Origin of the sequence: Streptococcus suis (assembly GCF_019856455.1) — a bacterium.
Classification (GTDB): domain Bacteria; phylum Bacillota; class Bacilli; order Lactobacillales; family Streptococcaceae; genus Streptococcus; species Streptococcus suis_AE.
Window position 1 is genome coordinate 2,074,740 of the sequence record NZ_CP082205.1, and the last position, 115,343, is coordinate 2,190,082.

Genomic DNA, 115,343 nt, shown 5'->3' on the forward strand with positions numbered 1-115,343 from the left:
GAAGGCCTTTTTATTATGTCCAGATGAGGTGGTTTATGCACCAAAACAGCCATTTTTCTCTAAAAACAGTAAAAAAGACAAACACCAAAACGATGTTTGTCTGCAATCTGAAGACTTGATTTACGAATCAAGTCTTTTCATCTGTCTTTTCAGCTCTTCCTGAATCTTTTCCTCCGGCGCAAACCGTTCTTCCCAATCATCAGGTTTTAAAATTTTATGGGTAATCGGATCAAAATGGGCCTTCCCATCTGGAAATGTTTTCCCCATATTTGCAGTATGGACTATCTGAAAAATTGGTTCTGGATCAACCCCCATCAAAACAAACGAACCATATGTAAAATAAAGAATATCCAGCAAAGCATCTACCTGATCATGCATCGAAACCCCGAAACCTCTCTTGCCAGATACCTTAGCAACAGCAGTATCTAAATCCTGATGAAGTTGTTGAATAAAATCATGAAACTCAACTTCAGATTCTGAAGCTGCATGTAGAAATTCTACCAACTCCTCCACTTTAAAACCAGCGCGATGCAAAGCCGTCTGTCCATCATACACACTGGGAAGTTCTTGGGTTTCACCATCCATTAAAAAATGAAAATCCTTTACCCTATTAAAATTATCGTCCTTGCTCTGAAACATCTTATCCCTCAATCACACCAAAATGAATTAATGCCTTATAAATCCCATCACGATTATTTGTATCTGTAACAAAGGAAGCTGCTTGTTTCACCTTTTTCGTCCCATTTCCCATCGCTACCGAGTGCTGAATTTCATTCAACATTTCAAAATCATTATTAGAATCCCCGAATACCATAACTTCATCTAACTCAAAACCATACCGATCTGCAACCTTTACAATACCCGATAATTTTGAATTTCCCTTACTGATAATATCAGTCGCATAGGGACTCGAACGCGTAAAAGACAAGTTCGGAAAGAGCACCTCCAATGATTGTGTCTCCCTTTCCGTCGTCAGCAACATCAGCTGATAGATTGGTTGAAAGAGAAAACCTTTCAAATTCGTTTCCTGTTGAGGACTAATCCAACGTACCAAGCGATTGAAAATAAAGTTTATGATTCCAGCCCAGGACTCCGGAATCATACGCGTCACACGATAGGCAAAATTTCCTGTTCCAGCACTCATAATATTACTACCAAATATGCCTTTAGCAGTTCCAAAAGATAAATCCTTATGGTGAGTTTGCGCATACTCCATAATTTGTTCAATTTGCTTTGGCTCTAAACTCTGACTATAAATAACTTCTTCTCTTGAAAAAATATATTGACCATTATAAGCAATGACCAAATCTAGCCCTAAACTAGCCATATACTGCAAAACAAAACGAGGGTCACGTCCTGTAGCTAGACCAACTAAAATCCCCTTCTCTTTCAAAGCATTAATGGCGAGAATAGTTAAACTACTAACCATACGATTGTCGGTCAATAAGGTACCATCAATATCGAAAAATACAGCCTTTATCGTCAACCAACTCACCTACTTTCTAAGAATTATGTTACAATTAGTATATCACACTTTGAAAGAAACTGAAAATTTATGAAAAAAATTCTAGTACTGCATACAGGTGGAACCATTTCTATGCAAGCTAATCATCAGGGTGAAGTTGCATCGAGTAAAATCAATCCAATGACCCAAATTGATAGCCCACTAGAAGAAATTCAAGTGACATCCTTGGATTTTCTCAATGTTCCAAGTCCACACATTCGCTTAGAACACATGATGACTCTATACCAAAAAATCAAAGAAGAACAAATGAACTTCGATGGTTTTGTCATTACACATGGCACAGATACTTTAGAAGAAACTGCCTATTTCCTTGATACAATGGCTATTCCAGAAAAACCAATTGTATTGACCGGAGCTATGCGTTCCTCAAATGAACTAGGTAGCGACGGGATTTATAACTACCGAACAGCCCTACGTGTGGCTGCTGATGCTAAATCCGCAGATAAAGGTGTTCTAGTGGTCATGAACGATGAAATTCATGCTGCTAAATATGTTACAAAAACCCATACCACCAATGTCTCAACCTTTCAAACACCAACCCATGGACCACTGGGATTAGTCACCAAACGAGAGATTCTCTATTTTAAAACTGCTGAACCACGTGTTCGATTTGACTTATCAACAGTCACAGGAACGGTTCCAATCATAAAAGCTTATGCAGATATGGACTCCATTCTCCTTGATTCTCTCACTGCAAGCTCAATTTCCGGTTTAGTCATTGAAGCACTCGGCGCCGGAAATCTTCCGCCTACCATCCTTCCAGCCATTAAGAAACTCCTTGTTCAAAAGATACCCATTATTCTGGTATCTCGCTGTTTTAACGGAATTGCTGAGCCTGTCTATGCCTACCAAGGAGGTGGCATCCAACTGGAGAAAGACGGCATTCTATTTGTTAAAGAATTGAATGCTCAAAAAGCCCGACTCAAACTCCTTATCGCTCTCAATGCAGGCTTAGAAGAGCAAAGCTTGGCAGATTACATCCAAGGTTAATCGCTGACGAACTATTCAATATGTCAAAAGACCAACACATGTGTGTTGGCCTTTTTTATATGACTAGTCCAATTCCTCTCGATCTTTCAAATTAGCAAGCAAAATCGACCAATTAGTGTCCTCCTGCCAATTTTCCACGCTAACAATCTGACTAGCAACTCGCCTTGCTTCCTCTAAAATTGGATAGTCCTCGATAATATTTGCAACCTGAAATTCTGGCAAACCTGATTGACGAGTCCCAAATATTTCTCCAGACCCACGCATTTTTAAGTCAGCTTCAGCCAAAATAAAACCATCTGTCGTCTCTGTCATAATTTTCATGCGTTCCTTACCAGACTCTGTTTTAGGATTAGCAACTAACACTGCATAAGACTGCTTATGACCACGTCCTACACGCCCTCTCAACTGATGTAATTGGCTTAAACCAAAACGATCAGCATCCATAATAACCATCACCGTTGCATTGGGCACATTGACTCCGACTTCAATAACAGTGGTAGAAACCAAAATATTCGTTTTTCGCTCCTTAAAAGCCTGCATGATGGCATCTTTCTCGTCATTCTTCATCTTACCGTGTAACAAATCCACTGTAACTTGCTCTCCAAAATGCGCCTGTAAATCAGATTGCAGATCTACAGCATTCTTTAAATCTAGAGCCTCAGATTCTTCAATCAGCGGAGAGATAAAATAAACCTGAGCACCACTCTTAAGCTCCTTCTCCAACCAATCTAAGACCGTGGGCAGCTGTTGATGTTTGACCCAGCGAGTGATAATTGGCTTCCGACCAGCAGGTAACTGATTAATAATCGATACATCCATATCTCCAAAAGCTGTAATGGCTAACGTCCGAGGAATAGGTGTAGCAGTCATCATAAGCACATCCGGATTATCACCCTTCTCACGAAACAGACGGCGCTGTTTAACACCAAAACGATGTTGCTCATCCGTCACAACCAAACCAAGCTTATGGTACGTCACACTTTCCTGGATAAGAGCGTGAGTTCCTACAATGATGTCTACCTGACCACTAGAAATCGCCTCTAAAGCAGTACGACGCTCCGTAGCCTTCATTCCCCCTGTCAAAAGAGCAATAGAAAGTTCTGGAAAAAGCTGGCGCAAACTCTCAAAGTGTTGCTCAGCCAAAATTTCTGTCGGCACCATGATTGCAGCCTGCATCCCCGCAGTCACAGCAGCAAACATAGCCAATCCAGCAACTACTGTCTTCCCTGAACCAACATCCCCTTGTAACAAACGATTCATGTGCCCATAGGACTTCATATCTGATAGTATTTCAGCCAAAGCCCCAGACTGAGCATCTGTTAAGACAAACGGCAATTGTCTTATTTGCATAGCCAATCTATCAGCATCATAAGCAATCTTCAAACCATTCGAAATATCACGATTGTTGGCTTTCAGCATTTGCAACTGTAATTGAAAATAAAATAATTCCTCAAACTTCATACGTCGCAAAGCTTGTCTATACTCTTCTAAATTTGTCGGAAAATGCATCGCAAAAACCGCCTCTCGGCGATTCATTAACCGATAGCGCTCTCGTAAAACTGATGGCAAGTTCTCCTCTAATAAATGCAAATATCCCTGATCAATAGCTGTTTTAATAGCCTTAACCAAATTTACTTGCGAAATCCCTTGCGCCACATGATAGACAGGTTGGAGCTCATCTGATACTTGAGCCAAAATTTTCATTCCTGTCAAACTTGCCTTAGCCTTATCCCACTTTCCCCAAACTGCAATATCCTGCCCCAAAACAATCTTATCTGCTAAATAAGGCTGATTAAAAAACGAAACTGCTAAGACAACCTCTCCCTGTTTCATTGAAAAACGGAGTCTATTTCTTTTGTAACCATAATACTGTACATTAGCTGGAGATACCACCTCCCCAACTACCACTGCCTTCTCCCCATCCTGCAAATCATAAATAGACTTACTCTCAAAATCTTCATATCTAAATGGATAGTAAGTCAGCAAATCATTAATATTCTGAATGTTAATTTTTAAGAATTTTTCAGCCGATTTTGGACCAATCCCTGGCAAAACCGATAATTCATCACATAATCTTTTCATGTCTCTATTATATCAACAAACAATGAATAGACAAAGTAACAAGAAAGTAAGCGCCCAATAACAAGGTATATTGAAAAGGCTCCAAAGTCCTGTCGACTCTGGAACCTTTTTCTATTTACAAGCTCTCTTAATATTTTTATCCCATGGCAAATAGGCTTCTAAAACCTCCTTTTTTGCGAGCGACTCCTCATTAGGTAAGTGTTCTAGAAGATAGGTCATATATTTTTCTGCATCAAGTCCGTGTCGCTTAGCTGTTTCTAAAAGACTCAAAATGACAGCTGTCGACTTGGCTCCCTCAAAGCTCTGAGAAAAAAGCCAATTTTTTCTGCCCATCACCAAGGTCTTCATAGCCCTCTCAGCCATATTGTTGGACAGGACTAGGTCACCGTCCGAGAGAACGGCTCGGAAGGTGGTTTCGTATTTGAGGCTATACTCTATTGCAGTACCCAATTTGGAAGCTGGCAAGACAGCCTGTTCACGGCACCAATCAAAGAACTCGTCCATCAAGGGAGTTAACTCTGTCTGCCGTTTATGTAGCCGTTCCTCAGTAGACAGGTCAGCCCAGTCACTCTCCAAGGCAAACAGGCGGTCGCAATAGGCTAAACCCTTGGCTCCTAAAGAAGTCTTGTCTGTCTTCTTAGGAGTCGCCTCAAAAAATTTTCGTCTAACATGAGCCCAACAGCCAACGAGCTGAGCCTTGTCTAATTGACGATAAGCACTCCACATGTCACAATGAACGTAGCCCGCATAGTCCCCAAGAAACTCCTCCACAACTAAGCCGCTCCGTCGTTTGTCATGATGATAGAGGGTAATTCCATTTTTCTCATGTTTCCCAGACAAGAAAGTCCAGTAGTAGGTCAACTGGCTATCATTTTCTAAGACCTTGTAGGAAGTCTCATCCGCATGAAGAATAGGCTGCTCCAACAATTTCTCGTGCAACAGGTTATAAATCGGCTCGAAATAATACTGACTAGACTTGATGTGCCAGTTGGCTATTTCCTTCCGACTGATGGGCAGGCCAAGTTTATGCCAGTCCTCTTCCTGACGGTAATTGGGTACCTTCAGATTGAATTTCTGATGAATGGTGTGAGCGATGATAGAGGCTGAACCCAAGCTGTGTGCCAAAGGTGCCTTAGGAACAGGAGCCTTGATAATCTTATCGCTTAGATTCTTCTGACTACATGCCTGACACTTGTATGCGTGTTGAACATGGTCAATCCGCTTTAATTGTGCAGGAATGAAGACCAACTCTTGTCGTTGAACAGTTGAGCCAATCTCTTTCAGCTGACCATGACAGTCTGGACAAGTGCAGTCTTCGCCCTGCAATTCGTGATGCACAATCTCTGGAGTGAACTGGCTGAAAATAGCCTGACGAACTCCCTTAGCTTTCTTGCGTTTATAGGTGATGGTCTCCGTTTCAACTGGGTAAGTCAGCTTCTTCTTCAGGGAGACTTTCCTCCCCAAACAAGCTCAGCTGACCTGGTTGATATACGACCTTCTCTGATGATTTTCCGTAGAGTTTCTGTCTCAGATAGTCAACCTGTTCTCGAAGGAGAGTGAGTTCATTAGCCATCATCTCTATCGTTTTTGACTGTGTTTCAATAATTTTTTCTAGTGATGACATAACCAATCTCCTTCTTTTTATCTCATTATACACAAAGAAAAGCCATGATTTCAATAGAAATCACGACTTTTTGAAACATTTATTTTTGGAATGATAGAAAATCCTTTCATGAGCCAGTCGACTTGCTCGGAAGTTAGAGCCTTGACCTCTTCTTCATTGTTTGGCCAGGTCAATTTCCCATTTTCAAAACGTTTATACAATAACCAAAATCCCTGTCCATCCCAATAAAGAGCTTTGAACCGGTCTTTTCGACCTCCGCAGAAGAGATAGACCTGACCGGAGAAGGGATCCAGGTTGAACTGACTTTTGATAAGATAGGCCAGGGAATCAATTCCCTGACGCATATCTGTTTTTCCACAGACCAAGTAAACTTGACCTAAATCACTGAGTTGGATGGTCATAGAACAGTACCTTATCTAAGATTGTTTCTAGTGTTTCTTGATTGATAGTGTGAAAGACTGTGAGCTCCACTTTTCCGAGACGAATTTTCATCATAATATCGTTTCTGCCTCGCTTCTCAAAGCGGCGAGATTGGGGAACAGTCAATGGAATGATGGGGTGTGACATAATAATACTGTTCAAAAAACAAAAACTAACGTATAATAGATTTATGAAACTTACTATCGAACAAACAAACGAATTAAAAACTTATTTGAAAGATAAAACCTATTCCCCATTTCATAGACGACTTCAAGTAATCCTGTTCAGAGCCGAAGGTCTCAGTTATAAGGAAATCACTAACCTTATCGGCTATTCAAAGTATACAATCTGGTCCTTACAAGGCAAGTATGAGCTTGGTGGGATTTCAGCTCTAGTAAGAGAAACGCGAGGTGGACGGAACCGTCAATATTTAACCCTTCAAGAAGAGGAAGCATTTCTAAAAGAACAGTTAACAGCTTCACTAAATGGCGAATTTGTGACCATAAACTCTCTCTACGAAACTTATCAGAAACGGGTTGGACACCCTACGACCAAGGAAGGATTCTATGCCCTTCTGAAACGCCATGGTTGGCGCAAAGTGACGCCAAGACCAGAACACCCTAAAAAAGCAGACGCCGAAACGATTCTAGCGTCTAAAAATAAAATCTTCATTCACGAAAATAGGAAAGCGCTTCAAGAATAGTCGTCGCTATCATAAAGTCAGACTAATGTATCAAGATGAGGCGGGTTTCGGTCGGATTAGTAAAATTGGAAAGGCCTGGGCACCAAAAGGGGTGAGACCGCATGTACATAGCCACTATATTCGTGAGTATCGCTATTGCTATGGTGCTATTGATGCCCATACAGGAGAGTCCTTCTTCATTATCGCTGGGGGTTGCAATACAGATTGGATGAATGTTTTTCTCAAACAACTATCTGAAGCTTATCCTGACGATTATATTTTATTAGTGATGGACAATGCCGTTTGGCATAAATCAAGTACCTTAGAGAAACCACATAATATTGGTTTTGAGTTTATTCCTCCCTATACTCCTGAAATGAATCCAATTGAACAAGTTTGGGCTGAGATTCGAAAGAGAGGGTTTAAGAATAAAGCTTTTAAAACACTAGATGATGTGATAAACAAGCTTCAAGAAGTGATACGAGAGTTAGATTGGTCTATTTTAAAACCAATTGTTAGTAGACGATGGTTAAAAAACACTTGATTGGTTTGTTTTTTGATTTTTGTTGAGTATTAATCCTCCAGTTTTGTTTTTCTAACAGTATACTGGAGGAGGGAGTGGGTGGATAGATACCTTGTTATTGGGCGGTTACACAAGAAAAGAAAAAAGAGCCAAATTAAAGCCCATACACCTCAAAAAACCAAAAAAAGTGGCCTAAGCAGCCTCCAAATATAGTCCGTACGGGATTCGAACCCGTGTTACCGCCGTGAAAAGGCGGTGTCTTAACCCCTTGACCAACGGACCATATACTAAAGATTTCTCTTTACTCCGCCAACAGGGCTCGAACCTGTGACATCATGATTAACAGTCATGCGCTCTACCAACTGAGCTATGGCGGAATATGCTAAGCGACTACCGTATCTAACAGGGGGCACCCCCCAACTACTTCAGGCGTTCTAGGGCTTAACTGCTGTGTTCGGCATGGGTACAGGTGTATCTCCTAGGCTATCGTCACTTAACTAATGAGTCTTGTCAACTCAAAATTGAATATCTATATTCTAACAAGAAACCGTGCGCTTGTCAATATTGACTCTAGTTTTAATAAGTAATTGTATTCGAACTAAAAAGCTAGCGATTTAGAAAAATCGCCTTGAAGTCTAACCGACTTCCGCGTTGATTTCCTAAAATCATACGCTTTTCTTAACGTTCTCATTACTTATCTTGGATAAGTCCTCGAGCGATTAGTATTGGTCCGCTACATGTGTCGCCACACTTCCACTTCCAACCTATCTACCTGATCATCTCTCAGGGCTCTTACTAACATAAAGTTATGGGAAATCTCATCTTGAGGTGGGTTTCACACTTAGATGCTTTCAGCGTTTATCCCGTCCCTACATAGCTACCCAGCGATGCCTTTGGCAAGACAACTGGTACACCAGCGGTAAGTCCACTCTGGTCCTCTCGTACTAGGAGCAGATCCTCTCAAATTTCCTACGCCCGCGACGGATAGGGACCGAACTGTCTCACGACGTTCTGAACCCAGCTCGCGTGCCGCTTTAATGGGCGAACAGCCCAACCCTTGGGACCGACTACAGCCCCAGGATGCGACGAGCCGACATCGAGGTGCCAAACCTCCCCGTCGATGTGAACTCTTGGGGGAGATAAGCCTGTTATCCCCAGGGTAGCTTTTATCCGTTGAGCGATGGCCCTTCCATACGGAACCACCGGATCACTAAGCCCGACTTTCGTCCCTGCTCGAGTTGTAGCTCTCGCAGTCAAGCTCCCTTATACCTTTACACTCTGCGAATGATTTCCAACCATTCTGAGGGAACCTTTGGGCGCCTCCGTTACCTTTTAGGAGGCGACCGCCCCAGTCAAACTGCCCGTCAGACACTGTCTCCGATAGGGATAACCTATCCGGGTTAGAGTAGCCATAACACAAGGGTAGTATCCCAACAGCGCCTCTGTCGAAACTGGCGTCCCGACTTCATAGGCTCCTACCTATCCTGTACATGTGGTACAGATACTCAATATCAAACTGCAGTAAAGCTCCATGGGGTCTTTCCGTCCTGTCGCGGGTAACCTGCATCTTCACAGGTACTAAAATTTCACCGAGTCTCTCGTTGAGACAGTGCCCAAATCATTACGCCTTTCGTGCGGGTCGGAACTTACCCGACAAGGAATTTCGCTACCTTAGGACCGTTATAGTTACGGCCGCCGTTTACTGGGGCTTCAATTCAGATCTTCGCTTGCGCTAAACCCTCCTCTTAACCTTCCAGCACCGGGCAGGCGTCACCCCCTATACATCATCTTACGATTTAGCAGAGAGCTGTGTTTTTGATAAACAGTTGCTTGGGCCTATTCACTGCGGCTGACTTTAAGTCAGCACCCCTTCTCCCGAAGTTACGGGGTCATTTTGCCGAGTTCCTTAACGAGAGTTCTCTCGCTCACCTGAGGCTACTCGCCTCGACTACCTGTGTCGGTTTGCGGTACGGGTAGAGTATGATACATCGCTAGAAGCTTTTCTCGGCAGTGTGACGTCACTAACTTCGCTACTAAACTTCGCTCCCCATCACAGCTCAATGTTACAGATACAAGCATTTGACTCATATCACACCTCACTGCTTAGACGGGCTCTTCCAATCGCCCGCTTTAGTTAGCCTACTGCGTCCCTCCATCACTTCATACTCTAGTACAGGAATATCAACCTGTTGTCCATCGGATACACCCTTCGGTCTCTCCTTAGGTCCCGACTAACCCAGGGCGGACGAGCCTTCCCCTGGAAACCTTAGTCTTACGGTGGATGGGATTCTCACCCATCTTTCGCTACTCATACCGGCATTCTCACTTCTATGCGTTCCAGCACTCCTCACGGTATACCTTCTTCACACATAGAACGCTCTCCTACCATAACACTAATGTGTTATCCACAGCTTCGGTAAATTGTTTTAGCCCCGGTACATTTTCGGCGCAGGGTCACTCGACTAGTGAGCTATTACGCACTCTTTGAATGAATAGCTGCTTCTAAGCTAACATCCTAGTTGTCTGTGCAACCCCACATCCTTTTCCACTTAACAATTATTTTGGGACCTTAGCTGGTGGTCTGGGCTGTTTCCCTTTCGACTACGGATCTTAGCACTCGCAGTCTGACTGCCGACCATAAATCATTGGCATTCGGAGTTTATCTGAAATCAGTAAACCGAGATGGCCCCCTCATCCAAACAGTGCTCTACCTCCAAGATTCTCAAATGTCGACGCTAGCCCTAAAGCTATTTCGGAGAGAACCAGCTATCTCCAAGTTCGTTTGGAATTTCTCCGCTACCCACAAGTCATCCAAGCACTTTTCAACGTGCCCTGGTTCGGTCCTCCAGTGCGTCTTACCGCACCTTCAACCTGCTCATGGGTAGGTCACATGGTTTCGGGTCTACGACATAATACTAATCCGCCCTATTAAGACTCGGTTTCCCTACGGCTCCGCCTCTTCAACTTAACCTCGCATCATATCGTAACTCGCCGGTTCATTCTACAAAAGGCACGCTCTCACCCATTAACGGGCTCGAACTTGTTGTAGGCACACGGTTTCAGGTTCTATTTCACTCCCCTTCCGGGGTACTTTTCACCTTTCCCTCACGGTACTGGTTCACTATCGGTCACTAGAGAGTATTTAGGGTTGGGAGATGGTCCTCCCGGATTCCGACGAGATTTCGCGTGTCTCGCCGTACTCAGGATACTGCTAGGTATAAAGAATATTTCAAATACGAGGCTGTTACTCTCTTTGGCCTACCTTCCCAGGTAGTTCTTCTATACTCTTTAAGTCCACATTGCAGTCCTACAACCCCGAGGAGTAAACTCCTCGGTTTGCCCTCCTGCCGTTTCGCTCGCCGCTACTAAGGCAATCGCTTTTGCTTTCTCTTCCTGCAGCTACTTAGATGTTTCAGTTCACTGCGTCTTCCTCTGCACTACCTTAACAGTAGTGAGTGACAGGCATTACCTGCCGGGTTCCCCCATTCGGACATCCCTGGATCATTGCTTACTTACAGCTCCCCAAGGCATTTCGTCGTTAGTCACGTCCTTCATCGGCTTCTAGTGCCAAGGCATCCACCGTGCGCCCTTATTAACTTAACCTTAATTACTAGTTTTTTTCTAAACTAGAAAACTCATTAAATATTCACAGCGTTTTCGGTTTATTTTCTTGTTACTATTTCTTAATGTATCCTTTCAGATACATCAGGAATGTTTGATAGATATTCAATTTTCAATGGACAAGTTTAGGATATGAACGACAGTCGCCTTAGCGAAACTTCTGTAGAAAATTAGGAATCTGACGCTGTGTGTCTTGCACACAAGGAAGATTGTCTATTTTCCTAAGAAGTTAGTCGTGAATTCAACTATCCTTCTTAACAAGATTTCTCCTGTTAATGGAGCCTAGCGGGATCGAACCGCTGACCTCCTGCGTGCAAAGCAGGCGCTCTCCCAGCTGAGCTAAGGCCCCGTACATTTTTATGTACCTGTTAACGTATTTAATTGTTTCGATATAATATCATTTTTGAGACGCTGGCCCCTGTCGTGCACTAGCTCCGCTAGTTTCGACAAAGCTTCAACCTAAAGGTTTCGCTTAGCTGAGCTAAGGCCCCACAAGACCTCTCAAAATTAAAGAAGACTGACGTACAGGTTTCCATTTCCTTAGAAAGGAGGTGATCCAGCCGCACCTTCCGATACGGCTACCTTGTTACGACTTCACCCCAATCATCTATCCCACCTTAGGCGGCTGGCTCCTAAAAGGTTACCTCACCGACTTCGGGTGTTACAAACTCTCGTGGTGTGACGGGCGGTGTGTACAAGGCCCGGGAACGTATTCACCGCGGCGTGCTGATCCGCGATTACTAGCGATTCCGACTTCATGTAGGCGAGTTGCAGCCTACAATCCGAACTGAGACTGGCTTTAAGAGATTAGCTTGCCGTCACCGACTTGCGACTCGTTGTACCAGCCATTGTAGCACGTGTGTAGCCCAGGTCATAAGGGGCATGATGATTTGACGTCATCCCCACCTTCCTCCGGTTTATTACCGGCAGTCTCGCTAGAGTGCCCAACTGAATGATGGCAACTAACAATAGGGGTTGCGCTCGTTGCGGGACTTAACCCAACATCTCACGACACGAGCTGACGACAACCATGCACCACCTGTCACCGATGCTCCGAAGAGAAACCCTATCTCTAGGGCGGTCATCGGGATGTCAAGACCTGGTAAGGTTCTTCGCGTTGCTTCGAATTAAACCACATGCTCCACCGCTTGTGCGGGCCCCCGTCAATTCCTTTGAGTTTCAACCTTGCGGTCGTACTCCCCAGGCGGAGTGCTTAATGCGTTAGCTGCGGCACTGAGTCCCGGAAAGGACCCAACACCTAGCACTCATCGTTTACGGCGTGGACTACCAGGGTATCTAATCCTGTTCGCTCCCCACGCTTTCGAGCCTCAGCGTCAGTTACAGACCAGAGAGCCGCTTTCGCCACCGGTGTTCCTCCATATATCTACGCATTTCACCGCTACACATGGAATTCCACTCTCCCCTTCTGCACTCAAGTTTGACAGTTTCCAAAGCGTACTATGGTTAAGCCACAGCCTTTTACTTCAGACTTATCAAACCGCCTGCGCTCGCTTTACGCCCAATAAATCCGGACAACGCTCGGGACCTACGTATTACCGCGGCTGCTGGCACGTAGTTAGCCGTCCCTTTCTGGTAAGATACCGTCAAATGAGAAACTTTCCACTCTTCTCACAGTTCTTCTCTTACAACAGAGCTTTACGATCCGAAAACCTTCTTCACTCACGCGGCGTTGCTCGGTCAGGGTTGCCCCCATTGCCGAAGATTCCCTACTGCTGCCTCCCGTAGGAGTCTGGGCCGTGTCTCAGTCCCAGTGTGGCCGATCACCCTCTCAGGTCGGCTATGTATCGAAGCCTTGGTGAGCCGTTACCTCACCAACTAGCTAATACAACGCAGGTCCATCTCATAGTGAAGCAATTGCTCCTTTCAAGTATCTACCATGCGGTAAATACTGTTATGCGGTATTAGCTATCGTTTCCAATAGTTATCCCCCGCTATGAGGCAGGTTACCTACGCGTTACTCACCCGTTCGCAACTCATCCGTCTAGTGCAAGCACCAGACTTCAGCGTTCTACTTGCATGTATTAGGCACGCCGCCAGCGTTCGTCCTGAGCCAGGATCAAACTCTCATTAAAAGTTTTGATTCAAACTCAAGCTATTGCTAGCTTTCCGTTTTATTGTTTTTTTGTCATTGACGATTTATCCTTAGATAAATCACCCTGCACGTTTGGTTCGTCTTCTTTAATTTTCAAAGGTCTTGTCGTTATCGCGCTCTCGCGACAACCATCTTAGTTTATCATTTCTTGTGAACTTTGTCAACACTTTTTTGAAACTTTTTTTCGTTCCTCTGTTAACCAGTCCCTCAAGAGACAACTCAATTATTCTATCATCTTCTGATGGTCTTGTCAACACTTTTTTGAAACTTTTTTCGTTCCTCTGTTAACTAGTCCCGCAAGAGACAACTCAATCATTCTATCATGACTTATATGCATTGTCAATCGGTTTTTTGGGATTTTTTTATGAAATTTGGCGAAAAACTGAGAAAAACTGAGCAACACTCTCTATTCTTCCAGTTCGTGATTCCCTTCTTATAGAATCAGTACAGATATGCTCCTCCTAATGTCAATCCAAGTTTATATGTTCGTGCTTGAGAAAATCTCCCACATCAATACACAGTTTATTTTTGACAACATTCCTTCTTTGTTAACTTTTCAGCAACAATGTGAAGAGCTATATAGCTGATATTCTTTCCTGTTTATTATGTAGTGGCCGAATTTGCTCCTCACCGACTTTATATCTAGGCTATTTTTTCCAAAAGTCATAACCACCCGTGAAAACGGGTGGCTTGTACACCGGCTATAAGCCGTTTCTCTCCAGCGACGTCTAAAGACGTTCGCTGAACTTCGTTCAGGTTAGTGCTATAATTACTTGACTAATGCCCGTAACAACGGGCTTTTATCTCGTTCTAAAACTACCATCTGAAAATGGATCTTCATACTCTTTGACACTCAATTTATCAAGTGCAATGTCATTTTTCTCCTGCTCGCGAATATATTTCGCAACTGTCTTTTCATTCAGTCCAACGGTACTAACATAGTAGCCTCTGGCCCAAAACTTTCGATTTCCATACTTATATTTTAAATTAGCGTGTTTATCAAATATCATTAGAGCACTTTTGCTTTTCAAATATCCCATAAAATCGGAAATCGAAAGTTTCGGAGGTATCAAAACAAGCATATGAACATGGTCTGGCATCATGTGTCCCTCAATGATTTCCACGCCTTTGTATTGACATAGATGACGGAAAATATCAATTAAGTCCTGTCTAATTTTGTAGTAAATGGATTTTCTTCGGTACTTAGGTGTGAAAACTATGTGATATTTGCACATCCATTTGGTATGTGATAAACTGTAACTGGTTTTAGCCATTTCTTTTTCCTCCTTTATCTAACCTGAACAATTTGATTATAACAGGAAAAAGAAATGGAAGCTCAAAGCCTTGGCAGCCACCAGCATAGCTGGTGGTTTTCTTGTTTTTCTCTACGAGAAAAACTGGCTCGAAGCCATAACAAAAGTCGCTAGATTTTTCTAACGACTTTGTCATTATACGCGTTCAACTTTGCCTGATTTTAGTGCACGTGCTGAAGCCCAAACTTTTTTAGGTTTACCATCAATCAAAACAGTTACTTTTTGAAGGTTTGGTTTAACTGCGCGTTTAGTTTGGTTCATAGCGTGTGAACGGTTGTTACCTGATATAGTCTTACGACCAGTGAAATAACATACTTTAGCCATTGTATCTTCCTCCTCATTTGATCAAATATATCGGATGTGCTAGCACCACATACCATATTATTCTAACAGAAAAGATTGGACTTGGCAAGAATTATTTTCATTTTTATTTTTTTAAAGTATCTATACTCATAGGTAAATATTTTAATACTACAGTTTGCGCCCCATCCATAATTCTTCGTTCTCTAAGTTATTAGAGTCATAAAAACTTTGGAGCAGTTTATATTTTAACTGTTCTCTGCTCACTTCTATCGTAGATTTCTTCATGGCAAAGAACTAGATCAAACTTAATCAACTACATAATAAAAAAAGGATTCTCGAAAGAAAATCCTTTTTGGTTTAATCTAAGAAACTTGTGCTTTGTTTACTTGAAATCTGAGATTTCTTCGCAGTTACATTAAGCTTTGTTCGCTGAACCGAATACGTCGATACGCTCTTCAACAGATGCTTGGATAGCTTTCACACCGTCTGCCAAGAATTTACGTGGGTCAAAGAGTTTTTTCTTATCGTACTCTGCTTCGTTTGCTTCATAAGCCGCTGCAAACTTACGAGTTGCGTTTGCAAATGCGATTTGGCACTCAGTGTTTACGTTAACTTTAGCAACACCCAATTTGATTGCTTCTTGGATTTGTGCATCTGGAATACCTGAACCACCGTGCAATACGATTGGGAAACCTGGTACAGCTTCAGTCAATTTACGCAAGTGGTCAAGGTCAAGACCTTCCCAGTTTGCTGGGTATGGACCGTGGATGTTACCGATACCTGCTGCCAAGAAGTCAATACCAGTTGCAACCATTGCTACTGCGTCTTCAATTGGAGCCAATTCACCAGTACCTACGATACCATCTTCTTCACCACCGATAGTACCAATTTCAGCTTCAACTGAGATACCTTTAGCGTGCGCCAATTCTACAACTTCTTTTGCTTTTGCAAGGTTTTCTTCTACTGGAAGGTGTGAACCGTCAAACATGATAGAAGTGTAACCAACTTCGATACACTCAAGTGCATCTTCGTAGTGACCGTGGTCAAGGTGAATAGCAACTGGAACTGTAATATTCATTGTTTCAATCAAGTTTGCAATCAAGTTACGAGCTACTTTGTAACCACCCATGTACTTCGCTGCACCCATAGAAGTTTGGATAAGAACTGGAGCTTGTTTTGCTTCTGCTGCACGCAAGATAGCTTGAGTCCACTCAAGGTTGTTTGTGTTAAATCCACCAACTGCATAACCGTTGTCACGCGCTGCTTGGACAAATTTTTCTGCTGAAACTAATGGCATTTCGATAGCCTCCTAATATTTTTTGAGGTTGCACCTCATACTCTTCTATTCTACCATTTTTATTTTGAAAATGCTAGTTGAAACCGTCTAGTTTTGAGAAAACTTTCACATATCTTTTCATGAAAGCCATAATAATGCCTGTTTCGTATCATTCTTGTAATTTATGAACTAGCATATATCGTGCTCTGCACTTATCTAGACAAAGCAAAAGGACTAGCCTTAGCTAGTCCACTATGCGGAGAGTGGGACTTGAACCCACACGACCTAAAGCGGTCACAGGATCCTTAGTCCTGCGCGTCTGCCAATTCCGCCATCCCCGCTTAACACAAGAACTAGTATATCATTAGGGACTAGCCTTGTCAACACTTTTTTGAATTTTATTTTTTATTTTTACCTTTTTTGCCAAAACGTATTGATTTAGCTGATTCTTTTGCAATATTCTACTATATATAATGCTTAAAACCATCTAGACAATAATGCCATATGGGGCTGGTATTTCGTATTTTCTTCTATAAATATTGTCATCTTTTTCGTTTCTTTATATAAAATATAAAAGAAGATTGAATAATACCAATCTTCTTCTATAATGGTTATACTTATTTTTCATTCTCCATAGCTGCTGAAACAAAGGCTGTATACAAACCTTCAGGGCGATTAGGACGAGATTGTAGTTCTGGATGATATTGGCAGGCAACGAAGAATTTATTTTCTGGAATTTCAACAATTTCTACCAAACGGTTGTCTGGTGACACGCCCGAGAAAACAAAACCTGCTTTTTCAAATTGTTCACGGAATTCATTGTTAAACTCATAACGATGACGATGGCGACGTTGTACAACTTCTTGATTATCATAAGCAGCTGCAGCCTTGGAGCCACGTTTGAGCTTGCTTGGATAAAGACCTAAGCGGAGAGTTCCTCCTAAATCTTCCACTCCAATTTGATCACGCATGATGTCAATAATTGGATATTTAGTTTCTGGGTCTAATTCAAAGCTGTTAGCACCTTCTAAACCGAGAACGTGACGTGCAAATTCTACACAGGTCAGCTGCATTCCCAAGCAGACCCCTAGCATTGGCACGTCATTCTCACGAGCATAACGAATGGCTTGTATTTTCCCTTCTGTACCACGTTGTCCAAAGCCACCAGGAACGATAATTCCTTGTGCTTGTCCTAGACGTTCAGCTACGTTTTCTGCTGTCAAATCATTTGCATTGACCCAGTCCAATTCGATAGCAGCATCATTTGCATATCCTGAGTGTTTTAGAGCTTCAACTACAGAAATATAGGCATCTTGTAATTCTACATACTTACCAACTAAAGCGATTTTTACTTTTTTCTGGAGATTAAGAACCTTGTTTACCATCGCTGTCCACTCTGTCATATCTGCTGGAGGTACGTCGAGCTTCAAGTGATCGCAAACAATTTGATCCATGTTCTGCGCTTGCATATTTAATGGGATTTGGTAAAGATGTTCGACATCCAAGGACTCAATAACTGCTTCTGGAGCGACATCACAGAATTGTGCCAGTTTATTTTTAATTCCTTGTCCAGCAGGCTGCTCTGTCCGAATTACCAACATGTTGGGCTGAATACCTAGACCACGCAACTCTTTTACAGAATGTTGTGTTGGCTTAGTTTTCATTTCGCCTGCTGCTTTGAGATAAGGCAAGAGTGTTGTATGGATATACATAACATTGTCTGAACCGACATCTGCCTTCATCTGACGAAGCGCTTCAAGGAATGGCAAGCTTTCAATATCACCTACTGTACCACCTACTTCCGTGATGATGACATCTGCATCTGTAGTACGAGCTGCACGCTTGATTTTGTCTTTCAAAGCATCTGTAATATGTGGAATAACTTGAACTGTTGCCCCTAAGTATTCCCCTTTACGCTCTTTACGGAGGACTTCGCTATAAATTTTACCTGTTGTTACATTTGAATATTTGTTCAGGTTAATGTCGATGAAACGCTCATAATGCCCAAGGTCCAAGTCGGTTTCTGCGCCGTCGTCTGTCACAAAAACTTCACCGTGTTGATACGGACTCATTGTTCCCGGGTCAATATTGATGTATGGATCAAATTTTTGGATTGTTACCTTGAGACCTCGGTTCTTCAATAAACGACCTAGGCTGGCTGCTACAATCCCTTTGCCGATAGAGGAAACAACGCCACCTGTTACAAAAATATACTTTGTCATGCAAACTCCTTTTCTACGATTCAGGCTAATAGGAAGCAATTTGTGGGGGATACTCCCTGTTAACTTGAAGAAAAAACAAAAATAGCTCCCTATTGCTAGGGAGCTCCGACCTCAAAAGAGGTGCCCAATAATATCTTATCGTAATTCAGTAGTCTTGTCAAATTATTTTTAAGAATCTAGGGGGATATAATTCTTATTCATCGACGACCTCTTCATCTGAATACTCGTCATCATCTTCACCTAAATCAACATCCTCTTCGTCCAATTCGTCATCTGGAATAATTTCGTTGATTTCTGAATCATAGGACTCAACTTCATCTTTTTCGTCATCTGGATTTTCATCATCGTATTCTGATGATGCACTACCCGGATAGTTGTCCTCATCTTCTGGATCGTCATGTCCATAGTCAATCGCATCATCATCACCGTCCATGAAGGCATTGACACGTTTCTTCTTGCGTTTTGGTGCGTCTTCATCATCTTCTTCAAGAGTGATTACTTCTTCATCGATCTCATCGATTGCGTACCAAGAACGTAATCCCCATTTGTTTTCGCCAAGTGGAATGAAGCTTCCATCCACATTCAAATCAGAATAGAAGGTTGGGAGGGCTGCGCGAATCTCGCTGTTTGATTTTTCAAGGTAGTTTTGAATTTCATTGACCAAGTCATTGAAATACATTTCGTTGTCACGTCCACGTTCTTCCAAAATAGCACGGGCTACTTCAATCATGGAAAGTTCGCTTTTTTCTTGTCCTGCAAATATGTTAAGTTCCAAGGCTGTTCTCCTTTTTTGTCTTTCCTTTCTATTTTACGCTAAAAAAGGCAAATAGTCAAAGATAATCTTTATCGTTTTTCTGTAAAAAAATACCTGCAGAGCTCAGCGCTACAGGTATTTTGTTTACTATACTTGTTCTTCTAAACTTGGAAGGGAAATGATCCGTTTGACCCCATCCTTATCTACAAGTCGAACAACTTTGCTTGTTGCATCATATTCGAAAGCTTCAAAAGAAACTTTGTAACGGTCTGAGAGTGTGACCAGACTTTGTTCAAAGGTTTTGAAGTCCATGCCAAACTCTTCTGCTCTTCGTTTTAATTCTTCTGTAAACTCGTCAATTTCCTCGGTTTCTTCAGAAATAATTTCTTCATCACTTTCTTCCGTCTCTGTTTCTTCTGTTGATTCAGATGGTGTATTTGGTGTAAATACTCCCCAGCCATCGTCTGAAACTGGGCGTTCTTGTGGATTAGTCATGTAGTATTTAACCGTTGCTAGGAAATCTTCTAAACTGTACCCTTCAGGACTTCTTGCACTACCTTGGTCAAACCATTTAAAGGATACATAGTGATAGTGATCTTGATGCGGAATTACCAGAGTCCCGTTGCGTACTTCGGTCGCATAGCCAGCATTATAGGTCAGTGCTTCGAAAGGAACGACTTTCTTCGCTTCCACTCGGTTATAAATTTCCTCTGCTGTTTCTTTGGGAACTTGTGGCTGTTCTGGCGTTGTTGTCTCGCCTGCACTTGCTCCTGTTTCAGTTAGTGCAGGTGTTGACGGTGAACTAGAATTAGATTTCTCACGTTGAGCCACCATAGCCTCAGCTGGGATCAGCTCGCTTAAGTAATTCAAATCACTCTTGTTAATCCGACGGTAACCATCTGTAATCACACGTGGGATGCGATAGTTATCCGTTCCTATTTTCACTTTGGGATCTAATAGGTCTGCTGGGTCAAAAATATAGCCATCTTTTGTTGTATATTTTCCTGCTGCCTTAGCTTCTGCCAATTCTTCTGCTGAGTGAACAATTTGCCAATTTTTCAAACCTGCACGTTTCTCAATTGGTGTGACATTTTTCGCCAATTCTTCAGCATCTCGTTTATCAAGAAGAGTTTGTACAGCTTCCAATTCTTCTTTAGATAAATCTTTCTTGGAAATTGAACGCAGAGAACCACCTGTCGCTCTTGGTAGACTGAACGCTTGACTAAAGACAAAACTTGCTGGATCTAGTACATCTTCTGCAGAGAAGATATAGCCATCATTTGTCGCAAATTTCCCTTTTGCACGTGCATCCATGACTTCTTCTGCTGTGTGAATGATTTGCCAATTTTTCAAGCCTAAGCGGTTTGCTTTAGGTGTTGCATTTAGAATTGGAGGAACAAGATCCGTTGCTTCTCCATCACCATGTCCACTTGTAGTCCAAGCAGATGGACGAATTTCAGGATGTTGCATGATATAGCGGATCGTTGCAATTTGTTCCTTACTCAACCATGTGTAAGGTAGGACGTGGATGTGATCAATGTGTGGAATAATAAAGGATTGTCCAGTATCATAGGTTGCATTCGCTCCCTTCATCGGAATTTGATCCATACCGACCAACATGGCTGGCGTAAGATCTCCTTCTGCAAGCGGTGCAATATCAAAGATATACTGCTTATCTTTTTCTGCCAAGGTCAACTCAGCAAAAGAGATCTTCATCAAATCTAGTTCGTCACGACCATATGTATAAGTTTTTCCACCTACTTCCATTTCATAAACAACTTTTCCAGCCAATTTACGTTTAGCCGTTACTTGTTTGTATTCAAATGCAGGGCGATTTTCTTCTTGAATTGGTTTTACAGGTTTTGAATCATTCCCTTGACTTGGTGTTGTGGGTTTAGCATCGTTTCCTACTTGTTCAGATGTTTTCGGTGGCACTTGTTTGCCCGCCTTCTCATTAACCCATTCCTCTACTTGCTTGATTTCAAAATCTTCGAGTTCGCCAAAACCAACATAATGGAAATGATCTCCATGACTAGCTATCAGCCCTTGATCATCAACTGAGGTAATAGAGGATTTGCTAAAGATGTATCCATCACTTGTAAAATATGCCCTACCATCTAAACCTTTTCCGTAAGCAGGAATTTGACGTCCCATATAGGAAACCACTTTCCCTGTTGACTGCTTCGGTTGTGTTGGTAATACTGGTTGTGTAGGCGATACCGGTTGTGTTGTAACCGTGCCGATTGGTGTTACTGGACGATTTAGTTGTGTTGGTGTATGTTGGGAGTGACTTGCTTGTGCGCCAGAAGAAACACCTGCTCCATTTACACCAATCATTCGAGAAATCTTCTCTTCTAGAGGAGACATCTGGCTGTATGGAATAAAGTGGTAATGATCGCCGTGTGGAACGATGACACCTGCTGCGGTTTTCTTCGTAATCGTTCTTGGGTCAAATACCAATCCATCCGCTTCTACATGGCGTTGAGATAGGGGTGTTGCATCCAATTGAGCCAATAAACTAGCCAAATCCTGACCTTGCCCCGCACTAATTGTTGTCTGTTGAGCTCTATTATTTCTATCGCCATATTGACTACCACTAGCCGAGCTCACACTTCCTTTTTGATTCCAGTAATCTTGAGCAGCCTTCAATTCGGCAGCTGATAAATCTTTTTTAGGAATAAAGTGGAAATGGTCGCCGTGTGGAACGATAAAACCATCTCCCGTGTCTTCAATAACATCTGTCGGATTAAAGACATAGCCATCGTCTGTTCTGTAGCGGCCATCTTTACTATTTCCTGCCACCTGATTCTTACTGTCAGCAGAAGAGATTCCTTTTTGCCGCTCCACTTCTTCTTTGCTACGAACATTTTTATGTTTGCTAGGGTCTTTTAGATAGAGATAGTATTTCCCATCAACTTTTATGACGTAGCCATCCTGGACTTCATTGATGATGTGACTGTCTTGTAAGACATAGTTTGGGTCCTTCATGACCAACTCTTCACTAAAAATCGCATCAAAGGGGACTTTACCATTATAGTAGTGGAAATGGTCACCATGTGATGTCACATAGCCTTGATCAGTAATTTTAACGACTATATGCTCAGCGTCAATATTTTCCTTGGCAGAAACTTGATCAGGTGTTAATTGTTCAGCAACGGTAGTTTGTACACTTTGACTATCTTCAATATAGGACACACGATTTTTTTGCTCTTCCATCGCTTGGAAACGTCCAAGCTGATAGCTACAGAGACTCATCCCTAAAACAAGGGCGGCTACGGAGCCAACAACTGCTTTTTTCTTCATTTTTTCTCCTTTCGGTCGATAGAATTCGGCCTTTTATTTTAACTCTTGAGCTAATGTTTCTAAGACTTGCTCTAGATTTTCTAGATAGGTTAAATTATTTTCTGGATCTGCTTCAAGAGGATCCAACACTTTTAAATCTACACCTGTCGAACTCGCCAATGCCTTGGCAAGCTTATCCGAGGCACCTTTTTCTGTAAAAATTGTTTGCACATTGTAGGTGTCAACAAATTCTTTAATTTCCGCCAACTGTCTAGGACTTGGCTCTTCCTCTGAAACTCCTGCGATCCCTAACTGCTTCAACCCGAAGCGTTGTGCAGTGTAAGAGAAGGCTGTGTGTTGAGTGACAAATGTTTTTGATGTGGCTTTTAAAAAGATTGGGCTATACTTGTCTGCCAACTTTTGCGCCTTTTCTTCTAAAGTTGCGGCATTTTGACGATAATAATCCGCATTCTTAGGATCACTTTCTGCTAAAAGTTCACCAATCGCAACAGCTTCCTGACCAACCAAAACTGGATCCAGCCATGTGTGGGGATCATACAAACTAGCTTCATCAATCCCTTGACCAGCTTCCATGTCTTCTAACCCTGGAACCTTTGTCAGCGGTAAATTAGTCGAAGCCTCCAAAACCTTGACAGATGAACCTTGCAAATTAGGTTCCAAACGTCCTGCCCAGGATTCCAAAATTCGCGAATGATAGATAAAAACATCTGCATCGTATATGGCCTTTATGTCCGCAGCCGATGGTTCATAAGAGTGTATGCCCTGTCTTGAGCCAATCATTCGAACATCATTCTTATCTCCCGACACTTCCTTAACCAGTGAATAAATCGGGTAAAATGAGGTGACTATTTTCATTCCTGGCTGCACTTGACTCGCTTCCTTCTGAGCCGAGCAAGCTGCTAAAACAAAACCGAATAAGGCAACAAAACAGCCTCTTATCACTTTCTTTAACATAACTACCTCCTTTGTTAACCAGTTAACTATATCACAAGAACATTAACCAGTCAAGCATTTTTTTAAAAAAAGATAAGACTTTCTTTTTATAAGCCAGTCTTACCTTTACTTAAACGAATTGTTTCACTCGTTTGATTTCTCCCCACTCACGCTTTCTCTTTTTATATCCAATAAAACTTGTCAGACGGACAATATTCAATACCCAATGCAAGAAAAAATATCTAAACAAGGTTGCCAGGAAGGCTTTACACAAATCCATAGGCCCAATAAATAAATCTTGCGAGTAGACGCGTTGCAAAAATGACGCAAAGGTGATTAGTGAGCAAAAAGCACTATAGAGGAAAAAGAGCGATATGAAAAATGAGATGTTTAGTTGATGATAGATCAACGACAGTAGAATCACGAAACAACCGAAAGTCTCTATAAACGGAGCCAAAAATTCAAATAGCATATAGTAAGCATAGGAAAAATATCCCACCGCCCCAAAACGAACTCGCGATAACATTTTTCGGTATTTTTTTAGACATTGATAGAGTCCCAAGAACCAGCGACGGCGTTGTTTGCATAAATCACCGATAGAGCTCGGTGCTTGACTCCAACAAATGGCGCTGGTCTCATAGCAGATTCGATAAGGAATATTGTTATTTCTACAGAAATAATGCAATTTCATGACTAGCTCCATATCTTCTCCCAGTGTCTGCCTATCATAACCCCCAACTGCTATGACATACTCCTTGTAAAATAACCCAAAGGCACCTGATATGATGAGATTGGATTGCAAATAGTCCAATAAAATTCTACTCCCTAAAAAAGAACAGTCATATTCGATCGCTTGTAAACACGGGAGCACCGACCACGGCAACTGGCAATGGCTGACCTCTCCGTCAGTTATTCGTACCCCTTGTGAAACTTGGACGACTCCACCAACAGATATGACATTCTCCCATTTCTGCATGGGACGGACAAGGTTTTTCAGAGAGTTTCTTTGTAACATCGAAAGATGATTAAACAAAAAAACCCGACTAGAGTCGAGTTTTCCAAATAATTATTTTACAGTTGCAGTGCTTGTAATTACTTCTACAGCTTTCTTCACAGCGATGTCGTGTTTAAGCATTTCTGGTGAAAGCAAGCTACGAACTTGTGCCACTTCCATCTTGTAAGTTGCTGCCAAGTCTTCGATTTCTTTGTTGATTTCTTCTTCAGTTGCTTCGAAACCTTCTGCTTTCGCTACTGCTTCAACAACCAAGTTTGTCTTAGTACGTTTTTCAGCATCAGCTTCGTATTGTTTATGAAGGTCTTCACGAGTTGTACCAGTGATTTGGAAGTACATATCTGGTGAGATACCTTGTTGTTGCATACCACCCAAGAATTCATTGATTGCACGGTGAACTTCTTCGTGAATCATTTCTTCTGGCAATTCAACGATTTCAGCGTTTTCTACAGCCAATTCAAGAGCAGCTGATTCAACTGCATCGTCAAAGGCAACTTCTTTTGCTGCTTCCAATTCTTTGCGGTATTTAGCTTTCAACTCATCAAGTGTTTCCACTTCTTCGTCGATGTCTTTTGCCAATTCGTCATCCAAAGCTGGAACTTCTTTTGCTTTTACTTCGTGGATTTTTGTTACAAAGAGGGCTGTTTTACCAGCAAGGTCTGCTGCTTGGTAGTCTTCTGGGAAAGTCACTTCAACGTTTACTTCTTCACCAGCTGCGTGACCTACCAATTGCGCTTCAAAGCCTGGGATGAATTGACCTGAACCTAGTCCAAGTGAGAAGTTCTCACCTTTACCGCCGTCAAATTCAACGCCGTCGATTGAACCTACAAAGTCGATAACAACTGTGTCGCCTTCAGCTGCTGGACCTTCTTTGATAACCAATTCAGCCAAGTTGTTGCGCTCACGCTCGATTTTTGCATCAACTTCTTCATCTGTTACTTCTTTAGTAGCTTCTACTGAAACTGCCAAGTTTTTGTAGTCACCCAATTTTACTTCAGGTTTTGTCACAACTTCCGCAGTGATTGTCCAGTCTTGACCTTTTTCCATAGACACAACGTCAATTTTTGGTTGTGCAACTACTTCAAGACCAGCTTCTGCAACCGCTGCTTCATAAGCTGCTGGTAACAATGCATTTACAACATCTTGATAAAGTGCTTCTTCACCAAATTTTTGGTTGAAAACGGCACGTGGCAAGTGACCTTTACGGAAACCTGGAAGATTGATATCTTTCTTAACTTTGTTGAAAACGCGGTCCAATTCTGGTTTGATAGCATCTTGACCGATTGTGAAAGTCAAAACGCCGCGGTTTGTTTCTTTTGCTTCAAATGATACAGACATTCTGTCATTCTCCTTAAAATTTTATTGCATACTCTTCATTATAACACAATTGACAAGGATTTCAACGATTTTATAACGGACTTTTGGGAAATGGCAGAGCTTCTACTCGAGTTTTTCATCTGGTTGCTGACCATCGTGGGCCAACCACTTACAGTCAGTCAAACTCATTTCTGTAAAGACAGCTTCAAAAGATGAGTCTTCTGGCGAGCAGGCGTAGATACCAAAACGAATTTTCCCGCCACCTTGGTGCAGGTGGCAAATCCGCATTTGCTCAAAATGGATACCGTCTTTGGAGTTTTCAATACAAAAATCACTGCCCCGTCGGCTCAAACGGTAGTAAATTGACTTGACAGAAGCTGGAATTTCCTGGGTTGCCCAATCTGAAAAGCCCTGATTGGTCACAACGCTGCCCAAATGCTGAAAATCTTCATTTTCATACTCAATCGAGCCCTTGATCCAGTTTTCCGAATCCTGATAAACCACGACACCACACTGATCAAAGCGGGTATGGCTATTGGAAAAATCCGTCTTAACCGTAAAGGAGAAATACTCTTCCTCCGTGTCCATCAAGAGTAGGGGAGCATTGTCATTGACAAAATGGTAATAGGTCTTCTGCCACAAGTCTGTATGAGCTTGGGTCGTGATTCTGATTTCTTTATCCGAAATCTGATAATTTTCTGGTTCTCGCACCCAGTAAAAGTTCTTAGTGTTCATGTTACTCCTTGGTTCTATCGTTTATAAAAGTCATCATCCGCTCAAATGCTTTGGCAGACACTGGATCCGTTCGTAAATTCGCCACAAAACCATGTGGCTTTTCAAGCCCTTCTTCTGCTAAAGGATCAACCAATTCATTTTCAACTCCCACTTGCTTCAAGGCCTTGTTGAGCGATACCATATCTGTTCGATACTCGCTTCCCAGAAGGAAACTAGCTGGATAGTCCTTGTTCACATGTGAAATCGGGTTATAGGCATTGATTTCTTCCTCACTTAGATAGATGGTTCCTGAAACATAATTTCCAACCAATATCTTCGTGCTTAAGCTAAACTTGGCGTAATCTAAAGGAGCATCGTCAATGACTAGAGCCTTGACATGTTCTTTTGCAATACTTGGTTCAATGTTCAATAGCTGAGCGTAATCCTTGTTGGCTAAGACACTACCATATTGTGCTACCATGATAGCACCTGCGGATGAGCCCATTAAGACGACATTGTCCATGTTCAAATGATATTCTTCAGCGTGTTCCTTTATGTAGGCAATGGCCTGATTCATCTGAATCACAGGTGTTGGAAAATGATAGTCTGGTACAAGAGCATAGTCAACATTGACCACATTATATCCTTTTGACACGATATCGTCAATGAGATAGGTGGCTTGGCTGGCAGCCAGAGGGTCCCCCATATTTTTGCTACCTCCAAAGAAACCACCACCGTGGAAATAGAAGAGAGTTGGACGGTCAGCTTCAAAATTTTGGTCTGGATAGGTAATATCTAAAAAACTGTTAGGATATTCCTTACTATAGGCAATCTCACTTTTCAAATACTGACCATTTTCTTTCGATCCGTCGATAGGTTCATAAAGGGGACTGTAAGAGTTGGGTGAACTCTCCTGGTACATAAACGATTGAATGACACCGACTACCAACTGCGGATGATTGGTAACGGACACATAGGCAATGATACCTAGACTAGCTACAATCCCAAGGGTCTATAAGCTGATTTTTTTGAATTTTTTCATGAAGAATTCCTCTCATTTTACACATTTTTGAATAAGCTACTAACATATAGTCGAATGAATTAGCTTTCAGACAAGGAACTGAAGTGCAGGTTGCTAGAACAGCCTAGAGGCTGTTCTAGGTTGGAAATAAGACTTGCGATGTAAGTCGCTTTCGTTAAGTACGGCAAGCCGAAAGTGACGATGTATCAAAGTTAATTCAAATGACTGGTATGTAAAGCCCTTTGTCAAGTAAAAACAATCGAACTGATTAAAAAATGAAAAGTATCTAGAAAGAGCCTAGTTCTTAGCTTCGGGCATTGGCCACTCTGATATTCGTGGATTGGTTACCTACAGGTCAATGGTTCTGCCGCGAGTCCTACTCTCTATAAGCGTGGATCACAATTGTGCCACTTAGTCGTTTCGTAGATGACTCAAACCTTGAAGTCCTAAACTCCTTCAAGATACTTTCCATTCAAACATGATTTCAATCCTTATTTCTGTCCAAATTCACCCAGTGATTTTGGATAGAAATAGGGATTCCTCATCGCTCTGCGATGATAAAACTTAATGGTCAAAAGTGTACATGAAAACAAGCGCTAACTTCAAGCTATTCTTCCTGTCATCATCCCCCAAATAAAACCAGACAATTCTCGTGCAATAGCTGTTTTAGCAACATTTTGTTTCTTATTTTTTCCTAGAACAAGTGTGCGATAACGTCTTCTTAAGCGTTCATTAGCCTTATCCGCATAAGCAATCACCTCCACTCGGTTTCCATTTTGTCTCCTTTTCAATTCTTTGGATTTATACCCAATCGTCCCCTTAGCCAATGATTGTGCAGCTTCTATCAGAAGTCGTCTCACATGGCTATTCCCAGCTTGTGTGATAGCACCTCTTCTCTCCTTGTCGCCACTAGAGTTTTCACTAGGAGTCAGCCCAAGATAAGAAGCAAAATGTTGAGCTGTCGCAAAGCGATTAAAATCACCGATTTCTGTCACAATGGAAAGAGCAGTTAGTGTTTTAATGCCAATAAAGCAAGAAAGCCGTGAGACCTTCCCTTGGTAACTGTCGCTTTGACCCAGTTGCTCAATTCGTGCATCATACCGTTCTATTTGACCTACTAATTTCTCATAGATCATTAAGTGTTCTGTCAAAATCTCTGCGTAAAGTCCCTCAGGATTTAGGGAATGAAGCCAGCGAACATGTTTCTGTGTCCAATTACTGCTTCCTCGGTATAGCGAAAATCATGTCGGAGACAGAAGGCAAGAATTTGTTGTTTGATCTTCTTCAGAGCCACTTTGTGGTCTGTTCTTATGCGGATATATTCTTTGACTTATTCATCCTCAACAGTAGGAATATGAACAGGCCGATAGCTACGAAAGGCCAGAGCTTTTGCGAGCTGAGCTGCATCTTTTTTATCAGTCTTAACACGCTTAGCTCCCGCCTTCATCACCGTTGTAGATGCCATCACGATACAGGGAATCCCATGAGCTTGTAGCTGGTAATATAGGGTAAATCCAAGACATCCAGCTTCGTAGCCACATAACACTTCTGCATTTTAACCATATAAACGACGAAGCTCATTCACATAGTTCACAATATAGCTAACATTTGGACCAACTTTAAGTGCTATGTTTGAATTGATTAGCCATCATATTGTAATAGCAGAGTGAAAAACTTTCTTTGTGAACATCCATTCCGATGAAAAGTGTGGTAAAATGAAACATATAAGACCTCCAATTGAGTGTGGTAATTCCTGTTAGAAGTTGATTGTTTTTTTATTCTAGTGTACAGGTAAATCCACGAATTCTCAACTGGGGGTCTTTACATATTGTCTATAGTAAAATGATCAGCCTTGTCCCCATGGCCGACAAAGCCATTATTTCTGATATACAGGGAAGAGAAGAAAACATCAATACACTCCTAGCTCACTTTGAAGATGGCAGCACCTTATTTTTCCCGCTCCAATATACAGAAAACAAAGATAAACGTGCTTACTACCAAGTAGCGGATTGGAGAGTTACTTATTCACCTTTCCAAACATTACAAGACTACTCTGACATTCTAGGCAAGGTAGTTCCAAGCCTACAAGCGGTTGAATTTCATTCTGAAAATATGTATACTGCTCTCTCCATTACAGAAAATCAAGAGCCTGATTATAGAACTAGTATTTTTACAGAATAAGAAAAAAGTTAGGGATTATTTCTAGTCCCTAACTTTTTATGTTACTTTTCTGATACCTGTTTTGCCAAAGCAAAGTTCCCAAGAGTTGCAGAACCATTTTCAGCAACAGCTGGCGTTACGATGTAGTCCTTGACATCTGGTGTTGGCAGATAGTCATTCATGAGGCCTGTAAATTTCTCACGGACACGGTTAAGCATGTGCTCCTGAGCCATAACTCCTCCACCAAATACAATGACTTGCGGACGATAAAGCAAGGTTGCCTGTACTGCTGCTTGAGCAATGTAGTAAGCCTGCACATCCCAAACGTCTGAATTTAACTCAATTAATTCTCCGCGAATACCTGTACGGCCTTCAAGAGAAGGACCTGCAGCTAAGCCTTCCAAACACCCATTGTGGAATGGACACATCCCTTTAAATTCATGTTTTACATCGTAAGGGTGTAGGGAAACGTAAGTATGACCCGCTTCGGTATGACCCAAGCCACCGATAAACTCACCATTCTGAATAGCACCTGCACCAATACCTGTACCGATTGTATAGTAAACTAAGCTCTTTACCCCTTTACGAACCAATGTTTCACCAAAAGCTGATGAATTCACATCTGTCGTGAAGTAGAATGGAATGTTAAATTCCTTAGCAATCAGACCAAGTAAATCAATATTTGACCAGTGTGGTTTTGGTGTCGAAGTGATATAACCATAAGTCTGTGAGTTTTGATCAATATCAATTGGACCGAAAGAACCTATCGCAATACCTGCCAAACGATCTTCATAGCGCTTGAAGAATTCAACCGTTCTCTCAATCGTTTCATAAGGAGTTGTCGTTGGAAATTGCGTTTTTTCAACAACTTGAAAGTTCTCATCACCTACTGCACAAACAAACTTTGTACCACCAGCTTCTAAGCTACCATATAATTTTGTCATCTGATTGTCTCCAAAATTTTTATCACTTTTATTATAACATATAAGCAAGTCATAACCACCCGTGAAAACGGGTGGCTTGTACACCGGCTATAAGCCGTTTCTCTCCAGCGACGTCTAAAGACGTTCGCTGAACTTCGTTCAGGTTAGTGCTATAATTACTTGACTAATGCCCGTAACAACGGGCTTTTATCTCGTTCTAAAACTACCATCTGAAAATGGATCTTCATACTCTTTGACACTCAATTTATCAAGTGCAATGTCATTTTTCTCCTGCTCGCGAATATATTTCGCAACTGTCTTTTCATTCAGTCCAACGGTACTAACATAGTAGCCTCTGGCCCAAAACTTTCGATTTCCATACTTATATTTTAAATTAGCGTGTTTATCAAATATCATTAGAGCACTTTTGCTTTTCAAATATCCCATAAAATCGGAAATCGAAAGTTTCGGAGGTATCAAAACAAGCATATGAACATGGTCTGGCATCATGTGTCCCTCAATGATTTCCACGCCTTTGTATTGACATAGATGACGGAAAATATCAATTAAGTCCTGTCTAATTTTGTAGTAAATGGATTTTCTTCGGTACTTAGGTGTGAAAACTATGTGATATTTGCACATCCATTTGGTATGTGATAAACTGTAACTGGTTTTAGCCATTTCTTTTTCCTCCTTTATCTAACCTGAACAATTTGATTATAACAGGAAAAAGAAATGGAAGCTCAAAGCCTTGGCAGCCACCAGCATAGCTGGTGGTTTTCTTGTTTTTCTCTACGAGAAAAACTGGCTCGAAGCCATAACAGAAGAAAAAGGCTTTCAGCCTTTTTCTTGTTAATTATGCAGTAGAGGCAGACTCTACAAATCGATTTTATATAAGATTACTTAGCTACTTTCAAGAATTCTACACCGTGAGTGATTGTTCCCTCTGCAAGTGGAGATACTTCTGCAAAGTCAGCAGTGTTGGTTACAATGATCATAGTTGTATCATCAAGACCTGCTTCAGTAATCTTAGCTGCATCAAATTTAGCAATCGGAGTACCAGCTTTTACTTTATCACCTGCTGCTACTAATTTTTCAAATCCATTACCGTTCATTGATACAGTATCAATACCGATGTGAATTAAAAGTTCAGCACCAGACGCTGTTTTCAATCCGTAAGCATGGCCTGTTTCAAAAGCAATTGTTACTTCTGCATCTGCTGGAGCGTAAACAACACCCTCAGATGGTTTAACAGCCAAACCTTTACCCATAGCTCCTGATGAGAAGACTGGGTCATTAACATTTTCAAGAGCAACAACGTCACCTGAAAGTGGAGATACAAGAGTTTCTTCAGCTACAAGTCCTGTTTCTGCTTCTTCAAGCGTTTCAGCTGTTTCTTGTGCTGAAGCACTAGGCTTTTTTACTTCTTTCTCCTCATCTTCATAACCGAAGAGGTAAGTAAGAGCAAAACTAAGAGCAAATGATACGGCAACCATAAGGATGTATGGAAGAATTTGACCATTACCTGCGTAAAGTGTCAAACCTGGGATGATAGTAACACCCATACCTGTACCGGCAAGACCAAGAAGAGATGCTACAGCACCACCGATGGCACCCGCAACCAATGAAAGAAGGAATGGTTTGCGGAAACGCAAGTTAACACCGAAGATAGCTGGCTCAGTAATACCGAGGAAGGCAGAAAGAGCTGCTGGGAAAGCAAGAGCTTTCAATTTAGGATTTTTAGTTTTCACACCAACCGCTACTGTAGCAGCACCTTGTGCTGTCATAGCTGCAGTGATGATAGCGTTGAATGGGTTAGCACCAGTGTTTGCGACCAATTGAGCTTCCAAGAAGTTGAAGATATGGTGAACACCTGATACAACGATAACTTGGTGAACACCACCGATAAGGAGACCACCAAGACCCATTGGCAAGTTCAAGATAGCTTGTGTACCAGCCAAGATGTAGTTTTCAACCACGTGGAAGACTGGACCAATGACAAACAAGCCAAGAATAGACATTACAAACAAGGTCACGAATGGTGTTACCAAGAGGTCAAGAACTTCTGGAACAACCTTGCGGACAGCTTTTTCAAATTTAGCACCGATCAAACCGATGATGAAGGCTGGCAATACTGAACCTTGCAAACCTACAACTGGGATGAAACCGAAGAAGATAGTTGGTTTCACATCGCCACCTGATGCTACAACCCAAGCGTTTGGCAACTGACCCGCAATAAGCATCATACCAAGAACGATACCGATTGTTTGGTTACCACCGAATACACGGAATGTTGACCATACTACCAAGGCTGGCAATACGATGAAGGCTGTATCTGTCAAGATTTGTGAGTAAACGTTCAAATCTTCTGGAAGAGTATAACCAAGAGCTCCAAGAAGACCACGAAGACCCATGAAAAGACCAGTTGCTACGATAGCAGGAATGATTGGAACGAATACGTCACCGAAAGTACGGATAGCACGTTGGAAAGCATTACCTTGTTTAGCAGCTTCAGCTTTTTGTTCACCAGTAGTCGCTGTTGGCAAACCAAGGGCAACCACTTCATCGTAGATTTTGTTTACTGTACCAGTACCAAAGATGATTTGGTATTGACCAGAGTTGAAGAAAGCACCTTGTACTTTTTCGATATCTTCTACTGTATCCTTGTCGATTTTTCCTTCATCAACAACCATAACACGAAGGCGAGTCGCACAGTGGGCAACACTGCGTACGTTCTCACGTCCGCCAAGGGCATCAATGACTTTTTTTGCAATTTCTGTATTATTCATCTTGCAAAAATCTCCTTATTAAATATTTTTTGCTTTTTTGAAAGTGTTTTCAAACTTTCGATGGTTTTATTATATCACTTTTATAAAATATGTCAAACGTTTATCACATTTTTTTTTGAATTTCTTAAAAACATTGTTAAAACTTGATTTTTTGCAAGAAAACGTTTACTATATTAATGAAAAACTAGAAAATTTGGAGAAAATTATGGCATTTACAACAGAGGAGCGTTACAGAGCTTATGCTGACTGGACACCCGAATATATTGAAAAAATAAAGAAGAATACAGAGAGTTCTCCTTGGAGGACAAATTTCCACATTGAAACACCACATGGACTATTAAATGATCCAAATGGATTTTCTTATTTTAATGGAAAATGGACTCTTTTTTACCAATACTTCCCATTCGGTGCTGCGCACGGATTAAAATCTTGGGTCCATACAGAATCAACGGATTTGGTCCATTTTGAAGAAACTGGTACGGTTATGTACCCAGATACACCACTTGATAGCCACGGTGCCTACTCTGGATCTGCCATGGAATTTGGCGACAAGCTCTTCCTCTTCTATACTGGAAATGTCCGCGATGAAAATTGGGTTCGCCATCCATACCAAATCGGTGCCTTGATGGATAAAGATGGTAAGATTGAAAAGATTGATAAAGTCTTGATTGAGCAACCAGAAGATACCACCGACCATTTCCGTGATCCACAAATTTTCAACTATAAAGGGCAATATTACGCTATCGTCGGTGGACAAAATTTGGATAAAAAGGGAATTGTCAAACTTTATAAAGCTGAAAATAACGACTACCTCAACTGGTCCTATATTGGTGACCTAGATTTTGCCAATGATATGACCGCTTATATGATGGAATGCCCAAATATTGCGTTCGTCGGTGAGCAACCCATCCTTCTCTACTGTCCACAAGGCTTGGACAAAGAGGTATTGGACTATGGCAATATCTATCCAAATATGTACAAGATTGGTCAGAGTTTCGATCCTGAAACAGCAAGCATTGTCGAACCGAGCGAATTGATCAATCTGGACCATGGTTTTGAGTGCTATGCAACCCAGGCCTTTAATGCACCAGACGGTCGAACTCTATCTGTTAGCTGGTTGGCACTTCCAGATGTGGAATACCCAACCGATGCTTATGACTACCAAGGCTGTCTGTCATTGGTTAAAGAATTAACCATCAAGGACGGTAAGCTCTACCAATATCCAGTCGATGCGATTACCAGTCTTCGTAGAGAAGCTCAGCCATTTTCAGCCCAAAAAGAAACCAATAATGTTTACGAATTGGAACTTGATTTTTCAGCGGGCGCGAAGCACGAAATCGTATTGTTCGCAAATGAAGCAGAAAAAGGCTTGGTCTTGTCTGTAGACACTGAACAAGGCCAGATTACATTGGACCGCGGCAACTGTGGTCAGCCATTCGCACTCGATTTCGGCACAAGTCGCTCTTGCGAGATTTCTCCAGGAGCTCTTACAGCCAATATCTTCATCGACAAATCTGTCTTTGAAATCTTTATCAATAAAGGAGAGAAAGTATTTTCTGGTCGTGTCTTCCCTGATGCGGATCAGTCTGGTATCGTCATTACGACTGGTAATCCGACCGGAACCTACTACCATTTAGATTATGGTCGCAAAACTAACTGATGTCGCACAGTTAGCTGGGGTTAGCCCAACAACTGTCTCGCGCGTTATCAATAAAAAAGGATACCTATCTGAAAAAACCATTCGCAATGTCGAAGAGGCTATGCGTGAACTGGGCTACAAACCTAATAATTTAGCTCGTAGTTTGCAAGGTAAATCTGCAAAATTAGTTGGTCTTATCTTCCCAACAATAAACAATATTTTTTATTCTGAATTGATTAGCCATTTAGAAAAAGAGCTTTTTGATCGAGGCTATAAAACCATTATTTGCAATAGCCAGCACGAGTCCGATAAGGAACGTGAGTATCTAGAAATGTTAGCAGCTAACCAAGTAGATGGGATTATCTCGGGCAGTCACAATCTCGGTATCCAAGACTACGACCGTGTCGTAGCTCCAATTATCGCTTTTGACCGCAACCTCTCTCCTTCCATTCCCATTGTCTCTTCCGATAATTTTGCTGGCGGGGTATTAGCTGCCCAAACCTTACAAAAAGCGGGATGTCACAATCCATTAATGATTACGGGGAACGATGATTCCAATTCACCTACCGGTCTTCGCCAAGTAGGTTTCACATCTATTTTGAACAAAGCTGACGTTTTTCATATCTCCAGTGATTTCTCACCTGTGCGCAAGGAGATGGAAATCCGAGCCATTCTTGAAAAGCAAAAACCAGATGGTATCTTTGTATCTGGCGATGCAACGGCTATGCTGGTATGGAACGTCATTCGTTCATTGAAACTGTCTATTCCAGAGGATATTAAATTGATTGGTTATGATGGAACCAGTTTCATCGAAAACTACTACCCTCAACTGACAACCATCAAGCAACCATTAACCGAAATAGCTCGACTGCTGGTTGAACTATTAGTTGATAAAATCGAAGGAAAGAAATTGACAAAAACAGACTATATCCTACCGATTAGCCTACTAGCAGGAGCTAGTATATAAAAAAAGCTGTACCTAATAAAAATTAGGTGCAGCTTTTTTGTGATACATTCTCTTATTTCTCAAGTAATACTATTCAAAAAACAAAAACTAACCTATAATAGATTTATGAAACTTACTATCGAACAAACGAAAGAATTAAAAACTTATTTGAAAGATAAAACCTATTCTCCATTTCATAGACGACTTCAAGTTATCTTGTTCAGAGCAGAAGGTCTTAGCTATAAGGAAATCACTAACCTCATCGGCTATTCAAAGTATACAATCTGGTCCTTACAGCGCAAGTACGAACTTGAGGGGATTTCAGCTCTAGTAAGAGAAACGCGAGGTGGACGGAACCGTCAATATTTAACCCTTCAAGAAGAGGAAGCGTTTCTAAAAGAACAGTTAACAGCCTCACTAAATGGCGAATTTGTGACGATAAACTCTCTCTATGAAGCTTATCAGAAACGGGTTGGACACCCTACGACCAAGGAAGGATTCTATGCCATTCTTAAACGCCATGGTTGGCGCAAAGTGACGCCAAGACCAGAACACCCTAAAAAAGCAGACGCCGAAACGATTCTAGCGTCTAAAAATAAAATCTTCATTCACGAAAACAGGAAAGCGCTTCAAGAATAGTCGTCGCTATCATAAAGTCAGGCTAATGTATCAAGATGAGGCGGGTTTCGGTCGGATCAGTAAAATTGGGAAGGCCTGGGCACCAAAAGGGGTGAGACCGCATGTACATAGTCACTATATTCGTGAGTATCGCTATTGCTATGGTGCTGTTGATGCCCATACAGGAGAGTCCTTCTTCATTATCGCTGGGGGCTGTAATACAGATTGGATGAATGTTTTTCTCAAACAACTATCTGAAGCTTATCCTGACGATTATATTTTATTAGTGATGGACAATGCCGTTTGGCATAAATCAAGTACCTTAGAGAAACCACATAATATTGGTTTTGAGTTTATTCCTCCCTATACTCCTGAAATGAATCCAATTGAACAAGTTTGGGCTGAGATTCGAAAGAGAGGGTTTAAGAATAAAGCTTTTAAAACACTAGACGATGTGATAAACAAGCTTCAAGAAGTAATACGAGAGTTAGATTGGTCTATTTTAAAACCAATTGTTAGTAGACAATGGTTTAAAAACACTTGACTGGTTTGCTTTTGATTTTTGTTGAGTATAAAAAAGAAGCTCATCAGGCTTCTTCTTTAATAAACTGGCTCAAAACTCCATTGATAAACTTAGCTGAAGATTCATCAGAAAATTCTTTAGCCAATTCAATAGCCTCGTTAACAGCAACGCGGTCTGGCGTTTCTTCAAAATGTAAGATTTCAAATAGGCCTAGTCGCATGATATTCTTGTCAATCAAGGTTAAACGGTCTAAGGTCCATCCTGCTTTTAATCGGCTAGATAACTCCTTATCCAAGTCATCACGATAGTCTGCTACACCATTGACAAGGTTAAGGAGAAAGAGCGGAATTTCAACTCCATCTTGCTCTTCCTCTCTATCATAAAGATAAGAAAACTGAGCTGCCTGAACAGGTTCTTGACCAAATTCAAGTGATACGATTGCCTGCAAAGCACACTTACGCAGGGCATGTCTATTATTCTTCATCAAGGAAATCCTCTCCGAATAAATCTTTCAATGCTGGTTTTGGTGTTTTATCAGGAACAATGCCGCTGACATGGATATTAACCGCAACCACTTGAACTTCTGCATAGTTGTAAACTGCTGTCTTGACTGCACGCTGGATGTCCATTGATACGGCAGGAACATTTACACCATATTCTAGATAGACGTAAATATCCGCAGTCACTCGACCTTCCTCGTCAGTTTCAAGATAAACACCTTTATTTAACGATGTTTTTGACCAACTGTCTGCTACACGCTTATTTTGAAGGGAATGCACTCCATCAACTTTCGCTGCAGCAATGCCTGTAATTACTTCAAGGACGCGAGGTGCGATAACAATCTCGCCTTGATATTCTGTTGTCATAGGCTCTCCTTTCTTAAGAGGAAACGATTAAGCACGTGATACGTAAGTTCCTTCAGCTGTGTTGATAACGAGTTTTTGACCTGCTTCGATAAAGTCTGGTACATTGACTACAAGACCTGTTTCCATCGTAGCTGGTTTACCTGAACCTGTAACAGTCGCACCTTTGATAGATGGTTGTGTTTCTGCAACGACTAATTCAACAGTTGTTGGTACAGTAACACCGATCACTTCTGTTCCGTAGAACTGGATCTTCACATCGGAATTCTCCAAGATATAGAGCAATTCTTCTTTGATAGTCGCTACTGGAATTTCATACTGATCGTAAGTCTCAGTATTCATGAAATAAGCTGTGTCATCCATTTGGTAAAGGTACTGTGCTGGAACTGTTTCGATAATAGCTTGTTCAAATTTTTCATCTGGACGGTAAGTTGTATCGAAGGTTGAACCTGTACGTACATCACGCAATTTCATACGCATGATGGTGTTACCTTTACCTGGTTTGTGGTGGCTTGCATCCAAAACTTTAATCAATTTACCTTCAGCTTCGAAGGTCATACCTGCTCTAAGTTTACTTGCTTCAATCATTGTATTGAATACCTCTTCAAATTTTATTTATTCGCTTTATTCTACCACAAACTGTCAAATTTCTCAAATGACAATCAATTCCTTGGGTGCTAATGTCAAGACTTCACAACCCTTTTCCGTAATCAATAGGTCATCTTCGATACGGACACCATATTTGTCATCCAAATAGATACCAGGCTCATCCGTCAAGACCATACCTGCCTTGATAGTCTCGTCAGATTTTCCAAAATACGGATATTCATGAATATCCAAACCGATACCGTGACCGATGCCGTGTGTAAAGTTGGCTCCGTAACCCGCCGCATTGATAATCTCACGAGGAATAGCGTCAAACTCGCGGTAGGTGACACCTTCCTTGGCCTGCTCAATTAAAGCCTTATTGGCCCGCAAGACCACATCGTAAATCTCACGTTCTTGATCTGTCACATGACCGATATGGATGGTACGCGTCATATCACTGACATAATGTTGGTAGTAGCAGCCAAAGTCCAAGGTCAGCGTTTCACCAGTCTGGATAAGCTTTTCTGAGGCTCTTCCATGGGGCATGGCAGAGCGGTAGCCAGATGCCACGATGAACTCAAATGATGCCCCTTCGGCACCTAGTTGGCGCATGCGATGGTCAAGGAAATGATTGACGTCCATCTCAGTCGTCTGACCTGGTTTGATAAAGTCAAGAACATCAATAAAAGCCTGATCCGAAATTTGACATGCACGGCGGATGGTCGCAATTTCTTTCTCATCCTTAATCATGCGCAAGTCTTCGATAAAGTTTGACATAGCAACCAGTTGATAGCCCTCAAAAATACTGGTCAGACTTTGATAGAAACCATAGGTCACCTCGCTATCAAAACCAATTTTTTCAAGCCCATCTTCCTTAATCACCTTTGCAATCTCTTCAAGGGCAAAACGGCTCTCGATAATATCAAAACCTTTTACTGATGCCTTGGCTATCAAAGTATAACGCGAATCAGTCACAAACAAACGACGCTTGCCACTGATGAAGACAGTCGCCTCTGTCCCCCAAAAACCAGTTAGGTAGTAAATATTGTTCTGTCCCGTTACCAAAATTCCATCAACAGTTGATTGAGCTAATTTTGCTTCAAATTTTTCCACACGCGCTTGCATAAGCTACCTCCAAAGATTTTGTAACTATTATAGCAGAAATACAGACAAATACCAATTATTATCAGCAGACAAAAAAGCCGCAGAGCGACTGTTTTAAGTATGTCACAGAGAAATGGAATCTTTCACTAATCCAATACTTTTATATACTCTCCAATTTTTCGTACGATTTCAGTTACGAGAGCATTTCCCATAAAGAACATACGCATTTTATCGGATACGTCTACACTAGAGCCTTCGGCTAATTTTTAGGGAAAATTTAATCATTGCCTAAACTATTTTAAAGTCTTTAAAATATTATTTTTTAAATCGTTGGTATTATACAAGTGAGGCAAAACCTCAAAAGTTTCTTGTAAATTTTTCTTAGCCTTATGCCAACCTTTTCCGTCAGTAAACCACATAAATTCCACATTAGGAATTGTCTTCGCTTCTTCTGCAATCATCTTATATGAACGTGCTGTTTCATTTAATTTCGATCCACCACTTGAGTAAAAATTAACCTCGATCAAATAAATAGTTGAATTATGCTTGATAACAAAGTCAAATCGTTTGGCTGTATTTCCCTCATTAGTGATGGCAGATAAATCAACTGAGAAGAGTTCCTCAATCTTATTTTGATAGACTTCCTTGAATAGAGTTTTACCTAAAACATAACCAGCCGCCTCTAGATAATTTTGCACAATATTTTCCATAGCATGTCCAGTACGGTTCTTCCTACCGTTAGTATCCATGCCGACTTCGACTCCTGTAACGTAGTCCACTAGATTTGATATAATATGCTTCTCGAGTAAATCAAAAATCCCTGACTTTTCCAAAAACATAGCATATTCTTCAATACTATAGTTTGGCTTACAAAAGTCAAAATAAAAATCTTTTATAGGGTCTTTAACAATAATTGTATCTTTCAAACGTTTCGCAATAAGGATTGGTATAACTTTCAAAACTTCTGGATAATTTTGGTACAAATCTAAAAAATCTTGTTGTATATTTTTGCTACCAATAAGACTATTCATAATATTAAGAGGAACTTTTATACTTTCCACATTATCATAGACTTTTGGAAAATCTGTATAATAAGTCCAATCCGCTATAGTGTCTGTCATGGTAGACAACCATTTTTCAAAGTCTCTATTTTTTTCCACTTTCTTTCTCCAATCTCGTTTTCGCTATTTTTAAATAATCTCGTTCGGCATCTATTCCAATGAATCTTCTACCTAATCGCTTCGCAACAACACCAGTTGTTCCGCTACCAACAAAAGGGTCTAGAATGTAGTCATTTTCTTTTGTGCTAGCTAATATTATTCGCTCTAAAAGATATTCTGGTTTCTGAGTGGGATGCTTGCCAGCCCATTTCTCTGATTTTGCTGTTAATCCACCAGTCCAGACATCTTTCATCTGTTTTCCATCGTTTAACTCTTTCATTAAATCATAGTTATAATAGTGACGAGCTTTCTTATCATTTTTTCTCGCCCAAAGAATTGTTTCAGTTGAATGTGTAAAGTAACGACAGGATAAATTGGGGGCAGGATTCGTTTTCTGCCATGTAATATTATTCAGAATTTTGAAACCTTCTTGTTCTAAAGCCATTCCAACTGAATAAATATTGTGGAAACTACCTGAGATCCAAATCGTCCCATTGGGTTTCAAAACTTTTTTAGCTAACTGAATCCAGCGTCGATTAAAGTTGTGCTTTTCTTCAAGTGAGGAAACTTTATCCCACTCACCTTTATCAACTGATACAACTTGACCACCTGAATTAGATATTCCACCATTACTCAAAAAGTACGGCGGATCCGCAAAAATCATATCCATACTTTCAGGTTTCATTTTTGACAAAAACTCAAAAGTGTCCGCATGAACAAGTATGGAATTCTCTTTATGATAGTATGGTTTCGTCATAATAACCCCTCCATACTTATATTCGTTATTTGTCATAATTAGTTACGATAAATTCTGATATTTTTCCTCGACTTGATGCTTTCGCCCCATTAGTCCTAATGGCTTCTACTTTATGAATATTAAAACCTTTATACAATTCTTCTACTAACGGACTAGATGAATTGGATAGCATTACATAGGCACCTTTCTTATCTAGTTTTCTAAAAACATCACGCAATCTAACTTGTTCTTCATAGGAAAAACCTTCATGAGTATAAGATGTAAAGGCACTTGTTTCTGAAAGAGGTATATACGGTGGGTCAAAATAAATAAAGTCTCCAGCACCTACATCTTCAACAGCTTTTTCGAAATCCCCCGTCAAAATCTCAATATTATTTTTATTTAGATATTGAGAAATAGATAAAATTAACTCACTATCAACAATCTTAGGATTTTTATAGCGACCATAAGGTACATTGAACTGATTTTTAGAATTAACACGATACAAGCCATTGAAATCAACTCGCAACATATACATGATACGAGCAGCACGTTCGGTGTCGGTCATGGCATGGATTCTGTCATCTCTATCAACAGAGCGTAGTTCTAAATAATAATCTTTAGAGTTGTTTTTTTGATGCTCGACTAGTAGTTCAATGAGTTTTTGGGGATTATCTTTTATTTGACGATAACAGTTGATAAGCTCACTATTGAAATCATTGATAATTGCTTTTTTCGGAATGAGTTCGAAAAATACCGCCCCACCACCAATGAATGGTTCAAAGTAACTATTATAATTGTCTGGCATAAGAGATTTTATAACCGGAAGCAGTTGTCGCTTCCCACCAGTCCATTTTGTAAAAGGTTGTAAAGTTGGTTGAGTTCGTTGTAATTGTATCATCGTTTATATTATACCATATCTCTAAATATATTTAATTAATCGAAGTGGAATAGCCTCCAACATGCAAAAAAGCCGCCTAAGCGACTTTTCAAAACAGCATTAAGAGTTTCTTCTCATTTCCCTTTAAATTCACGAATCCGTTGAGGAATACCCTCTAAAAATTGATTCATTTTTTGTTGCCATTCATTTTCAAGAGCTTTCCTTTCTTGAGAATCTAGGTCGTCAACAGCCTTACTATTTAGGCCGATTTCGCTTAAAACTGGACTGACATTAGAGATTGTCTTTTTGCCAAAATGAATTTTACTTTCTTCCATCCATAAATTAAGTGAGGAGCTCAACTCAACTTGTTCCCAAGGGATTCTGACAAGTGCTGGTTTGCCGAATAATTTCTTCTTAAAGGTGTAGACAGCTTCCTCTGTAAAGATAAGATTTAAACTTAGAGTTCCTTCAAACATGGCAAAAATATGTTCTTCATGCAACTCCTTGTAGCTTGGATAATGATACCAAAATACTCTAGCCGAATAAAGACTTGCATACTCCTTTGGTAAAAGAATTGTATCTTGTTCTTGCAAGTTTTTTTCTGCAATCATCCATTCAAGATTATTCTCAATAAGGGGAGTCCAAAAAACGTAATCTGCAAGTTCGCTCAGGTACTGATAGCGTTCATAATCGATAAAAGTTGGGTCTATAGAGGTTCCTTCTAGGGAAGCAAGCAAATCATTTGAAGGCGCAGTAAGTCCTGGAATCTCACCCTTATAATCCACACGATCCTGCCTTGCTTTTAACTCTTTAACAATTTCTTCAGGTAAGAAGTTTTCTAAAAAGGCTGTCAAGTTGGCTAACTCATGATTTGCCCAAAAAGTACCATAAGAAAAGACATTCGTCGGTGCAATACAAAAAGAATAAACATCTACCACATATTCCTCAACGCTTGTAATCGTTTCTGAGCTAGGAACATACTGAAGTAATTTTCCCATTACACAAGATGCTAGGTATTGTTCCCAAGTCTGATAACTATTTTTGATACGCTCTGTTTGCTTGGTAAACAGTTCCTCAAATTCTTCTTTAGTAATCAAGCGAGTAGCATACGATTTCGTCAAGACATCAATTATACGGCAGTCGTCAAAGCCTTTGATTAGTTGAGAACCTGTTAATGAATTTAAAGAAAGGTAAAAGTCTTTTACATCAGGAGTGCCTATTCCATCAATAAATGAAGAAACATCTTCTAAAGCATGATAACGGCCATCTTCCAGTTTATCAATTTCTTCTTTTAAACTTGAATAATCTGTAATACCATAGTTTGTTTCTAACATGGTTCGCAACAGGCCTCTGGTCATCATATTGACACCTGGCATGACGACACTCATTAGTTCTTTTTCGATAAATTGTCTATTGACTGAATTGGCAAAAACTGAACTGTATCTGTATGGACTGCACAATAAAACGTATTCCGATTGCATGGAGGTCTCCTTGTTAAGCAACTTATTTTTTATATTATATCTGATTTGTACTAGCTTATCAAGCGTAGAAAAAATCAGACAAAAAAGCCGCTAGAGCGACTTTTCTGACAAATGGAACAGAGTATTTACGTTTATTCTTTTGTAAACTCTGCATTTGCTAAAGTTGAATCAAGAGTGTCTAATGTTAGGACCCCATCAACAATTTCATAATCCACGGTCGAATTATCATTTTCTGCCGTTAGAGTTTTTCTCTCCTGATCAACAGTCAGTCCCTGTTCCTCAGATTGAGTTTGACCATCTTCCCCTTTTTCTTCAAAAGTAAGGGTTCCAGTATTATTTTCAATTTTGATAATTACTGTATAAGTAGTGCCGTCTTTTTCCCTTGAATAGGTATAGGTTCCATTATCATTTTTAGCTCCGCAAGCAACTAAGAAAAATACGATGACGCTCGTTAAAATAAGGATTAATAATTTTTTCATCCTACTCTCCTTTTAACCTACAGAGTAACTAATGTAATCAATGAGTTCTGGTATAACTTTTATTTCTTTGGCTTCATGTTCATTTTCGAGTTGATAAACCTTATCTCCCGTATAAACATAGTAAGAGTTAGATAGCCCATCGAATATCGCAAATTTGATATTTTTAATTTCCTTATTATCAGAAGTATAATAGCCAGTCAGACTACTACCATCAACAACTTTTATTTTTTCTAACGTTTTTTTCTCAGTCGTATGACGCAATCTGAGTGCCTGTAGAAACTCATTTACTGTATTGTACTGATAGGTCACTTCAGACGCCATCCCCAATTCTTTGTAATGTTCCGCTGAATATTGGCTAATCTGTTCTGTACTGTACTTCAATGATGTTGGTCTTGTTGTTTGTTTTTCAAGGTCAATGACAGTTGCTTTGTCGGTATAAGCAGACAAATAAAAGGTAGCCTGTACTTTACCGTCTTTTACAACAATTTCATCATTATCTGTTACACCAAGATAGTTTGTTGGTGTATCACTGCCATAAAAGCCATACATTGGCAGTAATTCTCCATCTTCTCCAAGAAAACCTTGAGTTAGGCTAGGACCTTCTGAAAGCAACAGTTGTCCATATTCTAGTTCGAACTTACCTTGATGAAGTTCCCCAACCTTTAGTGTAGCATTCATTTGATTGTCTTTTGTGACATACAAATGCCCTATTTGACTTCCAGGAACATCTCGCTCTAGATACAATTCATAGCTACCATCTTCGTTGATTGCAAAATCAATCTTATAAAATACGGTCAAATTATCATCGGGAGCATGACTTGTTTCAGCTGACGGAATTTCAACTATTCCTGAATAAAATCCTACATAGTCTTTTACAGCTTGCTTTGCTTCAGCATCGATTTCAGTATGTTCATCTACACGAGGAAAATCATCTGGGCTGCTGACTACTTTCTCACTCTTCGTTGTACTTGAGCTTTCCGTCACCTTTTGTGTACTACTAGAGGTTTCTTGGTTCACTTGACCAGTCTGTTCCGTCTGGCTACAAGCTACTAGACTTAACGTTGATATTGCCACCAACAATTTTAAAAAATTCTTTTTCATATGTTCTCCTATAGTATAATACCATCCATGCAATTTCGACAATTTTTTTCAGTTCCTTTACGGTTTCGGCTCAACCAATTCCAGCATAGCCACGGTCACACCATTTCTGAAGGTGGTCTCGATGGCCTTGTCGTTGAGTCCGATGCCGACTGCCACCTGGAGGTTGTCCAGTTTTTTCATCATGACAGTCTTGTGTCCTGCGGAGTTCATCCACTCGGTGAAGAGACCGTTTGCGATGTCGCTCTCGTCGATGGCACTGTATGCGCTAAGAGCTGCGCCCATCTGGAGTGCGTTTTCACCACGCCAGCCTTGTCGAGCAGTCTGCTCTGCCGTGTAGATGGTCGTCCACTTAGAACCGTCTGGGCGCTTGTGAGCGCCGTCGGCGGTACCTTGATAGCGAAGACTACCGTGGTCCGCCATTTCGTTGGCACGGGCATTCGCCGCGTTTTGAGCGTCTGAGCCCTGACCTGCGTATGTTACAGCCGATAGGCCTTCTGCCGCACGGGCTGCGTTAAGCAGGCTGACGAACTCAGCGTTGAGCTTGTCGAGGTTGATGAGCTGCTCCACCTTCTCAAGGGTGTCCTTGGTTGCGCCAGTTCGGATGGTCGTGCCAGGTACGGTTCCTTTCTTAGCGATGAAGGCGTCCTGCTGCTCCTCGGTGAGGCTCATGAACTCATCCAGCGTTAGCGTCTTCTTGTCGAGTAGGCTAGTGCTGGCAGGTTTAGTGCCGACCACAAGGACCTCATTGACTGGTGCAGTCTCGGAGATAACCTCGCGGGTTTCGCTTACTTGACCAGTACGGTTATTGGTGACCCGTGTGATACGGACCTTACGCTCTCCGTTTACTCCCTGAACTTTGATTTTTGTTTCACCTTCTGGGAAATTCGGATCTTCTTCCTTGATTGAAGTATAGGCAAGCACCTCCGTTTCTGTCAGAACTTGACTGGTCTCTTCTTTCTTGATACCAACTTCTACTATACGCTTAATTGGCTGAATAACCTCTGGTTGACCCACCATTTCAGAGGCAACCTTGACGCCGTCCACATAGGTATCCTTATAGGTCTGTGTTTGCTGACCGTCCACTCCTGCTACCAACTCACGACTTTCACCTTCAAATAAGCTATCCACCTGACGAGTTTCTGTAGTAAATGGAATGACACTTGTTTCTTGGCGAGTTTGATAACGAACAACAGCCTTTGTACCGACTTCAATAATCTCATTTACCGGTTCGACACGCTCTTCTTTTACTAATTCACGCGCCGTTTCATTGCCGTCTGTCTTAGTAATGCGATAGGTTTGGGTTAGTGTTCCCTTTCTTCCTTTTGTAAGTGTACGAGTTTGACCTTTTTCTAAGTCTGGATTCTGACGAGTTTCAACAGTGTAGTCAAGCTCTGTGACCTTGGTTTCCTCTGTTGTTTCAACAACAGACTTTGGCTTAGTACCGTATTCAATGACTTGCGTGACTGGTTGAGCAATAACTTCCGTGCTGACCACTTCTTCACTAATGACTGCACCTGTAGAATCATAGACTTTCTTTGTAAGGGTCTTGGTTTGTCCATTAACTCCTGCGACCAGTACACATTCGGAGCCTACTTCCAGATCCGCATTGGCACGACGCTCTGTAGCAAATGAAATAGTCGTCAAGCTTTCTATAAGCTCTTCTCGATTTTTAGAAACCTCATCATTATAGGCGATTACTTCTGTAACAGGTTCAATTGTTTCAGTCGCAACGATCTCACGAGCGGTCTCTACATTATTGGTATAGGTTACTTTAGTGGTGACTATTTCCTTTCCATCCACACCTTATGTAAGAACCTTGCTTTCTCCAGCTTGCAAACTTGTATCTTTCACATAGCTAGTTCCATACTTGATGACAGTTACCTGGTTCTCTACATCTGTTCGAACTGTATCAACAGGTCGATCTGGTTCTGCTGGATTAGTTGGAAGTTCTGGGCTAACAGGTTTCTCTTCACCAGGTGTAACAGTCGTTTCCTTTTCCCCTGGTACAGCTGGTTTTTCCACTGGCGCAGGTATTTCTGGTTGGACTGGTTTCTCCGTTTCTGAAATAACCTTGTCTTCTGTACCGATAACCTGACCACCTCCTGTTTCTTCAACGGGTTTCTCCGCTGGCTTACTTTCTGCTGGGACTTCTTCAACCTTGTCTTCAGATGGTTTCTGTTCTGCCGAAGCGTCTGTTGCCTTGTCCTCTGACGGAGTTGATTCTGCTGGGATGTCTGATTTGTTCTCATCTGCTGGTTGGGTTGGTTGGACAAGTAGATTCTCATTTTCTTCTGCCTTATCTATTGAACCAGTAGGTAGAGTTGGACTTGTCTCACTGCTCTGCTTTTTCCCCTCCAAATAACCTACAAACTCATAACCTGCAATTGAAATCTTTCCATCTGGGAGTGCTGATCCTACTGTCAATGTTTGAGTTTGACCATACTGAGCCAGCTGGGCAACCGTCACGGCAGATACAGAGGTGAAAACCAGACTGCCTCCTACCAAGGTCAAGGTCATTGCTGAGCGAACCATCCGTTGATTTTTCCGACCAACAGTTATACCAACCAGTAGCAAGCCTGCCCCAATAGCTCCAGCTAATACACCTGTGCTTTCTCCTGTCTGTGGCAAAATTGAAGACCCTACTTTTCTATACACAAGATAGTAGTTCACATCTTCTGTCACCTGAGCTGGAAGCTCTGTAAAAATCGCCTTTTTCTCTGCCTCAGTCAATTCCTCAGTCGTTACATAATCATAACGAACCTCTGCCGTCTTAGTCTGTGCATGAACCGATAAACTTGTTAGTAAACCCACTCCTAATAGAGCAGATGCGGCTCCTAAGCCTGTAAATTTACGAATCCCATATCGTAAACGCTGATTCTTTTCTTCTTGGATGCGCTGAGTTCTACTATAAACCATATAATTCTCCCTTTTATGAAATAGTCTTCCAAAATATTTTACTATACACTCTTTATTTTTGTAATACATTTAGTAATACAATTTGTAATATTTCATATTCATTTATTTCGCTATACACTTGTAACAAGGAGCAAATAAATGGCATTTAAATTAAAATCAGATAAAAAAGAAACAGAAATCAAAACCATTCGATTTCCGTCAGAGTTGGTAGATAGAATTGAGGAAGCAATCGTCAAAAAAGATGTCAGTTTCTCAAGCTTTGTCATTCAGGCTTGTGACTATGCCTTGAATAATATGGATAAAGAACAGTAAAAAAGAGCCGATGGCTCTTTTTTACTTGCTTATTTCAACTTAGTTTTCAAATACTGACCTGTAAAGCTGGCTGGATTTTGAGCCACTTCTTCTGGCGTTCCTGTCGCGACAACGGTACCACCGCCGACACCGCCTTCTGGTCCCATGTCGATAATGTGGTCGGCTGTCTTAATCACATCCAGATTGTGCTCGATGACAAGGACAGTGTTGCCGTCATCAACAAAGCGGGCCAAGACCTTGAGCAACTGGGCAATGTCCTCCGTATGCAGACCTGTCGTCGGCTCGTCCAAGATATACAAGGATTTACCAGTTGACCGCTTGTGGAGTTCAGAAGCCAACTTCATCCGCTGGGCTTCCCCACCTGATAGAGTGGTCGCAGGTTGTCCCAAAGTCACATAGCCCAAGCCCACATCTTGAATAGTACGAAGTTTCCGCTCAATCTTTGGAATGTGTTTGAAGAACTCGACCGCGTCATTGACAGTCATATCAAGGACCTGAGCGATATTTTTCTCCTTGTAATGTACTTCTAAGGTTTCCGAGTTGTAACGGTGTCCATGACAGACCTCACATGGCACAAAGACATCGGGCAGGAAGTGCATTTCAATCTTGATAATCCCGTCACCAGAACAAGCTTCACACCGTCCACCTTTGACGTTAAAGGAGAAACGTCCTTTCTTGTAGCCACGGATTTTGGCTTCATTGGTCTGGGCAAACAAATCCCGAATATCGTCAAAAACACCTGTGTAAGTAGCTGGGTTGGAACGTGGTGTCCGTCCAATCGGGCTTTGGTCAATATCAATCAGGCGGTCCAAGTGTTCAATTCCTGAAATAGACTTAAATTTACCTGGCTTGTCCGAATTTCGATTGAGCTTCTGAGCGATAGCTTTTTTCAAAATGGAATTGACCAGAGTTGACTTACCAGAGCCAGACACCCCTGTCACCGCCACAAATTTTCCGAGTGGGAAACGAACAGTCACATCTTGCAGGTTGTTTTCCTTGGCACCGGTCACCTCTAAGAATCGACCATTTCCAACACGACGTTCCAAAGGAACTGGAATTTCACGTTTACCAGACAGGTACTGGCCTGTAATGGATTTCTTGTTTTTAGCCACTTGGGCAGGCGTTCCAGAAGCCACGATTTCTCCGCCAAAGACACCCGCACCTGGACCGATGTCAATCAACCAGTCCGCCTCACGCATGGTGTCCTCATCGTGCTCCACCACAATCAAGGTATTGCCCAAATCCCGCATCTTCTTAAGACTAGCGATCAGACGGTCATTATCCCGTTGGTGCAGACCAATCGACGGCTCATCCAGAATATAGAGAACACCAGACAGGTTGGAGCCGATCTGGGTCGCCAGACGAATCCGCTGGCTCTCACCACCAGACAATGTCCCCGCTGCTCGTGAAAGCGTTAGGTAATTTAGACCAACGTTGTTAAGGAAGGACAGACGATCCTTGATTTCCTTGACAATGGGCGTCGCAATGGTTGCTTCATTTTCAGACAAGGTCAGATGTTCAATCACTTGCAAATGATCCGCTACGGACAAGTCAGACAACTGCCCGATATGCAGTCCCTGCTCGCCACCGACTTTGACAGACAGGGCTTGGTCATTGAGGCGATAGCCATGGCAAGTTCCACAGGTCAACTCATTCATATAGGCCTTCATAACCGTCCGCGTATAATCACTGTTGGTTTCACGGTAACGACGGTTGATGTTGGTAATCAAGCCTTCAAAGGGAATATCGATATCACGCACCCCACCGAACTCATTTTCATAGTGGAAATGGAATTCTTTGCCGTCAGAACCGTTGAAAATCAGGTTCTTCTCCTCTTCCGTCAATTCCTCGAAAGGCTTGTCCATATCCACACCAAAGTGATTCATGGCCTGCTCCAGCATCTGAGGGTAGTAGTTAGAAGAGATTGGATTCCACGGAGCCAAGGCACCCTCACGCAAGGTCTTGCTGGCATCCGGAACAATCAAATCCGTATCCACTTCCAGCTTCATGCCCAAACCGTCACAATCGCTACAAGACCCAAAAGGCGCATTGAAAGAGAAAAGACGAGGCTCCAACTCTGGTACCGTAAAACCACAAACTGGGCAGGCATAGTACTCAGAGAAGAGCAGTTCCTTCTCGTCCATGGTGTCAATGATGACATAGCCGTCCGCAATCCGCAGGGCCGCCTCAATGGAGTCAAAAAGCCGCGAGCGAATGCCCTCCTTGATGACAATTCGGTCGACTACGACTTCGATATTGTGCGCCTTGCTCTTTGATAATTCTGGCACTTCCGACACATCATAGACATCTCCATTGACACGGACCCGAACATAGCCATCCTTCTGCACCTTCTCAAAAACGGTCTTGTGCTGCCCCTTTTTCTTGCGTACAATCGGAGCTAGAATTTGCAAACGCTGGCGTTCTGGCAATTCCAAGACCTCATCAACAATTTGTTCCACCGAGGAAGCTGCGATTGCCCAGTGGCCATTGATACAGTATGGTGTCCCAACCCGAGCATAAAGCAGGCGGAGATAGTCATTGATTTCCGTCGCTGTACCAACTGTCGATCGTGGGTTACGCGAGGTTGTTTTTTGGTCAATTGAAATAGCAGGGCTGAGACCCTCTATAGAATCCACATCCGGTTTGTCCATGTTGCCCAAGAACTGACGAGCATAGGCAGACAAGGACTCTACGTAGCGGCGTTGGCCTTCGGCATACAAGGTATCAAAAGCCAAACTCGACTTACCAGAGCCTGACAAACCAGTCACCACCACCAACTTCTCACGCGGAATAGTCACATCAATATTTTTCAAATTATGGGCACGTGCCCCATGAATCACAATATTTTCTTGCATAATTTAAGATACAAAGGGCGTTAAATGCACAGTCAAAATAGGAAACTGACGATGTGTCTGAAAGACACAAGGAAGTTTATCTTTTTGACACTGCATTTAGCCCGTGTTCAATTCCTTTCTAGATATAAGTGCGTTAAGAAAGCGAGAAGAAAATAGGAAAATGTGACGTCATATCAGTGACGAAACATTTTGTACTTTACAGTATCCACAGCTGTAATCAACTAAAGTTGAAACATCTATGTATCTTTTTCTCGACGCTTTTAGCACGCATTCAATTCCTTTCTAAGATACAAAGCCCGTAAAACGCAAGGTGAAAACAGGCGGTAAATCCGAAATCTGTGATTTCGAAGACGCACCCCCGTCAAGACAACTAGTGCTTTCACAGGTTGAAAACCGAAGAAAGCACAGATGTCTACGACGCAGAAGCCAGTTCCACATGCTTAAACATGAAGAAACCAGCAATTTTTGACACTGCATTTAGCCCATGTTCAATTCCTTTCTAAGATACAGAGCCCATAAAACGCACGGTGAAAATAGGCGGTAAGTCCGAAATCTGTGATTTCGAAGACGCACCCCCGTCAAGACAACTAGTGCTTTCACAGGTCGAAAACTGAAGAAAGCACAGATGTCTACGACGCAGAAACCAGTTCCACACGCTTAAACATGAAGAAACCAGCAATTTTTCACACAGCGTTTAGGGCGTGTTCAATTCCTTTCTAGATATAAGTGCGTTCACAAGATAACTGGTGACGGTCGATTAACTCCGCGTCACCAGACGAAACTGCCTATGGGCAATTTCTATATCTTGTATTAGCTCGATTTTCAAAAAATATCGTTTTGAAAATCTCACGTTAAGAAAACCCTATAAAACTCGACCATTCAATTCCTTTCTAAAGATACAGAGGGCGTTGTAACAGTCTGGGAGACTGTTACAATCGGGAAATAGGGAAAACGCAGTTTTCCTCATTACACCAACATCATTAGCCCGCATTCAATTCCTTTCTTAAGAGGATCTAGCTGTACCATGAGAGATTAGAAAAAGTTCGTACAACTTATTCGCTTAAATGTCTACATATTATACCACATTTCTATATAAAACCTTTCCGAAACTGCACATTTTTTGGTATAATAGAGGTTGCGTTAACGCAACAAAGATAAAAGGAGGGCAAAGATATGAAACAAATTTTTCTATCAACCATGACTGATTTAGAAGAAATTCAAACCTTTGAACCAGGGGCTTGGATTAATTTGGTCAACCCCTCCCAGAGCGAGTCTATGGAAGTTGCTGAGCACTATAAAATTGACATCGCTGACCTGCGAGCACCGCTCGATGCGGAAGAATCCTCTCGTATCACCGTCGAAGATGATTATACGCTCATCCTGGTCGACGTCCCAATTCTTGAAGAACGAAACAACAAGACATATTATATTACTATTCCTTTGGGAATTATTCTAACAGATGATGCGATTATCACGACTTGTTTGGAACCATTGCCACTGTTTGAGCAGTTTATCCATCGTCGTCTACGGAATTTCTTCACTTTCATGAAGTCTCGTTTCGTTTTCCAAATTCTCTACCGCAATGCCCAACTCTACTTGTCAGCCCTACGGACCATTGACAGAAAGAGCGAAGAGATTGAGAAGCAACTCCATGAGGCCACTCGAAATGAAGAATTAATTGTACTCATGGAATTGGAAAAAACCATCGTCTACTTCAAGGCTTCCCTCAAAACCAATGAGCGTTTGGTCAAAAAACTTGCTAGTTCCTCACGTCTACTCCGTAAGTATGAAGAGGATGAGGATTTGCTTGAAGATACCTTGGTCGAAACCCAACAGGCCATTGAGATGGCAGACATCTATGGTTCCATCCTGAACTCTATGACCCATGCCTTTGCTTCTATCATTTCCAACAACCAGAATACCATCATGAAAACCTTGGCATTAGTGACAATCGTTCTCTCTATCCCAACCATGGTCTTCTCTGCATACGGTATGAACTTTAAGGACAACATCATTCCTTTTAACGATATTCCCTATGCTTTTTGGTGGATTATTCTTTTCGCCTTTGCAATCAGCCTATCACTCACCTTCTACTTCATCCGTAAGAGATGGTTTTAACCTAAGGAGATTAACATGTCATTTACAGAAATCAACGGATTAACAAAAAAGAACCAAGAATTTATCCATATTGCGACCAACCAACTGATTAAAGATGGAAAGTCTGATAGCGAAATCAAAGAACTCTTGGAAGAAATTTTACCAACTATCATTGAAAAGCAAAAAACTGGCGTGACTGCCCGCAATCTCTATGGAGCACCAAGTGAGTGGGCTGCTAGTAAGACAATTTCTGAACAGGAAAAGAAAGACCAAGTGGAATACAATGAAAATCCATGGTTGATGTGGCTCGATTCCAGTCTATTCATGCTTGCTATTATTGCAGGAATCAACGGAGTGATGAACTTATTGGGACAAGGTGCCCAATACGGCTTGTTCACTCTATTGGTAATTGGTTTTGGTGTCGGCGCAGGTATGTACTTCATGTACCACTTCGTTTACAGAGAACAAATTAAGACGGGGCAACGTCCTAAATTGCTGAAAGCTATCGCTTTTCTCGGACTTGCTACGCTGGCTTGGTCAGTCGTTTTCATTCTGGCAGCACTGATTCCGGCCGCATTTAACCCAGTTCTACCTCCGCTTGTTACTATTCTTATCGGAGCTGCTGCTTTCGGTGCACGCTACCTCTTGAAAAAGAAATATAACATTCGCAATGCCATGTCCCCAGTTCAATAATAAAACAAAGCGATTGGAATATTCCAGTCGCTTTTGTTTATCTATACAGTTCAGCTATCAAATCGCCCGAGAACTTGATCCGCTGTCACTTGTCTATGTAATCTGCTGAAACAGTCTATCCCCAGACTGTGCCTCGCTTTCTAACTTCTTGGCTCGGGTTGAAACAGTCCATTCAAGGGCTTAATTCGCTTTCTTAATTTCGAGTTCATGAAAAAATGGTCCACTGGACCATTACTCGCTTTCTTATTTTCATGCTCGTGAAAAAACAGTCCATTCAAGGACTGTAATTCGCTTTCGTATTTTCATGCTCATGAAAAAATGACCCGTTGGGGTCTTGATTCGCCTTCTAATTTCCGAGCTCATGAAAAAACAGTCCATTCAAGGACTGTTTTTTTTACTAATCTTCGTTTACGAATGGTAAAAGAGCCATAACGCGAGCACGTTTGATAGCTGTTGTTACTTTACGTTGGTTTTTAGCTGAAGTTCCAGTTACACGGCGTGGAAGGATTTTTCCACGTTCAGAAATGAAACGGCTAAGAAGCTCAGTATCTTTGTAATCAACATATTCAATTTTGTTAGCTGCGATATAGTCAACTTTTTTACGGCGTTTGAAACCGCCACGACGTTGTTGAGCCATGTGTGTTCTCCTTTATATTATTAATTTTTGACCTAGAATGGTAGGTCATCGTCTGATATATCCATTGGATTACTTGCTCCAAATGGACTTTCTTCTCGAGCGAAGTTTGGTGTAGATTGTGCAGGCGCTTGATAAGGCGAGTTATAGTCATTTCCTCCAGCAAACGAGTTGCCAGCTGAATAGCCTCCACCTTGACCTTCACGGGCAGTACGGCTTTCCAAGAGTTGGAAACTTTCTGCAACTACCTCAGTAACGTAGACACGTTGCCCTTGCTGATTGTCATAGCTACGAGTCTGGATACGACCAGTAACACCAATCAGAGCACCTTTCTTAGCCCAATTCGCCAAATTCTCAGCTTGTTGACGCCAAATGACTACGTTGATAAAGTCCGCTTCACGCTCACCGTTTTGATTTTTAAAATTGCGGTTAACCGCCAAAGTAAAAGTCGCAACAGCTTGATTAGACGGAGTATAACGAAGTTCTGCATCACGGGTCATACGACCAACCAATACTACATTATTAATCATACAACACCTTCTTACGCGTCAAGTTTGACAATCATGTGACGAAGAATGTCGCCGTTGATTTTTGACAAACGGTCAAACTCTTTAAGAGCTTCATCGTTGTTAGCTTCAACGTTAACGATGTGGTACAAACCTTCGCGGAAATCTTTGATTTCGTATGCAAGGCGACGTTTTTCCCATGCTTTTGATTCAACGATAGTTGCACCGTTGTCAGTCAAGATAGAGTCAAAGCGTGCTACCAAAGCGTTTTTAGCTTCTTCTTCAATGTTTGGACGAATAATATAAAGAATTTCGTATTTAGCCATTGATATGTTCCTCCTTTTGGTCTAATGACTCATGGTCTAGCCACGAGTAAGTGAGGGATACTCACAGAAAATAATTATACCATAATATAGAAAATGTGCAAGTGAAAACAGTTTGCCGAAAACATTTTCACAAAAAATAAAGACTGCCCAAACAAAGGGCAGCCCTATGGATTAAGCTACAATCGCTTTTGCTACTTCTTCTGTTGTCATGCGTGAGAAATAGTGCGTGGTGTCGATTTCTTGCAATTTGGTAAGAACATCCGCGTATTCATAGCGAGTACCGACCAACAAGTCTTCGATGTCCGATACATCACCAATTCCGAAGAAATCTCCGTAAATCTTGATAGATTCGATAACCGATTTCTCAGCCTTGATGTAGGTTGTGATTTTACCAGCTGGATAACGCACGCTACGCTCCACAGTGTATTCTGGTGTTTGACCATAAGTCCAATCCCATGTCGCAAATTGGGTATCACGGATTTCTTGGATACGGGCCAAGTCGTCTTCTGACAAGACATACTCGTCCATGTCTGGATATTCTTGCTTCATTTGGTTGAGGATGGCATCCTTGAACTCCAGAACGGTCATCTTCTCTGGCAATTCGTTGTTGATATTGGTCACACGGGCACGGACTGACTTGACACCCTTGGATTCAATCTTGTCCTTGCTGACCTTGAGGGCACTTGCGAGGACTGACATATCCACATCAAAGAGCAAGCAACCGTGGTGCATCATGCGACCTTTGGCATAGGCTTGGGCGTTACCACAGATTTTCTTTCCGTCGATTTCCAGGTCATTGCGGCCGGTGAAATTGGCCTCTACACCCAGCATGGCAAGGGTATCAATGACAGGCTTGGAGAAGGTTTTGAAGTCAAAGGCTCCCTCGTCTGCCTTGTTTGAAATAATGGTGTAGTTGAGGTTATTTAGGTCGTGATAAACTGCGCCACCACCTGACAGACGGCGAACAACATGGATGCCCTTTTCGTCTGTGAATTCCTTGTTGATTTCTTCAATAGCATTCTGGTGCTTACCGATAATGATGGCAGGCTCATTAATCCAGAGAATAAAAATTTCGTCAATATCTGTTAATTCCTTGAAAGCGTAGGCTTCGAGGGCAATGTTATAAGCTGGGTCATTGCTGTTGTTTACGATGTATTTCATGCAAAACTCCTTTATTGTTAACTAATTTTTATTATAGTGGAAACGATAACAAAAGACAAGCCACAAGACTTGTCTTTCTATTGTATTTTAGACGCTCTTATTATTTACGTTTTGGTGGGTTGTGGATTGCAACACCAAGCACATCAAGGAAGGCTTCATACATAACCTCTGAGAAGGTTGGGTGACCGTGGATGGATGCTGCCACATCGTCAACTGTCAACTCAGATTCCATGATAGTTGCTGCTTCGTTAATCATTTCAGCTGCAACTGGACCGATGATGTGAACACCAAGGATTTCATGGTATTTCTTATCCGCAATTACTTTTACGAAACCGTGAGCTTCGTTAGAAGCAATGGCACGACCGTTACCAGTAAAGCTGTTGCGACCGATAAGGATGTTTTCTTTACCGTATTTCTCGATAGCCTGGTCTTCTGTCAAACCAACCATAGCGATTTCTGGGTGTGTGTAAACTGCTGCTGGTGTGAAGTCCAACTTCGCTTTGTGGTGGTTACCGTGGATCGCATTTTCAGCTGCCACTTCACCCATACGGTAAGCAGCGTGTGCCAACATCTTAGTACCGTTGACATCACCTGGTGCGTAGATACCAGGGATAGATGTTTCTTGGTATTCGTTAACCTTGATACGACCGCGGTCTAGTTCAAGGTTAAGATTTTCAAGACCAGCCAATTGTGGTACACGACCGATTGAAAGAAGGGCTTTTTCAGAAACGATTTCCGAACCGTCGTTCAACTGGATGGTCAATTGGTTGTTAGCTTCGACGATTTCAGATACACCAACAGATGTCAAGAATTTCATACCTTTCTTAGAAAGGACTTTTTGCAATTCAACAGACACTTCGCGGTCCATACCTGGAATGATACGGTCAGCCATTTCAACAACTGTTACTTCTGTGCCGTATGATGCATAAACCAAACCAAGTTCCACACCGACAACGCCACCACCCATAACAGTGAGTGACTTAGGAATTTCACGCAAATCAAGGATATCATCAGAAGTCAATACCAGCTTAGAATCAATACCTGGGATGTTGATGCGTGATACTTTAGAACCTGTTGCAAGGATGATGCTACGACCTTTGATAACCTTGTCGCCAATAACAACTGTCTTATCAGGATTTACTTGACCAAGACCGTTGAAGATTGTTACCTTGTTAGCTTTCAAGAGACCTTGAACGCCACCAGTCAATGTCTTCACAACCTTGTTCTTGAAGTCAACTGTCTTGTCCATATCAACGGTGTAGTTTGTTGAAGCAAGGTTGATACCACGCTCAGCCGCAATCTTCAAGCCGTCAAGGATTTCAGCGTTTTTAAGGTAGGTCTTAGTTGGGATACAACCCTTGTTCAAGCAGGTACCGCCAAATTCTGATTTCTCAACGATAGCGATTTTACCACCTAATTGAGCACCGCGGATAGCGGCGTAGTAACCAGCAGGACCACCACCGACAACAACCATGTCGTACTCGTCAGCTGCCAATTCAGCCTTAGGAGCTTTTGGAGCTGCTGTAGGAGCTGCAGGCACTTCCAAACCAGCTGCTTTCAAGTCAGCAGTTGCTTGAGCAACCTCAGCTGGAGCAGGCGTGCTACCTACTTCAACTGTTTCACCTTCTGCACCAAGGTAAGCAATGACTTCTGTTACAGGAACTGTCGCACCGTTACCGTGAACAATTTTCAAGAGTACACCTGACTCTTCCGCTTCCAATTCCATGCTTGTCTTGTCTGACATCATCTCCAAGATAACATCGCCTTCGTTGACAAAATCACCCTCTTGTTTTTTCCACTCGATGATTTCGCCTTCTTGCATATCTACACCAAGTTTCGGCATAATAATTTCAATTGCCATAGTTATGATACAAAGAACGTCAAATGCGACAGAATTTTAGGAGTCCAACGTAGGATACTTGCATCCAAGGCGGACTATCTAAATTCCGAAGCATTTAGTTCGTGTTCAAATGTCACGAACTCGTTCTACATCCTTTCTTTATTTTTTCTCTTTACCAAATTGAGCACAGGCTAAAAACCTATTGAAAAAGATAAATCGCCTCGTGTCTCAAGGCACATCGTTGATTTCCTATTTTCATACGGTTTTCTTAACGCCTTTTGCATCTTATCTCAGATCAACAATTCCAATGGGTTTTCCAGCAAGTTCTTCAAGTCAACCATGAACTTAGCACCATTCATACCATCAATGATACGGTGGTCGATGGTCAAGCAGAGTGCCATGATTGGACGGATTTTGATTTCGCCGTCAATAACAACTGGTGTTTGAACAGTTGATGCTACACCAAGGATTGCTGAGTTTGGTTGGTTGATGATTGGGTTAAAGGTTTTAGTACCAAACATACCCAAGTTGGTGATAGAGAAGGTCGAACCTGACATTTCAGCCCCCTTCAACTTACCAGATTGAGCCTTCTTGATGACATCTTTCGAAGCCACCACAAAGTCAGACAAGCTCATCTTATCTGCGCCGTGAACAACTGGAACCACCAAGCCATCATCTAGACCTACTGCGATACCAAGGTTGACGAACTTGTGTAATTCGATTTCTTGGGCATCGTTAATCAAAGATGCGTTCATGTAACGGTGTTCTTCTTTCATCAAAGTACGAACAACTGCAAGACCAATCAAGTCTGTAAAGGTTACTTTCAAACCAGTCTTGTTCATGATTGGCTCAAGGACTTGCTTACGAAGTGCCATGAGGTTGGTCATGTCAATATCGTAGTTAAGTGTAAATGTCGGAGCAGTCAAGTAAGAGTTGACCATACCTTTTGAAATAGCCTTACGCATTGGGCTCATCTTGATGATTTCAACGCCTTCTGGCAATTCTTTAGCTGGTTTTTCTTCTGCTTTCGGTGCTGGAGCAGCAGTCTCTACAGCTGCAGGAGCAAGTACTGCAAGAACGTCGTTCTTGACAATCTTACCGTTGACACCTGAACCTGTAAGGGTTGACAAGTCAACACCTTGGTCTGCTGCAATACGGGCTGCAAGCGGAGTTGCTTTTGGAGCTGCTCCCTTGAAGTCTTCGACGTCAACCTTGTGGACACGACCGTTAGCACCTGTTCCTGGAACAAGACCCAAGTCAATACCAAGCTCACGCGCCAACTTACGCGCAGCTGGAGTAGCACGAACCTTGCCACCACCTTGTGGTTTGGCAGCAGCGGCAGGAGCAACGATGACTGGTGTACGACCTGCAGGCACTTCTTCGATAGCTGCAGCTGGGGTAACTGGAGCAGATGAAGCTCCTACTTCAACCGTCTCACCTTCTGCACCGATATAGGCAATAACTTCTGTTACAGGAACGGTAGCACCGTTTCCGTGAACAATTTTCAATAGGACGCCTGACTCTTCTGCTTCCAGCTCCATGCTGGTCTTGTCAGACATCATTTCCAAGATGACGTCGCCTTCGTTGACAAAATCGCCCTCTTGTTTTTTCCACTCGATGATTTCACCTTCTTGCATGTCCACACCGAGCTTAGGCATAATGATTTCAATAGCCATTATTAAGATACCAAGTCCGAACAGAAAACAAATGAAAAATAGGAAATCGTCGAAAATCCTGATTTTCGTAACGATTTATCTTTTTTCCGAGTTTTCCGAACGGGTTCAATTCCTTTCTTTCAGTTTCTTACCTTGTCAAGAACCAAACCAGACTTCGATAATCGAAGCGGCTCAATTCTTTTCCAAGCATTCTTAGTCATGCTAGAATATTTTATTTCTAGCATTTTAGGGTTATCGTCTTTCCGATTGCTTTTCTGACAAGGCGATTTGGTGCAGACATAACTGACGTTAGGCAAGCCAAATCAACAAAGTCAGAAAAGATAAGCGGACGACGATAAAATTAACCCTTGTTTACTTGCTTATAAATTGCCGCTTTGATTTTCTCTACGTTTGGCAATACTGCGTTTTCAAGAATGTTTGCGTAAGGAACTGGTACATCGTCTGAAGCGATACGGATGATTGGTGCATCCAAGTAGTCAAAGGCTTCGCTTTCTGTGATGATCGATGCGATTTCACCGATGAAACCACCTGTTTTGTAAGCATCGTTAACCAAGATAACCTTACCAGTTTTCTTCACAGATTCGATGATCAATTCTTTATCCAATGGGATAAGGGTACGTGGGTCAACCACTTCTACGCTGATGCCTTCTGCAGCTACTTCTTCAGCCGCTTTCAAGACACGTTCCAACATGCGACCGTATGAAATAATGGTTACATCAGTGCCTTCACGTTTGATTTCACCCTTACCAAGTGGAATGTAGAAATCTGGATCCAAGTTGACTTCTTCTTTTTTTCCATACAAAGCTTTTGGCTCCAAGAAGATAACTGGGTTGTTATCAAGGATAGATGATTTCAAAAGACCTTTTGCATCGTTAGCTGTACCAGGTGCGACAACCTTGATACCTGGGATGTGAGTCAACCATGCCTCAAGAGATTGTGAGTGCTGGGCAGCAGAACCGATACCAGAACCTGATGCTACACGGAAGGTTACAGGTGTCTTCAAACCACCACCAAACATGTAGTTAGTTTTGGCAGCCTGGTTAACAATCGCATCAAGGGCAATTGTTACGAAGTCCATGAAAGTCAAGTCAACAATTGGACGAAGACCTGTTTGAGCCGCACCAACCGCAGAACCAGCGATTGCTGCCTCAGAGATAGGCGTGTCGCGAACGCGTTTTGGACCAAATTCGTCCAACATACCAACAGATGTACCGAAGTCACCGCCGTAGATACCGACGTCTTCACCCATCAAGAATACTTTTTCATCCTTACGCATTTCTTCGCTTTGAGCCAAGTTAATCGCTTCACGCAAGGCCATTACTTTTGTTTCAGCCATTTTTTACTCCTAATTTATATCAATTTATCTTTACTGAACTAAGGAAAACCAAACAATTACTACGATGTAATTGTTTATTGTCCCAGCTTAAGACACCTTAGAATTGTACTCGAACTTAAATAGGTAGTCTACCTTGGTGAACTACCCTAGTTTGACTTGCTATTTAGAACGTAGTCAAACTTCTTACGTTAGTCTACAAACACATCCTCATAAGCTACTGAGATGTCTGGATCTGGGCTTTCTTGTGCGAATTTCACAGATGCTTCTACTTGTTCTGCCACTTGCGCTTCAATAGCATCCAATTCTTCGTCAGTCGCAATCTTGTTCTCTGTCAAGTATTTGCGGTATTTCTTAAGTGGGTCTTTTGCTTTCCACTCATTGACTTCTTCTTTAGTACGGTAAACACCTGCATCGGCAGTTGAGTGACCAAACCAGCGGTACGATTCAACTTCGACCATGGCAGGACCATTTCCTGCACGAACGTACTCGATGACTTCTTGCATTTTTTCATAAACGGCAATAACGTCGTTACCATCCTCAACATAATGACCTGGAATACCGTATGCAGCAGCACGTTGGTAGAGGTGAGGAATCTTAGTAGAATAAGAAATGTCAGTTGAGATACCGTAACGGTTGTTGGTGATGAAGAAGATAACTGGCAAATTCCAAACAGCTGCCAAGTTCATTGATTCGTGGAAGGAACCTTCGTTAGTAGCTGAATCACCTGAGAAGGCAATAACAATGTTATCTGTACCGAGGTATTGTTGCGTAAGGGCCGCACCCACCGCAAGGGCATAACCACCACCTACGATACCGTTTGAACCAAAGTTCCCTTTTTCAACGTTGGCCAAGTGCATAGAACCACCACGGCCTTTTGATGTACCAGTTGCCTTACCAGCAAGCTCAGCCATCATACCGTTGATGTCAATCCCTTTTGCGATAACGTGACCGTGACCACGGTGGTGTGAGAAGATGATGTCCTGCTCTGTCAAACCAGCGATTGGGCCAACAGCCGCAGCTTCTTCACCGACTGAGAAGTGAGTCATACCTTGTACGAAACCGCGACGCACTAATTTGTTTAATTTCATATCAACATCACGGATTTGTTGCATTTTTAGGAACATATCCAAATGTTGTTCTTTTGAGATAGATACCATAATTTCCTCCAAAGGTTTTTCTCTTTCTGTACTATGATAGACCAATATTTCACAAATGGCAAGTAATTGAACCGTTTTCTTTTTACAGAAATTTTCGTGAAAACCTTGATTTAGTGCGATTTTTCACAAATCCTCAAAAGATTCGCTTTACTTATTTGAAACTTTTTTCACAAACTTTAAAATAAGCTTGCACGCCGTCTTTCTTTCTGTTAATATAGGTACGGAGGTTCTTATGGAATTCGATTTATTTCTTATGATTTGTAACTACATAGGCACTATCGCATTTGCTGTTTCGGGGGCCGTAAAAGGATTTAAGAAAAAGTTAGATATTTTTGGAATTAGCTTGCTCGGCATCATTACCGCCGTTGGTGGGGGAATTATTCGAGATACGATGGCCAATCGCATTCCTGCTGCCTTGACTGATCCTACAGCCATCTATTTATCTCTCGGAGTAGCGATTAGCATGTACTTAATTGTTATCAATCTAAAGCAGGACAAACCACTTGATAAGAAGATGATTCATTTCCTTTCCCAGACAAACCTTATCTTTGATGCAATCGGTCTAGCCATCTTCGCCCTCATTGGAGCCAGTACTGGCATCTCTCTCCAGCTAAACGCTCTAACCAGTGGTATTCTGGCAGCTTTGACAGGTGTCGGAGGCGGAATCGCCCGTGATTTACTCGTCAATGAAACACCTATTGTTCTTAAAGAAGATGTCTATGCTGTCCTTGCATTTTTCTCAGGAGTCCTCTATCATCTTTGCGTTGTAAATTGGAAATTACCACAAATTCCAACCTTCATCACTATTTTTACCATTTCTTTAATCATTCGATTATTGGTAATTAAATACAAAATCAATCTTCCCAATATGGAAAGCAAACGAAAGGTCTGAGTTCGTCAACTCAGACCTTTTTGTATTATTATTGATTACCAGCCACCGCGACCGCCTGGACCTGTATGAGTAATTTCTGTAATTTGTTCTCCATTTACAGTTACTGTGCCACCAGTGAATTCAACTGTACCGTCAAAGTCGAATGCTGATGTTGGTGCTGTTACAGCAATAGTCCCCCCAGAAATGTAGATATCACCGTTGGCATCAAAGGCATCCGTATCTCCACTACCTACAGCTACTTTCAAGTCACCACCAGTTACCTTGATATAGATATCAGATGAAGTTGTACTTGACGCGTTGATGGCATCATCTGAACCATAGACATCAATTGTACCACCGTTGATAGTGATATTAGTTCCTTCCAAGGCTTCTACTGATTCTGATACTGTAATGGTACCTCCGTCAATTGTCAAAGCCGTCTCCGCTTTAATACCATCATCACCTGCTGTTACAGTAATTTCACCACCTGTGATAGTTGTATAACCTTTGGTAGTATCTGTATCATTTGTAGACTTGATACCATCACCACCTGCTGTTACATTGATTGTACCACCATTGATTGTCAATGAATCCTTACCACGGATACCATCATCCACTGCAGTGACGGTAATGTTTCCTGAATTCACGACAAGGTCATCTGTCGATACGATGCCGTCTTGGAAGTTGCCTTCAACGGTCAGGCTACCATTTCCTGTAATGGTCAAATCAGCTTCAACATGGATAGCCCCTTCAATATTGGTATCTGAGTGACTGCTTGTATCCTTAACAGTATTTGTGGTTCCATCTTTGATTTCCAATTCAACATTATCAGCATTTATGACATTGATTGCGGCGGTATCTGAGCTTGAAATGTCAGCACCTGCTAAAATAATACGAACATTAGCATCTGTTTCAACTGTTACACCTGCTGTTGTTGAGCCAGTCAAGATGTAAGTACCACCTTCTGTAATTTTCAGGCCATCATTTGACAAGGTTACTTCTGTTGTTGGAAGGGCTGACCAGTCAATAGTTGACGAACTTGAATCTGATGAAGTGCTATTATTTGAAGTTGTCGCTACACTTGTCTGACTAGTTGCTGCTGAGCTTGAAGTAGTCGTTGAACTTGAAGTAGATGAACATGCTGCTAAGACACCAAGGCTCATAAGAGTAACACCAGAGTAAAGTAATTTTTTAAGATTTGTTTTCATAATGTAGATTCCTTTTCTTTCTTTAGGAAGTCGTATCCCTTCCTGATATGCTCCTAGTTTACCTTTCCTTCCTAAAAGAAAGATTAAAGATTGCCAAAAGAAAACTTAAAGTTCTTAGGAACTACAAAAGGCCGGGAAACCCAGCCTAGGAATAATCATTGATAAAATCTATAGCTTAACCCAATGCAAGCTTTTCAACTCAAGCAAGGGAGAAGTTTCAGGATTGGTATCTGATTCAGAAATCCGTTTTAAACCTGGAATCATCGCATTGTATTGATAAATGCGAAAAACACCAGCTCCTTCAAATAAGTACGTTCCATCCTGTAAAGGACGAAGTAGGGCGTCCGGTCCAATTTCAAATCCAAGATTGCGGAAATTATCCACCAAACGTAGACTCTCATCGGCAAGCTGAGTATAGAGGTCAATTAAGACATATTCTCCCGACTTGTCCAAAGCTAGAAGCAGCTCCTCTGTACCATCATGGTTGACATCATACAAACTATAAAATATTCCACTGTATTCTTGCCCCTGGCTAGTTAATAAGCTCAGATAGCTACTGACCTCATCCTGATTAATTGCCTCAGCAGGCTGCCCCATATTCGCTTGATAACGATCAATAACTGATTGGTATACTTCACTTAGCTCAGGAGTGGTCACTGAGGATGCTTGCGTCTCGGAGCTAGATGCCATTGTTGACGCTTGCTGCAAACTAGAACCATCTGAAACTTGGCTTGAAGCACTAGAACTAGAACTCTCACCACCTTTTACCTGATTAGACTGACAAGCAGCTAATAGTACAACCGTGGACACTAACATCAGTTTACTAATAAATGTTTTCATAACTTCCTCCTGTGCTCTATCTTTGGTCTTATACTCTTCGAAAATCAAAATTATCCGTTGTCAACTTGCCTTGATGAGTGAAAAGCTCCAGTGGAGGTTTTCAGCCTGTTACCTTGAAATAAGATAGTAACAGAGTTCTATCTTCGGCTTCGTTTCCTAGTCTACTTTTGATTTTCATTGAGTATTAGTATAACATCTTTCCGAAGGCTTGTAAACGCCACCATATATGGACAAAGCATCCGAGCCAGAAAAAGCCGAATGTTTCCATCCGACTTTCGTTGTTAATCTTTCTGATCAAGAGCACGCAACATTTGGTCAATTTTATTGCCGTACTCAATTGATTGGTCTTTTTCAAAGACCAAATCCGGAATTTTATAAAGCGTTAACTTACGACCAAGTTCTCTCTTAATGGTTCCCGTCGCTTTTTCAAGACCCGTTTGTGCTTTTTGATTATCGGATGCCAAATTACTCATGATTGTGTAGTAAACCTTGGCCATTGACAAATCGCCGACCATCTGAACATCTGTAATGGTCACTCCCTGCACACGTGGATCACGAACTTTCTTTTGCAAAATCTCATTGACTTCGCGCTTGATTTCCATCCCGACACGGTCTGTACGAAAATGATTCGCCATATTCTTTCCTTTCTTAGATGATAGAAAAGCTGAGTTTCCCCAGCTTGAATAATCCAAGTAGATTAAAAACTATTGCTTTAAAACCTACTAAAGTCTATTAAATTGTCACTTCCTCGACAAAATCACTTGTCTATGACTTTGACAGTGAGAAAATATTATTTTTTGATTTCTTCCATGATGTAAGCTTCAATGGTATCATCAACTTTCAAGTCGTTGTAGTTCTCAATCATCAAACCACCCTCTTGGGCATTACCAACTTCTTTCACGTCGTCTTTATAGCGTTTCAAACTAGCTAGTTTACCATCAAATACTACAACACCATCACGGATAACTCGAACACTTGAATCACGGGTAACCTTACCACGTACGACCATGAAACCACCGATCGTTCCAACTTTGGATACCTTGAAGGTTTCACGAATGATTGCCTCACCAATGATTTTTTCTTCATATTCTGGATCAAGCATACCTTTCATGGCATCTTCCATCTCTTCGATAACCTTGTAAATGATGCTGTGAAGACGTACTTCAACATCATCTGCTTCAGCTTGGCTACGCGCTTCAGCTGTTGGACGAACGTTGAAACCAATCACAAGAGCATTTGAAGCTTCCGCAAGAGTAATATCTGATTCATTGATAGCACCAACTGCAGAGTGGACGATATTGACACGTACTCCCTCTACTTCAATCTTTTGAAGCGATGATGCAAGAGCTTCAACAGAACCTTGTACGTCGGCCTTGATAATCACATTAACTGACTTAACCTCACCTGCTTTAAGGGTATCAAAGAGGTTTTCAAGACTAACTCGTTGCGTTGCTTGACGCTGTTTAAGAAGAGCACGTTTAGCACGTTCTTCACCTGCTGCACGCGCAGATTTTTCATCTTCATAAACCGCGAAATGGTCACCAGCCATTGGTGTTTCGTTCAAACCAGTAATCGAAACCGGTGTAGATGGACCAGCAGTTTTAACACGACGACCAAGGTCGTTTGTCATGGCACGAACACGTCCGAAGGTATTTCCGACAACGATTGGGTCTTGAACATTAAGTGTCCCTTGTTGAACGAGGAGGGTTGCAACCGCACCTTTCCCTTTATCCAAATGCGCTTCGATAACTGTACCAATCGCACGAACAGTTGGGTCTGCCTTCAGTTCTTGGATTTCAGCAACCAAAAGAACAGTTTCCAACAATTCATCAATGTTTTGGTTAAACTTAGCGGAGATTTCTACAAATTCAGATTCTCCACCCCAAGCGGTTGAGATAACACCGTGCTCAGCCAATTCACCGATGACACGCTCTGGGTTTGCACCTGGCTTGTCAATCTTGTTGATAGCTACAATGATTGGTACATTAGCTGCTTTTGAGTGGTTGATAGCCTCAATCGTTTGTGGCATGACACCATCATCTGCTGCAACGACTAGGATGGTCAAGTCGGTAACAGATGCACCACGTGCACGCATAGAAGTAAAGGCCGCGTGTCCTGGAGTATCCAAGAAGGTAATTTTCTTACCAGCTTCCTCAATTTGGTAGGCACCGATATGCTGTGTGATACCACCAGCTTCCCCAGTAGCAACACGAGAATTACGTAGGGTATCCAACAAGGTTGTTTTACCATGGTCAACGTGTCCCATGATAGTCACAACAGGTGGGCGTTCTGTCATCTCTTCTTCATTGAGGTAGCCCTCTTCTACGAAGAAACGCTCAATATCTGCGTTATCGACCTCTACCTTTTCTTTCGCTTCAATACCATAATCAACCATAAGGAGTTCGATAGTATCTCCATCCAAAGATTGGTTTTGAGTCGCCATAACTCCCATAAGGAAGAGTTTTTTCACAATTTCAGCAGGTTCACGTTTGATTCGTTTTGCAATTTCTGCGACGGTCATGCCAGCAGTGTATTCAAATTCAGTTGGCAATTCGTGGAACTTGCGTTCTGTGACAGGTTTGGCAGGTTGGTTAGCCTTGCCTTTTTTATTTTTCTTGTTGTTATTCCAGTTACTTGTTCTTTGATTTCTCACTTGATTTTGACTATTTCGATTTCTTTGTTGTTTCCGTGGACCATCTTCTTCGTCACCATTAAAGTCACGTTTTTTACCTGGTCGAGCTTGTTTCTTACGACGGGTATCTACAGTAGTTTCTGCAACTTGCTCTGGTACCGATGCAACAGGTGCAGGCTTCACAAATGGTTTGCTTTCCACAACCGGTTCTTCAAACTTAATTTCTTTTGGCTTCTTAGGTTGCTTTTTAGCTTCCTGAGCCTGACGAAAACGTTCTTCACTGGTACGAGCATACTCCGCATTTTGTTCTGCTTTCAAAGCAGCAGCACGCGCTTTGAAGTCAATTTTAGGTCCTGCTGGTTTTGCAGCCTCTCTTTGTTCAAAGCGAGCTGACCGACCTGAACGGTTATCACGATTATCGCGACGGTCCCCAAAACGATTGTCCTTGCGTTTATCTAAACCCTGTTCACGTCTATTATCGCGACGGTCATTGCGGTCGTTATTTGGACGACTTTGACCTTGTTGACGGTTGTCACGACGGTCTTGACCAGATTTAGCTTGACCACCTTTTCCTTGACCCTGAGCTCGCTTAGCAGCCTGCTCTTTGGCCCGTGCTTCACGCTCTGCCTTAAAGTTTCGACTCTGTGGACGATGTGGAGCTGATTGTACTGCGCTTGCCGCAACTTCTTCTTTTACTACTGGCTGTGTTTCCTTAGCTTTTTCTACCTTAGCTGTTTCCACTTTTGGAGTTTCATCAACCTTCTCAGGCTTGCTAACTTTTGCCGCAACTTTAGTTGCCTCTGATTTTTGTCCCCCAAAGCTTTCTGCAAGACGTTTAGCACTTGCTTCATCTACGCTTGAAGCATGACTTTTGACTTCAAAACCCAATTCTTGAGCTTTAGCAACAACTTCCTTACTGCTTACGCCTAATTCACGGGCTATTTCATTCAATCTCTTCTTAGACAATGCCTTGTCCTCCTGTTCTATTCCATAATAGACCTCATCTTCTTTGTAAATCCAGCGTCTGTCACTGCAAGAACTTTTCTAGCCTTGCCGACAGCTGCACTCAATTCCAGTGTTGAAAACACTGTTACAACTTCTACTTGATAGGTACGACTTTTATCTGTTACTTTTTTACTTAAATTTCCAGCAGCATCTTCGGCTAAAAACACCAACTTTGCCTGCCCTTTTTGAATAGTTTCAACAACCAGGTCCTCACCCGAAACCAGGCGACCAGCTAGCTGGGCTAAACCTAATAAATTTAAGATTTTCTGTCTCTTATTCGAGTCCAAGTTCTCTCCTCTTGATCTTATGATCAACATAGGCAATTAATTCATCGTAAAATTCTTCGGTCACTTCCATACTAAAGGAACGATCGAAGACACGACGTTTCTTAGCTTGGCTTGCCTCATCATTGTCAAGCTTGATGTAAGCTCCACGACCATTTGCCTTGCTTGTTGGATCGATAAATACTTGACCTTCTTTATTTTTTACAATACGGAGCAAATCCCGTTTGTCGATGATTTCACCGGACACCACAGACTTGCGCAAGGGTATTTTTCTAGCTTTTGCCATGGCTGCTCCTTTTGTTCTATTCTTGTTCTTCTGTAAATTCTTCCGCGACTTCTTCTACAAGCTCTTCTGTCGCATATTGAGCAGCCTCAATTGCTTCATATTCTGATGCAGATTTGATGTCGATACGGAAGCCTGTCAAATGGGCTGCTAAACGAACGTTCTGACCACGACGACCGATTGCTAGTGACAATTTATCATCTGGCACAACAACAGTAGCATGCTTGCCATCTTCTGTATCAAACAATACTTGGTCAACTTCTGCAGGAGCGAGAGCATTGTAGATAAATTCCGCTTCATCTGCTACCCACTCGATAACGTCAATATTTTCCTCAGTAGGAATCATACGGTCATTCTTAGCATCATAACGAGCTGGGTGGAACTTGCTGGTGATTTTCTTGATATTTGAACCACCACGACCAACGATCGTACCGATGGCATCTACGTTTGGATTATGGCTACGAACAGCCACTTTCGTACGATCTCCAGCTTCACGGGCAACACTCATGATTTCAACTGTTCCATCGTATACTTCTGGAATTTCCTGTTCCATAAGACGTTTGATCATTTCTGGATGGCTACGGCTGACAAATACGTTAACACCACGACCATTGTCTTCTACCTTGTAGACATAGACTTCGATGCGATCATGAGATTGGAAAACCTCACCAGGAATTTGGTCTTGTTTTGACAATTGTGCTTCAATCGTACCAAGGTTGACATAGATAAAGCGATTATCAAAACGCTCTACCGTACCTGACATAATCTCATTTTCATGTTGCTTGTAAGTATTGAAGGTAATGGCACGCTTTTGTTTGCGCATCTTTTCCATGATGGTCTGTTTAGCTGATTGAGCAGCTACACGTCCAAATTCCGCTGGGTCTTCTTGGAATTTAATTTTGTCACCCATTTCATAAGCTGATGAAATAGCCAAGGCATCTTTTAGACTAATTTCTAGTCGGCTATCAAATACTTCATCTACTACTTCACGAACAGTAAATACATGGAAATCGCCTTTTTTCTCGTCAAATTCGATCACTGCTGATTCTGATTGACCATAACGGCGTTTATAAGCTGAACGAAGCGACTCTGTAACTGCATCAATGATATCCGCTTTGTTAATACCCATGTCTTCCTCTAAAATACGGAAGGCTTCTAGCATTTCTTTACTCATGTTGTTTTCCTTTTGCGCTCAAAAGGTCCTTTCTTAAAGTCTAATGTCTTTATAAAATACTCATGAAAGAGCATTATAACTTAACAGCCAAACGGGCCTTAGCCACCGTCTGGTAAGGAATAGTCACTTCCTTCTTACGAGTTTTATCCATATACTCCATAATCAGGTCTGTTCCATCAAAGGAGAGCAACGTTCCTTCAAAAACCTTGATTTTATCAATTGCCTGATAGAGCTTGACATGGATGTACTTTCCAACTGCCTTCTCAACAGCATCTGCCGTTTTTAAAGGACGTTCCAAACCTGGACTTGTTACCTCCAGCATGTATTGGTCTGGAAATGGGTCTGGTTTGATAGTGTCCAAAATCGGACTAATCTTTTCGGATAAATCTGCCGTATCTTGAAGGGAAATTCCACCCTCCTTATCGACAAAAATCGATAGGACATAGTCACCGCCCATTTTACCATATTCCACATCTACCAACTCGTAAGGAGTTTGAATAGCGGGGGTAATTGCTGCTGTGACCAATTCAATAATTGATGACATAAACACCTCCTATTTTTATAGTCGCTAGAAATACATTACTCAAATAGTTCGCACTATCCAGGACTCTCTATTTCCTTTGACAGTAAACTCCCTTGTACTATCCTTCATTCTATATACAGAAATCCGTGTACAGGGAAAGGGTTGACTGACGCCAACCCCTTTTCTCATTATTCACTTCTATCATTCTATCATATCTATCCCTATTTGTAAAGGAAAAAGGTCTCTGTTAGACCTCTCCTCATTTTCCACTAAGGGAATTATTGAAACTGTGCTTCCACACGATAGATGACTTGACCCTTGTTTGAGAATTTCTCCTCATACTCTGTCATAACGTTGCCTTCCAAACCATCAGCATGCAAATCTAGCCAAACTTGCTTCAAGACCATGCCATATTGAGAAAAACTAGCCAGGCTATACTCAAACAGACCACGATTATCTGTTTTGAAGTGGATTTCTCCCTTCTCAGGTAGGATTTCCTTGTAGGTATCCAATAATGACTTGTAGGTCAAACGGCGTTTCTCATGACGTTTCTTAGGCCATGGATCTGAAAAATTCAGATAAAGCTGATCTATTTCTGCCGGTGCAAAATAGTTGGTCAAACTCGAACCATCCACCTGCAATAATTTTATATTTGGTAAGCCAGCTTCAAGCACACGGTCCAAGGCATAGCTTAACACGGTCATCTGAATATCAATACCAATATAGTTAATATCTGGATTTTGCGCAGCCATACCAGTGACAAAGCGACCTTTACCAGAACCAACTTCTATGTGGATAGGATTATTGTTTCCAAAAATCTCTGCCCATTTCCCCTTACACTCCTCTGGATTGGAGATAACATACTGGGGATTGTTTGCTAGAAGCTCACTCGCTCCCTTACGATTTCTAACTCTCATACTTCCTTATAGAAACTCTGACGGAATTGCCGTAGAGCATAAATTTCTTTATTTGCAGCCAAAACATTGTAGCTTTCTACATGCTTAGCAATTTGGTTTAGATAGCCAAGCTGGCCATACCAATAAACCTTATTTAATACTGTGCTGTTATATTTGTAGCCATAAGCCCGAAGCCACTCTTCCCAGGACTGACGAGGAATATAATGCGTCAAAATATAGGCAACATCCAACATCCGATCCGTTACACAAGCGGTCTCCCAATCTGTCAAATACACCAAACCAGACGTCGTTTCTACCCAGTTACTATGATGCAAATCTCCGTGAACAAATGTTGCTACCTCTTGACGGAATCTTGGTAGATTATTCAATAAATCTTGACAGATAGATTGCAGATAAGAATTCTGTCCCAATCTAGTTGGCGCCTCTTTTTGCCAACGATAAACCAAATCCTGAGGTTCCATATAGGTATAATTCATCTGCAAAGCCTGATTGAGCAAAATGCGAGAATAGTGCATTCTCACCAGTATTTGACGAATCTGTTTACTAGTCATATCTTGACGCTCCAAGGTACGACCATTCAACCACTCCTGCTCTACACGATGCCCCATTCCTACTTCACGATTTGCTGACAAAACGGGTGGTGTAATTTGCTCACGCGCAAGAGCAGACACTATCGGAGGCATCTCATACTTCACAAAGACTGGCGTTCCGTCTGACCGTAGGCCTTTAAACGCTTTGCCACTATTTCCTGCAATAGACTGTAATTGTAGCCCACTGGTATCAAACTGCATGCCTTTCCTCCTTTAAAAATTCCTTACTATTTTACTAATTTTCGTCTATTTAGTCAATCAATTTTTTTAATTTTAGAGGCAAATATATTTCATGCAAGAAAATCCCCACGAGAAGTAAGACGACTACCATCGCATTCTCCTTAGAAAATAGCAGAGCAAAGCCCAATTCCACCAGTAATAGACTATATAAAATCACTCTAAGCAAATTCTGAAGACCGATTTTCTTGGAATCTTTCTCCAGAGGGTACAGTTGTGTTACATATTGATAATCATAATGTTTGTAAAGCCCCAACAACTGGAAGACAAGTAAATAATGAAAGACTAAAACTAGGCCGATGGATAACCACGGTTCTTCAATGGCAAATAGGGACAAAATCGCCAACAACAGTAGACGTATCGTCAAGCCCAAGTAGTCTCCTGAACGCAAGAAAGCCCGTAAGTAGAGATAAAACCAAGTCTGTCTCGACTTGACAAGACGCAAGATTCCATTGAGATAGCTTCTCGGTTTAACAGTCGTACTGATTCCTTTAACCGTCGTAAATAAGGCAAAGAAACGTAAAATAGACTGTTTCCTTTTTTGTTCATCTTGAATAGCCTTAGACCAGTCCAATACTCCCTGTGACTGATAAGCCACTAATTGGCGCTTGACAAAAAGACATTTTAAAACCAATAAAGTAAGAAGACCAGCTACAATCATCCACACCGGTAAACCCAGTTTCAAATAGATTGGTAACAAAACAAGCTGAACCACCACCTGTATAGAGGACCAAAACAAGACCGTGCGTCTGGCTGCACCCTCGAGTCCTTGCAGAATGTCTTTTTCCTTGGTCAATAGGAAGATTTGATCAGCTTCTTCTAGATAAGTCGCAATTCTTCCGGACACTAGTACCAGTAGACTGATTGCAATAACCACAAAAACAATCGGCAACGGATTCTCAGGGAATAACAACAATAATTGACGGTATTGCAAACTCAAAAAGCCTAGCAAAACCATGAGAACCAAAACAAAATGGTCATTCAGAACATAGCGCAGATACTTGGAACAACGATTTAAAAAATCTAGTCGGCGTTGTTGAAACAATTCTTTCATCCAGCCACTCCTTCTTGCGTCAAGGCCAGATAAATTTCATTCAGACTTGCACCATCCATACCAAATGCGCTTTGTAGCTCCTCCAAATTTCCAGTTGCACGAACCTGTCCCTGATGTAAAATCACAAAAGAGTCGCACATTTTCTCAGCTGAGTCAAGAACGTGAGTGGACATGAGAATGGAAGTGCCCTTAGATTTTTCTTCCTCCAAAAGAGCGATTAAATCAGAGATAGCCACAGGGTCTAATCCCAGAAAAGGCTCATCAACAATCAACAGACTCGGCTCCACCATAAAAGCACAAATAATCATGACCTTCTGCTTCATTCCCTTTGAAAAATTGACAGGAAACCAGTCCAATTTCTCATCCAAGCGAAACAGTTTTAACAAGTGCTCAACACGTCCCCAAGCTTGCTCCCAGGATAAATCATAGGCCATTGCTACCACTTCCAAGTGCTCTTTGAGGGTTAGTTCTTCATACAAACTTGGTGTTTCAGGGATAAACCCAATCTTCTTCCGATAATTTTCAGCCCCTTGTAGCAAAGTTAGGCCGTCAATTGCAATCTGTCCTTGATAGGGGGTCAAAAGACCGATAATTTCCTTAATAGTCGTTGATTTCCCTGCACCATTTAAACCAATTAGACCAACTAATTGACCATCCTCAACGGTAAAAGATACATCTTTCAAAACTGGGATATTGACATATCCTCCAGTTACATTTTTTACTTCTAACATACATTTCTTCCTACAATTTGATATAATTATTATAACAAAAATCCTAGAAAGAGGTTGCCATTATGTCGGATTGTATTTTTTGCAAAATTATCTCTGGAGAAATACCAGCTTCAAAAGTCTACGAAGATGACCAAGTATTAGCCTTTTTAGACATAACTCAGGTCACAAAAGGACACACATTGGTTGTCCCTAAAAAACACTACCGAAACGTGCTTGACATGGATGAAGAAGCTGCAGCCACACTCTTTTCTATTGTGCCAACCATCGCTCGCCAGTTAAAAGAAAAACTTGGAGCTAGTGGTCTAAACATCGTTAATAATAACGAGGAGGCCGCTGGGCAAACCGTCTTTCATACACACTTCCATCTCTTACCACGCTTTAACAATCAAGATGGATTGAGCATTCAATTTAAAGCCAACGACCCTGACTTCCCAACCCTGGCTCAACTGGCACAAGAGCTCTATCTAGGAGAATAATATGAAACTTCGTAATATCATTTTAGCCGTAAGCGCCGCTACCGCCAGCTTCCTTGCAGTCACGCATCGGGATAAAATCGCTAAAGAAGTACAGGAAACCAAACAACTTCTATCAGATATTCAACTGAGCAAGAACAATATTCAGGAACAACTTGCCATTATCCAAAGTTTTCAAGAACCCTTGCAGGAAATGGCTTCTGACTTACAATATAAGACTCGAGTCTATCAGCAAAGTATTGCAGGAAACTTGGAAGAAATCCAACAGATTCTCAAAAAATACCAGAATGAGAATAGCACGAGACTAGGCAAAAAAACCAGCGCCACTTCTTAGAGTTCGTGTCAACGCCTCAGCGCAGTGGTTGATTGGGTTTAACAGTCCAGTGGACTGTTTGAACTCGTCTTGCCTGATTTTGTAAAAGTGACTTGCTTTGCAAGTATTATCTCCCACCTTGCACAGTCCATTGACTGTGCAAGCAATCTGGGGGATACGAATAGTCCAGTGGACTATTCGTACCTGAGCCTGAAAACAAAAAAGCGAAGTACATCAGCTGGTCACCTAGAAATAAGAAAGCATTGAGTTATGCCTGCGGCTCATTGCCTCATACTAAAAGCCTATAAAAATAGAGGTCGTTTACAACCTCTATTTTTATAGGCTTTTAGTACTCGCTCGTCAAAGTATAGTCGAATGAATTAGCTTTCAGACAAGGAACTGAGGTGCAGGCTGTACTATAGTACGGCAAGCCGAAAGTGACGATGTATCAAAGTTAATTCAAATGACTGATATGTAAAGCCCTTTGTCAAGTAAAAACAATCGAACTGATTAAAAAATGAAAAGTATCTAGAAAGAGCCTAGTTCTTAGCTTCGGGCATTGGCCACTCTGATATTCGTGGATTGGTTACCTACAGGTCAATGGTTCTGCCGCGAGTCCTACTCTCTATAAGCGTGGATCACAATTGTGCCACTTAGTCGTTTCGTAGATGACTCAAACCTTGAAGTCCTAAACTCCTTCAAGATACTTTCCATTCAAACATGATTTCAATCCTTATTTCTGTCCAAATTCACCCAGTGATTTTGGATAGAAATAGGGATTCCTCATCGCTCTGATATGTAAAGCCCTTTGTCAAGTAAAAACAATCGAACTGATTAAAAAATGAAAAGTATCTAGAAAGAGCCTAGTTCTTAGCTTCGGGCATTGGCCACTCTGATATTCGTGGATTGGTTACCTACAGGTCAATGGTTCTGCCGCGAGTCCTACTCTCTATAAGCGTGGATCACAATTGTGCCACTTAGTCGTTTCGTAGATGACTCAAACCTTGAAGTCCTAAACTCCTTCAAGATACTTTCCATTCAAACATGATTTCAATCCTTATTTCTGTCCAAATTCACCCAGTGATTTTGGATAGAAATAGGGATTCCTCATCGCTCTGATATGTAAAGCCCTTTGTCAAGTAAAAACAATCGAACTGATTAAAAAATGAAAAGTATCTAGAAAGAGCCTAGTTCTTAGCTTCGGGCATTGGCCACTCTGATATTCGTGGATTGGTTACCTACAGGTCAATGGTTCTGCCGCGAGTCCTACTCTCTATAAGCGTGGATCACAATTGTGCCACTTAGTCGTTTCGTAGATGACTCAAACCTTGAAGTCCTAAACTCCTTCAAGATACTTTCCATTCAAACATGATTTCAATCCTTATTTCTGTCCAAATTCACCCAGTGATTTTGGATAGAAATAGGGATTCCTCATCGCTCTGCGATGATAAAACTTAATGGTCAAAAGTGTACATGAAAACAAGCGCTAACTTCAAGCTATTCTTCCTGTCATCATCCCCCAAATAAAACCAGACAATTCTCGTGCAATAGCTGTTTTAGCAACATTTTGTTTCTTATTTTTTCCTAGAACAAGTGTGCGATAACGTCTTCTTAAGCGTTCATTAGCCTTATCCGCATAAGCAATCACCTCCACTCGGTTTCCACTTTGTCTCCTTTTCAATTCTTTGGATTTATACCCAATCGTCCCCTTAGCCAATGATTGTGCAGCTTCTATCAGAAGTCGTCTCACATGGCTATTCCCAGCTTTGGTGATAGCACCTCTTCTCTCCTTGTCGCCGCTAGAATTTTCGCTAGGAGTTAGCCCAAGATAAGAAGCAAAATGTTGAGCTGTCGCAAAGCGATTAAAATCACCGATTTCTGTCACAATGGAAAGAGCAGTTAGTGTTTTAATGCCAATAAAGCAAGAAAGCCGTGAGACCTTCTCTTGATAACTGTCGCTTTGACCCAGTTGCTCAATTCGTGCATCATACCGTTCTATTTGATCTACTAATTTCTCATAGGTCAATAGATATTCTGTCAAAATCTCTGCGTAAAGTCCCTCAGGTTTTAGGGAACGGAGCCAGCGAACATGTTTCTGTGTCCAATTACTGCTTCCCTCGGTATAGCGAAAATCATGTCGGAGACAGAAGGCAAGAATTTGTTGTTTGATTTTCTTCAGAGCCACTTTGTGGTCTGTTCTCATGCGGATATATTCTTTGACTTGTTCATCCTCAACAGTAGGAATATGAACAGGCCGATAGCTACGAAAGGCCAGAGCTTTTGCGAGCTGAGCTGCATCTTTTTTATCAGTCTTAACACGCTTAGATCCTTCCTTCATCACCGTTGTAGGCGCCATCACGATACAGGGAATCCCGTGAGCTTGTAGCTGGTGATATAGGGTAAATCCAAGACATCCGGCTTCGTAGCCACATAACACTTCTGCATCTTGACCATATAAACGACGAAGCTCATTCACATAGTTCACAATATAGCTAACATTTGGACCAACTTTAGTGCTATGTTTGAATTGATTCGCCATCATATCATAATAGCAGAGTGAAAAACTTTCTTTGTGAACATCCATTCCGATGAAAAGTGTGGTAAAATGAAACATATAAGACCTCCAATTGAGTGTGGTAATTCCTGTTAGAAGTTGATTGTTTTTTTATTCTAGTGTACAGGTAAATCCACGAATTCTCAACTGGGGGTCTTTACATATTGTCTATAATAAAAGAAAAACTGAATGACTACATTATTGCGACCCGTTTTCATCACCAAGTACTGGCTCTGTTGAAAAATCGGTTACCTGCTCTTCTGTTGTCACAGTCGTAGTAGCCGATGGACTCCCTATTTCTGGATCCAAGCTTTCTGCCCATGGACTTGCTTCTAACAGCAAGAGATTTGTATATACATCATAAACGTTTATTGGACTTGGCAATCCCATCTGTCCTTCGTAGACCTTCACATTTGTGACTAAGTCGGTCTTTTCTTCTAAGCCGATAGATTTTTTCAGAATATTTTGCATTTCCAATAGATGTTCACTGGTTGGTAATTGATAATAGATTTCATCAACCATTTGGTCCACACCGCGCAACTGATAGGAATTCAACTTAGAGACCGAGTCTTTATAACCCAGGAGGCTTGGAATTGTCGCAGGACTAATCTCAATGTTGGTTCGCATATTATTGGAGATGGCAGTCAGAATCTTCTTATACTGGGTCAAACCATCTAACTGGAGGAGTTTTTTTATAATAGCCGTGATAACTTCTCGTTGGCGTCTCTGACGTCCGATATCCCCCTCAGGATCATCATAACGCATCCGAGCATAAACCAGCGCCTGATCCCCATTTACCAACTGTTTCCCCGGCTGGACAATAGAGGTGTAGGCAGGCTCATGTTCTGAAATGGATATAGGGAAGCCAAGAGTATTGTTTACCTCAATACCTCCAACCGCATCAACAAGCTCAACCAGACCATCCATATTTATTTCGATATAGCGGTCAATGGTAATATCCATCATCTTTTCGATCGTGGCAATGGCCATCGGTGCCTGTCCGTAGCTATAAGAATGATTTAGTTTTTCAACCGTTCCTGAAGACTCCCCGTTCGCTTCTGCAATTTCAACCATAATATCACGAGTCAAGCTCATCATATTGGTTTCCTTAGTCTTGGGATTAACAGTTACCAAAATCATCGAATCACTACGGCCACCCTCCCAATCTCCCCCGCGGGTCGCTTGGTCCATATCCACCCCCATCAGTAGGATAGTTAGGGGCTCTGTCGCATCAATAGGAGTGATTTCTTCCTCTCCATCTAGCTGCTTATAGGTTTTTGAAATAGTACCTGTAGAAAAATTTAACAAGCTGGCCCCGTATATTAAGCCGGCACCTAGTGTTAAACCAACAATAGCCAAAGACATTAAGAATATTTTTTTTCCAATTGTCATACTTCACCAATTAACTTGCCCATATAATAAAGAACAAGCCATTCTCCTTCATCTGTTCTAGCCCCACGTATCTGGGTTCCTTCAATGTTGAATCCTAGTTTTTGGTATAAATGTACTGCCGCCTGATTGCGAACCTGAACCGTTAATTCCAAACGCTTCAATACATCCATTTCCTCTGCCCAATGTAATACTTCCTCCAGTAAAATCGTCCCTAGACCGTGACCCCAGTAGGCTTTTTTTACTGCAATAAAAATATTTCCGATATGGCTAATGCGAAACTGCTTAGAGGACTTAACAGAAATTGCGCCGACGACTTCCGAACCAACCTTAGCCAACAGGCACAATTCACGAGGATTTTCAATTCCTGCTTCGAAGATGGTCTCCATTTCATCAACACTAAATCGAAAACCAGTCTCATCCATGACCAGATAATCCGTTTCTCTAGCAACTTGATTCATAAAATCAATAAAAGCTGCTGCATCAGCTGGTTCAGCTTCACTAAAATACACTTCTTTTTCAGACATTTTGGAACTCCTTCGCTAAATCACTACTTTGAGCTCCATAAGATTCGACTGTCAATCGTCGACCATCTCCCTCTTTCTCTATACGAATGAGCAAATAGTCATCAAATAGACTGACATCCAGTAATTCTCCCCACTCGATAACCGTTAGACCTCCTCCATAGAGAAAATCATCCAAATCAATCGAGTCAGGGTCATCTCCAATTCGATAAACATCTAAGTGATAGAGTGGCATGGTCCCCTCATACTCTCGAACGATCGTATAAGTAGGACTCTTAATCATCTGTTCAATTTTTAACCCCTTGGCCAAACCCTTGGTCAGAGTTGTTTTCCCAGCACCCAAATCCCCTGATAATACTAGAACTTGATTTGGCTTACAGGCTTTTCCAATTCTCTCACCAATGGCAATCAATTCATTTTCATTCTGACTATACATGTCTTTAATTATACCATAGCCCCAGTAGTTTGTCATAGGTCTACTGGAAATTGTAGACAAGTCGACAGAAAAAATCGCAAGCCAGAGCCTGCGATTTTGTTTATTCTACGCTGAAAAGATATGGGTAGACTGGTTGATTTCCTTGATGGATTTCGACCTCAACATCTTCAAATTGTTCTTCTAGCTGTTCAGCAAGAGTTTGAGCGAGTTCCTCATTACCATCTTCACCGATATAGATCGTTACGATTTCACTATCTTCATCGAGCATTTTCTCAAATGTAGCGACAAGTGTTTCCATCATATCTGGATTAGAAACCACAATCTTGCCATCAACCATACCAAGGTTGTCATTCTCATGGATTTCAAGACCGTCAATGGTTGTATCGCGGACTGCAGTTGTCACGCTACCACTTTTCACCTCTGCGAGAGATGCCGTCATCGCTTCAAAGTTGCTTTCCAAATCACGACTTGGATCAAAAGCAAGCAAGCTAGTAAAACCTTGTGGTAGGGTCTTAGTTTCCACAACCTTAACCGCAACTTCTGCAACCTCAGCAGCCGTCTGAGCAGCCATCAAGATATTTTTGTTGTTTGGCAACAAGATGACATTGCGGGCATTGACCAATTCAATAGCATTGACAAAATCTTCTGTTGATGGGTTCATGGTCTGACCACCTGAAATCACATAGTCAACACCTTGTGATTTGAAGATTTCTGTCAAACCTTCCCCAGCAGCTACCGCAATAATAGCATACTCTTTTTGTTCAGCCGGTTTTTGGAAACTTTCTTCTTTCTCAACCTGAGCTTCATGTTGCTCACGCATATTGTCCACTTTTACCTTGACCAAGCTACCGTATTGAAGACCTGCCTGCATGACCAAGCCTGGATCTTCTGTATGGACGTGGACTTTAACGATTTCATCATCGTTGACAACTAGGAGGGAATCTCCAAGGTCGTTTAGGTAGTTACGGAATTCTTCATAATCAAAGTCCTTGACATAAGTAGGACCCTGGCGAAGAGCTACCATGATTTCTGTACAGTAACCAAAGGTAATATCTTCCGTCGCTACATGACCTGCAACTGACTTGTGGTGCTCAGCATTGATCATTTCAGACATAACAGCAGGTGTCGCCTCAAAATCTTCCGAAGCAATGTACTCGCCTGTCAAAGCTGACAAGAAGCCTTCGTAGATATAGACCAGACCTTGACCACCTGAATCGACAACACCAACTTCCTTCAATACTGGAAGCATCTCTGGCGTTTTCTTAAGAGCACGATTAGCACCGTCAAGAGTGGCACGCATGACCTCAACCGCATCATCAGTCTCTTCTGCCTTTTTCAAAGCGGCAGTGGCTGCCCCACGCGAAACAGTAAGAATTGTACCTTCAACTGGCTTCATAACGGCTTTATAAGCCACTTCTACACCATGTTGAAAGGCTTGCGCCAAATCCTTACCGTCCAATTCAACCTTGCCTTTAACAGATTGACCAAAACCACGGAACAATTGCGACGTAATAACACCTGAGTTTCCACGAGCTCCCATCAACAAGCCCTTAGAAAGAATTTGCGCAACTTCTCCAACAGTAGAAGCAGACTTATCTGCTACTTCTTTAGCACCATTAGTAATAGTCATCCCCATATTGGTACCAGTATCCCCATCTGGAACAGGGAAAACATTTAGTGAGTTCACATATTCGGCTTGTTTATTCAGACGAGTTGATGCTGCTTGCACCATTTCTTGAAATAAACTAGTTGTAATTTTAGACACAATTATTCTCCTACGACTTTGATATTTTGGATAAAGACATTGACGGCATCTACAGAGATACCTAGTTGATTTTCCAAGTTGAACTTAACGCGTTCTTGGATGTTGCGAGATACTTCACTGATTTTTACACCGTAGCTCATCACAGTATAAACATCGACTGCAATGCGACCATCTTCCAAGGTCTTAATCACAACACCTTTAGAATAATTTTCTTTTCTCAAAAGTGCTTGAAAATTATCCTTGATCGCAGACTTACTAGCCATCCCAACAACACCGAAAATCTCAGTCGTAGCACCGCCAACAACTGTGGCAATCACGTCATCAGTCAATTCAATTTGGCCGTCTTTAGTATTGATTTTAACAGTCATAATTCCTTACCTCAAATAGTTTTATCACTCCATTTTACCACATTTTCTGCTTTCTGTAAAAAACAAGCTTGTTACATCGGATTTTACAAAAAAAGAGTTCCCAAAGGAACCCTTTTCACAATTAACCTAAACGCTGCTTAGCATCTGCTGCACGTTGGAAAGCTTGTCCGACATAGTTGATACAGAGCATCATCACAAGGATGAAGATAGCTGCTGGCAACCAAATCCATGTCTTGTTTTCCAAAATATCTGCATTGCGGGCATTGGCAATCAAGGTACCCAAACTTGGTACTGTTGATGGTAGACCGAAACCAAGATAAGTCAACGAAGTCTCAATACCGATATTTCCCGCAAAATTCAAGGTCAAGTTAACGATAATCAATGAACTTAAGTTTGGTAAGATTTCACGGAACATAATCATGAAGTCGCTTGTTCCCAATGTTTTTGATGCATTGACATAATCCAAGCTTGCCTCTGACAAAGTCCTTGTACGGAATAGACGAGCCTTGGCCGTCCAATAAAAGGCACTCATGATGAGAATGAAGTGATAGATCGTATAGTTCTTGATAACTGTCACGAACACAATGATCAACATAGTCACTGGCAAAATCATGATGAAATCGACAATACGCATCAAGAATCCGTCCAAACGACCACCGTAATAACCAGAAATCAGACCGATAGAGATACCAACAATACTAGTAATAATCGTAATGGTAAAACCGATAATGATCGAGTTACGAGCACCGATAATCAGCTGACCAAAGATATCTTTACCACCTTCATCTGTCCCCAAGATATAGCCGTTAACACCTGGTTCCAAGTAACGTCCCAAAAGGTTGACTTTCATGACTTGTTCTTGATCCAACAGAAGCGCTCCGATAAAGACTGCCAAGAGAACCGTCACTAAGATAATTAATGAGGTCAATGCAAGTCGATCCTTCATAAACTCCCGCGCGATGACACGGAAGCCACCTGGAGGAGTTGAAGCAGATTGTACTTGTTTTTTATTTTCTTTACTCACCTTACTCCTCCTTCTATTTCACACGGATACGTGGATCCACGATACTCATGATAATATCTGAAATCAATGTCCCCAACAAGGTACCCATACCAAATATCAACAACAAAGCCAAGATGACACTATAGTCACGACTAGAAATAGAGTTATAGAATAACTGACCGATACCTGGATAAGTGAAAATATTTTCAATGAAGATAGAACCACCAATCAATCCTGTCAATTCATAGCCCAAGAAAGATGCAATTGGCAAGATAGAATTACGGAAGATATGACGGTTATAAACAACTCTCTCGGGAACACCTTTGGCACGAGCTGTACGAACATAGTCCTGACTCTTCGCATCGATAATCCCCGTACGAAGATATTGAATAGTTACTGTTGTTGACAAAATTGCCATTGTAATCGCTGGCAGAATCATATGGTGTAAGCGACTGAGAATGGCTGCAAATCCTTCTACACCACCGTCAATCGACCCACGTGTTGGGAACCAACCCAAACTAAAGCCAAACATCCAAAGCATAAGGATAGCAAAAACGAAAGTTGGAGTTGAAAATGTCAAAAAGTTATACACGCCAATGATTTTATCTGCAAGCGAGTTTTGGTAACGACCTGCAATCATCCCCAATGGAAGGGCAATCAAATAAGTCAACACCATCGTCAATAAAGACAACCAAATAGTGTTGTTTAAACGTTGCATGATAACATCAACAACTGGTTGTTTAAAAATAACACTCTGACCAAAATCTCCTTGCAAAAGATTGCCTACCCAACGGAAATACTGAACAGGGATTGGGTCATAATAACCTGCCGCAATCCGTTTTTGTTCAATGATTGCTGGATCAATATTGGGGTCAATCAATCCTGTAAAGGGATCCCCCGGCATCATCTTCGCAACAAAGAACGCAATGACACTCAAAATAATAATCTGCGGAATCATCATGAGTAAACGACGTAATACTGTTTTCCACATCTTAGTTCTGACCTCCTTCTGGAAGGGCTACTTGATGAGTTTCTGAGAAGGATCTCAAATCGTACACACGACCGTTTTCATCATAGTATTGACCTTGCATTTCTTGATATTCTTTTTCAGCAGCCAAACGCTTTTCTTTATTCTTCAATCGATTGAGTGGGTCAATCGTTGGAATAGCTGACAACAAACGTTTAGTGTAAATATGTTGTGGATTATTATAAATATCGTTCTTATTTCCTGTCTCTACGAAACGTCCGCGATACATGATGAACAATTCATCACACATGTGTTGTACAACACCGAGGTCATGGGAAATAAAGAGATAGCTAAGCTTGAACTCATCTTGGATACGTTTCATATAGTTCAAAACCTGTGCCTGAACAGACAAATCCAAGGCAGAAACCGGCTCATCAGCAATAATCAAACGAGGGTTACTAGCCAAGGCACGAGCAACACCAATACGCTGACGCTGACCACCTGAGAATTCATGAGGATATTTAATCAGGGCTTCTTCATTTAGACCGATTGTATCCAAGAGATGAAGAACCTTTTTCTTTTCTTCATCTGGAGATAAGCGGTCAAAGTTACGGATTGGCTCCGCAATGATGTCCAAAATACGTTTTTTCGGGTTAAAACTTGAAAGAGAATCTTGGAAAATCATTTGAACATCACGATTAAAGTTTCCTTTTTTACCACGTGATTTGTTGGTTACATTTTGTCCTTCATAGATAATCTGACCAGAAGTGGCACGCTCTAAACCGATAATTGCCTTACCAATGGTCGATTTCCCAGAACCTGACTCACCTACCAAACCATAGGTTTTTCCTTCCTCAAACTCAATATTAACGCCATCGACAGCATAGACATGATCCGTCACACGGTTAAAGAAGCCACTACGAATTGGATAATGGACTTTTAAATCTTTTACTTCAATAAATCCCACTATTAGGCCTCCCCTTCAAAATAGAATGTCTCATGGCAGGTACAACGAACAAAGTGATTTGGACCTACCTCGTGCATGCTCGGATTCTCTTCATGAGCCTCTGCTCCAATCCACGGAATACGTGGAGCAAAACGGCAACCTTTACGAACCATTTTTGTAATCGGCGGCACAATACCTTCAATAACATGAAGATCGCCTCCTTCGCTACCTGATTGAGGATTTGACTTCAAGAGCGAACGTGTATATGGATGTTTTGGATTGGTAAAGAGCTCTTCTACTGGCGCTACTTCGACAAACTGACCACCGTACATGACAGCCACACGATCAGCAGTCTCTGCAACTACTCCCAAGTCATGGGTAATCAAAATAATACCCGAACCTGTCTCCGATTGAATATCATTTAAGAGATCCAAGATTTGTGCTTGAATTGTAACATCCAAGGCCGTTGTAGGTTCGTCCGCAATAATAATTGGCGGTTTACAAGACAAGGCCATCGCAATAATGATACGCTGACGCATACCACCTGAAAGCTCATGTGGATACTGTTTAAATGTCCGCTTAGGATTTGGAATACCTACCTGAGCCAAGAGTTCCAAAACTCGCTCTGTACGAGCATTGGTATCCAAATCAGTGTGATAGAACAGCGCCTCATCAATCTGTGCACCAATCGTCATCAATGGATTCAAAGAAGCCAAAGGATCTTGGAAAATCATACCAATATCATTACCACGTACCGTATTGTACTTGGCTTCATCCATACCAATCAATTCCATATCATTGTACTGGATACTTCCTGTGATTTTGGTATTCAAAGGGTTATGCAAGCCCATAATGGTCGTTGCCAAAGTTGATTTACCACAACCAGATTCCCCTACAATTGCCAAAATTTCATTTTTTTGCAATGAGATGTCAACACCGTCAACAGCGTCAAAATAATCATCTCCAATACGGAAACCGACGTGTAAATCTTTAATGTCTAAAAGCGGTTTTTCGGTAGCCACGCTTTTTCCTCCTTTATGTGCCAGCTAATCAAGCTCAATCAATTCAATATCCTTACGATTATCAAGTTCATATAATGTTTGATTAACTGACTTTATATAACTACTCTAGAATAACATATTTCTATCAATTATCGTTTGATAGCGGTTACCCAGAAGTAAAAAATGTACTATATCCAATCATAAATCAAGACCATCCCTATTACTGTCTCAATTAGAAATTGAGTAGGTTAATGTGATCCATCTTGAGTTTTTGTTAGTAGTGACTCATTTTTTGTGTACTGAGTCTACTATACCATAATTATCAGAAAATTCCAATAGCAATCTGAAAAAAGCCAACCAAGTTGGCTTTTTCAAATTCTATTGTCTTCTTGCAGACTATTCTGCTACTACACCTTTATCAGCTGTAAGTTCGATATTTTCAAGAGCGATACCTTTACCTGAAGCTGAACCATAGTTAGAATCATAGTTTTTCACACGTTTGTTAAGGGCTGTGATTGACTCAGATTCAAATGTTGGAATAGCAAATGCTTGCTCGTGAGCATATTTTTGCCAAGCCTTATAGTTCTCAACATTTTTCTTATCGTCAAATGATTCTGTTGAGCTGATTGCATTCAACAACTTAGTATTTTCATCAGACACGAAACGTGACATGTTGAAGGCTGCGATTGGACCCCAAAGTCCTGTTGGGTTTGGATCGTAACCTGTTGACCATCCACCAGCATACATATCAATAGCAGCATCATTAGCCTGAACTGAGTTATAGAACGACTTACCTTCAACTGTACGTCCTGTGTAAAGTTCAACGTTCAAGCCAACTTCTTTCCACCAAGCAATGTATTGTTGTACAAGTGCTTCGTTTGCTTCCGTACGTTTACGAGCTGCAAAGGTAATCTTGAACTCTTTACCATCTTTACCTTCACGGATACCATCGCCATCTACGTCTTTGTAGCCAGCTTCTTCCAAGAGTTTTTTCGCTTTTTCAGGATCGTATGAATAGCCTTCCAACTCTGAATCATGAATATCGCCGAAGAATGAGATAATCAATGAGTTTGCAGGGTGGTAAAGACCATTGTACAATGACTCACCAGCTGTCTTAGTATCAATCGCATAGGCAATTGCTTGACGAAGTTTCACATCATTCATCTTAGCATTTTCATCCATGACGTTTTTCTTAGCAGACTCGTCATATTTACCAAAATTAAATGAAATGTATTCATAAGCTGAGTCCAAAGAACCAACGATATTCAAGTTAGAAGCATCCTTGTATGAATCCAACTGGTCAACAGGCATATCTGCGATGTCATAGTTACCAGCTTTCATTTCAGAAACAATAGTATCTGGAGATACGATGTCAATCTTCAATGAGCTTGTTTTTGGCGTTGTACCTTTGAAGAAGTATTCGTTTGGTACATAAGTGATAGACTCACCGTTTACGATTTCCTTGATTTTCCAAGGTCCCATACCAACAAGTTTAGCTGTACGTGAGTACTCGCTCTTTTCCCAATCTGCAACAGGGATGTCTTTATAGATATGTTCTGGTTGGATATAGGCAGGTACATCACCACCGGCATACATCATAGAAGGTGACATTTCTTTTACAGTCAATTCTACTGTGTAGTCATCAATTTTCTTAAGACCTGAGATATCTGAAGCAGTTCCAGCAACAAATTCATCCATACCCACAATGTTCAAGAATCTATCATCAAAACGAACACCTGTATAGTCTTTGCTTGCCATTGACTTGATAGTAAAGATGTAGTCATTGATTGTAAATGGCTCACCATCTGACCACTTGTAATCTTTACCTGTCAAACTAACAGTGATTTTCTTACCTTTTACATCAAATTCAGCTTTAGCAAGACCAGAATCATCTAACTTACGATCTCCATCGTAACCAAACATTGAAATATCAACCATTCCACCAAATGTTGAGTCAGTTGTATTTTCAGTCAACTCGTCAATCAAGAGACCTGATGAAGTTGTAGCTGAAACAAATGCATATTTCAATTGAGCATCTGCGACTGCTGTTCCATCTTGTTTTACTTCAGATGGGAATGACAAGTTTTGTTCTGATGAACTTGATGACGACTTAGCACCACAAGCTGCTAAAACAGATGCAGATAAGAGTGTGATACCTGCTAAGGCAAAGAGTTTTGTTGTCTTTTTCATAAAACACCTCTGTTTTTCTTTTTCTTTGACACTGATTACTATGTCTTATAAAAATAATTATATCATAAAATTTTCTTAAATAAAGTCTTTTTTGTCAGAAAATTTTGTAAAAACATAATTTTTCAGCATTTTCTTATTTTTTACATATTTTTTCCAAATTTTTCTCACATTTCTTGTGATATAATAGAACAAAATAACAGCCAAAGGAATGATTATGCGTAAATTTTTACTAACACTCACTACAGTTATTGCTCTTTTTTTCACTTCCACACCTATTTTGGCAGAAGATTTTTCTGTTGCAGCTAAGCATGCTATCGCAGTTGAAGTAAGTAGCGGCAAAATCTTGTATGAGCAAGATGCCGAAACCAAAGCAAGCATTGCTTCTATCAGTAAGACATTGAGCATTTACCTGGTCTACGAAGCAATGGCAAAGGGTGAAATCACTTTAGATACTATGGTAGATATTTCTGATTATCCCTATAGCCTCACTTCTAATACAGAATTAAGCAACGTCAACCTTGATGAACGTTCCTATTCAGTAAGAGACCTATTAAACGCTTCTTTAATAACATCATCCAATAGTGCTATTATTGCTCTGGCAGAAAAAATAGCCGGTAGCGAAGCTGCATTCGTGGATCGAATGAAAGCAAAAGTCCAAGAATGGGGAATTACCGACGCAAAGATTGTCAATGTATCCGGACTAGACAATACCGACTTGGGTGAAAATATTTATCCAGGCTCCAGTCCTGAAGATGTAAATATGTTTTCAGCCCTAGATGTTACTATCATTGCAAGACGATTAATACTCGACTATCCTCAGGTACTCGACATTACCTCACTAAACGCCTACGATTTTGGTGGCTACACTTACTATAGCACCAACCAAATGCTAAGCGATGGTACTCACGCTCGTGGAGGGGTTGACGGCTTAAAAACAGGAACCTCAAACTCAGCAGGTTCAAGTTTTCTTGCAACAACTCAACAAACTGGTATGCGCATTATCACAGTAGTATTGAATGCCACTGATGGGCTGACCTCTCCAGAAAATCGATTTGTCGCGACAAATGATTTGATGAACTATGTTTATTCTAACTTTTCGCTTGTTACGCTAGTAAGAAAAGGTGAAGCTTTTGAAGATAGCAAGATAAAGGTTTTCAATGGTGAAAAAGAAACAAGTCCTGTTGTTGCGGCAGCAGATTTAACTGTTGTTCAACGAAATCAATCTGATAATGTCCCCACCGCAACTTTCACAACGGATATAAAAGAAATTGATGCTCCCCTCAAAGCAGGAAGCTTGGTTGGCAAACTGCAACTGAAAGATCAAGATCTCATAGGAAAAGGTTATATTTCCGAGCAAGCTAATGTCGATATGATTATCCCTAGCGATATGAAAGAAGCGTCCTGGCCTTTCTCTTGGTGGAATCAATTTGTCCGCTATGTTAATGAAAAATTATAAATTAGCTTTTTAATAGATGAAAAAGAACACAGATTCTTTTTAGAGTCTGTGTTCTTTTATATAAGGCCGCTTTGTAGTAATTTGGTGGGAGGCCTGGAATTTTTATATGATTACAAAGAAGAGCGACTGCCGTCGCTCCCTATTTCCAACGTCGGTTGGAGATTTTTGGGCTTTTAGCAAACTCATGTTTGCTAAATTGCCAAAAATCTAACCAACCGACCCCTCCATCTCATAGGCAATCAGTCTGTTGAGTTCGACTGCGTATTCCATTGGGAGTTCTTTGGTGAATGGTTCGACAAAGCCCATGACAATCATCTCTGTGGCTTCTGATTCGGATAGGCCACGGCTCATGAGGTAATAGAGCTGTTCTTCTGAGATTTTTGATACTTTGGCTTCGTGTTCGAGGGCCACTTGTGAGTTATGGATTTCATTAAATGGAATGGTATCTGATTTGGAAATATCATCCATGATAATGGTATCACATTCAATGTGGCTGATTGACTTGGCTGAGTTTTTAGCAAAAGTCACTTGACCGCGGTAGTTGACTTCTCCACCGCCACGGGCAATGGATTTGGATACGATAGACGACGAGGTCCGTGGTGCATTGTGAATCATCTTAGCACCGGTATCCTGTACCTGACCCTTGTTGGCAAAGGCAATGGATAGCATAGTTCCACGCGCACCTTCGCCTTCCAAGTAAACCGCAGGGTATTTCATGGTCGTCTTAGCACCAAGGTTTCCATCGATCCACTCGACTGTGGCATTTTTCTCAGCACGGGCACGCTTGGTTACCAAGTTATAGACATTGTCTGACCAGTTTTGAATGGTCGTGTAACGCATATAGGCACCTTCGTGGGCGATGATTTCCACAATAGCAGCGTGGAGGCTGGCCGTTGAGTAAGTCGGAGCGGTACAGCCTTCTACATAGTGGACACTTGCTCCTTCATCTACGATGATGAGGGTGCGTTCAAACTGACCTGTCCCCTCATTGTTGATTCGGAAATAGGTTTGGAGTGGAATATCCAACTTAACCCCTTTCGGTACGTAGATGAAAGTACCACCTGACCAAACCGCTGAGTTGAGGGCAGCTAGTTTATTATCTGACGGCGGAACAAGTTTTCCAAAGTATTTTTTGAAGAGTTCTGGATGTTCCTTGAGAGCCGTGTCGGTATCTGTAAAGATAATGCCGTGCTTGTCGTACTCTTCTTTCATGTTGTGGTAGACCACTTCCGATTCGTACTGGGCAGAAGCACCTGCCAGGTAAGCACGCTCGGCTTCTGGGATACCGATGCGTTCAAAGGTTTCTTTGATTTTGTCTGGCACATCGTCCCAGCTGCGTGCTGGTTTATCTGACGGTTTTTGATAGTAAACAATATCATCAAAATCCAGTTCAGACAAATCGGCTCCCCAAGTCTGCATCGGCATTTTCTTGAAGGTTTGGTAGGATTTCAACCGGAATTCCAACATCCATTCAGGCTCGCCTTTGATACGGGACATTTCACGAATGACATCTTCGTTCAAGCCCTTACCAGTTGAAGCCACTAGTTCCACGTTCTCGTCATGGAAACCGAATTTGTATTCCCCAAGGTCAATCGGGGTTGGTTCAATTCTTTCTTCTGACATAATATAAGATACTAAGCCCAAAAAGTATGAAAATAGCAGTTACGCTTTCTTCAAAGCTTCCTGGGCCTGTTCAATTCCAATCAGAAACTGAACAATCCTTTCTGTATGATTTTCATTTTTTGTTTATTTATAGTCTTTTAGTTTACTTTTAGTACTAGGCAACGAGCTGCAGACAGTACTGGAGTACGGCAAAGCGAGTTAACGAAGTAATAAAAGAAAAACTAAATGACTATATTGATGCTCAGTTAGCACTCTCACTATGTTCCATTGCTTTCTTCAAGACACTAAACTTGGTTGGAACTTGATATTCGTATTTCGCAAAACGAAATCAATTTCTACCAATGACACGAACTACGTTCGTTTCATTTCCAACCTCCAAAGGTTCCCTAAACCTTTGGAGCTAATTCGCTGATTTTGGTATTATCGACCAAAATCGCTCATGTCGCAGTTACCCTTCAGTCAGCACTGTCACTTCGTTCCAGTGCTTTCTTCAGGGCATTCCACGGTAAAGTAGCACATTTGATGCGTTGGGGGAATTTGGCAACACCTGCGAGGAGAGAGGCGTCTCCCAGTTCCTTCTGGCGTGGGTCTTCTTGGCCTTGGACCATTTGTGAGAAGATTTCTGCTAGTTCTTGAATCTGACTAATTTCTTTGCCAAGCACTGCTTCAGTCATCATAGAAGCTGATGCGGTTGAAATGGTGCACCCAACTCCGTCAAAAGCAATATCGGTAATCACTTCATTTTCAATTTTGACGGACAATTCAATCACATCGCCACAGGTTGGGTTGTGGAGTTCTAACTTTTCCACTCCGTCCAAGCTTCCGCGATGACGAGGCGACTTGGAGTGTTCAGACACAACTGCCATATAAAGAGAATCTAATCTAGATAGGGCCATTGAAAAACTCCTTTGTCTTGATAATTGCCTCAACCAACTTATCACAGTCAGCCTTGGTATTGTAGATGTAAAAACTTGCTCGTACAGTAGCAGGCACCTGCAAATATCTGAGAAGCGGTTGAGCACAATGGTGGCCAGCCCGCACAGCAACACCTTCATAGTCCAAGGCAGTTGCCACATCGTGTGGATGCAAGTCGTCCAAGTTAAAGGCAATAACTCCCGTCCGCTTGGACAGGTCCTGACTACCATAAACGGTCAAGCCTGGAATAGCCTGTAATTTAGGAAAGATGTAGTCAACCAGTTCTGCCTCGTGGGCCTGGATAGCGTCCATGCCAATTTCCGTCAGGTAATCAATGGCCGATCCCAGACCAATGGCACCTGCAATGTTAGGCGTTCCTGCTTCAAATTTCCAAGGCAATTCTTTCCAAGTCGCTGACTGCTCATAGACAAAGTCAATCATCTCGCCGCCGAATTCAACTGGTGACATGAGATTGAGCAATTCTTCCTTGCCGTAGAGGACACCGATTCCCGTCGGTCCTAACATCTTATGACCTGAAAAGGCATAGAAATCCACGTCTAATTCTTGCACGTTGACGGCCATGTGGGGAACAGACTGGGCTCCGTCCACCACCAAGTAAGCTCCAACTTCATGCACCAGCTCTGCTATTTCCCCAATAGGAGCCACGCTACCTAGGACATTGGATACGTGGGCTAGGGAGACGAACTTGGTCTTAGAAGATAGTAGCGACCGTAGGTGGTCCATGTCTAGCTCGCCGTCTTTTAGGGTCACATAGCGGAGCTTGGCACCTGTTTGCTGACAGGCTTGCTGCCAAGGGATGATATTGGAGTGGTGCTCTTGGACCGAGATAATCACTTCCTGGTCTGGCTGGAGAATTTCTCTGGCAAACTGAGCCACCCAGTTGAGACTGGTGGTCGTTCCTCTGGTGAAGAGGATTTCCTTGCTAGACTTGGCCTGGATAAAATCTGCCACCTTCTGCCTAGCCGCCTCGTAGCGAGCCGTTGCCCGTTCCGACAAGGTGTGAACGCCACGGTGGACATTGGCATTGTCCTTCTGGTAATAATCCGCCAGCACATCTAGTACCTGCTGCGGTTTTTGAGTGGTCGCCGCATTGTCCAAATAGACCAGCGGCTCATCGTTAACAACTTGGTCTAGGATGGGAAAATCCTTGCGAATGCGTTCCAAATCCATATCTTATCTCTTTGTTAGTTTTTCTTCAATCACGGCAATCAGTTGGTCACGAACTTCCTTGACAGGAATTTCGGTAATGACTGCACCAAGGAAACCGCGAACAACCAAGCGTTCAGCTGTTGCTCGGTCCAGGCCGCGACTCATGAGGTAGTACATATCTTCTGGATCCACCTGACCGATTGAGGCTGCGTGTCCAGCTGTGACCTCATTCTCATCGATAAGGAGAATTGGGTTGGCATCGGAGCGAGCCTTGTCAGACAGCATGAGGACACGGCTTTCCTGCTGGGCATCCGCACCTTTAGCACCACGAACAATGTGTCCGATACCATTAAACGTCAAGGTTCCACTTTCTAAGATAACCCCATGTTGCAGGATGTGACCAACCGAATTATGTCCATAGTTGGTCACGCGCGTATCCACACCTTGGACCTGACGACCTGATGACAGTCCGACAACCTTGAGGTTGGCATGGCTACCATTTCCTTTTAATTCGCTGTCCAAATCGGCAACCACATTTCCTTCGTTGAGCAGACCAATGGCCCAGTCAATCGTTGCATCATTTCCGAGATAGCCACGGCGGTTGAGGTAGGTATCCAAATGCTTACCAAGTCGGTCAATAGCCGCAAACTTGATTTGGCTGCCAGCAAGAGCGATTACTTCTACAACAATATTGGCTGAAGTCGCTACTGCTCCGTCACCCAGACTTTCAAAGCGTTCTAGATAATTAAGCTTGGCATTTTTTCCAGCGATGATGAGGACACGTTTGTTAAAGGCAACTGGACTGGTGCTGGCTTGGTAGAAAAGAGCCTCAACTGGCTGGTCAATTTCAACATTGTCTGGCACGTAAAGTACCGCAGTTGCGTTAAAATAGGCAGTGTTGTAAGCCGCTAATTTGTGCTCATCGTAGGCTACGGCAGCACCGAGGTATTTTTCAATGACATCTGGAATGCTGTCCATAGCCGATGCGAAGTCTGTAAAGACTACACCTTTCTCTACAAGGTCAACCGGCAACTGTTCTAGAACTGTTTGGCTGCCAACTTGAACCAACATCGGATTGTCACCGATAACTGTGAAATCTGGAACGGCTCCGATTTCATCATTTGTAGCTAGGCTTCCGTCACCTAGATTCCAACGGTGAAACTTGACCCGCTCGATAACCGGCAAGTCCAGCTCTGCTATTTTGTCAAAAGCCTTAAGGCGCAGGTCTGTCAACCAAGTTGGTTCTGCCTGCAAGGCTGAAAATTCTTGAATCTTTTCTTTGGTCATAACTTCCTCCAAAGACTTAAATGTCATCTTCTTTGTAGTCGATGCCAAGCTCTGCTGCGACTTGGACATAACCTTCTTTTTCCAAGCGTTGCGCCAATTCTGGTCCGCCTGAAAGCACGACACGACCTTCCATCATGACATGGACAACATCAGGAGTGATGTAGTTGAGCAAGCGTTGGTAGTGGGTAATAATCATGGCACCAAAGCCTTCACCACGCATAGCGTTGATACCCTTTGACACGATTTTAAGGGCATCGATGTCCAAACCTGAGTCAATCTCATCAAGAAGGGCGAAAGTTGGCTCTAACATGAGTAGTTGTAGGATTTCATTGCGTTTTTTCTCACCACCTGAGAAACCTTCGTTGAGATAACGCTCTGCCATTTCCTCTTTCATGTTGAGAAGTTCCATTTTTTCATCCAGTTTAGTAATGAAGTCGCGGACTGAGATTTTGTCTTCATCTTCCTTACCAGCGTTCATTGCAGCACGAAGGAATTCCGCATTAGTAATCCCTGGAATTTCTGACGGGTATTGCATCGCCAAGAAGAGTCCCATACGGGCACGTTCATCGACTTCTAATTCTAAAATATTGACACCGTCAAACAGAATCTCACCTTGGGTAACTTCATAACTTGGATTACCCATGATGGCTGCTGAAAGGGTGGATTTCCCTGTTCCGTTCGGTCCCATGATGGCTGCAATTTCACCTGTTTTAAGGGTCAAATTCACACCCTTCAAGATTTCTTTGCCTTCAATTTCCACATGAAGGTCTTTGATTTCTAATACTGACATGCTGTGCTCCTTTTCATTTTTGTCCTCTTCAAAAACCACATTAACTGACCAAGCTAACTAGATACACCGATAAGACTCAACTTTGACAGTGGAGAAAGAACTCGACAAATTCTAAAGGAGTTCGTCAACAAGTCCTTATTTCCAGTTGTTGAGCTGAAACAGTCTATCCCTAGACTGTTTCACTCCCACCCCCCCCCGCACAGCTCAAACTGTCTGGGAGACAGTTTGAGGTTGGAGATGAAGCGAACTCTGTTCGCATCAGTCGTAGAGGTCAGATTTGGAGTATAAAACACGAACAAATCTGCCAATCAACCACTGCGCTGAGATGTTGAGGCTAACTTCGAGAAGTGGTGCGGGGCTTGAGCCCAGCCTCTTTTCTTGTTAATGATGATTTTCAGAGAGTGTTAATCTATAAAATAGTCTTTTCTGACAATTTTATACTCTTCGAAAATCAAAATTATCCGTTGTCAACTTACCTTGATGAGTGAAAAGCTCCAGTGGAGGTTTTCAGCCTGTTACCTTGAAATAAGATAGTAACAGAGTTCTATCTTCGGCTTCGTTTCCTAGGCTACTTTTGATTTTCATTGAATATTAATTAACCATATCCACTATATTATATCAAAAAAAGAGCCTGACGGCTCTTATCTTGTTTAGAAAGATTCTTATTTTCTTTTTTTCTCTTCATAGCACTTTTTATACTTTGCGATTTTTTCTTGACGGTAACTACTATTACCAATAAACCGAAGAAGATTGAGCAACGGAGTTCTATTGATACCAAAGATGCCAATCAATTCACAGAGAATCTCAATTCCCAGTCCCATGGTCACCAATAGGAGAATCCCCCCTATTCGACTCGAAACATTGAGCAAAAGAGAGGTCAGGGAGAATAAGAAAGAGATGGCGTAAATCACCAATACCGTGCCACGATGAGTAAGTCCCAGAGAGAGCAAGCGATGATGCAGATGCATCTTATCTGCTTCATAGATTTTTTGCCCAGACAATTTTCGACGAATGATGGCTACTACAGTATCCGTAATAGGCACTCCAAGAATAATCATCGGAGTAACCACTGCAACAGCTGTCGAATTTTTCAGTCCTTGAAGCGACAAGACTCCAATCATAAACCCGATGAAGAGGGCTCCTGTATCGCCAAGATAAATGATGGCGGGATTATAGTTATACGGTAAAAAACCAACAATCGCCGCAACCAAAACAAAGATGGTTAAGGTTAAAAAAATATTGCTATCATTCAAAAAGAAATAAGACACAATTCCCATCGTTGTCAGGGAAATAATCGATACTCCCGAAACCAGACCATCCAGACCATCAATCAAGTTGACTGCATTCGTAATAGAAACAATCCAAAGGACCGTTAATAGAAAAGAGAGCCAGACAGGAAATTGAAGGAAAGGTCCTCCAAAAGGAATCTTAAAGCTATCAAAACGAAATTCCGTAAAAATCCAAATGATCGTCGCTGCCGCTAGAATACCAAACATTTTAGGTGCAGGCTTTAGCTCCTTGACATCATCAATGAATCCCGTAAGAACGATAATGCTGGATGCTAGGACCAGGGGCCAGATATAATGCAAGTAAGTGCCATGGTAATTGACACGGGTAACAATTCCTGGTAAAAACCATAGGACAGAAATGGTAAATGCCACAAAGATAGCCAGCCCTCCCGCTGAAGGCATGGGCACCTTATTTATCCGCCGTGCATTGGGATTATCGACTGCTCCAACCTTCAGGGACATAAAACGAACCAAGGGAGTCGCAATGGCTGATATGACCATGGTTGTAATAATGACCATTATGTATTTTAGAGCAAAAGGAATCATACTGTCGGAACCTTCCTAAGCTCCTCGATTGCCGCAAGCGGAAGCATCAAAGTTCCGTGTTCTTGTAAAGCAGGTCTGGTCAACTTAGTATCATTGGTAAATTCCAACATTCGTGAGAGAATGTAGCCTGGATACTGCTTGGAACGATTTTCTACATTGATAAGAACGGTCAAGTAGTAGTGACCATCCATTTTATATAATTCCGATTCTTCTACTGGATAATCAACCGTACCAACAAAAGTAAACAGATCCTCTATCGTTGGAAATTCCAAAATGTAGTAAATATAGCGCTCCTGCTCCTCTTCATCTGCTTCTTCCTCTTGCTCTACCTCTTCCAAATGACGAACGGCTGTTGCATCCGGTGTGCTTTTCTCACGAACGGTTTGCTCCAAACTCTTGAAAAACTCCTCTGGAGTCATACTTGCAACATCACCAAGTTCCGAAAAATCTGTAAATTCATCGAAATTCAAGCTCTGATCCAAATCAGATTTGGTAACAAAGATGTCTACCCGATCTGGCTTCGGAGTCACACGAAAACTCAGCATACCACTTTCTCGGAAAGTCATTGGTAAATCCAATTCATCCAAAACAGTATAGAAGAACTCCTCTGTCTTTTCTTGCGGAATGAGAAAGTCCGAAAGTTCCATTCCTCTCTCTTCCAAATCATCTAATTTTATAGTGATTTTCAAGGTTGAATCACTAATTTGCTTTACTTTCATAACTACCTCATTCATTGATTCATCAATTTCTTAAAATTGATTGATCATTTTCAATACTCATACATATCTTCCACCATTATACTAAAACCAAGCTCTAAAGACAAAAGAAAAGCAGGTCTCCCTGCTCTTAAAATAAAAATGTGATAAAGGCATAAACCAATAAAATCGCCCCTAAAATGATGCGGTAGTAACCAAAAACCGTGAAATCATGTTTTTTAACAAAGTCTGTCAAGAAACGAATAACAACTAAGGATACCAAGTAAGCCGTCACACTAGCGACTAGCAAGATCCATACCTGCTCCATATTCAGGCTATTGCCATCTAAGAAATATTTAACAGCCTTCAAGCCACTATAACCAAACATGGTTGGAATCCCAAGAAAGAAGGTAAAATCTGCCGCCACAGATCGGCTGGTCCCCAAAATAATCGCTCCCAGAATGGTCGCACCTGATCGACTAGTCCCCGGAACGATGCTTAAGACCTGGAAACACCCAATCAACAAGGCGGTTTTATAAGACATTTTCGCTAAGTCCGTCACCTGTGGCTCTACACCACTGTTACGGTTCTCAATCCAAATAAAGGCAATACCGTAGACAATCAAAGCAATCGCAATCGGTACCATAAAATTGAAGTGCGCTTCAAACCAATTATCCAACGGGACTGCAATTAGGATGGACGGAATACAGGCAATGACAACCTTGGCCCATAATTGCCAAGTCAATTGAATATCACGCTTGGTTTTTCCAGGCTGAAATGGATTCAATTTTTTAAAGTAAATGGTCATAACTGCTAGAATTGCTCCTAGCTGAATGACAATATTAAACATTTCTAGGAAGTTCTTGCTTTGGTTTAATTTCACGAACTCTTGAACCAAAATTAAATGCCCCGTTGAAGAAACTGGCAACCATTCCGTTACCCCTTCAATGATTCCTAAAAAAATGGCTTTCAACAATTCCAAAATCATAATAAACTCCTTTTTTTCAATTCTAATTATTATACCATAAAAAAATAACACAATGATAGTTCAAGGATATTGAAATTTGTCAGAATTTTTAATAGAATGGTGTAATAGCATTTTAAAGGAGACATTATGAAACGTAAACTCAGTATATTTCTGCTGACCCTAATCGCTGTTTTTTCTGTAACAACAGGGGTTCGGGCAGACGAATACCTGCGGGTCGGTATGGAAGCTGCCTATGCACCATTTAACTGGACCCAAGAAGATGATAGCAACGGTGCCGTTCCTATTGAGGGAACCAATCAATTTGCCAACGGATATGATGTTCAGGTTGCAAAAAAAATCGCTGCTTCCATGGACAAAGAACTCTTGGTTGTTAAAACCAAGTGGGAAGGCTTAGTCCCTGCTCTTACATCTGGTAAAATCGATATGATTATCGCCGGTATGAGCCCGACAGAAGAGCGCAAGAAAGAAATCGCCTTCTCAGATAGCTACTACACCTCAATTCCTACCCTGGTTGTTCGTTCTGATAGTCAGTACGCAAACGCAACCAGCTTGGCAGATTTTGCTGGCGCAAAAATCACTGCCCAGCAAGGGGTTTACCTCTATGATTTGATTGAGCAAATTGAAGGGGCTAACAAACAAACTGCCATGGGAGATTTCTCCCAAATCCGTCAAGCTTTAGAATCTGGCATTATAGACGCTTATGTTTCTGAACGTCCAGAAGGTCGTACAGCAGAAGCTGCAAATAAAGCTTTCAAAATGGTTGAATTGGCAGACAGTTTTGAAACCAATGCCGAAGACGTGACCATTGCTGTCGGTATGCGCAAAGATGACGAGCGTATCGCTCAGGTCAACGAAGTCTTAGCAACTATTTCAGAAGAAGGGCAAATCGCACTTATGGATGATATGATTGAAAACCAGCCTGTTGAAGAAGCCAGCGAGGGCGAAACACCTAGTTTCTTCGCCCAAGTTTGGAATATTGTTGTTAACAACTGGCAACAACTTCTGCGCGGAACTGGGATGACATTACTCATTTCCATCCTCGGTACAATTATCGGTACTGCTATCGGTCTCCTCATCGGTGTCTTCCGTACAGCTCCCAAAGCAGCAAACAAGGCACTTGCTATTGGTCAAAAAGTGCTCGGTTGGATTATCAATATCTACATCGAAATTTTCCGTGGTACGCCGATGATTGTACAATCCATGGTTATTTACTATGGTACCGCCCAAGCATTCGGACTCAATCTTGACCGCACACTTGCCGCTATCTTCATTGTATCCATCAATACAGGTGCCTACATGAGTGAGATTGTCCGCGGTGGTATCTTTGCCGTCGATAAGGGCCAATTTGAAGCTGCTACTGCTCTCGGATTTACCCATAATCAGACCATGCGTAAGATTGTCCTTCCACAGGTTATTCGTAACATCTTACCAGCGACTGGTAATGAATTTGTCATCAATATCAAAGATACTTCTGTATTGAACGTTATCTCAGTTGTTGAACTCTATTTCTCAGGAAATACTGTCGCAACCCAAACCTATCAATATTTCCAAACCTTTACGGTTATTGCTATTATCTACTTCATCCTAACCTTTACTGTGACACGTATCTTACGCGCAGTTGAAAAGCATTTTGATACAGATACATACACAACAGGTGCAAACCAAATGCAAGTCGAGGTGCCACATGACTAAAAATGTAATTCTTGAAATCAAAAATCTAAAGAAATCATACGGACAAAATCAAGTCCTCAAAGACATCTCTATTAGCGTTGAAAAGGGCGAGGTTATCTCAATCATCGGTTCATCTGGTTCGGGAAAATCAACCTTCCTCCGATCTATCAACCTTTTGGAAACACCAACAGAAGGACAGATTTTATACCACGGACAAGATGTTTTGGCTAAAGGATATGATTTGACGACTTACCGTGAAAAACTAGGTATGGTATTCCAATCCTTCAACCTTTTCAACAATCTAAATGTATTGGAAAATGCCATTGTAGCACAAACTACGGTACTGAAACGAGATCGAGCTGAGGCAGAGAAAATCGCCAAGGAAAACCTCAACAAGGTTGGCATGACCGAACAGTACTGGCAAGCCAAACCAAGTCAACTCTCTGGTGGACAGAAACAACGTGTGGCCATTGCACGCGCCCTATCTGTTGACCCAGAAGTTATCCTCTTTGATGAGCCGACTTCTGCTCTCGATCCAGAGATGGTTGGGGAAGTTCTCAAAACTATGCAAGATTTGGCAAAATCAGGATTGACGATGCTTATCGTAACTCACGAAATGGAATTTGCCCGCGATGTTTCAGACCGTGTCATCTTTATGGACAAGGGAGTCATCGCCGAAGAAGGCAATCCTCAACAAATCTTTGAAAATCCACAAGAAGAACGCACACGTGAATTCCTTCAGCGTTTTCTTGGATAAACTCAATCTGTTCCATAGAAGACTATTACTTACCAGTTTCAAAGCTGGTAAGTTTTTTTAGACTAAAAAAAAGAGGAATTCGTAGAATTCCCCTCCTTTTTAGACATCTCTAAATGAAACCATTTAGATTAGTTTTCAAATTTCTTGTGGTTTTTGTCGTAAAAATCAATCAAACCCAAGGCAGTTGCAAATGAAATATTGTCGATCTTAGCGCGACCTTGTGCAAGAGCGATAACTGACATTTCACGAGCATTTGTTTCCTTACTGATACGGTAACCTGTGATTTTCTTTTCACGAACCCAGCCAACAACTGCGGCTACTTTTTCGTAACTTGTCATGAGAAACCCCTTTCCTTTTTATTCGTGCAATTAAGTATAATACAGTTAAACCTATTTTGTCAAGTAAATTGTTCGGTTTTTACCATCATTTTGCCCTAAGTGATGATAGTATTTGCGTCCTTATGTCTTCGACCCCCTCCGGATTCCCTGGAAGGAAGATAGTTTGATTACCTCCTTGTGCAAAATTATTGAGAGTATCCAAGTATTGGTTGGTCAGCAAGATAGACATAATCTGCTCTTCAGATAGGCTAACATTTGATTCTTTCAGTTCACGAATCGAATCTGCCAGTCCGTCTACAATCGCCTTACGTTGTTGTGCAATACCTACACCATGCAAGCGATCCTTTTCAGCTTCCGCTTCTGCTGCTGTGACAATTTTAATCTTGTCAGCTTCTGCCAATTCCTGGGCCGCAACCCGTTTCCGCTGAGCTGCGTTAATTTCATTCATAGATTGTTTAACCTCGGCATCTGGCTCTACCTTGGTAATTAAGGTTTTGACAATAACATAACCATAGGTTGACATTTCTTCTGCTACTTGTTTTTGTACCTCAAGTGCAATCTCATCCTTTTTCTCGAAGAGCTCATCCAGGGTCAATTTAGGCACAGATGAACGCAGGGCATCTTCAATATAGGACTTAATCTGTGCTTCTGGGTGCATGAGCTTGTAATAGGCATCCGTCACATTATTTTCATTTACTCGATATTGAGTTGCCACATTCATTGTGACAAAAACGTTATCCTGCGTCTTGGTTTCTACCACAATTTCACTTTGCAACATCCGCAATTGAATGCGGGCTGCGATGACATCGACTCCAAATGGTATTTTAAAGTTTATACCTGAAGTAGATGTTTTTTGGTATTTCCCAAAGCGCTCAATAATAGCGACCGTCTGCTGCTTAACAACGTATAGCCCTGAAGCAATCAAAATCAAAGCAATCAGTACAAAGAACAAGAAACTACCAATAAAAACAATTGGACCAAGCACCATAATGACCTCCTAAACTAGCATTTTATAAAGCGAATCATTTTCATGAAGATTGATGTACTGGGGATCAAATTCTTCCAAGCGAGAAATAAACTGCGCATAATCTTTTTTATCTCCTAGGGCAATACCGATTAGCACCGGTCCTGTTCCCTTATTGGCACGTTTGATATATTCAAAACGAGTAATATCATCATTTGGCCCTAGAATTTCATTTACAAATTCACGAAGAGCCCCTGGACGTTGTGGAAAATTAACAACAAAGTAGTGTTTAATTCCCTCGTAGATAAGCGCACGTTCCTCCATTTCCGGCATCCTGTTGATGTCGTTATTACCACCAGAAATGATACAACAAATGGTTTGCCCCTTGATTTGGTCCTTGACTACCTCAAGAGCTGCAATCGTTGCTGCTCCTGCTGGCTCAGCAACAATCCCCAGCTTAGAATAGAGGTCTAAAATAGTCCCGGAAATCCATCCTTCATCCACACCAATCAGGCGATCTACGTATTTCCGAGCCACTTCGTAGGTCGACTTACCGACTTTCTGTACCGCAATACCGTCAGCAAATTTATCAATTTGGTCTAATTTAACCGGACGACCTTTATCAAAAGCCGCTTTCATTGACCGTGCCCCACTTGCTTCAACACCAACAATCTTAATTTCAGGTGCATGTTCTTTCAGATAGGTCGAAACGCCTGCAACCAGACCACCTCCTCCTATGGGAACTAAAATTTGGTCAAAACTAATGGTTTGCTCTTCCGCTTCTTCCAAGATTTCATAGGCTACTGTTCCTTGACCAGCCTGCACATTTTCATCATCGAATGGGTCTATAAAGGTTTTCCCACTTTCCTGAGTATAATCTTGTGCCGCCTTGGCTGACTCATCAAAGGTATCACCTACGAGCCGAATCTCTACGTAGTCTCCCCCGAAAAATTTAACCTGCCCTATTTTTTGTTGCGGAGTTGTAATGGGCATAAAAATCGTAGCAGGAATTTGCATTTCCTGACAGGTGTAGGCCACACCTTGAGCATGGTTCCCGGCCGAAGCACAGACCACTCCGCGTGACTTCTCATCATCTGTCAATTGTGAAATAGCATAATAGGCTCCTCGAATTTTAAAAGAGCGAACACGCTGTTCATTTTCTCTTTTTAAATAAATAGTTGCACCATATTTTTCCGACAAGTATCGACTATAATCCAAGGGGGTACGTACTACCACGCGCTTAAGAACGGAGTATGCTTGTTCTACATTTTTTGCTGTAATCATAGTTCCATTAATTTCTTTCTATATTTATTGTATCATTATTCCCTAGAAAATCCTAGTATTTATACTTATATTCAAGCTACTAGCATGTTATTCAACAGAAAACGAATGTTTAATTTTGTAAAGATCTATTTATGAACAAAATGGGCAAAAGAGCTGGAAAAACCAGCTCTTTTATTCATTTTCGGAAATAGGGGAAAAAGGGAATGACATTCCCGCATCCGCCAACTCAAACCTTAAATGTATTGCCATCACTCAAAGTAAAGCTGACTATCCCCCCTATCTACCATGATAGTGTTTAATTATAGATTTTGAATGCGTCGTCATCATTGCGTCCGACAAATGGCATTGCTTTTCGGAGTTCTGCACCTACTTTTTCGATTTCAAGATTCTCTGCTTCTTTACGATAAGCTTCCATACGTGGACGGCCTGCTTTATAGTCATTTACAAAGTCATTTGCAAATTTACCAGATTGAATATCTGCAAGGACTGCCTTCATGTTTTCTTTGACTTGGTCTGTAATCACGCGTGGACCTGATACATAGTCACCAAATTCAGCAGTGTTTGAGATAGATTGGCGCATTTTCTTAAAGCCACCTTCGTAGACAAGGTCAACGATAAGTTTCATCTCGTGGAGAACTTCGAAATAAGCCAATTCCGGTGCATAACCAGCTTCTGTCAAGACTTCAAAACCTGCCTGCATAAGGGCTGTCAAACCACCGCAGAGAACAGCTTGCTCACCAAACAAATCTTCTTCTGTCTCTTCTTTGAAAGTTGTTTCCAAAAGACCAACACGGGCTGAACCAACACCTTTTGCCCAGTCCATCGCAATATGTTTTGCATTGCCAGTTGCATCTTGGTAAACAGCATAGAGGGCTGGCACTCCAAAACCTTCTTCAAAGGTACGGCGAACCAAGTGACCAGGTCCTTTCGGCGCACACATGAAGACATCCACATCTGCTGGTACCTTGATAAATTCAAAGTGAACGTTGAAACCGTGGGCGAAACCAAGGGCATTGCCCGCTTCCAAGTTTGGAGCGATTTCGTCATTGTAAAGGTCTGCTTGGATTTCGTCTGGAGCCAAGATCATGATAACATCTGCTTGTTTTGCTGCTTCTGCTACTTCAAAAGTTTCAAAACCGTCTTCTTTTGCCTTGTCAAATGACTTACCTGCACGCACACCGATGATGACATCGTGCCCTGTATCACGCAAGTTTTGAGCATGGGCATGACCTTGTGAACCATAGCCGATCACGGCGATACGTTTACCGTCAAGTGCTGCTACTGTTACATCTTTTTCATATTGCATTGTTACTGTCATAATTTTTCTCTTTTCTATTTTTATTTGTAGTTTTGGATGTTCAAAGAAAATGAAGGCTAGACTAGGCGATGTAGGCGAAGATAGAACTAACGTTCATCAAGCCAAGTCAACGCAGGATAGGTTTTATTATCGAAAAGGATTAGTCTCTACTAAATCCAGTCGCACCCGTTCTTGCGATATTCTTAATGCCATAAGGCTGAATCACCCGCAGGATGGCGTCAATCTTATCTCCATCACCTGTCATTTGAATGGTAATGGAGTGCGGTGCCACATCGACAACATTTGCTCTAAAGGGTTGGATAATCGCTAAAATTTCTGCTCGTTTTGTTGGCGGAGCTGAAATTTTAACAAGAATCACCTCACGCTCTAAGTGGGGAATGTCCGTCAAATCACGGACACGGACCACATCAATCAAGCGGTTCAGCTGTTTGATGATTTGTTCGACCTCATCGTGACTGGCCACGTCTACAATCACCGTCACACGTGAGATGCCATCTACTTCTGTTGGGCCGACGGAGATGGACTCAATATTGATTTGGCGACGAGACAGGACACCTGTAAAACGATTCAGAACACCAGATGAATTTCGCAATTTAGCTGTTAACATTCTACGCATTGAACTTCACCCCCAACATTTCTGCATTGCTCTTACCTGCTGGCACCATCGGTTGAACATGTTCACGATTAGAAATATGAACCTCTATGAGCATTGGTTTATCTTCTAAGATAACTTTCATGTCTTCACTGAGAGTCGCTGGATTGTCAAAACTATAATGACTAATTCCGTAGGCCTCTGCCAACAATTGGAAATTCGGTTCATCGTCAAAGACAGATTGGCTACGACGCTTTTCATAGAAGGATTCCTGCCATTGACGAACCATTCCAAGAGAGTGGTTATTGATCAATACAACCTTAATCGGTACACCATAGCCATTCAAAATAGCCAATTCTTGGTTGGTCATTTGGAAGCCGCCATCACCAACAAAGATGATTACTTCTTTATCTGGATTGGCTAATTTGGCGCCGATAGCTGCTGGAATACCAAAGCCCATGGTTCCCATACCACCAGATGTTACAAGTTGACGTGCATGTTTGTAGGGGTAGAATTGAGCAGCCCACATCTGGTGTTGACCAACATCTGTCACGACAATGGCATCCCCTTGCGTCAACTGACCAATTAACTCAATTGCCGCCTGTGGCTTAATAACCTTTTCATCTTCATCATACCAAAATGGCGCCCGACGTTTGTTTTCCAATACTTGTGCCGTCCAATCAGCATAGCCTGTTTCGACTGTTTCTAAAGCAAGCAGAGCTTCCAAGGTTGCCTTAGCGTCGCCCACTACTGGAATAGCCGTTTTGACAACTTTACCAATTTCTGCGGGATCAATATCAATATGTGCTACCGTCGCATTTGGCGCATAGGTTGTTGGATTTCCTGTTAGGCGGTCATCGAATCGCGCTCCAATATTGATAATGTAATCAGCCTGATCCATAGCCATATTGGCAGCGTATGACCCGTGCATCCCCCCCATAGCCAAGGATAATTCATGCTCAATGGGCATTGCACCTAATCCAAGGAGGGTTGAAACTACTGGAATACGGTAGCGCTCTGCAAAGGCAACTAATTCTTTATTGGCATCTGCATAATTGACACCACCACCAGCCAATATAACTGGTTTTTGAGCTTGGCTAAGCTGTTTCAAAATTTTCTTAACCTGCAAACCATTCGGTTCAATCGTTGGCTGATAACTTGGAAGTTGAACAGTTGGATCGTGATAAAAATCAACTACTCTCTCTTGAATATCTTTTGGAACGTCAATGACAACCGGACCTGGACGACCAGTTGTTGCAATATGAAGCGCCTCTGTAATCACACGAGGAATATCTGCCGTATCTCGAATCTGATAATTATATTTCGTAATGGGCATGGTCATGCCTAAAACATCTGCCTCTTGAAAGGCATCCTTACCGATCCCCCGTGTAGCTACTTGACCTGTAAAGACCAACAAAGGGACGCTATCTCCCATTGCATCCGCAATGCCTGTGATGGCATTGGTAGCACCTGGCCCAGAGGTTACAATGGCTACGCCCACCTTTCCTGATGATTTAGCGTATCCTTCGGCCTCGTGGACCGCTCCTTGTTCATGACGAGCCAAAATATGTTGGATTCCCTCATATTGATAGATAGCATCATATAGAGGCAAAACTGCCCCACCAGGATAACCAAAAACAAGGTCTACTCCTAGCTGATGCAGGGTGTCCAAAATGAGATAGGACCCCGAACGCGGTTGGTCTAGTTGAATTTCTTGCACGAATATTCCTCCTCTCTGCAAATTTGTTATCTACTATATTATCACAAGGAAGTAGAATGTCAAGAAATTTTCTGAAAATTCCTACATTTGTTCGTTTTCTTAACGATTTCCTAACATTTTCTTAAGTAAAACTTAAGTAAATCCCTTGACTGGCTTGGTTTCAGCTTGCTTTTAGAAAACTTCAGTATTGTAGTCCCAACAAGAAAAATAAATGAGGTTTAGGATATGTATTATGTAGTGATACCGGCTTACCAGCCAGATGAAAAATTAATCCAACTATTAGAAATAATGAAAAACAGGCTAAATTGTCAGGTCATCGTTGTGGATGATGGTAGTACTGGCGCATCCAAAAATATTCTTGAAATCGCCAAAACCTATGCCATTGTTCTACACCACGATGTCAATAAAGGAAAAGGCCAAGCCTTACGGACTGCCTTTAGTTTCATCCAAGATTTGAGAAAGCCTGGTGTCGTTGTTACCGCTGATGCAGATGGTCAACACGCTGTGAATGATATAGACCGTGTCGCACGCGCCGCCATGAATCTACCAAGCCGCCTGATTCTTGGTGTTCGTCAATTTACTAAGGACATCCCGCTCCGTAGCCGATTTGGTAACAAACTAACCAGAGTATTGTTTAGACTACAAACGGGTGTCAATGTGTCCGATACCCAAACAGGCTTGCGTGGTTTCCATACTGACTTAATTCCATTCATGTTAGATATTGAAGGCGACCGCTATGAGTACGAGATGAACATGTTAACTCAGGCAAGTCAACGCTATAAAATTACGGAAGTTCCAATTCAAACTATTTATATCGATGATAATGCCAGTTCGCATTTTCGTCCCATAAAAGATGGACTGCTCATTTACAAAAATCTCTTCAAATTTGCCCTGGCATCTTTTGGTGGATTTCTAGTTGACTACGGAGTGTATGCACTTGCCTTATTACTACTCACTAGCTTACCAACTGCTCTACGCTTATTGGTCGCAAACACGATTGCTCGCATTTGTAGTGCTATCTGTAATTTTGCACTTAATAAGAAATTAGTCTTTAACAGTGAAGAGAGCATCGCACGAACAGGCGCAGGCTACTTTACACTAGCCCTTGTCCTCTTCCTTTGCGATACAGCCCTCCTCTATCTCTTCCACCAAATTCTAGGACTCAACCTCTACATTGTCAAACTTGCAGTTGGTATCTTCCTTTTCCTAGCCTCTTGGTTTGTTCAAAAGAATATTATTTTTAAAGAAAGGAAATCATTTTCCCATGAAATTGCTTAAAAAACCCTTTGCCTACGCATCCATCTTCGGAATGCTTTTGACAGGAGGCTTTACTTACTCCATGTTAAAAACCTTCGTGCTTTCCGAGGCTATCACAACGGTTGCTGCAAGTAATGCCACAGCCAATAGCCAGAACACAGCTACTTCATCGTCGTCAACTGCCGCAACCACTGCAACGAATGTCTCTACAACGGATACTAGTTACACTGATGACAATATCCAAATCAACTTAGAGACTATCACTACCAACAACACAACTGTTTACGTCGCAGATATTCAAGTCAGCTCACCCGAGTATTTAAAAACAGCACTTGCACAAAACACTTACGGTACAAACGTAACAGCTAAAACCTCAGAGACAGTGGCAGCAAACAATGCTATCTTAGCTGTTAACGGTGACTACTACGGAGCCAACTCGGCTGGTTATGTTATTAAGAATGGAGTTCTGTATCGAGACACCGTTCGGGACAATGCAGCTTACGGCGACTTGGCAATCTACGCAGATGGCTCATTTGAGGTCATTTATGAAAATGAGATTACCGCCCAAGAATTGATTGACAAGGGCGTTGTCAACCTCTTAGCATTTGGTCCATCATTGGTCGAAAACGGCGAAATTGTCGCCGATACTTCAACAGAAGTCGGACGTGCAATGTCATCCAATCCTCGTTCTGCTATCGGAATTATCGATGAAAACCATTATATCATCGTCGTGGCCGATGGGCGAACATCTGAAAGTCAAGGACTTTCTCTCTATCAAATGGCCGAGGTTATGAAGCAGTATGGTGCCCAAACAGCCTATAACCTTGACGGTGGTGGTTCGTCAACCCTCTACTTCAACGGCCAAGTCATCAACAATCCAACAACAAACGGAAATACTATCTCAGAAAGGGCGGTGAGTGACATTATCTACATCGGTTACTAATTCAACTACAAGAGTTTCAAGAACATTTATCTCCTACTTAGCAATAACAGCTTTCCTGTTTATTTTCAGTCGAATCTATGAAAGTCTCAGCTATGGCGAAGTTTCAATCTTCATGCATTATATGTTCTGTGTGACCCTGATTGGCGGAGCTGTGTTACTCGGTTTGCTGCAACTTATGCCTACTCTTTCACGTCTCTCTTATAATTTGTGGAATTCTGGCGTTGCAACTATTACAGCTGGTTGTCTTCTCCGAGGCATTATCAACCTATCTGGACGTTCAACTACCTTAGATCAACCTTATTGGTACATCGGCGCAGGATTCTTAGTTCTATCTTTAGTAGGTCTTTTCATCAATCCATCCGCAAACAATTATCGAAAAACGACCACTTAATCTACAAATTAATTGCAAGGGCACTTAACATCTTAGATGCCTTTTACTGTAGAATGAATTATTGAAAAATTCGGAAATTTCCAATTAGTTATCAAATCTTTTATCGTTTCTTTCATATCTATGATATAATGGGTGAAATAAGATAGGGAGAAGAGTAATGACCGAAAAAGAAACACTAAAAAACCTCCGTCATCGTAGCTCTGTCTACGATTCGATGGTCAAATCACCTAACCGTGCTATGTTAAGAGCAACTGGAATGACCGATGATAGTTTTGAAAAACCGATTGTTGGGGTTATTTCGACTTGGGCTGAAAATACACCCTGTAACATCCACCTTCACGACTTTGGAAAATTAGCCAAAGAAGGCGTCAAAGAGGCAGGTGCCTGGCCTGTCCAATACGGTACCATCACCGTTGCAGACGGAATCGCTATGGGAACTCCTGGTATGCGCTTCTCACTGACTTCTCGTGATATCATAGCTGACTCTATTGAGGCAGCTATGGGAGGTCACAACGTGGATGCCTTTGTCGCAATCGGTGGCTGTGACAAAAACATGCCTGGTTCTATGATTGCTATCGCCAATATGGATATTCCTGCTATCTTTGCCTACGGTGGAACCATCGCACCAGGTAACCTAAATGGTAAAGATATTGACTTGGTTTCTGTCTTTGAAGGAATCGGAAAATGGAACAACGGCGACTTAACCGCTGAAGAAGTTCGTCAAATCGAATGCAATGCCTGCCCTGGACCTGGTGGTTGTGGTGGTATGTACACGGCCAATACCATGGCAACAGCCATTGAAGTCATGGGCATGTCCATTCCAGGATCTTCTTCTCACCCTGCTGAATCTCCTGAGAAAAAAGCGGATATCGAAGAAGCTGGTCGTGCCGTTGTCCGCATGTTAGAACTGGGTATCAAACCATCTGATATTATGACTCGTGAAGCCTTTGAAGATGCTATCACTGTTACCATGGCACTCGGTGGTTCAACCAACGCTACCCTTCACCTTCTAGCCATCGCTCATGCTGCCAATGTCGACCTCACACTTGAAGACTTCAATGATTTCCAAGAACGAGTACCTCACCTAGCTGACCTCAAACCATCTGGTAAATACGTATTCCAAGACCTCTATAATGTCGGCGGCGTCCCTGCGGTTATGAAATACTTGCTCAAAAACGGCTTCCTTCATGGCGACCGCATCACATGTACGGGGAAAACCGTTGCCGAGAACCTAGAGAATTTTGCAGACTTGACACCAGGACAAGATGTCATCATGCCACTTGAAAATCCAAAACGTGCAGATGGCCCACTCATCATCCTCAAAGGTAATCTGGCTCCTGAAGGTGCCGTTGCAAAAGTTTCTGGCGTGAAAGTCCGCAACCATACAGGTCCAGCCAAGGTCTTTGACTCAGAAGAAGAGGCGATTGAAGCAGTCTTGACTGACGAAATCGTCGATGGCGATGTAGTCGTTGTCCGCTATGTTGGACCAAAAGGCGGTCCTGGTATGCCTGAAATGTTGTCACTTTCTTCTATGATTGTCGGAAAAGGCCAAGGTGACAAGGTAGCCCTTCTAACAGACGGTCGTTTCTCTGGTGGTACCTATGGACTGGTTGTTGGACACATCGCACCTGAAGCTCAGGACGGTGGTCCAATTGCCTACCTCCGTACTGGAGATTTGGTAACCGTTGATCAAGATACCAAAGAAATCACCATGCACGTTTCTGACCAAGAAATCGAAGAACGCAAGAAAACAACTGTTATTCCACCACTCTACTCTCGTGGTGTTCTCGGAAAATACGCCCACACTGTATCCTCTGCCTCTAAAGGAGCCGTTACCGACTTCTGGAAACCAGAACGTACGGGGAAAAAATAAAAGAACTCGTAAATCCACAGGGAGGAAACTATATGGTCAAACTACAAGATTCGACCTCTCCTCTGACTTCCAATAAGCAACCGCATAAGGAAGAGAAGAGAAGAGAAGAGAAGAGAAGAGAAGAGGGCTGTAGTTCTAGCGGGTGACTATGGTTATATCCGTCAAATCGAAACAACATTGAAATCCTTGATTTTTCATAATAGTCATCTTAAGATTTATATTTTTAATCAGGATATCCCTAAAGAATGGTTTATTCATTATAAATCGTTACTAAATCAAATTGGTAGCGATTTAATCGATATAAAATTATTAGACGTCCCTCTAAATAGAGACTGGTATGCTGGTTTTTCACATATTACATACATGGCCTTTGCTCGATATTTTATTCCTCAATTTGTCTCCGAGGACAAAGTATTGTATCTAGATAGCGACATCATCATTACTGATTCCCTAGACAACTTATTCACTATTGACATTAGCCAACACTATCTAGCTGTCGTTCGAGCAACATTTGGCTACGGACTAGGTTTTAATTCCGGTATGATGCTCATTAACAACAAACGTTGGAAAGCCGAAAATATTACTACTAAATTAGTCGAAAAAACAGAACAGGAAAAGGATTCCATTCAAGAAGGTGACCAAACTATTTTAAACTTGGTTTTAGGTCACGAAGCAATTTGGTTAGATGATACCTATAATTTTCAAATCGGATTTGATCAAGGAGCCTTTTCCTATCGCCATCAGCATCTATTTGAACTCAGCTTAGACCCCTTGCCTAAAATTCTGCACTATATCTCCGGAGATAAACCTTGGAATACTTATTCTTCTGGACGTCTTCGTGAGGTATGGTGGCACTATCACTTCCTAGCTTGGACAGACATCCTGAAAAAATGGGAAAATATTCAAACAATGATTCCTAAAAAACACTGCAAGGGAAAATTACTCATAATCACCAATACTCATTGGTTGCAAAATATTGAATACCTTGTTAAACAGCTTCCTGATTATGAGTTCCATATCACAGCTTTTACAGATGTCGCGAATAATTTAAAACAACTAAGTAGCCAAGAAAATGTCTTCATCTATCCACATATCATCGCTTATGTCTTAGTAGATATGATAAAAAATTGCGATATCTATCTTGATATTAACCATGGGAGTAAATTAGATGAATTGCTAGAGCATGTCATTGTAAATCAAAAGCCCGTTCTCTCTTTTGACAATATCGCAGCACCAATTTTTGAGAATTATTCACACAGACAAGTCTTCTCCTATCACCTTCCCGAAAACTTTGTTACTGCAGTGCGATTACTTAGCGAGTAAAAAAGGAGAAAAAATGAAACTAACTGTCGAACTATCCCGTTTCCGTGTCAAGGAAGGGAAGTCAGCTGTCGTTGACCAGTGGATGGCCTTTCTCAACGAGCACATGGAAGACACCCTTCTCACTCTTGAAGGAGAGAAAATGTATGTCGAAACCATCTTCCGCGAGGTATTGGACGGACGCGAATACCTCTATTGGTACTCTGTCCAAGCCGAAGGAGGAATTGAAGTCGAAGATTCAGAATCCTATATCGACAAAAAACATTTGGAATATTGGGAAAAATGCATCGACCCGAGCTATGGTATGGTCGATTTGGATCCACAAGTTATCATGATTCCCAAGCCTGTTTATGAAACCATGGAAGAATTAGACAGACAGTACGATGAAACATTTAAAAAATGAGTTGCTCAGTACAACTCATTTTCTTTTCGGACTAATACCCAATGTAATCCGTCCTAGACGGCTGATGCGTGTCATTTTCCAAGCAGGAGACCAGACAATCTCTACCTGTGCATCGTTTATACCATCAATCGTTTTCAAGGCCGCAACCAATTCACCAGGCATAGTATCCGCACAAGAGCAACCTGAGTCTGTAAAGGTCATAATGACCTTACAAAAGCCAACTTCATC

The 115,343-nt window shown here is 41.8% G+C and carries 97 protein-coding genes, 4 tRNA genes, 3 rRNA genes and 7 pseudogenes (2 of these 111 cut by a window edge); 23 read left to right on the forward strand and 88 right to left on the reverse strand.

Going from position 1 to position 115,343, the window contains the following annotated elements:
* Window positions 1-163, forward strand: a pseudogene (locus K6969_RS09975) (IS1182 family transposase); it begins 1,333 nt to the left of the window's first position.
* On the opposite strand, the pseudogene K6969_RS09980 reads toward K6969_RS09975, so the two are convergent.
* Window positions 121-1,486 (reverse strand): annotated as a pseudogene (locus K6969_RS09980) (Cof-type HAD-IIB family hydrolase). The pseudogenes K6969_RS09975 and K6969_RS09980 sit on opposite strands and share 43 nt — an antisense overlap.
* 69 nt (window positions 1,487-1,555) lie before the next feature.
* Here K6969_RS09980 and K6969_RS09985 point away from each other — a divergent pair.
* Entirely contained in the window at window positions 1,556-2,515 is a 960-nt protein-coding gene (locus K6969_RS09985; RefSeq protein WP_171943220.1) for an asparaginase, read from the forward strand.
* Between the two features lie 63 nt (window positions 2,516-2,578).
* On the opposite strand, the gene recG is transcribed toward K6969_RS09985, so the two are convergent.
* The 5 genes from recG to K6969_RS10010 all read right to left on the reverse strand — a co-directional run bounded on the left by recG (window position 2,579) and on the right by K6969_RS10010 (window position 6,788).
* The gene (gene recG / locus K6969_RS09990; protein WP_171943221.1) at window positions 2,579-4,597 is read right to left on the reverse strand and encodes an ATP-dependent DNA helicase RecG; all 2,019 of its coding nucleotides are present in this window, start codon (window positions 4,595-4,597) and stop codon (window positions 2,579-2,581) included.
* A gap of 111 nt (window positions 4,598-4,708) precedes the next feature.
* Window positions 4,709-6,061 carry an IS66-like element short variant transposase gene (locus K6969_RS09995; RefSeq protein WP_321537402.1) on the reverse strand — a complete coding sequence of 451 codons (1,353 nt, stop codon included), beginning with the start codon at window positions 6,059-6,061 and terminating at the stop codon, window positions 4,709-4,711.
* The gene (locus K6969_RS10000) at window positions 6,015-6,221 is read right to left on the reverse strand and encodes a transposase (RefSeq protein ID WP_029178852.1); all 207 of its coding nucleotides are present in this window, start codon (window positions 6,219-6,221) and stop codon (window positions 6,015-6,017) included. Before K6969_RS10000 ends, K6969_RS09995 begins: the two co-directional genes overlap by 47 nt.
* Window positions 6,222-6,271: 50 nt before the next feature.
* Entirely contained in the window at window positions 6,272-6,622 is a 351-nt protein-coding gene (gene tnpB / locus K6969_RS10005; RefSeq protein WP_029188189.1) for an IS66 family insertion sequence element accessory protein TnpB, read from the reverse strand.
* Window positions 6,603-6,788 carry a hypothetical protein gene (locus tag K6969_RS10010; protein ID WP_029188188.1) on the reverse strand — a complete coding sequence of 62 codons (186 nt, stop codon included), beginning with the start codon at window positions 6,786-6,788 and terminating at the stop codon, window positions 6,603-6,605. The genes tnpB and K6969_RS10010 overlap by 20 nt, the downstream gene beginning before the upstream one ends.
* A gap of 220 nt (window positions 6,789-7,008) precedes the next feature.
* Between K6969_RS10010 and K6969_RS10015 the strand changes: the two are divergent.
* A pseudogene (locus K6969_RS10015) lies at window positions 7,009-7,867 on the forward strand (IS630 family transposase); the annotation flags it as partial.
* 189 nt (window positions 7,868-8,056) lie between these two features.
* Here the strand turns inward: K6969_RS10015 and K6969_RS10020 are convergent.
* The 19 genes and pseudogenes from K6969_RS10020 to K6969_RS10110 form a co-directional block, all read right to left on the reverse strand.
* Window positions 8,057-8,128, reverse strand: a tRNA-Glu gene (locus K6969_RS10020).
* A 22-nt stretch (window positions 8,129-8,150) separates the two neighbouring features.
* Window positions 8,151-8,223 (reverse strand) — tRNA-Asn (locus K6969_RS10025).
* Between the two features lie 4 nt (window positions 8,224-8,227).
* Window positions 8,228-8,343, reverse strand: a 5S ribosomal RNA gene (rrf, locus tag K6969_RS10030).
* Between the two features lie 202 nt (window positions 8,344-8,545).
* Window positions 8,546-11,449 (reverse strand): 23S ribosomal RNA (locus tag K6969_RS10035).
* A gap of 294 nt (window positions 11,450-11,743) precedes the next feature.
* Window positions 11,744-11,816 (reverse strand) — tRNA-Ala (locus K6969_RS10040).
* Window positions 11,817-12,011: 195 nt separating this feature from the next.
* Window positions 12,012-13,560 (reverse strand): 16S ribosomal RNA (locus K6969_RS10045).
* Together the 16S, 23S and 5S rRNA genes with 3 tRNA genes alongside form the textbook arrangement of a ribosomal RNA operon.
* Before the next feature lie 820 nt (window positions 13,561-14,380).
* Window positions 14,381-14,854 (reverse strand): IS200/IS605 family transposase, encoded by a 474-nt coding sequence (gene tnpA / locus K6969_RS10050; protein ID WP_024378560.1) that lies wholly within the window; start codon window positions 14,852-14,854, stop codon window positions 14,381-14,383.
* Window positions 14,855-15,028: 174 nt separating this feature from the next.
* On the reverse strand, window positions 15,029-15,217 hold the full coding sequence (gene rpmB / locus K6969_RS10055) for a 50S ribosomal protein L28 (RefSeq protein WP_029178922.1): 189 nt from the start codon (window positions 15,215-15,217) through the stop codon (window positions 15,029-15,031).
* Between the two features lie 394 nt (window positions 15,218-15,611).
* On the reverse strand, window positions 15,612-16,493 hold the full coding sequence (locus K6969_RS10060; RefSeq protein ID WP_171943109.1) for a class II fructose-bisphosphate aldolase: 882 nt from the start codon (window positions 16,491-16,493) through the stop codon (window positions 15,612-15,614).
* Window positions 16,494-16,727: 234 nt separating this feature from the next.
* Window positions 16,728-16,813: transfer RNA gene (locus K6969_RS10065), tRNA-Leu, on the reverse strand.
* 276 nt (window positions 16,814-17,089) lie between these two features.
* Window positions 17,090-18,694 (reverse strand): CTP synthase, encoded by a 1,605-nt coding sequence (locus K6969_RS10070; RefSeq protein ID WP_029178900.1) that lies wholly within the window; start codon window positions 18,692-18,694, stop codon window positions 17,090-17,092.
* A 193-nt stretch (window positions 18,695-18,887) separates the two neighbouring features.
* On the reverse strand, window positions 18,888-19,469 hold the full coding sequence (gene rpoE, locus K6969_RS10075; protein WP_029178899.1) for a DNA-directed RNA polymerase subunit delta: 582 nt from the start codon (window positions 19,467-19,469) through the stop codon (window positions 18,888-18,890).
* A gap of 126 nt (window positions 19,470-19,595) precedes the next feature.
* The gene (locus K6969_RS10080; protein WP_171943107.1) at window positions 19,596-22,751 is read right to left on the reverse strand and encodes a pneumococcal-type histidine triad protein; all 3,156 of its coding nucleotides are present in this window, start codon (window positions 22,749-22,751) and stop codon (window positions 19,596-19,598) included.
* A 33-nt stretch (window positions 22,752-22,784) separates the two neighbouring features.
* Window positions 22,785-23,705 (reverse strand): metal ABC transporter solute-binding protein, Zn/Mn family, encoded by a 921-nt coding sequence (locus K6969_RS10085; protein ID WP_171943106.1) that lies wholly within the window; start codon window positions 23,703-23,705, stop codon window positions 22,785-22,787.
* 109 nt (window positions 23,706-23,814) lie between these two features.
* Window positions 23,815-24,699, reverse strand: coding sequence for a glycosyltransferase family 2 protein (locus tag K6969_RS10090; RefSeq protein WP_171943110.1), 885 nt, complete (start codon window positions 24,697-24,699; stop codon window positions 23,815-23,817).
* Window positions 24,700-24,750: 51 nt separating this feature from the next.
* Window positions 24,751-26,034: a trigger factor gene (gene tig / locus K6969_RS10095; RefSeq protein ID WP_171943105.1), complete on the reverse strand. Its 1,284-nt coding sequence runs from the start codon at window positions 26,032-26,034 to the stop codon at window positions 24,751-24,753.
* Window positions 26,035-26,136: 102 nt separating this feature from the next.
* Window positions 26,137-26,748 (reverse strand): DUF1349 domain-containing protein, encoded by a 612-nt coding sequence (locus K6969_RS10100; protein WP_029173941.1) that lies wholly within the window; start codon window positions 26,746-26,748, stop codon window positions 26,137-26,139.
* A gap of 1 nt (window position 26,749) precedes the next feature.
* Window positions 26,750-27,700 (reverse strand): alpha/beta hydrolase, encoded by a 951-nt coding sequence (locus K6969_RS10105; RefSeq protein WP_228381565.1) that lies wholly within the window; start codon window positions 27,698-27,700, stop codon window positions 26,750-26,752.
* Between the two features lie 650 nt (window positions 27,701-28,350).
* Window positions 28,351-29,472: pseudogene (locus tag K6969_RS10110) on the reverse strand (IS110 family transposase).
* 43 nt (window positions 29,473-29,515) lie between these two features.
* On the opposite strand from K6969_RS10110, the gene K6969_RS10115 reads away from it, so the two are divergent.
* Entirely contained in the window at window positions 29,516-29,929 is a 414-nt protein-coding gene (locus K6969_RS10115; RefSeq protein WP_079270319.1) for a hypothetical protein, read from the forward strand.
* Window positions 29,930-29,970: 41 nt separating this feature from the next.
* Here the strand turns inward: K6969_RS10115 and scrK are convergent, their stop codons facing one another.
* From scrK to K6969_RS10130, 3 genes are all read right to left on the reverse strand, one after another.
* On the reverse strand, window positions 29,971-30,852 hold the full coding sequence (scrK, locus tag K6969_RS10120; protein ID WP_029174007.1) for a fructokinase ScrK: 882 nt from the start codon (window positions 30,850-30,852) through the stop codon (window positions 29,971-29,973).
* A gap of 186 nt (window positions 30,853-31,038) precedes the next feature.
* The gene (gene tnpA, locus K6969_RS10125) at window positions 31,039-31,512 is read right to left on the reverse strand and encodes an IS200/IS605 family transposase (protein ID WP_024378560.1); all 474 of its coding nucleotides are present in this window, start codon (window positions 31,510-31,512) and stop codon (window positions 31,039-31,041) included.
* 218 nt (window positions 31,513-31,730) lie between these two features.
* Window positions 31,731-33,620: a sucrose-specific PTS transporter subunit IIBC gene (locus K6969_RS10130; protein ID WP_171943214.1), complete on the reverse strand. Its 1,890-nt coding sequence runs from the start codon at window positions 33,618-33,620 to the stop codon at window positions 31,731-31,733.
* Between the two features lie 205 nt (window positions 33,621-33,825).
* Between K6969_RS10130 and K6969_RS10135 the strand changes: the two genes are divergently transcribed.
* The 4 genes and pseudogenes from K6969_RS10135 to K6969_RS10145 form a co-directional block, all read left to right on the forward strand.
* A complete protein-coding gene (locus K6969_RS10135) occupies window positions 33,826-35,280 on the forward strand; it encodes a sucrose-6-phosphate hydrolase (RefSeq protein ID WP_171943213.1) in 1,455 nt (484 codons plus the stop codon).
* Window positions 35,261-36,226, forward strand: a complete 966-nt coding sequence (locus K6969_RS10140; RefSeq protein ID WP_029173682.1) for a LacI family DNA-binding transcriptional regulator — start codon at window positions 35,261-35,263, stop codon at window positions 36,224-36,226. Before K6969_RS10135 ends, K6969_RS10140 begins: the two co-directional genes overlap by 20 nt.
* Before the next feature lie 105 nt (window positions 36,227-36,331).
* Window positions 36,332-36,517: pseudogene (locus K6969_RS12405) on the forward strand (helix-turn-helix domain-containing protein); the annotation flags it as partial.
* Between the two features lie 3 nt (window positions 36,518-36,520).
* Window positions 36,521-37,367 (forward strand): annotated as a pseudogene (locus K6969_RS10145) (IS630 family transposase); the annotation flags it as partial.
* A gap of 43 nt (window positions 37,368-37,410) precedes the next feature.
* Here K6969_RS10145 and nusB read toward each other — a convergent pair.
* The 13 genes and pseudogenes from nusB to K6969_RS10210 form a co-directional block, all read right to left on the reverse strand.
* Window positions 37,411-37,830, reverse strand: coding sequence for a transcription antitermination factor NusB (gene nusB / locus K6969_RS10150; protein ID WP_024376407.1), 420 nt, complete (start codon window positions 37,828-37,830; stop codon window positions 37,411-37,413).
* Complete coding sequence (locus tag K6969_RS10155) at window positions 37,820-38,212, reverse strand: Asp23/Gls24 family envelope stress response protein (protein ID WP_024376408.1); 393 nt, start codon at window positions 38,210-38,212, stop codon at window positions 37,820-37,822. Before K6969_RS10155 ends, nusB begins: the two co-directional genes overlap by 11 nt.
* Before the next feature lie 27 nt (window positions 38,213-38,239).
* Window positions 38,240-38,797 (reverse strand): elongation factor P, encoded by a 558-nt coding sequence (gene efp / locus K6969_RS10160; protein ID WP_002942436.1) that lies wholly within the window; start codon window positions 38,795-38,797, stop codon window positions 38,240-38,242.
* Window positions 38,798-38,860: 63 nt separating this feature from the next.
* Window positions 38,861-39,922 carry a M24 family metallopeptidase gene (locus K6969_RS10165; protein ID WP_029173507.1) on the reverse strand — a complete coding sequence of 354 codons (1,062 nt, stop codon included), beginning with the start codon at window positions 39,920-39,922 and terminating at the stop codon, window positions 38,861-38,863.
* Between the two features lie 125 nt (window positions 39,923-40,047).
* Window positions 40,048-40,167: pseudogene (locus K6969_RS10170) on the reverse strand (DNA methyltransferase); the annotation flags it as partial.
* 27 nt (window positions 40,168-40,194) lie between these two features.
* Window positions 40,195-41,022: a type II restriction endonuclease gene (locus tag K6969_RS10175; protein ID WP_043024831.1), complete on the reverse strand. Its 828-nt coding sequence runs from the start codon at window positions 41,020-41,022 to the stop codon at window positions 40,195-40,197.
* 25 nt (window positions 41,023-41,047) lie between these two features.
* On the reverse strand, window positions 41,048-41,854 hold the full coding sequence (locus K6969_RS10180; protein ID WP_029173505.1) for a DNA-methyltransferase: 807 nt from the start codon (window positions 41,852-41,854) through the stop codon (window positions 41,048-41,050).
* Window positions 41,844-42,698: a DNA adenine methylase gene (locus tag K6969_RS10185; protein WP_029173504.1), complete on the reverse strand. Its 855-nt coding sequence runs from the start codon at window positions 42,696-42,698 to the stop codon at window positions 41,844-41,846. The genes K6969_RS10180 and K6969_RS10185 overlap by 11 nt, the downstream gene beginning before the upstream one ends.
* A gap of 113 nt (window positions 42,699-42,811) precedes the next feature.
* On the reverse strand, window positions 42,812-44,158 hold the full coding sequence (locus K6969_RS10190) for a DUF1266 domain-containing protein (protein WP_029173503.1): 1,347 nt from the start codon (window positions 44,156-44,158) through the stop codon (window positions 42,812-42,814).
* Window positions 44,159-44,289: 131 nt separating this feature from the next.
* Window positions 44,290-44,637, reverse strand: a complete 348-nt coding sequence (locus tag K6969_RS10195; RefSeq protein ID WP_029173502.1) for a lipoprotein — start codon at window positions 44,635-44,637, stop codon at window positions 44,290-44,292.
* A gap of 12 nt (window positions 44,638-44,649) precedes the next feature.
* Window positions 44,650-45,738 carry a hypothetical protein gene (locus K6969_RS10200; protein WP_029173501.1) on the reverse strand — a complete coding sequence of 363 codons (1,089 nt, stop codon included), beginning with the start codon at window positions 45,736-45,738 and terminating at the stop codon, window positions 44,650-44,652.
* Between the two features lie 57 nt (window positions 45,739-45,795).
* Complete coding sequence (locus K6969_RS10205; protein ID WP_321537403.1) at window positions 45,796-47,538, reverse strand: G5 domain-containing protein; 1,743 nt, start codon at window positions 47,536-47,538, stop codon at window positions 45,796-45,798.
* A 3-nt stretch (window positions 47,539-47,541) separates the two neighbouring features.
* Window positions 47,542-48,654 (reverse strand): LPXTG cell wall anchor domain-containing protein, encoded by a 1,113-nt coding sequence (locus K6969_RS10210; RefSeq protein ID WP_228381546.1) that lies wholly within the window; start codon window positions 48,652-48,654, stop codon window positions 47,542-47,544.
* Between the two features lie 138 nt (window positions 48,655-48,792).
* Here K6969_RS10210 and K6969_RS10215 point away from each other — a divergent pair, with 138 nt between their 5' ends.
* On the forward strand, window positions 48,793-48,966 hold the full coding sequence (locus tag K6969_RS10215; RefSeq protein ID WP_002942417.1) for a YlcI/YnfO family protein: 174 nt from the start codon (window positions 48,793-48,795) through the stop codon (window positions 48,964-48,966).
* Window positions 48,967-48,995: 29 nt separating this feature from the next.
* Here K6969_RS10215 and uvrA read toward each other — a convergent pair whose 3' ends face one another.
* A complete protein-coding gene (gene uvrA, locus K6969_RS10220) occupies window positions 48,996-51,821 on the reverse strand; it encodes an excinuclease ABC subunit UvrA (protein WP_171942710.1) in 2,826 nt (941 codons plus the stop codon).
* Window positions 51,822-52,994: 1,173 nt separating this feature from the next.
* Here uvrA and K6969_RS10225 point away from each other — a divergent pair.
* Together K6969_RS10225 and K6969_RS10230 are read left to right on the forward strand one after the other, a co-directional pair.
* Window positions 52,995-53,939, forward strand: a complete 945-nt coding sequence (locus tag K6969_RS10225) for a magnesium transporter CorA family protein (protein WP_002939248.1) — start codon at window positions 52,995-52,997, stop codon at window positions 53,937-53,939.
* A gap of 15 nt (window positions 53,940-53,954) precedes the next feature.
* Window positions 53,955-54,611: a DUF1129 domain-containing protein gene (locus tag K6969_RS10230; RefSeq protein WP_029173499.1), complete on the forward strand. Its 657-nt coding sequence runs from the start codon at window positions 53,955-53,957 to the stop codon at window positions 54,609-54,611.
* A gap of 397 nt (window positions 54,612-55,008) precedes the next feature.
* Here the strand turns inward: K6969_RS10230 and rpsR are convergent, their stop codons facing one another.
* The 8 genes from rpsR to K6969_RS10270 form a co-directional block, all read right to left on the reverse strand.
* Entirely contained in the window at window positions 55,009-55,248 is a 240-nt protein-coding gene (rpsR, locus tag K6969_RS10235) for a 30S ribosomal protein S18 (RefSeq protein WP_002939250.1), read from the reverse strand.
* Window positions 55,249-55,280: 32 nt separating this feature from the next.
* Window positions 55,281-55,775 (reverse strand): single-stranded DNA-binding protein, encoded by a 495-nt coding sequence (locus K6969_RS10240; RefSeq protein WP_002942409.1) that lies wholly within the window; start codon window positions 55,773-55,775, stop codon window positions 55,281-55,283.
* Window positions 55,776-55,786: 11 nt separating this feature from the next.
* Window positions 55,787-56,077, reverse strand: a complete 291-nt coding sequence (gene rpsF, locus K6969_RS10245; protein ID WP_002942403.1) for a 30S ribosomal protein S6 — start codon at window positions 56,075-56,077, stop codon at window positions 55,787-55,789.
* A 171-nt stretch (window positions 56,078-56,248) separates the two neighbouring features.
* On the reverse strand, window positions 56,249-57,238 hold the full coding sequence (locus K6969_RS10250) for a lipoate--protein ligase (protein WP_029173498.1): 990 nt from the start codon (window positions 57,236-57,238) through the stop codon (window positions 56,249-56,251).
* A 100-nt stretch (window positions 57,239-57,338) separates the two neighbouring features.
* A complete protein-coding gene (lpdA, locus tag K6969_RS10255; RefSeq protein WP_029173497.1) occupies window positions 57,339-59,099 on the reverse strand; it encodes a dihydrolipoyl dehydrogenase in 1,761 nt (586 codons plus the stop codon).
* 269 nt (window positions 59,100-59,368) lie between these two features.
* On the reverse strand, window positions 59,369-60,754 hold the full coding sequence (locus K6969_RS10260; protein ID WP_029173496.1) for a dihydrolipoamide acetyltransferase: 1,386 nt from the start codon (window positions 60,752-60,754) through the stop codon (window positions 59,369-59,371).
* 340 nt (window positions 60,755-61,094) lie between these two features.
* Window positions 61,095-62,090 (reverse strand): alpha-ketoacid dehydrogenase subunit beta, encoded by a 996-nt coding sequence (locus tag K6969_RS10265; RefSeq protein WP_029173495.1) that lies wholly within the window; start codon window positions 62,088-62,090, stop codon window positions 61,095-61,097.
* 188 nt (window positions 62,091-62,278) lie between these two features.
* Window positions 62,279-63,247 (reverse strand): thiamine pyrophosphate-dependent dehydrogenase E1 component subunit alpha, encoded by a 969-nt coding sequence (locus K6969_RS10270; RefSeq protein WP_029173494.1) that lies wholly within the window; start codon window positions 63,245-63,247, stop codon window positions 62,279-62,281.
* A 232-nt stretch (window positions 63,248-63,479) separates the two neighbouring features.
* Between K6969_RS10270 and K6969_RS10275 the strand changes: the two genes are divergently transcribed.
* Window positions 63,480-64,139 carry a trimeric intracellular cation channel family protein gene (locus K6969_RS10275; RefSeq protein ID WP_002942388.1) on the forward strand — a complete coding sequence of 220 codons (660 nt, stop codon included), beginning with the start codon at window positions 63,480-63,482 and terminating at the stop codon, window positions 64,137-64,139.
* Window positions 64,140-64,174: 35 nt separating this feature from the next.
* Here K6969_RS10275 and K6969_RS10280 read toward each other — a convergent pair whose 3' ends face one another.
* The 12 genes from K6969_RS10280 to K6969_RS10335 all read right to left on the reverse strand — a co-directional run bounded on the left by K6969_RS10280 (window position 64,175) and on the right by K6969_RS10335 (window position 75,596).
* Entirely contained in the window at window positions 64,175-65,326 is a 1,152-nt protein-coding gene (locus tag K6969_RS10280) for a carbohydrate-binding domain-containing protein (protein ID WP_171942711.1), read from the reverse strand.
* A gap of 168 nt (window positions 65,327-65,494) precedes the next feature.
* Window positions 65,495-66,166: a colicin lysis protein gene (locus K6969_RS10285; protein ID WP_171942712.1), complete on the reverse strand. Its 672-nt coding sequence runs from the start codon at window positions 66,164-66,166 to the stop codon at window positions 65,495-65,497.
* A 281-nt stretch (window positions 66,167-66,447) separates the two neighbouring features.
* Window positions 66,448-66,801: a 30S ribosome-binding factor RbfA gene (gene rbfA, locus K6969_RS10290; RefSeq protein WP_002942382.1), complete on the reverse strand. Its 354-nt coding sequence runs from the start codon at window positions 66,799-66,801 to the stop codon at window positions 66,448-66,450.
* Between the two features lie 155 nt (window positions 66,802-66,956).
* Complete coding sequence (gene infB / locus K6969_RS10295) at window positions 66,957-69,764, reverse strand: translation initiation factor IF-2 (RefSeq protein WP_171942713.1); 2,808 nt, start codon at window positions 69,762-69,764, stop codon at window positions 66,957-66,959.
* Window positions 69,765-69,781: 17 nt separating this feature from the next.
* Window positions 69,782-70,090: a YlxQ-related RNA-binding protein gene (locus K6969_RS10300; protein WP_253911798.1), complete on the reverse strand. Its 309-nt coding sequence runs from the start codon at window positions 70,088-70,090 to the stop codon at window positions 69,782-69,784.
* A complete protein-coding gene (gene rnpM / locus K6969_RS10305; protein WP_171942715.1) occupies window positions 70,077-70,373 on the reverse strand; it encodes an RNase P modulator RnpM in 297 nt (98 codons plus the stop codon). Before rnpM ends, K6969_RS10300 begins: the two co-directional genes overlap by 14 nt.
* A 16-nt stretch (window positions 70,374-70,389) precedes the next feature.
* A complete protein-coding gene (gene nusA / locus K6969_RS10310; protein WP_043025746.1) occupies window positions 70,390-71,544 on the reverse strand; it encodes a transcription termination factor NusA in 1,155 nt (384 codons plus the stop codon).
* 73 nt (window positions 71,545-71,617) lie between these two features.
* Window positions 71,618-72,088, reverse strand: a complete 471-nt coding sequence (gene rimP / locus K6969_RS10315; protein ID WP_002942369.1) for a ribosome maturation factor RimP — start codon at window positions 72,086-72,088, stop codon at window positions 71,618-71,620.
* Between the two features lie 257 nt (window positions 72,089-72,345).
* The gene (trmB, locus tag K6969_RS10320) at window positions 72,346-72,984 is read right to left on the reverse strand and encodes a tRNA (guanosine(46)-N7)-methyltransferase TrmB (RefSeq protein ID WP_171942716.1); all 639 of its coding nucleotides are present in this window, start codon (window positions 72,982-72,984) and stop codon (window positions 72,346-72,348) included.
* Window positions 72,981-73,775 carry a cell cycle regulator CcrZ gene (gene ccrZ, locus K6969_RS10325; RefSeq protein ID WP_002942360.1) on the reverse strand — a complete coding sequence of 265 codons (795 nt, stop codon included), beginning with the start codon at window positions 73,773-73,775 and terminating at the stop codon, window positions 72,981-72,983. Before ccrZ ends, trmB begins: the two co-directional genes overlap by 4 nt.
* 49 nt (window positions 73,776-73,824) lie before the next feature.
* On the reverse strand, window positions 73,825-74,865 hold the full coding sequence (locus K6969_RS10330; RefSeq protein WP_171942717.1) for an ABC transporter permease: 1,041 nt from the start codon (window positions 74,863-74,865) through the stop codon (window positions 73,825-73,827).
* Window positions 74,862-75,596, reverse strand: a complete 735-nt coding sequence (locus K6969_RS10335) for an ABC transporter ATP-binding protein (protein ID WP_002942356.1) — start codon at window positions 75,594-75,596, stop codon at window positions 74,862-74,864. Before K6969_RS10335 ends, K6969_RS10330 begins: the two co-directional genes overlap by 4 nt.
* A 62-nt stretch (window positions 75,597-75,658) precedes the next feature.
* Here K6969_RS10335 and K6969_RS10340 point away from each other — a divergent pair, with 62 nt between their 5' ends.
* Window positions 75,659-76,072 carry an HIT family protein gene (locus K6969_RS10340; protein WP_171942718.1) on the forward strand — a complete coding sequence of 138 codons (414 nt, stop codon included), beginning with the start codon at window positions 75,659-75,661 and terminating at the stop codon, window positions 76,070-76,072.
* Window position 76,073: 1 nt separating this feature from the next.
* The gene (locus K6969_RS10345) at window positions 76,074-76,403 is read left to right on the forward strand and encodes a chemotaxis protein (protein ID WP_171942719.1); all 330 of its coding nucleotides are present in this window, start codon (window positions 76,074-76,076) and stop codon (window positions 76,401-76,403) included.
* 1,471 nt (window positions 76,404-77,874) lie between these two features.
* Here K6969_RS10345 and K6969_RS10350 read toward each other — a convergent pair.
* The 11 genes from K6969_RS10350 to K6969_RS10400 all read right to left on the reverse strand — a co-directional run bounded on the left by K6969_RS10350 (window position 77,875) and on the right by K6969_RS10400 (window position 89,525).
* Window positions 77,875-78,996, reverse strand: coding sequence for an IS110 family transposase (locus K6969_RS10350; RefSeq protein ID WP_061366882.1), 1,122 nt, complete (start codon window positions 78,994-78,996; stop codon window positions 77,875-77,877).
* A 138-nt stretch (window positions 78,997-79,134) separates the two neighbouring features.
* Complete coding sequence (locus K6969_RS10355) at window positions 79,135-80,328, reverse strand: LCP family protein (protein ID WP_029944194.1); 1,194 nt, start codon at window positions 80,326-80,328, stop codon at window positions 79,135-79,137.
* A complete protein-coding gene (locus K6969_RS10360) occupies window positions 80,325-80,852 on the reverse strand; it encodes a GNAT family N-acetyltransferase (protein WP_029173485.1) in 528 nt (175 codons plus the stop codon). The genes K6969_RS10355 and K6969_RS10360 overlap by 4 nt, the downstream gene beginning before the upstream one ends.
* The gene (gene tsaE, locus K6969_RS10365) at window positions 80,845-81,285 is read right to left on the reverse strand and encodes a tRNA (adenosine(37)-N6)-threonylcarbamoyltransferase complex ATPase subunit type 1 TsaE (protein ID WP_029173484.1); all 441 of its coding nucleotides are present in this window, start codon (window positions 81,283-81,285) and stop codon (window positions 80,845-80,847) included. Before tsaE ends, K6969_RS10360 begins: the two co-directional genes overlap by 8 nt.
* A 100-nt stretch (window positions 81,286-81,385) precedes the next feature.
* Window positions 81,386-83,050, reverse strand: a complete 1,665-nt coding sequence (locus K6969_RS10370) for a DAK2 domain-containing protein (protein ID WP_014638614.1) — start codon at window positions 83,048-83,050, stop codon at window positions 81,386-81,388.
* Window positions 83,051-83,052: 2 nt separating this feature from the next.
* Window positions 83,053-83,418, reverse strand: a complete 366-nt coding sequence (locus tag K6969_RS10375; protein ID WP_002939192.1) for an Asp23/Gls24 family envelope stress response protein — start codon at window positions 83,416-83,418, stop codon at window positions 83,053-83,055.
* A 121-nt stretch (window positions 83,419-83,539) separates the two neighbouring features.
* Window positions 83,540-84,442: an ABC transporter permease gene (locus K6969_RS10380; protein ID WP_002942329.1), complete on the reverse strand. Its 903-nt coding sequence runs from the start codon at window positions 84,440-84,442 to the stop codon at window positions 83,540-83,542.
* Between the two features lie 13 nt (window positions 84,443-84,455).
* Window positions 84,456-85,412, reverse strand: coding sequence for an oligopeptide ABC transporter permease (gene opp4B, locus K6969_RS10385; RefSeq protein WP_002942327.1), 957 nt, complete (start codon window positions 85,410-85,412; stop codon window positions 84,456-84,458).
* A gap of 1 nt (window position 85,413) precedes the next feature.
* Window positions 85,414-86,355 (reverse strand): ATP-binding cassette domain-containing protein, encoded by a 942-nt coding sequence (locus tag K6969_RS10390; protein WP_053866823.1) that lies wholly within the window; start codon window positions 86,353-86,355, stop codon window positions 85,414-85,416.
* Window positions 86,356-86,357: 2 nt separating this feature from the next.
* Window positions 86,358-87,356 carry an ABC transporter ATP-binding protein gene (locus K6969_RS10395; RefSeq protein ID WP_029998976.1) on the reverse strand — a complete coding sequence of 333 codons (999 nt, stop codon included), beginning with the start codon at window positions 87,354-87,356 and terminating at the stop codon, window positions 86,358-86,360.
* A 375-nt stretch (window positions 87,357-87,731) separates the two neighbouring features.
* A complete protein-coding gene (locus tag K6969_RS10400; RefSeq protein ID WP_171942700.1) occupies window positions 87,732-89,525 on the reverse strand; it encodes an oligopeptide ABC transporter substrate-binding protein in 1,794 nt (597 codons plus the stop codon).
* 214 nt (window positions 89,526-89,739) lie between these two features.
* On the opposite strand from K6969_RS10400, the gene pbp3 reads away from it, so the two are divergent.
* The gene (gene pbp3, locus K6969_RS10405) at window positions 89,740-90,981 is read left to right on the forward strand and encodes a D-alanyl-D-alanine carboxypeptidase PBP3 (RefSeq protein ID WP_029173860.1); all 1,242 of its coding nucleotides are present in this window, start codon (window positions 89,740-89,742) and stop codon (window positions 90,979-90,981) included.
* 207 nt (window positions 90,982-91,188) lie between these two features.
* On the opposite strand, the gene sufB is transcribed toward pbp3, so the two are convergent.
* The 8 genes from sufB to K6969_RS10445 form a co-directional block, all read right to left on the reverse strand.
* Window positions 91,189-92,604: a Fe-S cluster assembly protein SufB gene (gene sufB, locus K6969_RS10410; protein ID WP_053864107.1), complete on the reverse strand. Its 1,416-nt coding sequence runs from the start codon at window positions 92,602-92,604 to the stop codon at window positions 91,189-91,191.
* 455 nt (window positions 92,605-93,059) lie between these two features.
* On the reverse strand, window positions 93,060-93,500 hold the full coding sequence (sufU, locus tag K6969_RS10415) for a Fe-S cluster assembly sulfur transfer protein SufU (RefSeq protein ID WP_171942701.1): 441 nt from the start codon (window positions 93,498-93,500) through the stop codon (window positions 93,060-93,062).
* Complete coding sequence (locus K6969_RS10420; protein ID WP_171942702.1) at window positions 93,487-94,710, reverse strand: cysteine desulfurase; 1,224 nt, start codon at window positions 94,708-94,710, stop codon at window positions 93,487-93,489. The genes sufU and K6969_RS10420 overlap by 14 nt, the downstream gene beginning before the upstream one ends.
* Window positions 94,711-94,713: 3 nt before the next feature.
* Window positions 94,714-95,976, reverse strand: coding sequence for a Fe-S cluster assembly protein SufD (gene sufD / locus K6969_RS10425; RefSeq protein ID WP_029173863.1), 1,263 nt, complete (start codon window positions 95,974-95,976; stop codon window positions 94,714-94,716).
* A 16-nt stretch (window positions 95,977-95,992) separates the two neighbouring features.
* Complete coding sequence (sufC, locus tag K6969_RS10430) at window positions 95,993-96,766, reverse strand: Fe-S cluster assembly ATPase SufC (RefSeq protein ID WP_029173864.1); 774 nt, start codon at window positions 96,764-96,766, stop codon at window positions 95,993-95,995.
* 662 nt (window positions 96,767-97,428) lie between these two features.
* Window positions 97,429-98,601 (reverse strand): glycosyltransferase family 4 protein, encoded by a 1,173-nt coding sequence (locus K6969_RS10435; RefSeq protein WP_029173865.1) that lies wholly within the window; start codon window positions 98,599-98,601, stop codon window positions 97,429-97,431.
* Entirely contained in the window at window positions 98,598-99,320 is a 723-nt protein-coding gene (gene mecA, locus K6969_RS10440) for an adaptor protein MecA (RefSeq protein WP_029173866.1), read from the reverse strand. The genes K6969_RS10435 and mecA overlap by 4 nt, the downstream gene beginning before the upstream one ends.
* 127 nt (window positions 99,321-99,447) lie before the next feature.
* Entirely contained in the window at window positions 99,448-100,287 is an 840-nt protein-coding gene (locus K6969_RS10445; RefSeq protein ID WP_024377889.1) for an undecaprenyl-diphosphate phosphatase, read from the reverse strand.
* Window positions 100,288-100,410: 123 nt separating this feature from the next.
* Here K6969_RS10445 and K6969_RS10450 point away from each other — a divergent pair, with 123 nt between their 5' ends.
* The gene (locus K6969_RS10450) at window positions 100,411-101,976 is read left to right on the forward strand and encodes an ABC transporter substrate-binding protein/permease (RefSeq protein ID WP_029173867.1); all 1,566 of its coding nucleotides are present in this window, start codon (window positions 100,411-100,413) and stop codon (window positions 101,974-101,976) included.
* The gene (locus K6969_RS10455) at window positions 101,969-102,712 is read left to right on the forward strand and encodes an amino acid ABC transporter ATP-binding protein (RefSeq protein ID WP_024381054.1); all 744 of its coding nucleotides are present in this window, start codon (window positions 101,969-101,971) and stop codon (window positions 102,710-102,712) included. Before K6969_RS10450 ends, K6969_RS10455 begins: the two co-directional genes overlap by 8 nt.
* Before the next feature lie 128 nt (window positions 102,713-102,840).
* Here the strand turns inward: K6969_RS10455 and K6969_RS10460 are convergent, their stop codons facing one another.
* From K6969_RS10460 to K6969_RS10485, 6 genes are all read right to left on the reverse strand, one after another.
* The gene (locus K6969_RS10460; RefSeq protein ID WP_009910800.1) at window positions 102,841-103,050 is read right to left on the reverse strand and encodes a hypothetical protein; all 210 of its coding nucleotides are present in this window, start codon (window positions 103,048-103,050) and stop codon (window positions 102,841-102,843) included.
* 85 nt (window positions 103,051-103,135) lie between these two features.
* Window positions 103,136-104,038, reverse strand: coding sequence for an SPFH domain-containing protein (locus tag K6969_RS10465; RefSeq protein WP_002942264.1), 903 nt, complete (start codon window positions 104,036-104,038; stop codon window positions 103,136-103,138).
* A 9-nt stretch (window positions 104,039-104,047) separates the two neighbouring features.
* Window positions 104,048-105,298, reverse strand: coding sequence for a threonine ammonia-lyase IlvA (gene ilvA, locus K6969_RS10470; protein ID WP_024376590.1), 1,251 nt, complete (start codon window positions 105,296-105,298; stop codon window positions 104,048-104,050).
* Between the two features lie 295 nt (window positions 105,299-105,593).
* Window positions 105,594-106,616, reverse strand: coding sequence for a ketol-acid reductoisomerase (gene ilvC / locus K6969_RS10475; protein ID WP_002942259.1), 1,023 nt, complete (start codon window positions 106,614-106,616; stop codon window positions 105,594-105,596).
* Window positions 106,617-106,755: 139 nt separating this feature from the next.
* Complete coding sequence (gene ilvN / locus K6969_RS10480; RefSeq protein WP_321537404.1) at window positions 106,756-107,232, reverse strand: acetolactate synthase small subunit; 477 nt, start codon at window positions 107,230-107,232, stop codon at window positions 106,756-106,758.
* Complete coding sequence (locus K6969_RS10485; RefSeq protein WP_053864313.1) at window positions 107,225-108,928, reverse strand: acetolactate synthase large subunit; 1,704 nt, start codon at window positions 108,926-108,928, stop codon at window positions 107,225-107,227. Before K6969_RS10485 ends, ilvN begins: the two co-directional genes overlap by 8 nt.
* Before the next feature lie 225 nt (window positions 108,929-109,153).
* Between K6969_RS10485 and K6969_RS10490 the strand changes: the two genes are divergently transcribed.
* From K6969_RS10490 to K6969_RS10515, 6 genes are all read left to right on the forward strand, one after another.
* Complete coding sequence (locus tag K6969_RS10490) at window positions 109,154-110,206, forward strand: bifunctional glycosyltransferase family 2/GtrA family protein (protein WP_029173870.1); 1,053 nt, start codon at window positions 109,154-109,156, stop codon at window positions 110,204-110,206.
* Complete coding sequence (locus K6969_RS10495; RefSeq protein ID WP_053864314.1) at window positions 110,193-111,128, forward strand: phosphodiester glycosidase family protein; 936 nt, start codon at window positions 110,193-110,195, stop codon at window positions 111,126-111,128. The genes K6969_RS10490 and K6969_RS10495 overlap by 14 nt, the downstream gene beginning before the upstream one ends.
* Window positions 111,103-111,519: a hypothetical protein gene (locus K6969_RS10500; protein ID WP_032513561.1), complete on the forward strand. Its 417-nt coding sequence runs from the start codon at window positions 111,103-111,105 to the stop codon at window positions 111,517-111,519. Before K6969_RS10495 ends, K6969_RS10500 begins: the two co-directional genes overlap by 26 nt.
* Before the next feature lie 157 nt (window positions 111,520-111,676).
* Window positions 111,677-113,392 (forward strand): dihydroxy-acid dehydratase, encoded by a 1,716-nt coding sequence (gene ilvD / locus K6969_RS10505; protein WP_171942703.1) that lies wholly within the window; start codon window positions 111,677-111,679, stop codon window positions 113,390-113,392.
* Window positions 113,393-113,569: 177 nt separating this feature from the next.
* Window positions 113,570-114,715 (forward strand): glycosyltransferase, encoded by a 1,146-nt coding sequence (locus K6969_RS10510; protein WP_225620741.1) that lies wholly within the window; start codon window positions 113,570-113,572, stop codon window positions 114,713-114,715.
* Window positions 114,716-114,728: 13 nt separating this feature from the next.
* The gene (locus K6969_RS10515) at window positions 114,729-115,115 is read left to right on the forward strand and encodes a DUF6176 family protein (protein ID WP_171942704.1); all 387 of its coding nucleotides are present in this window, start codon (window positions 114,729-114,731) and stop codon (window positions 115,113-115,115) included.
* A 15-nt stretch (window positions 115,116-115,130) separates the two neighbouring features.
* Here the strand turns inward: K6969_RS10515 and K6969_RS10520 are convergent, their stop codons facing one another.
* A protein-coding gene (locus K6969_RS10520; protein WP_171942705.1) for a metal-sulfur cluster assembly factor crosses the window boundary here: on the reverse strand, window positions 115,131-115,343 show its 3' portion. It continues 135 nt past the right edge of the window; only the last 213 of its 348 coding nucleotides appear in the window; the start codon falls outside the window, past its right edge — the gene reads right to left on this strand; its stop codon occupies window positions 115,131-115,133.

Coding starts and splice junctions, on each gene's coding strand:
- K6969_RS09985 (WP_171943220.1), top strand. CDS start 1,556: ATGAAAAAAATTCTAGTACTGCATACAGGTGGAACCATTTCTATGCAA.
- recG (WP_171943221.1), bottom strand. CDS start 4,597: ATGAAAAGATTATGTGATGAATTATCGGTTTTGCCAGGGATTGGTCCA.
- K6969_RS10000 (WP_029178852.1), bottom strand. CDS start 6,221: ATGTCATCACTAGAAAAAATTATTGAAACACAGTCAAAAACGATAGAG.
- tnpB (WP_029188189.1), bottom strand. CDS start 6,622: ATGACCATCCAACTCAGTGATTTAGGTCAAGTTTACTTGGTCTGTGGA.
- K6969_RS10010 (WP_029188188.1), bottom strand. CDS start 6,788: ATGTCACACCCCATCATTCCATTGACTGTTCCCCAATCTCGCCGCTTT.
- tnpA (WP_024378560.1), bottom strand. CDS start 14,854: ATGGCTAAAACCAGTTACAGTTTATCACATACCAAATGGATGTGCAAA.
- rpmB (WP_029178922.1), bottom strand. CDS start 15,217: ATGGCTAAAGTATGTTATTTCACTGGTCGTAAGACTATATCAGGTAAC.
- K6969_RS10060 (WP_171943109.1), bottom strand. CDS start 16,493: ATGCCATTAGTTTCAGCAGAAAAATTTGTCCAAGCAGCGCGTGACAAC.
- K6969_RS10070 (WP_029178900.1), bottom strand. CDS start 18,694: ATGACAAAGTATATTTTTGTAACAGGTGGCGTTGTTTCCTCTATCGGC.
- K6969_RS10080 (WP_171943107.1), bottom strand. CDS start 22,751: ATGAAGAAAAAAGCAGTTGTTGGCTCCGTAGCCGCCCTTGTTTTAGGG.
- K6969_RS10085 (WP_171943106.1), bottom strand. CDS start 23,705: ATGTTAAAGAAAGTGATAAGAGGCTGTTTTGTTGCCTTATTCGGTTTT.
- K6969_RS10090 (WP_171943110.1), bottom strand. CDS start 24,699: ATGTTACAAAGAAACTCTCTGAAAAACCTTGTCCGTCCCATGCAGAAA.
- tig (WP_171943105.1), bottom strand. CDS start 26,034: ATGTCTGTATCATTTGAAGCAAAAGAAACAAACCGCGGCGTTTTGACT.
- K6969_RS10100 (WP_029173941.1), bottom strand. CDS start 26,748: ATGAACACTAAGAACTTTTACTGGGTGCGAGAACCAGAAAATTATCAG.
- scrK (WP_029174007.1), bottom strand. CDS start 30,852: ATGACAAAATTATATGGTAGCTTAGAAGCTGGTGGTACAAAGTTTGTT.
- tnpA (WP_024378560.1), bottom strand. CDS start 31,512: ATGGCTAAAACCAGTTACAGTTTATCACATACCAAATGGATGTGCAAA.
- K6969_RS10130 (WP_171943214.1), bottom strand. CDS start 33,620: ATGAATAATACAGAAATTGCAAAAAAAGTCATTGATGCCCTTGGCGGA.
- K6969_RS10135 (WP_171943213.1), top strand. CDS start 33,826: ATGGCATTTACAACAGAGGAGCGTTACAGAGCTTATGCTGACTGGACA.
- K6969_RS10140 (WP_029173682.1), top strand. CDS start 35,261: ATGGTCGCAAAACTAACTGATGTCGCACAGTTAGCTGGGGTTAGCCCA.
- nusB (WP_024376407.1), bottom strand. CDS start 37,830: ATGAAGAATAATAGACATGCCCTGCGTAAGTGTGCTTTGCAGGCAATC.
- K6969_RS10155 (WP_024376408.1), bottom strand. CDS start 38,212: ATGACAACAGAATATCAAGGCGAGATTGTTATCGCACCTCGCGTCCTT.
- efp (WP_002942436.1), bottom strand. CDS start 38,797: ATGATTGAAGCAAGTAAACTTAGAGCAGGTATGACCTTCGAAGCTGAA.
- K6969_RS10165 (WP_029173507.1), bottom strand. CDS start 39,922: ATGCAAGCGCGTGTGGAAAAATTTGAAGCAAAATTAGCTCAATCAACT.
- K6969_RS10175 (WP_043024831.1), bottom strand. CDS start 41,022: ATGACAGACACTATAGCGGATTGGACTTATTATACAGATTTTCCAAAA.
- K6969_RS10180 (WP_029173505.1), bottom strand. CDS start 41,854: ATGACAAATAACGAATATAAGTATGGAGGGGTTATTATGACGAAACCA.
- K6969_RS10185 (WP_029173504.1), bottom strand. CDS start 42,698: ATGATACAATTACAACGAACTCAACCAACTTTACAACCTTTTACAAAA.
- K6969_RS10190 (WP_029173503.1), bottom strand. CDS start 44,158: ATGCAATCGGAATACGTTTTATTGTGCAGTCCATACAGATACAGTTCA.
- K6969_RS10195 (WP_029173502.1), bottom strand. CDS start 44,637: ATGAAAAAATTATTAATCCTTATTTTAACGAGCGTCATCGTATTTTTC.
- K6969_RS10200 (WP_029173501.1), bottom strand. CDS start 45,738: ATGAAAAAGAATTTTTTAAAATTGTTGGTGGCAATATCAACGTTAAGT.
- K6969_RS10210 (WP_228381546.1), bottom strand. CDS start 48,654: ATGGTTTATAGTAGAACTCAGCGCATCCAAGAAGAAAAGAATCAGCGT.
- K6969_RS10215 (WP_002942417.1), top strand. CDS start 48,793: ATGGCATTTAAATTAAAATCAGATAAAAAAGAAACAGAAATCAAAACC.
- uvrA (WP_171942710.1), bottom strand. CDS start 51,821: ATGCAAGAAAATATTGTGATTCATGGGGCACGTGCCCATAATTTGAAA.
- K6969_RS10225 (WP_002939248.1), top strand. CDS start 52,995: ATGAAACAAATTTTTCTATCAACCATGACTGATTTAGAAGAAATTCAA.
- K6969_RS10230 (WP_029173499.1), top strand. CDS start 53,955: ATGTCATTTACAGAAATCAACGGATTAACAAAAAAGAACCAAGAATTT.
- rpsR (WP_002939250.1), bottom strand. CDS start 55,248: ATGGCTCAACAACGTCGTGGCGGTTTCAAACGCCGTAAAAAAGTTGAC.
- K6969_RS10240 (WP_002942409.1), bottom strand. CDS start 55,775: ATGATTAATAATGTAGTATTGGTTGGTCGTATGACCCGTGATGCAGAA.
- rpsF (WP_002942403.1), bottom strand. CDS start 56,077: ATGGCTAAATACGAAATTCTTTATATTATTCGTCCAAACATTGAAGAA.
- K6969_RS10250 (WP_029173498.1), bottom strand. CDS start 57,238: ATGAAATACATCGTAAACAACAGCAATGACCCAGCTTATAACATTGCC.
- lpdA (WP_029173497.1), bottom strand. CDS start 59,099: ATGGCAATTGAAATTATTATGCCGAAACTTGGTGTAGATATGCAAGAA.
- K6969_RS10260 (WP_029173496.1), bottom strand. CDS start 60,754: ATGGCTATTGAAATCATTATGCCTAAGCTCGGTGTGGACATGCAAGAA.
- K6969_RS10265 (WP_029173495.1), bottom strand. CDS start 62,090: ATGGCTGAAACAAAAGTAATGGCCTTGCGTGAAGCGATTAACTTGGCT.
- K6969_RS10270 (WP_029173494.1), bottom strand. CDS start 63,247: ATGGTATCTATCTCAAAAGAACAACATTTGGATATGTTCCTAAAAATG.
- K6969_RS10275 (WP_002942388.1), top strand. CDS start 63,480: ATGGAATTCGATTTATTTCTTATGATTTGTAACTACATAGGCACTATC.
- K6969_RS10280 (WP_171942711.1), bottom strand. CDS start 65,326: ATGAAAACAAATCTTAAAAAATTACTTTACTCTGGTGTTACTCTTATG.
- K6969_RS10285 (WP_171942712.1), bottom strand. CDS start 66,166: ATGAAAACATTTATTAGTAAACTGATGTTAGTGTCCACGGTTGTACTA.
- rbfA (WP_002942382.1), bottom strand. CDS start 66,801: ATGGCGAATCATTTTCGTACAGACCGTGTCGGGATGGAAATCAAGCGC.
- rnpM (WP_171942715.1), bottom strand. CDS start 70,373: ATGGCAAAAGCTAGAAAAATACCCTTGCGCAAGTCTGTGGTGTCCGGT.
- nusA (WP_043025746.1), bottom strand. CDS start 71,544: ATGAGTAAAGAAATGCTAGAAGCCTTCCGTATTTTAGAGGAAGACATG.
- rimP (WP_002942369.1), bottom strand. CDS start 72,088: ATGTCATCAATTATTGAATTGGTCACAGCAGCAATTACCCCCGCTATT.
- trmB (WP_171942716.1), bottom strand. CDS start 72,984: ATGAGAGTTAGAAATCGTAAGGGAGCGAGTGAGCTTCTAGCAAACAAT.
- ccrZ (WP_002942360.1), bottom strand. CDS start 73,775: ATGCAGTTTGATACCAGTGGGCTACAATTACAGTCTATTGCAGGAAAT.
- K6969_RS10330 (WP_171942717.1), bottom strand. CDS start 74,865: ATGAAAGAATTGTTTCAACAACGCCGACTAGATTTTTTAAATCGTTGT.
- K6969_RS10335 (WP_002942356.1), bottom strand. CDS start 75,596: ATGTTAGAAGTAAAAAATGTAACTGGAGGATATGTCAATATCCCAGTT.
- K6969_RS10340 (WP_171942718.1), top strand. CDS start 75,659: ATGTCGGATTGTATTTTTTGCAAAATTATCTCTGGAGAAATACCAGCT.
- K6969_RS10345 (WP_171942719.1), top strand. CDS start 76,074: ATGAAACTTCGTAATATCATTTTAGCCGTAAGCGCCGCTACCGCCAGC.
- K6969_RS10350 (WP_061366882.1), bottom strand. CDS start 78,996: ATGTTTCATTTTACCACACTTTTCATCGGAATGGATGTTCACAAAGAA.
- K6969_RS10355 (WP_029944194.1), bottom strand. CDS start 80,328: ATGACAATTGGAAAAAAAATATTCTTAATGTCTTTGGCTATTGTTGGT.
- K6969_RS10360 (WP_029173485.1), bottom strand. CDS start 80,852: ATGTCTGAAAAAGAAGTGTATTTTAGTGAAGCTGAACCAGCTGATGCA.
- tsaE (WP_029173484.1), bottom strand. CDS start 81,285: ATGTATAGTCAGAATGAAAATGAATTGATTGCCATTGGTGAGAGAATT.
- K6969_RS10375 (WP_002939192.1), bottom strand. CDS start 83,418: ATGACTGTTAAAATCAATACTAAAGACGGCCAAATTGAATTGACTGAT.
- opp4B (WP_002942327.1), bottom strand. CDS start 85,412: ATGTGGAAAACAGTATTACGTCGTTTACTCATGATGATTCCGCAGATT.
- K6969_RS10400 (WP_171942700.1), bottom strand. CDS start 89,525: ATGAAAAAGACAACAAAACTCTTTGCCTTAGCAGGTATCACACTCTTA.
- pbp3 (WP_029173860.1), top strand. CDS start 89,740: ATGCGTAAATTTTTACTAACACTCACTACAGTTATTGCTCTTTTTTTC.
- sufB (WP_053864107.1), bottom strand. CDS start 92,604: ATGTCAGAAGAAAGAATTGAACCAACCCCGATTGACCTTGGGGAATAC.
- sufU (WP_171942701.1), bottom strand. CDS start 93,500: ATGGCCCTATCTAGATTAGATTCTCTTTATATGGCAGTTGTGTCTGAA.
- K6969_RS10420 (WP_171942702.1), bottom strand. CDS start 94,710: ATGGATTTGGAACGCATTCGCAAGGATTTTCCCATCCTAGACCAAGTT.
- sufD (WP_029173863.1), bottom strand. CDS start 95,976: ATGACCAAAGAAAAGATTCAAGAATTTTCAGCCTTGCAGGCAGAACCA.
- sufC (WP_029173864.1), bottom strand. CDS start 96,766: ATGTCAGTATTAGAAATCAAAGACCTTCATGTGGAAATTGAAGGCAAA.
- K6969_RS10435 (WP_029173865.1), bottom strand. CDS start 98,601: ATGATTCCTTTTGCTCTAAAATACATAATGGTCATTATTACAACCATG.
- mecA (WP_029173866.1), bottom strand. CDS start 99,320: ATGAAAGTAAAGCAAATTAGTGATTCAACCTTGAAAATCACTATAAAA.
- K6969_RS10450 (WP_029173867.1), top strand. CDS start 100,411: ATGAAACGTAAACTCAGTATATTTCTGCTGACCCTAATCGCTGTTTTT.
- K6969_RS10455 (WP_024381054.1), top strand. CDS start 101,969: ATGACTAAAAATGTAATTCTTGAAATCAAAAATCTAAAGAAATCATAC.
- K6969_RS10460 (WP_009910800.1), bottom strand. CDS start 103,050: ATGACAAGTTACGAAAAAGTAGCCGCAGTTGTTGGCTGGGTTCGTGAA.
- K6969_RS10465 (WP_002942264.1), bottom strand. CDS start 104,038: ATGGTGCTTGGTCCAATTGTTTTTATTGGTAGTTTCTTGTTCTTTGTA.
- ilvA (WP_024376590.1), bottom strand. CDS start 105,298: ATGATTACAGCAAAAAATGTAGAACAAGCATACTCCGTTCTTAAGCGC.
- ilvC (WP_002942259.1), bottom strand. CDS start 106,616: ATGACAGTAACAATGCAATATGAAAAAGATGTAACAGTAGCAGCACTT.
- ilvN (WP_321537404.1), bottom strand. CDS start 107,232: ATGCGTAGAATGTTAACAGCTAAATTGCGAAATTCATCTGGTGTTCTG.
- K6969_RS10490 (WP_029173870.1), top strand. CDS start 109,154: ATGTATTATGTAGTGATACCGGCTTACCAGCCAGATGAAAAATTAATC.
- K6969_RS10495 (WP_053864314.1), top strand. CDS start 110,193: ATGAAATTGCTTAAAAAACCCTTTGCCTACGCATCCATCTTCGGAATG.
- ilvD (WP_171942703.1), top strand. CDS start 111,677: ATGACCGAAAAAGAAACACTAAAAAACCTCCGTCATCGTAGCTCTGTC.
- K6969_RS10515 (WP_171942704.1), top strand. CDS start 114,729: ATGAAACTAACTGTCGAACTATCCCGTTTCCGTGTCAAGGAAGGGAAG.